Consider the following 113,357-nt stretch of genomic DNA (forward strand, 5'->3'; position numbering starts at 1 on the left):
CGCCCTCGGCCTCGGCGAGGAGGGCGGCGGTCTCCGGCACCACATCGGCGAGCCTGGCGCCCAGCGCCTCGGCCTCGGTGACGCCCAGAAGCCGCTCGGCCGACAGGTTCAGGATCGTGACGCGGGCGTCGGCATCGATGCCGATCACGCCCGCGCCGACGCCGGAGAGCACCGCCTCGGTGAAACGACGGCGGCTGTCCATCTGGTCGCGGGCGTTGACGAGGGCGTTGCGCTGGGTCTTCAGCTCGCCGGTCATCTTGTTGAAGGTTTCCCCCAGGGTGGCAAGGTCGCCTTCGGCGCGGTTCACCGGCACCTGAATGTCGAGATTGCCCTTGGCCACCCGGTCGGCGGCCCACATCAGCCGGCGGATGGGGGCCACCAGCCATTTGGAGAAGGTGACGCCGAGCCACACCGCCGACAGAAGCACGATCAGCGTGACGATCGCATACATGGCGGCGAAGGCGAGCTGGACACTGTACCGCCGCTGTTCAAGGGCGCGATAGTCGGCCAGGGTGTCGCTCGTCACCTTCAGGTAGCCCAGAACCCGCGGATCAATGGGTCGGGCCACATAGAGGAAGAGGTCGTCGAAGCCGGTGAGAGGCACCACGGCGCCGACGTAATCAGCATCCACATAGATGACGGGCTGCTCGGCGGTGGCCTCGTTGATGGCGATGTTGGCTGGAACGAGGTATTCGCGGCCGGTGCGCAGGTTCGCCCGCTCCACCGCCGAAAGATCGCGGCGCACCAACTGGGCGCCGGGCACGTTGCGCAGCGCCGCCTGAGCCGTGAGGACCTGGCGGAATTTCTCGATGTCGGTGTCGTAGAAGCTCTTCTGCTGCGACAGATCGTTCGCCATGGCCAGCGCATCGCCGCGGATGGAGAGCGCGTGTTCGCGCACATAGGTCTGCGCCACCGAGGAGGCCGAGCCGATGATCTCCTGCGTGCGCTCGGAAAAATACCGGTCGAGGGTCCGGTCGAGGGTGAAGCTCGCCACCAGCGCCACCACCACCGCCGGAACCACGGCGATGCCGGCGAACAGCCCGATGATGCGCACATGCAGCCGGGAGGCGGCGCGCCCGCGCGCCCGCGCCCTGAGGATGCGCAACACCTCCCAGCCGATGATGCCAAGGAGCAGGAAGGCGGCAACCGCGGACACCGCCAGCGCTTCCACCGTCACCAAAGGCGTCGGCACGATGGAGGTGAGGCCCATGATGATGGCGAAGGTCGCCACGGCCAGCGACAGCGACAGCACGACCACCGCGGGCGCAAACAGCCGGGCGGCGAGGCGACGCCGCGGCTTCCCCCCCAATGCGGCATCCTGACCCGACGCGTCCGTCATAAGTCCGTCCGTCTCCCCAACCGCATCGGCTCCCCCGGAGCACCGGGACCCGCGCGACTCACCGGCGCAGCGGAAGTGATGCAGTGGAACGACACTGGTGCAAAAATGTGACAGACGCATCCCCCCGCCGCCTTTTGCAGGTGGATGACGCATGAACAGGTAGCCGAGTAACCGAATGCCGCACCCCGCCCTGCGGCATAAGCGCAGAACGCCGCCAGGCGGCGGCAGGTGGACCTGCCGCACGGCGAATCGGTGCGCCGGACCGCTCAGGCGCCCGCACAGGGCAACAGCCGGCGCGCCCCTTCACCCCGGACGCCGCGGGACGGGACAAGGCAGGCCTTCCGGCCGAACTGCGTCCCGTCACCGCCCCTCGCATCAGCGCGAGGTGCGGATGACCTGGATGTCGAGGTCGCGGATCTTCTTGCGCAGGGTGTTGCGATTGAGGCCCAGAAGCTCCGCCGCCTTGATCTGGTTGCCCCGCGTCGCCGCCAGGGCGGCGGACAAAAGCGGATATTCCACATCCTTCAGGATGCGATGGTAGAGGCCGGGGGGCGGCAGGTCCTCGCCGAAGCCGGAGAAATAGGTATTGAGGTGGCGTTCCACCGAGGCGCCGAGGGTGGTGTCCACCGGCCCCTCCTCGGACAGGGCGCTCGGCATGGGTTCCGAGAGCTCGGCCTCGATGATGGCCGGGGTGATCACCTCCTGCGGATAGAGCGCCGCGAGGCGCCGCACCATGTTTTCCAGCTCGCGCACATTGCCCGGCCAGCGGTAGCGCTTCAGCCGGTCCAGGGCGGCGGTGTCGATCTGCTTGGCCGGCAGGCCTTCCCGCTCGGCCTGGAGGAAGAAGTGGCGCACCAGGTCCGGCACGTCCTCCGAGCGCTCGCGCAACGGCGGCAGGCGCAGGGGCACCACGTTGAGGCGGAAGAACAGGTCCTCGCGGAACAGCCCCTGCTGGATCAGGGTGCGAAGGTCCTTGTTGGTGGCGGCGATGATGCGCACGTCGGTCTTGATGGGCGTGCGGCCGCCGACGGTGGTGTATTCGCCTTGCTGCAGCACGCGCAGAAGGCGGGTCTGCGCCTCCATGGGCATGTCGCCGATCTCGTCGAGGAAGAGGGTGCCGCCCTCCGCCTGCTCGAACCGGCCGGGATTGCGGGTGGTGGCGCCGGTGAACGAGCCCTTCTCGTGGCCGAACAGCTCCGATTCGATGAGGTCGCGCGGGATGGCCGCCATGTTGATGGCGACGAACGGCCCGGTGCGGCGCTTGCCGTAATCATGCAGGGCACGGGCCACCAGCTCCTTGCCGGTGCCGCTCTCCCCGGCGATCATCACGGTCAGGTCGGTCTGCATCAGGCGGGCGAGCAGGCGGTAGATCTCCTGCATGGCGGGCGAGCGGCCCACCAGCGGGATATTGTCCTGCTCCTCGGGGGCGTGGTGGCCGTGATCGCCCTTCTTCGGCTCCGCCAGGGCGCGGCCGACGATGGAGATCAGTTCCTTCAGGTCGAACGGCTTGGGCAGATATTCATAGGCCCCGCGCTCGGAGGCGCGGATGGCGGTCATGAACGTGTTCTGCGCGCTCATGACGATGACCGGCAGGTCCGGCCGCGCCTTCTTGATGCGCGGCAGGAGGTCGAAGGCGTTCTCGTCGGGCATCACCACGTCGGTGATGACGAGGTCGCCGTCGCCCTGGCTCACCCAGCGCCAGAGCGTGGCGGCGTTGCCGCAGGAACGCACCTCGTATCCGGCGCGCGAGAGCGCCTGGTTGAGCACGGTGCGGATCGCGGCGTCGTCGTCGGCGACCAGGATGCTTCCGGTAGGCATCGACACCTCAGTTTTCCTCTCGGGTCGGGCTCTTGCCGCGATACATGGGCAGGAGCACGCGGAAGGTTGTACGGCGGGGCTGGCTGTCGCATTCGACGATGCCGCCGTGGTCGCCGATGATCTTCGCCACCAAAGCAAGACCGAGGCCAGAGCCGGTGGGCTTGGTGGTCACGAACGGGTCGAACAGGTGCGGGACGAGATCGTCCGGCACGCCCTTGCCGTTGTCGCGGACGCAGAACTCCAGCGGCAGGCTCACCTTGGAGGAGGCGCCGGGAACCGTCAGGCGCACGCCCGGCCGGAATGCGGTGGTCAGCTGGATTTCGCCGTCCTGGTCGCTGTCGATGGCTTCCGCCGCATTCTTCACCAGGTTGAGAAACACCTGGATGAGCTGGTCGCGGTTGGCCAGCACCGGCGGCAAAGAGGGGTCGTATTCCTCCACGAACCGGATGTGCCGTGCGAAGCCGGACGATGCCAGCGTGCGCACATGCTCCAGCACCGCATGGATGTTCACCGGCTCGCGCTCCACCGGGCGCTCGTCGGAAAACACCTCCATGCGGTCCACCAGCTTCACGATGCGGTCGGCTTCCTCGCAGATGAGGCGGGTCAGCGCCCGGTCCTCGTCATCGGCGGACTGCTCCAGCAGTTGGGCGGCGCCGCGGATGCCGGACAGGGGGTTCTTGATCTCGTGCGCCAGCATGGAGGCGAGCGCGCTCACCGAGCGTGCGGCGCCGCGATGGGTGAGCTGGCGGTCCATCTTGTCGGCGATGGTGCGCTCCTGGAGCATCACCACCACCTGTTCCGGCCGCTCGGCCACCGGAGCCACATGGATGTCCACGATGCGCTCGCCGCCGTTGCGGGGCGTGCCGAGGTCCACGCGATATTCGTTCACCGGCGCGCCGCGGGCCCGCACCTGCTCGATGAGGCCGAGCAGCGGCGTGCCGAACGGCACGAACTCGGTGAACGGCCGGCGCCGCAGCAGGGGCGCGCTGACCTCGAAGAAGGCTTCGGCAGCCACGTTGGCGTCGGCCACATGGCCGTTCTCGGTGATGGTGAAGACCGGGTGCGGCACCGCGTCGAGGATGGCCCGCGTCAGGCCGCCGGCCGTTTCCTTCCCGCCGTCCCGGTGCGTCGGCACAGGCGATTCGGCCTCGGCCTTGCTCCGTGCCTCCAGCCTGGCCTCCACCTTGGCTTCGGCTTTGGCCTTGGTCTCGGCTTCGGCCTTGGCTTCAGCCTTGGCTTTCTTGCCGTCTTGCTTTCTGGCTTCGGCCTTCATGCCGCCGCCCTCCACATGAGTTCGTCGAAGGCGGCGGTGATGCCCGCCTTCACCTTCGCAGGATCTTCGAGAATGAGGAGCCGGCGACGCCAGCCCGCAACGAAGGCGGATTGCGCATCCGGCGCGCGCCCCGCCGCAGCCGCCTCCAGCGCCCAGCCCACATGCTTGCGCGCCTGGCGCACGCCGAGTTCGATGCCGTAGAGGCCCAGCCAGCCCTCATAAAGCTCCAGCAGAACGTCGCGCTGCTCGGGAAGGGGCGGCTCGGCCACCTCGCCCTGCCCGGCGAGGGCGCGCGCCACGCGGCCGGGAAACCACGGCCGGCCCTGGGCCCCGCGCCCGATCATCACCCCGTCCGCGCCCGAGGCGGCGAGAATGGCGGGACCGTCGCCGGTGGACACCACGTCGCCATTGGCCACGACGGGGATGGACACCGCCGCCTTCACCGCGCGGATGGCGGTCCAATCGGCCCGGCCGGTGTAGAACTGGCAGCGGGTGCGCCCATGCACCGTGACCAGGGCAAGGCCGCACGCCTGCGCCATGCGGGCGAGTTCGGCCGCAAGGGGCGCGTGCTCGTCCCAGCCGAGCCGGGTCTTCACCGTGACCGGAACGCCCACCGCCGCCCGCACCGCCTCAAGAATGGCGCGGGCCAGCGGCAGGTCGCGCAGCAAGGCGGCGCCGGCGGCGCCGGTGATGACGCGCTTGGAGGGACAGCCCATGTTGATGTCGATGATGGCCGCGCCCGCCGCCTCCGCCATGCGGGCGGCCTCGCCCATGAGGCGCGGGTCGTTGCCGGCGATCTGCACGGCATGCAGCGGCACCCCCTCCCCCTCCGCCCGCAGCATCATTTCGCGACGGCCGCCGAGGAGGGCGTCGCTCGCCACCATTTCTGATATGACCAAGCCCGCGCCATAGCGCACGGCCATCCGCCTCACCGGCGCATCCGTGATCCCGGCCATGGGCGCGAGAAGCACAGGATTGGGCAAAGCGTGGGGACCGACCCGCAACGCCGGAATGGAAAATGCGACGATCTCTTGCACAGAAATTAGGCCACCTCGGTTCTGCCTACATCTTAGACAAATATGCAGCCTGCGCAAGGGCGGTCTGCGTGCATGTGCAGCGCAGCACCTCGGCGCCCCGCGCGGCCGCCGGCCCCGCCGCGCTGCGGGCAAGCGCGGATGGAGCCTGACGTGAGCGGGACAAGTCCGGCCGAATGTGTCGCCATCATCGTCGCCGCCGGTCGCGGCACGCGCGCGGGCGGAAGCCTGCCGAAGCAATACCAGAGCCTCGCAGGCGAGCCGGTGCTGCGCCGCACCCTGCGCCTGTTTGCATCCCATCCGGCCGTCACCGCCGTGCTGGCGGTCATCCATAACGATGATTCCGGCCTCTTTGCGGACACCGCGCGTGATCTGCCCAAGATACTGGCACCGGCCACCGGCGGAGCCACCCGGCAGGCATCCGTGCGCGCCGGCCTGGAAGCCCTGGCCGCGCGGGGCATGGCGCCGGCCATCGTGCTGGTGCACGACGCCGCCCGGCCCCACGCCTCGCCCGATTTGGTGGCGCGGGCCATCGCGGCGGCACGCCATGCGGCGGCGGCCATTCCGGTGCTGCCGGTGACCGACACGGTGAAGCGCCTCGACGCTTCAGGTGTCGTCGCGGAAACCCTGGACCGCGCCCGGCTGCGCACGGTGCAGACCCCGCAGGCCTTCCGCTTCGATGCCTTGCGCGCGGCCCACGGGGCGGCGGCGGCGGCCGGGGTGGACACCCTGACCGACGATGCGGCAGTCATGGAATGGGCCGGCCACCTGGTGGCCACCTTCGACGGCGAGGCAGGAAACGTGAAGCTCACCACCCCCGAGGACATGGCCCGCGCCGCCGGCGCGCCCCTGTCCGCCCTTCAGGACGTGCGCACCGGCACCGGTTTCGACGTGCACGCCTTCGGCCCCGGCGACCATGTGATGCTGGGCGGCGTCGCCGTGCCCCACGGCTTCGGCCTCGTCGGCCACTCGGATGCCGACGTGGGCCTGCACGCCTTGACCGACGCCATTCTCGGCGCCCTGTGCGACGGCGACATCGGCGCCCATTTCCCGCCCTCCGACCCGCAATGGAAGGGCGCGTCCTCCGACCGCTTCCTGGCCCATGCGGTGGAGAAGGTGGCGGCGCGGGGCGGGCGCATCGCCCATCTCGACCTCACCCTCATCTGCGAGGCGCCCAAGGTGGGGCCGCAGCGCGAGGCCATCCGCGCGTCCATCGCGGCGATCACCGGCCTCGGCGTGGATCGCATCTCGGTGAAGGCCACCACCACCGAGAAGCTCGGCTTCACCGGCCGGCGCGAGGGCATCGCGGCCCTGGCCAGCGCCACCATCCGCCTGCCGCTGGAGGATGCATGATCGACGCGGAAACCTACGCCCGCGCGGTCGCGGCGCTGGACGCCTGCCGCGCCCGCGGCCTCACCCTCGCCACCGCGGAATCCTGCACCGGCGGGCTCGTGGCCGGCGCGCTCACCGCCGTGCCGGGATCGTCCGACGTGGTGGACCGCGGCTTCGTCACCTATTCCAACGCCGCCAAGGCGGCCATGCTGAATGTTCCGCAGGAGACGCTGGACGCCTTCGGCGCGGTGAGCGCGCAGACCGCCCGCGCCATGGCCGCGGGCGCGCTCGCCGCCGCGGGGGTGGACCTTGCCGTCGCCATCACCGGCGTGGCCGGCCCGGGCGGCGGATCGGCGGAGAAGCCGGTGGGGCTGGTGCATTTCGCCTGCGCCCGCCGCGACGGCACGGTGGCCCATCGCGAGATGCGATTCGGCGACCTCGGCCGGGCCGGGATTCGCCAGCGCTCGGTGCTGGTGGCGCTGGACATGCTGGCCGAGGCGGCCGCCGCCTGACCCGCGGGTGCCCCCCGGGACGCGCCGCCATGGCCGCCTTCGCCCCGGCATGCTAGCCATGGGCGATGACGGATGCCGCCTCGCCTGCCGCCCCTGCCCCCGCCGCCCCAGCGGCGGACAGCCCTGCCCCCATCGGCCCCCTGGCCGAAATCGCCGCCTTGCTGCCGGCGCGGGGAGGCCTGATCGGGCTGGATCTCGGCACCAAGACCATCGGCGTCGCCTGCTGCGACCCGGAGCGGCGGGTGGCCACCGTGGTGGAAACCGTGCGCCGCACCAAGTTCACCGCCGACGCCGCCCGCCTCGTGGCGCTGGCGAACGAGCGCCGCGCGGTGGGCTTCATCCTCGGCCTCCCCCTCAACATGGACGCCTCCGAAGGCCCCCGCGCCCAGGCCAGCCGGGCCTTCGCCCGCAATTTCGCGCGCCTGGCCGGCCGCCCCATCGCCCTGTGGGACGAGCGCCTGTCCACCGTCGCGGTGGAACGCGCGCTGATCGCCGCCGACGTGAGCCGCGCGCGCCGCGCCGCGGTGGTGGACCAGCACGCCGCCGCCTTCATCCTGGAGGGGGCGCTCGCCTTCCTCGCCCGCATTGCGGCGAACGAAGCGCAAACCGGCGACGCGGACTGATTCGGTCCCCGCCTGTCCTCCCGCTGTTCCGCGCCGGCGACAGGACCTGTGCCATTGCGGGACACTTTTTTCCGGCCCGGAGGCCGCCCGCAATCCCCTTCACCGGCCGCCCCCCGGCCGCGGACCGCGCCGATCCCGGTTCCCTGTAGGCGGATCGCGCTCTCTATCCTGAGTTTAGAGGGCGATTCACCGAGCAAATGGATTCAATTTGCTCGGATCGCGCTCTAAAGGGATTAATTGCCTGCCCGCACAGGGCCGGTCCCCTATGTGTGTGCGTGCATGTCCATCATCCTTACCGCCCTCGCCCCGGTCTTCCTTGTCATCGCCCTCGGCGTCATCCTGCGCCGCGTGCTGCTGAAGGACCCCGCCCATTGGGCGGCGCTGGAAAAGCTCACCTATTTCGTGCTGTTCCCGGCCCTGCTGGTGGTGTCCGCCGTGAAGGCGGACCTCTCGCAGGTGAACGTGCTGGCGGTGGCCGGCGCCCTCATCGGCACCGTGGTGGTGCTGTCCGGCCTCATCCTCCTGGTGCACCGGCCGCTGATCGCGGCGCTGGCGGCGGACGGGCCGGCCTTCACCTCCCTGTTCCAGGGGGCGGTGCGGTGGAACACCTATATCGTGCTCGCGGTGGCGGGCGGCCTGTTCCGGGCGGAGGGAATCACCATCGCCGCCATCGCGCTGGTGGCCATGATCCCGGTGGTGAATGTCATCTCGGTGCTGGTGCTGGCGAGCTTCGCGGGCCGCCATGCGCCCACTTTCGGCTATGTGGCCGGCCAGCTCGGGCGCAATCCCTATATCTGGGCGTGCGGCCTCGGGGCGGTGCTGAACGCCACCGCCTTCCCGGTGCCCGCCGTCATCCTGGAGTTCGGCGACATCCTGGGGCGCGCATCACTGGCGCTGGGGCTGCTGGTGGTGGGCGGCGGGCTGGTGCTCGATCGCCTCGCCCGGCCGCGGGCCATCGTGTTCGCCGCCCTCGGCCTGAAGCTGCTGGTGAAGCCGGCCATCGCTCTGGCGCTGTCGCTGGCGCTGGGCCTGACCGGGACCGAACTGGTGGTGGTGGCGATCACCGCGGCGGTGCCCTCCGCCCCCAACGGCTATGTGCTCGCCCGCCAGATGGGGGGCGATGCGCCGCTGCTGGCGGAGATCCTGACCCTGCAGATCCTCGGCGCCGCCGTGACGCTGCCGCTGGTGGTCACCCTCGCCACCGCTTTGGCGGGATAGGGCGGCCGGCAGGGGCCGCCCCGGGCCAGCACCCCTCCGTTTCCTCAGCAGGGCGACCAGTATCCGCCGCCCCCCGGCCCGGTGGCCACCCAGCAGCTGCGCGGGCGCGGGGCCGGGGCCGGCTCCAGATAGACCCGCGGCGCGGGCTGGTAATAAACCACGGGCGGCGGCTCGTAATACACCACCGGCGGCGGGGGTGGCGGCGGGGCGGAAGCCGCGGCCCCGGCGATGGCGGCCGCGCCCAGAATGCCCAGGGCCACGCCGGCCCCCACGGCGGCGCCGTTGTTGCCGCAATTCCAGCATCCGCCGTACCAGCGGCCGCGATACCAATAGCCCACGCTGACGGGCGCGGCCGCATGGGCGGCGCCGAGGGCGAGGGCGCCGGTGCCGAGGCCGGCCGCCTGTGCCGGCACCGCAGCGCCGGCCACCGTGGCCGCCACCAGCGCAAGTGCCGCGAGCTTCGCCCGGACGAGAGACGTCATGACAGCAACTCCCCTTGATCGCAGGCACGTGCGCCTGTGCAAGACCCTGCCGGGGCGCCCACCTCGCTCCGAAGCGGCGGTCCCGATCCCGCCGCAAGGCTCGGGGAAACTTTCCGCCAAAGTGTGGCGCCGGCCGGGTGGTTTGAAGAACATGGTTCACGAACCATGAACGACCCTGAAGCGGCGTGAGGCCGCCCGCCTGGCCCCTTGACCCGGGCGGCGAATAAGGCTCCCAAGGGCGCGGTGGTGGCGGACCTTCCCGCGCCCGCCCCTGTGCCGGAGCGAAGATGCAGCCCGACCGGATCGCGACCGACCTTGCCTGTGCCCTGCGCTTCTATTCCCGCCTGCCGCTGCCTGCGGGGCGGGACGATGCCCAGGCGTTCGCCGCGCCGAATCTCGACCGCATCGCCTATGCCATCCCCCTGGCGGGTGTGGTGATCGGGCTGGTGGGGGGCCTCGTGCTTCTGGCCGCAACGGCGCTGAAGCTGCCCGCCTTCCTCGCCGCCGCGCTGGCGGTGACGGCGCTGGTGCTCACCACCGGTGCCTTCCACGAGGACGGGCTGGCCGACACCGCCGACGGCCTGGGCGGCGGGCGCGACCGAGCGCAGCGCCTCGCCATCATGCGCGACAGCCGCATCGGCACCTACGGCGCCAGCGCCCTCGGCCTGGCGCTGCTGCTGCGCATCGGCGCCATCGAGGCGCTGGTGACAGCCAGCGGGCCGCTGCGGGCGGCGCTCACTTTGGTGGCGGCGGCCGCCGCCTCGCGGGCGGCGGGGATCCTGCTGCTGCTCGCCCTTCCCCCCGCCCGATCCGACGGGGCCGGGGCCGCGCTGGGGGAGCCCTCGCCGGAAGCGGCCCTTGCATGCGGGCTCGTGGCGGCGCTGGTGACCGCCGTCATCCTCTTGCCCAGCTTCGGCGTGGGGGCGGTGTTCGCCGGCCTCATCGGCCCGCTCCTGGCCCTTGGCGTGATGATGCGCCTTTCCGGCCGGCTCATCGGCGGACAGACCGGCGACGTGGCGGGCGCCACCCAGCAGGTGGCGGAGATTGTGTTCCTCATCGGCGTGCTTATCTTCGGCTGACGGGGCGCCGGCGCGGGATTCGCCTGCCGCCGGCGCGCCCCGTGGCGCCCTCTGGCGCCGCGACGCCTTTCTGCCCAACGAGCGGTTCCGCGCCATCATGTCCCCAGTGCCCAGCCCCCCTGCGGGCGCACCCGCGACGTCGCCGGCAACGGCCGCCCCGGCCATCGCCTCGCCCTGCGTCAAGAGGTGCGCCATCGAGCCCCTCAGCGGGCTGTGCGAGGGCTGCGGGCGCAGCCTGCGGGAGATCGGGGCCTGGACCTCCTATGCCCCGCAGATGCGCGCGGCGATCATGGCCACCCTTCCCGCCCGCCTCGCCCGGCTGAAGGCCGCCGCGTCGGACACATTCCCGGACTGACCATGCGCGGCGACCGGCTCCTCTGGATCCTCCTCATCGGCCTGTTCGGCGGCGTGGTGGTGCTGGCCGTGCACCACGAGCAGGGGCAGATCGCGGGGCTCGACCTCGACCAGTTCGGCGGCCTGGTGGGCCAGCTTGCCCTCGCCATCTTCATCGGCGCGGCGCTGTGGTCCATCGTGCGCGGGCGGGTGGCCGAATCGCTGCTCGCGGCCACCTTCTGGGTGGTGCTCGCCGCCCTGCTGGCGGTGGGCTACACCTATCGCGAGCCTCTCGCCACCGTGGGCCGCCGCGTGCTGGCCGAGGTGGCGCCCGGCTATGCGGTCAATCTCGCCCGCTCGGGCGCCGGGGCGGTGACCTTGGAGGTGACGCGGGCCGCGGGCGGCGATTTCGCCGTCAGGGCCGCCGTCAACGGCACCGGCATTTCCATGCTGGTGGATACCGGCGCCTCCTCGGTGGTGCTCACCCACGAGGCGGCGCAGGCGGCCGGCCTGCCGGTGGACTTCCTGAAATACGACGTGCCGGTGGACACCGCCGGCGGCCGCACGCGGGCCGCCGCCGTGGTGCTCGACAACATCATGGTCGGCGGCATCGTGGAGCGGCGCGTTCCGGCCCTCGTCTCGCCCGCGGGGATGCTGCGCACCAGCCTGCTCGGCATGAGCTTCCTGTCCCGCCTCGAAGCCTTCGAGTTCCGCGGCGACCGGCTGGTGATGCGCGGGGCGGCCGAGGGGCGCTGATCGCCGCGTCCCCTCTCTCAGGGTCGGCGCTGCCCTAGTGGATCAAGGCGTTGTGGTTCGACCTGGTCGCGACAGATGGGTCCCATCTGTCGCGGTCGAACCACTAGATCATCTCCAGCGCCACCTTGCGGCGCGGGGCGGGGAAGTCGCGGTCGATGGCGGCGAGGTCCTCGGCATCCAGAACCAGCGCGCGGGCGCGGGCATTGGCTTCCACATGGCTGATGCGGCTGGCCTTGGGAATGGCGATCACGTCCGGCCGCCGCATCACCCAGGCCAGGGCCACATGGAACGGGTCCACCGCATATTTCTTCGCCACCGCCCCCAGCGCGCCGCTGCGCGGCAGGCGCGCCTGCTCGATGGGGCTGTAGGCCATGGCGGGAATGCCGGCGCGGGCGAGGAAGGGGAACAGATCGAACTCCGGTCCCCGGCGGCTGACATTGTAGAGCACCTGGTTGGTGGCGCAGGCGCCGCCGCCGGCCTTCTGCAGGTCCTCCATGTCGCTGGTGTCGAAATTGCTCACGCCCCACAGGCGGATCTTGCCCGCCCGCTGCAGCGCCTCGAAACCGGCGATGGTTTCCGCAAGGGGATGGCTGCCGCGCCAGTGCAGCAGATAGAGGTCGATGCGGTCGGTGCGCAGCCGCTTCAGGCTGCGCTCGCAGGCCGCCTGCACCCCGGCCCGGCTGGCATTGTGGGGGAAGACCTTGCTGACCACGAACACTTCGTCGCGCCGGCCGGCCATGGCCTCGCCCACCACCTCCTCGGCGCCGCCGTCGGCATACATCTCCGCCGTGTCCACGAGGGTGAGGCCGAGGTCGAGCCCGGCGCGCAGGGCCGCCACTTCCCCGGCCCGCCCCGCAGCGCTCTCACCCATGTACCAGGTGCCCTGGCCGAGGGCCGGCACCAACTCGCCGTTGGGAAGCGTAACCGACTTTGGCATAAGGTATCCCTGCATTCGGCGCGGACCTTACCCCAGGCAGTGTCCGGGTCCCAAGCTCCATGTGGCGCTGGGTTGCTCCGGCGCGGACGCGCGGGGGATGCAGCCCCGCGCACATCGCATGGCGGCACAGTGCACCAAGGGCCGCCGTCTGTGATAAGGGAGGCGCGATGGCCGCGCGCGTGATTGCGGCGCCGGCCTTTGTGTCGCAGCGACGGCCACCGCCGCCTGCGGCAAAAGCCGCGCATCCCCGAAAGCCGGGGATCGCCGCCCCATTCTGAAGGACGCCGCGACCGTGCTCGACAGCCACTCCCCATTGCCGCAACTCTCCCTTGCCAAGGACAAGATCCGGGTCCTGCTCCTCGAAGGCGTGAACGACAGCGCCGTGGAGATCCTCACCTCGGCCGGATATTCCAACGTCACCCGCCTGCCCAAGGCGCTGGAGGGCGAGGCGCTGAAGGAGGCCATCAAGGGTGTCCACATCCTGGGCATCCGCTCGCGCACCCAGATCACCCCGGACGTGCTGGAGGCGGCCGACCGCCTGATCGCCGTCGGCTGCTTCAGCGTCGGCACCAACCAGGTGGACATCGACGCCGCGCGCCGGGCCGGCGTGCCGGTGTTCAACGCCCCCTTCTCCAACACCCGCAGCGTGGCGGAGCTGGTGATCGGCGAGATCGTGATGCTGCTGCGCCGCGTCATCACCCGCTCCAACGCCGCCCATGACGGCCGCTGGGACAAGTCCGCGAACGACAGCCACGAGGTGCGGGGCAAGACCCTGGGCATCGTCGGCTACGGCAATATCGGCTCGCAGCTCTCCAACCTGGCCGAGGCCATGGGCATGCGGGTGGTGTTCTACGACCACACCGACAAGCTGCGCCACGGCAACACCGAATCCACCGCCAGCCTGTACGAGCTTCTGGCGCAGAGCGACGTGGTGAGCCTGCACGTGCCGGAGACGCCGGCCACCCACGGCATGATCGGCGCCGCCGAGATCGCCGCCATGAAGCCCGGCGCCTACCTCATCAACAACAGCCGCGGCACGGTGGTGGACCTCGACGCGCTGGCGCAGGCCCTGCGCGAGAAAAAGCTGCGCGGCGCCGCCATCGACGTGTTCCCGGTGGAGCCGCGCTCCAACGCCGAGCGCTTCCAGTCGCCGCTGCAGGGGCTGGACAATGTGATCCTCACCCCGCACATCGGCGGCTCGACGGAAGAGGCGCAGGAGCGCATCGGCGCCGAGGTGGCCCGCAAGCTGGTGGACTACAGCGACACCGGCTCCACCATGGGCGCGGTCAACTTCCCGCAGGTGCAGCTGCCGGCGCGCCCCCGGGGCACGCGCTTCATCCAGGTGCACCGCAATACCGCGGGCATGCTCGGCCGGCTCAACGACGTGCTCGCGCACCACGCCGTCAACATCGCCGCCCAATATCTCGAAACCTACGGCGACGTGGGCTACGTGGTGCTGGACGCGGACGCCTCGGCGGCCGACAGCCAGCGCGTCCTTGCCGATATTCGCGCGCTGGAAGGCACCATCTTCGCCAGGCTGCTGTACGAATACAAGGCATCGGCCGACTGAGGCGAAACCCGCCCGGGCGCACGCGGCAACGCCGGCGCCCGGGTCCTGCCGCAACGGCGCGGATCGACCGGCCGGGCGCGCTTCAATGGAGGTCGTCGAGCGAGGCGGCACCGGTTCCACCGGTGATGAGCGCCGGCCACTGCCGGGAGCCGAAGGGCACCTGGGGCGGAAGGAACGCCTCCTTCCCGCGCGCCTTCATCCCGGCGATGATGGCCTTGCGGGCATCACCTCCCATCAGCTCGTAGTCCATCAGCCGGTCGTTGTTGAAGAACAGCCCGCCCACCGAGCGGTCGGAGATGATGCGCACCAGCGCCGTGAGCATGTCGTCGGGGGTGGTGGTGAACGAGATGGTCTCGATGAGCACCAGCCGGTCGTTGATCGCCTCCGGCCCGAAATACTGGGCAAGGACGCTGAACAGCACATTGTTCTGGCGCGCCACATAGATGGTGTTGCTGGCGCCATAGGCCTGGTCGAAGCTGCCGCCAAGCTCCGTCTTCCAGCCGTCGAGCACGCCCATCCAGTGCTCCACCTGCGTCTGCGCCGCCCAGGCGATGGCGTTGCGCAGCACCGGCGCCTGCTTTTTGGCGAAGGCCTGGACCGCATCGAGGCGGATGACGCCCCTGGCGAGGCTCTCTTCCATGAAGGCGATGTTGTTCTCCAGGATCGCGCGCGCGTTGGCCCGCCACTCATCGGGCATCTGCGCCGCGCCGATGCCGTCGAGGGCGCTTTTCATCTCGGTCAGGTAGGCCCGCATGGGCGCAACCCAGGACGTGTCGCCGGGATTGTCCAGATAGGGCAGCACCACCTCCGAAACCGCCATGGTGCTGTGCCCCAGCGACTTCATCACCTGGTAGACCTTGGGCACCGGGGGCGCCTCCAGCGGCGGCTGGCCCGGCCGGTAGAGGATCATGCGCCCGCCGGCGCCGGAGAACAGCGCCAGCACCACCGGATGCTTGGCCAGGATGTTGCGGCGGAAGGCCATGCCCGCAGTGTCGTAGAGCGAGAACATGGTGGTGTTGAGCTGGAGCACGTTGCGCGTGGCGATGTCCTGCGCCGATGGCGGGGCGGGAGGCCCGGAGATGGGCTTCAGATAATCCGGCAGATCGGCGGCCCCGGCGCCCCACGTGGCGGATACGGCAAGCGCCGCCGCCAGGGCCAGTGCGACAGGCAGGTGTCTCATCGCGTCCTCCTCTTTGTGTTGATCAGTCCGGGCAGACGGCGCCGCTCGCGACCCAGGCCTTGGCGAGAACCTTCGCCTGCTGCTGCGAACCCGGTGCCGGCGTGCGCCCGACGCCGGGCTGCCAGGCCCAGCCGACCAGCGTGTCGTCGCCGATATGCGTGACGAGATCGTCCAGCGAGCGCCCGCCGTTGCGCTTCGGGTCCTTGATCTGGACGCAGATTTCGCCCGGCGTCTTGCCCTCCCACGCCATCTGCGCGGGGGCGAGATGCCAGGCGGGGTGGCCCGGCATGCCGGCGGGGTCGAAATTGGCGCCGCGATGGCAGGTGGCGCAGCGCAGGCCGGCCTGCCCGAAGCCATCGGCACCGCGGACCACCGGCGGCTGGTGGAGGCGCGCCCTGTCCCCCTGCCGCGGCCGGTCGGTGGCGGGGTGGCAATTGGTGCAGCGCGGATGGGTCAGGACCTTGCCGAGCTCGGTGAAATAGGCGGCCGAGCGCCGGGCCGGGTCCGCGACCGATGCGAAATCCTGCGGCGAGGCGAGGGTCCCCTCCGGCGCCCCCAGGGCGAGGCCCGCCGCCGCGAGCAGGCCGGCCAGCGCCGCCAGGGGAAGGATCGTCACGAAGCGCCGGCCGATGGTCATGCGGGCACCTCAGGTCAGGAAGCGCTGGGGATCGGCGAGCACCACGTCGCGCACCGCCTCGTGATATTTCACATAGCCCGAGCAGCGGCACAGATGCCCGTCGAGGGCCTCGGCGATGGTGCGCTCCAGTTCCGCCCGGGGGATCGGCGCCCGCTCCAGGCGTTCCAGCAGAACCTGCCCCTCATTGAGGAAGCCGGGCGTGCAATAGCCGCACTGGAAGGCGAAATGCGCGATGAAGCTCCGCTGCAGCGGCGTCAGCCCCCCGTCGGCGGCGTGGCCCTCCACGGTGCGGACCCTGAGCCCGTCGAACTCGGTGGCCGCCACCACGCAGGTGGGCATGGTGGCGCTCGTGCCGTCCGCCTGATCGACGATGACGGCGCAGCTCAGGCACTGGGCGGCGCCGCAGCCGAACTTGGTCCCCGTCAGCCCCAGCACCTCCCGCAGGAGGTCGTTCATGGAGAGGTCCGCGCGCACGTCCATGGGGCCGTGGGCGCGACCGTTGATGGTGAGCGAGATGGCGGGCATGGCGGGCTCCTTCACAAGGCGCGCCGGACATCGTCCGGCGTGACCGGCAAGGCCCGGAAGCGATGGCCGGTGGCATCGTGGATGGCGTTGAGGATGGCCGGCACCACCGGGATCATCACCACCTCGGCCATGCCCTTGGGCGGCTCGTTGGGCGCCACCGGCGCCAGAACCTCCACCTCCAGCGCATGGATCGGCAGATCGGAGGCGCGCGGCACCACATAGTCACCGAGGTTCCAGCGCCCGTTGCCGGGGCCGTCCTCGAACGGCGGAAGGGTCTCCAGAAGCGCGTAGCCGACCCCCATGGCAAAGCCACCCTGGGCCTGTCCGAGCACCACCTGGGGGGTGAGCACCTCGCCGCATTCCAGCACGCTGTAGGCCCGCGCCACGCGCACGGCACCGCTCGCCCTGTCCACCTCCACCCGCACCAGCGTGCCGCAGCTGGAGGTGAAGGCGGTACCGATGCGGTTGTAGCTGGCCGGCGGGAAGGCGACGAAGCTGCGGTCCAGCACCCGGAATTCCCCGTCCCCGCGGCGCACCGCCAGCGCGTCGATGTCGGCCGCCCAGTCGAACCCGTCGAGGGGAAAGGCGGCCTGCGCCCACGCCCAGCGGGAGAAGGCATGCGCCATGGCCCCGGTGAGCGCCCCCATCTCATGCGCCCGGGCGGCCACCTGCGGCTGCGGCAGCGGCGGCAGGCCGGAGAGAAACAGCATTCCCTCCTGCCAGAACGCCTCCTGCCACAGGTAGCGGCGCGGATCGTCCGGCGCGATGCCCCACAGGGAAAGCGCCGCCGGCCACAGGCCGAAGCGCAGGACGATGCGCGCCGCCTCCGCCGCCGCCTGGGTTCCCACATGGGCGCCGATGGAGGCGCTGGTGGCCGAGCTGATGGCCGGCACCCAGCGCGGATTGCGGGCGGCCAGGTCCTGCGCGGCCTGCGTGATGGTATAGGGATCGTCCGACGTGACGAGGCCGAGGGCGTCGTAGGCGTCGATGCGGGCGACGGACACCTCGTCCGCCATCCGCCCGAGGAGGCGCGCCACGCGGTTCGCCACGGCGGTGCCGATGCCGTTGCCCATCTCCACCGCGTCGCAGGCGATGCGGATGCGCCCGGCCGGGTCGATCTCCACCCGGCCGAGGGCGCAGTCGGCGCCGGTGCCGTAGTCCTTGGCGCACACCGCAACGCCGGTGCCCACCAGCGTGCCGGCGGGCGCGGCCCTGCGCGCCGCGGCACGCTCGCGCCACAAAGCGTGGCCTTCGAGCCGGTCGAGGATTTCCGGCGTGCGCACCGAGACGGTCCAGGGGTTGCCCGCCATGGTGCGGCCGCCGGCCTTCAGGAGATTGCGCCGCCTAAGGGTGATCGCGTCGAGGCCGAGGGCTTCGGCGGCCTCGTCCACCAGGGTCTCCAGCGCCGTCGTGGTCTGCAGCACGCCATAGCCGCGCATGGAGCCCGCCGTCACGCCGCGGCTGTGCTCGGCAACGGTGGTCACGTCCACCTTGGGGACATCATAGATGCCGATGGCGGAGGTGGCGGAGACCACCGCCACGCTCGGCGAATAATTGGCAAGGCCGCCGCCGTCGAGCACATGGTCGGCGGCGAAGGCGCGCATCCGCCCGCTGGCGCGCTCGAACGCCACCTGCGTGCGCATCTGGAAGGCGTGGCGCTTGATGCCGCCCTGGAACTGCTGGACCCGATCATGGGCGAGGCGGATGGGCCGGCCCGGAAGGAACATGGCCGCCAGCGCCACGTAGAGCGGGAACGGCGTGTGGTCGCGCCCGCCGAATCCGCCGCCGACATAAGCGAAATGGCTCTCGATGCGCTGCGGCCGGAATGCGGGCGCCGCCGCCCCGAGCAGGTGGCCGAGGGCCTCGCTGGCCTCCAGCGGCGATTGCACCCCGAGCACCAGCCGCAGCGCCTTCGCCTCCGGCTCGTACCAGGCAAGGCCGCCCTCGGGCTCCAGGAACATGGGGTCCACGCTCTGGGTGCGGAAGCTGCGGTCGAGCACCAGCGCGCCAGGGTCCGCGGCGGCGATGGAGGCGCGGATCTCCTCGCCATAGGTGGCACCCTTCCTGTATTGGCCGCCTTCCGCGGTGGGCAGGGGCCGCCAGATGGGCCGCCCGCTGTCCTCCACGAAGCCGGGGCTGACCCAGCCTTCGATCAGCGGGGAATAGACATCGGGCGCATCCGCCGTGGCACCGGCGACGCGGGTAAAGCGCAGGGCGGCATAATTGGGCTGCGCCGCTGGCCCGGTCGCGGCACCGAAGGTCACCGGGCGCGCGGTGCGCAGGGCGAGGCGCGCGCGGTCGAAGGCATCGAAGGTCTCGAACAGCGCCAGCGCCACCGGCTGGCCGAGATAGGCCGGCGTCGTGCCCACCGGACAGAAGAGATCGCCGGCATAGAAAGGCGGCACGCGGATGCCGGCGCGGGCAATCTCCGCCGCCGTCACCACCTGTGCCGGGCGTGCGGCGGCGTCGAGGGCGGCAAGATCGAGGCCGGTGAAGACGTGGGCGGCGTCCGCGGCGCGCAGGAGAAGCGCGTGGGCCGTGGTGGAGGGCCATCCCTCCATGTCCGCGGCGCGGAAATCGGACGCATAGAGCTTCGCCCCCGTCACCTTGGCGACGGCATCGATCCGCCCCCGCGGGACCGGGGCGGGACCGGGCGCGGCAGGACCCGCAGGCGCCGGGCCGGCATCAAGGGGAGCGGCGTGGGGCGGGCTCATGCGCGCCATGGCCAGCATGATCCCACTCGCCGAAGCCCAGCTGACAAACTCACGCCGCGAAGGACGCATCTTGTGTCATCCTTGCCAAACGCAGTCTGCGAACAGATCGGCGAGCCTATAGCAAAATATTTGCCATGCCTCCACCGATTCCTATTCAACAGCCATACTGACCATTTCAATATTTGCGCACTTCATCATGCGCGATGGAGGTATTTTTGTTTCCGCAAAAACCACACCAAAAGAACCGGCATGGATTGCGATGCGGGATTCAGATCCGGCATAAGCGATGAAGAGAGCGTTCAAGGTGCATAACAAAATCGCGGGACAGCCTGCTATTCCCTCATTTGAGGGATAGGGTCGGCGGCAGGTTTATGAATACCGCTGCAAGGTCATGCGCGGTCCCCACCATCGCCCATCTGGAAGCGGCGCAGCAGCATGGCGTGGGAGCGGACCGCGAAATGACGGTACACCGCCCGCTGATATTGGGCGATGGTGTATTCTGACAGGGCGAGGCTCGCGGCCATCTCCTTCCGGGTGCGGCCATCGAGCAGAAGGTTGAGCACCAGGCGCAGCCTCGGGGAAAGGCGGGGCACGCTGGCCCCGCGGTCGGCGGGCCACCCCTGTTCATGCAGCCAGGGCAGCTCGCTGAGGAGAACGTGGGCGATGCGGCATTCCCGCTCCGAAAACGCGGGCGCGTCCCGGCGCCGGAAGACCGAGATGGTACTGACGGCGCGCTCGTCGATCGGGCGCAGGGAAAAGATGAACGGCCCGATATCGGCGTCGCACAGGTGGCCGTTCACGCCGGAGGCGATGAAGGCCGGCTCGTCGATGATCTGCTGGCGCATGCGTGTCACATGGGCGTTCTTTTCCCGCATCTCCCCGAGGAGCTTCTGCGAGGTCCACGCCATGTCGGGATGTCCGGCCGCAAGCAGCAGCCGCGCATAGCGCGCCTCGTCGAGGCCGCCATGGGCCGTGCCGAGATAGACCGGCTGCGCGCCGGGCTCGGCGAGACAGCCCAGGCTCCAGGTCCATGCATCGGCATTGACGAGGGCGCACAAGCCCTCGACCAGCTGCCGCTTCACCCCTGGAAAATCCTGCCGCGAGGTGATGACGTCGCCAAGGAGGCGCACCATCGCGCGCACATCCGCCACCGAGAGCAGGTCGTCGGGACCGGGGCAGAGGGAGGAGGCGTCATGGCTCATGCGACACTCGCGCGGGCGGCGTGGGGCGGGAGGCGTGGGGCGGGCGGCACATCCGCCGGATCTTCGCGGCATGGAGCCGAACGCTTCCACACTGTGACCGCTCGCCAAACCCGCAGCAAGTCGCCTGGCCGACCTCGACGCCTCCGGCCCGGCAGGCGCAGGGGCCCACTACCCGGGCGCGGCCGCCTCGGCGCAGCTCCGTCCCCGGCACAGCTCGATGAATTGCTCCATGTCGAGCGCCCATTCCTCGGCATCCTTGCGGCGCAGGAGCGTCTCGTTGACGTACTGCCCCTTGCGACGGGTCCGGGCTCTCCATGAGCCGGATTTTGGTTTAGTGAAGGTGCAATCCGTGTGCGCTCCCGGTGCGTGCACGGGTCGAAAAAGCGAAAATCGGGGCGTAAAATGAGATGCGCACGACCCGGCCCGGCGCCGTGAAATTACGAGAATAATGCTTATAAATCAAGATATTGCCTTCTCCGTGGCCCCCATGATGGACTGGACCGACCGGCATTGCCGGGCCTTCCATCGCACCTTTTCGCGCCATGCGCGGCTCTATACGGAGATGGTGACGGCGCCCGCCATTCTGCATGGGGACCGCGCGCGGCTGCTGGGCTTCGGCGCGGCCGAGCATCCGGTGGCGGTGCAGCTGGGCGGCAGCGATCCCGCGCAATTGGCGCAGGCGGCGCGCATCTGCGCCGATTTCGGCTATGACGAGATCAACCTCAATGTGGGCTGCCCCTCCGATCGGGTGCAGGGCGGCAATTTCGGCGCCTGCCTCATGCGCGAACCGCAGCTGGTGGCGGAGTTAGTGGCCGCCATGAAGGCGGTGGTGACGGTGCCGGTCACCGTCAAGTGCCGTATCGGCGTGGACGAGCAGGACCCGGAAGTGGCCCTCGACCTTCTGGCCGACGCGGTGGTGGCCGCCGGGGCCGACGCCTTGGTGGTGCATGCCCGCAAGGCCTGGCTGAACGGCCTTTCCCCGCGCGAGAACCGCGACGTGCCGCCCCTCGACTATGACCGCGTGCGCCGGCTGAAGGCCCGCCTGCCCCATGTGCCAGTGGTGCTCAACGGCGGTCTTTCCTCCATCGCCGAAGGGCAGGCCGCCGCGCAGGGGCTCGACGGCATGATGCTGGGCCGCGCCGCCTATCACGAGCCCGAGCTGCTGGCGCAGGTGGACCCGCGTCTCCACGGCGTGCCTGCCCCCCATGCGGACACCTTCGCCGCCCTCGATGCGTTCGAGCCCTATATCGCCCACCATCTGGAGGCGGGCGGGCGGCTCGCCGACATCACCCGCCACATGCTCGGCCTGTTCGGCGGACGCAAGGGTGCGCGCATCTTCCGCCGGCGGCTCTCCACCGAAGCCATCGCCCCCGGCGCGGGGCTGGAGGTGCTGCGCGCCGCGGTGGATGAGGTGCGCCGCCGCGACCGGCTGGCGGCCTGAACGAATTTACCGCGGCTCTGCGTGGAACGCGGGCCTCGCCGGCCGGCGCATGCGGCCGGTGCCATGGACAGGCCGGCGAATCTGCGCGAGGTCTCGCCTCCCGCCGTTCCGCCCCTCCCCGCCGAGGCTGCCATGCTCTCTTCCGTCTCCGCCAGCGAGATCGCTATGCTGCTTGCCGCCCTTCTGGCCGGTGGGGTGCTCACCGGGCTCATTGCCGGCATGCTCGGCGTGGGCGGCGGCGGGGTGATCGTGCCGGTGCTGTACGAGGTGTTCGGCGCCCTGGGGGTGGACGAGAGCGTGCGCATGCAGCTGTGCGTCGGCACCTCCCTTGCCATCATCATTCCCACCGCCTTCACCTCCCACCGCGCCCACATGGCCAAGGGCGCCGTGCTGCCGGGGGTGGTGCGCACCTGGCGGCTGCCGGCCATCGCCGGCATCATCACCGGCAGCGCCATTGCGGCGGTGGTGGAAGGCTGGGTGCTGCAGGCGGCGTTCGTCGCCATCATCTCGCTGCTGGGCACCAAGAGCCTCATCGGCCGCAACGACATCATGATCGCGGACCACCTTCCCGGCGCCACGACCATGCGCATCTACGGCTTCTTCCTCGGCCTCGCCTCCTCGCTGGTGGGGATCTCGGGGGGCGGCATCGCCACCAACATCCTGCTGCTCTATGGCGTGCCGATCCATGCGGCGGTGGCCACCTCCGCCGGCATCGGCATCATCATTCCCATTCCCGGCGTCATCGGCTATGCGGTGGCCGGCTGGCCGCACATAAGCGAGCTGCCGCTGCTGTCGGTGGGCTATGTGTCGGTGATCGGCTTCCTGTGCATCGCCCCGGTGGCGGCGGTGGTGGCGCCCTTTGGCGCACGCTTCGCCCACCGGCTGAGCCGCCGGCAGCTGGAAGTGGGCTTCGGCAGCTTCCTGCTCTTGATCGCGGCGCGCTTCCTCTACGCCATCATCCACGGCTGAGCGGGATCACCAGCGGTGGGAGAAGCCCGCCGTGATGGATTTGTTGAGGGTGGAGCCGGTGTCGGCCACCGAGGTGGTGAGGGAGATGTCGCCGAACAGCTTCTGCTGCGCGCTCACGGTCGGCAGGAAATTCGGCGTCTCCTGGGTGGCCTTGGTGCCGACGGAGAAGGTGGTTCCGGTCTCCACCAGCTTCAGGCTCACGGTCTTGTCCGTCTCCCATGCATCGCTGGCGCTGGTGACGGAATAGGTGTCCGCCAGCGTCGCATCGAGGCCGGTGGCGACGGTGAAGCTGCGCGAGAAGGTGGTGGCCACCTTGCCGGCGCCGTTGGCGGGGCTCACCTCCAGGTTCACCGAACTCTTCTGCCACACCAGCCAGTCGGGCAAGGCGGCGAGATTGAGCCGCGCATAAGCGGTGCCGCCGAGGGTGGATGCGTCGGTGCCTGCCACCGGCGCGGCGCTGGCGGCGGCGGCGGAAAGGTCCATGCCCACCACGGTGCCGATCTCGTCCACCGCGCTCGAATAGGTGAGGGATGTGGTGCCGTCCGCATTCAGCGTCCGCTTCGCCTGCACCGTGGGGTCGGCGGCGGCGGGGCTCGCGGCCAGGAGCGCCAGGGGCAGCAGGAATGCGGCGGTGCGGGGCATCATCGGCGGCGTCCTGCGGTGGGAGGGGCGGGGCTGCCACCGTCCGGCCGCCCGATACCGTGGGACCATCGCGGTGCAGTGCGGAAAGTTTAAGGCGGGGACCGGACGGAACCGTGGCCCCGCCCCCTTTCCACATGCATGCGCCGCATGGCTCGCGCCGGCCCGGCCGCGCACAGGCGCCTTGCGGGCCGGCGCCGGGCGCCCTATCCCGCGACCGGGAGGACCATCATGCAAGACCGCCAGGACGAACGCCGGGACGAACGCCGGGATGAACGCCGGGATGAACGCCAGAACTTGGACGGCGGACCCGCCACCTTCGCCGTGCTCCACCGCATCGCCGCCGCTCTGGAGCGCCTCGCGCCTGCCGCACCGGCCACGCCGGATTTCGACGCCGCGGACGCCTTCGTGTGGCACACCGACCCCGCCCGCTTCGAGCCGGTACCGCGGGTGAACCGGGTGGAGATGGACCTTCTCCAGGGCATCGACCGGGTGCGCGACCAATTGGTGGAGAACACCCAGCGCTTCGCCCGCGGCCTGCCGGCCAACAATGCGCTGCTGTGGGGCGCCCGCGGCATGGGCAAAAGCTCGCTGGTGAAGGCCGCCCATGCCCGCGTCAACCGCGACCTCGCCGCCGCGCCGCCGCGGCTGAAGCTGGTGGAGATCCACCGCGAGGACATCGAGACCCTGCCGGTGCTGATGGGGCTGGTGCGCGCCTCGGCCCACCGCTTCATCGTGTTCTGCGACGACCTGTCGTTCGATGCCGACGACACCTCCTACAAGTCGCTGAAGGCGGTGCTGGAAGGCGGCATTGAGGGGCGCCCGGAGAATGTGATCTTCTACGCCACCTCCAACCGCCGCCACCTGCTGCCGCGCGACATGATGGAGAACGAGCGCTCCACCGCCATCAACCCCGGCGAGGCGGTGGAGGAGAAGGTGTCCCTCTCCGATCGCTTCGGCCTGTGGCTGGGCTTCCACAAATGCAGCCAGGACGAATATCTCGCCATGGTGGCGGCCTATGTGGCCCACCACGCCTTGCCCGCCACCGAAGCCGAGTGGCGCCCGCAGGCGCTGGAATGGGCCACCACCCGCGGCGCCCGCTCCGGCCGCACCGCCTTCCAGTTCGTCCAGGAGCTCGCCGGGCGCCTCGGCGTGCCGCTGAAGGCGGCGTGACATGGAAAGGGCCGCCCAATGGGCGGCCCTTTGGCATTTGGAGCGGGCTCAGGCCCGCCCGCGTCAGTTCTTGGTGATGACGCAGTCGCCGCCCTGGGCGCGCAGGGACTGGCACAATTCGTTCGCCTGGTCGCGGGTGGCGAAGGGGCCCACCTGGGCGCGGTAATAAATGCCCTTGTCGCCGAGATCGGCCCGCTTCACGTTCGCCTTGTAGCTGCCCAGAATGTTCGGGTAGCGCTGCTGAAGCACCTTCCAGGAGCCCAAAGCGTCGGCCTCGGACCGCTGCGAGGCCACCTGCACCACATAGGAGCCGGTGGCCGCCGGGGCCGGGGTGGCGGCGGCCGTCTGGACCGGGGCGGCAGGCGGAAGCTGGATCGCGGCCGCAGGATCGGCCAGGCTCGGCGCGGCCGAGGGGCTGGCGGCATAGGCCGAAACCCCGGTGCCGCCGGAAGCGACGGTGCCATCGGCCCGCACGCTCAGGGTGCGAACCTTCTTGGGCTCGGTCGCGCCGGCCGCTCCGGCCGGGGCGGCGACCGACGCAGGCGCCGCGGTGGGATCGGCAGGGGCATAAGCGGCGGTGCGGGAGACGGCGGAGGTGACATCCACCGGCTGCTCCTCCCGCGGGACCACCCGTTCATTGGCGGCGGAGGTGGCGCCCACCCGGTCGTAGATGAGCTTCTGCTGGCTGTCCGCGGCCGGCGACGGCGCGGGCGAGGCGATCTTTGCGGGGGTGGAATCGGCCTTGATCACCGGCGGCGTGCTGCTGCCGGTCAACAGGCCCGGCTTGCCCACGGCCATGTTGTAGGCGAACACGCCGGCCACGCCGGCCACCAGCAGGCCCAGCACCGAGATGCCCAGCAGCAGCGCCATGCGGCCTTTGCGCTTGCGCGGCTCCTGGTCGTAAACCTCCTCCCCGTGGGGAGGCATGTAGCCGTCTTCGCCGTATTCGGGATCGTAGCTGTCGTCGTAATCGTCGTAATCGTCATCCCGCCGGGCGGCGGAATAGGCGTAGGCGGCCTCGTCCTCGTCCGCCGCATAGCCGCGGGCGTCCTGCGGGCGGCTGCCTGTGGAGCGGGCCGGCGCGGCGCGGGGCGCGCGATCGTCGTAAGCGCGGTCGTCGTAGGTCCGGTCGTCGTAGGCCCGGTCATCGGCGGCGCCATCGTCATAGGCGTCGTCGGCCGCATAGCGCGGGTCCTGTCGGCCGCGCGGGTCGTAGCTGCGCTCATCCTGGGCGCGGCGATCATAGTCCGGCGCCGCGCGGCCGGGGGCCGTGCGGGGCTGGGCGTAGGTGTCGTCGTCCTCGTAATCGTCTTCCGCCGGGGCGCGGGGCGGTGCCACGGGCGACGGGCGGGCGGCGGCCTGCTGGCGCGCCAGGGAGCCATAGCCCAGCCGCACGGTGGCATCGGGCTGGCTTACGGCCGCGGGAACCGCCGGCGCGGCGGCACGGCCGCGGGCCGCCCCATAGCCGGTGGGTGCGGGAACCGGGGGCGGCGTGAAGCGGGCGGGAACGGCCGGCTGCCGAACCGGCTCCGGCGCCCGGGCCGCGGCGGTGCGCGACGGCGCCTGCCAGGAGACGGGAGCGGCCGGGGCGGAAGCGGCCGGGGCGGCATCGTCCTCCTCCTCGTCGTCATAATATTCGCTCGGCGCAGGGGCCGGCGCCGGGCGCACCGGAGCGCGGGCCGCAACCCGCGGATCGGCGGCGCGGGGATCGGCCGCGCGGGGATCGGCAAAGCGGGGGTCCGCCAGACGCGGGTCCGCGCCACGTGGGTCGATCTGGCGCGGCTCGATCTGGCGCAGGGCCGGCGCGGCGGGGGCCGCATAGCGCGGCGCGGCCGCCGGGCGGCGCGGGTCGGGCCGGGGAGCCGGCTCGGGCTCCAGGGCGGAGAAATCGTCGAAGGGGTCCTGCTCGCCGATGAGGCGGGCAAGCTCAACCAGGGGATCGCCGTCGCGATCGCCGCCAGTCGCAGGCGACGTGCCGCTGCGCTGGCGTGCCGCGCCCTCCGCGGCACCATCATCACGCCGGTAGCGGAACCTGCTTTCGTCGCCCATGTCGCCTCGATGTGTTGTCCGTCGCCCGCCTGGCCGGTCCGGAACCGGGCTCAACCGCCCTGTCCGGAGGGCCTCGGGGCGAGCGATCACGTCATCTCGTCTACGGCCTCCACCCCCAGAACCTTCAGACCCGAGGCGAGGACCATGGCCACGCCATGCACCAGAGCCAGGCGAGCCGAAGTCAACTCTCGATCATTCTCCATAATGAAGCGTAAATGTGGCAAGTCTTTTCCACGGTTCCAATGGCCGTGAAACTCCCCCGCCAATTCATGCAAAAAGAACGAGATCCGGTGCGGCTCGCGCGCCGCCGCCGCCTGCTCCACCAGCCGCGGCCAGGCGGAGAGCCGGCGCAGCACCGCGATTTCCCCTTCGTCGTCCAGCCGGGCGAGGGGGGCGTCGGCGAAGGCGCCGGCCTCCATCGGCAGGTCGGGGAACTCCTCGGCCGCGTTGCGCAGGATCGACTTGGTGCGGGCGTGCGCATACTGCACGTAATAGACCGGATTCTCTCGCGACTGCTCGATCACCTTGGCAAGGTCGAAGTCCAGCGGCGCGTCGTTCTTGCGGAACAGCATCATGAAGCGCACCGCGTCGCGCCCCACCTCGTCCACCACCTCGCGCAGGGTCACGAACGATCCCGCCCGCTTGGACATGCGCACCGGCTCGCCCGCGCGGAACAGCCGCACCAGCTGGATCAGCTCCACGTCCAGCGCCGCCCGGCCGGCGGATACCGCCTTCACCGCCGCCTGCATGCGCTTCACATAGCCGCCATGGTCGGCGCCCCACACGTCGATCATCTTGAGGAAGCCGCGGTCCACCTTGTCCTTGTGATAGGCGATGTCGCCGGCAAAATAGGTGTAGCTGCCGTCGGACTTCTTCAGCGGACGGTCCACGTCGTCGCCGAAATCGGTGGAGCGGAACAGGGTCTGCTCGCGGTCTTCCCAATCCTCGATGGGCGCGCCCTTGGGCGGCGGCAGGCGGCCCTCATAGACCTCGCCGGAGGCGCGCAGCGCCTCGATGGTGGCGCCCACGCGGTCCACCGCCCCGGTGGAGAGGGAGCGCTCGGAGAAGAACACGTCGAAGCAGATGCCCAGGGCCTCCAGGTCCTCGCGGATCATCACCATCATGGCGTCGATGGCGAAGGCGCGCACCAGCGGCAGCCATTGCGCCTCCGCCATGGCCTTCAGCGCCGGCCCGTGGGCGGCGGCGAGCGCCTGGCCCACCGGCACCAGATAGTCGCCGGGATAGAGCCCCTCGGGCACCTCGCCCACGGCCTCCCCCAGCGCCTCGCGGTAGCGCAGGAAGGCGGAGCGGGCCAGCACGTCCACCTGCGCGCCGGCGTCGTTGATGTAATACTCCTTGGTCACGGCAAAGCCGGCGAAATCCAGCAGGCGCGCCAGCGCATCGCCGAACACCGCGCCCCGGCAGTGGCCCACGTGCATGGGGCCGGTGGGGTTGGCGGAGACATATTCCACATTCACCGCCTCGCCCGCGCCGAAGCCGGAGCGGCCGAACTCCAGCCCCTGCCGCAGCACGGCGGCCAGCACCTGCGGCCAGAAGCCGGGATCGAGGGCGATGTTGATGAAGCCGGGGCCGGCCACGTCCACCCGTGTGACGCCGGCGACCGCCCGCAGCCGGGCGGCGATGTGGTCCGCCAGTTCGCGCGGCTTCAGGCCCGCCTCCTTCGCCAGCACCATGGCGGCGTTGGTGGCAAGGTCGCCGTGGCTGGCGTCGCGCGGCGGCTCCACCACCACGCGGGAGAGGTCGAGGTCCCGGGTGATGAGCCCCTCGGCGACGAGGGCGGCGACGGCTTCGCGCACGTGATCGGCGAAGATCGCGTAGACGTTCATGGGGGAAGGTCCGATCGGGTTGGTTGCCGGGGCGCCTATCGCAAGTCCGGCGTCGAGTCAAAGAAGCGGGCGTGCTGGTCGAGGGCGTAGCGGTCGGTCATGCCGGCAATGTAGTCCGCCACCCGGCGCGCCAGGCGCTCGCCGTCCAGGCTGTCCACATCGGTATGCCAGGAGGGCGGCATGTCCCTGGGCGTGGCGAGGAAATGGCCGAACAGGTCGCGCACCACCTGCTGCGCGTCGGCCATGATGCGGTTGATGCGGGCGTGCCGGTACATGCGCGGGAAGAGGAAGCCCTTCACCGCCTTCTCCTTCTGCGCCATGGCCGGGGAAAAGGCGACCACCGCCTGGCCCAGCGCCCGCACCTCCTGCGCGCTGCCCACCCCGGCCTCCTGCGCCCGGCGCGCGCTTTCCGCCACCACATCCTCGATGAGGCGGGTGATGACGCGGCGGAACACCTCGTTCACCGTGCGGGCCATGCCGAGGCCGGGATAGCGGGCGCGCACGTCGCTGATGGCCTCGCCCACCAGCGGCAGGTCGGCCAGATCGTCCAGGGTGAACAGGCCGGCCCGCAGCCCGTCGTCGAAATCGTGCACGTCATAGGCGATGTCGTCGGAGATGGCGGCCACCTGCGCCTCGGCCGAGGCGTGGCTCCACAATTCCAGGTCCTGCAAAGCGGAATGGGCGAGGATGGCATGGGGCAGGCCGTCGCTATAGCGGCCGATGCCCCGGCCCGCCCGGTCGGTGAGCGGGCCATTGTGCTTGGCGATGCCTTCCAGGGTTTCCCAGGTGAGGTTCAGCCCGTCGAACTCCGCATAGCGCCGCTCGATGCGCGTCACCACCCGCAGCGACTGGGCGTTGTGGTCGAACCCGCCCTGCCCGGCCATGCAGGCGTCCAGCGCCCGCTCGCCCGCATGGGCGAAGGGCGGGTGGCCGAGATCGTGGGCGAGGGCCAGCGCCTCGGCCAGGTCCTCGTCGAGCCCCAGAGCCCGGGCGATGGAGCGCGCCACCTGCACCACCTCCAGCGTGTGGGTGAGGCGGGTGCGGTAATGGTCGCCCTCGTTGAAGACGAACACCTGGGTCTTGTGCTTCAGCCGGCGGAAAGCAGTGGAATGGATGATGCGGTCGCAATCGCGGCGGAACGGGCTGCGGGGCGGCGCATCCGGCTCGAACACCAGCCGGCCGCGCACATGGTCGGGATCGCAGGCCCAGGAAACACGGGGCCTTGCGCCTGAAACCGCCATGCCTGTCCTCCCCCTCGTGCCTTTTCGCCGGCCCGGCCCTTTAACTCAGGCGCCGTCGGCCTTACCTTAAGGGCCATTGCCAGCTTCAATTCGTAAAGTCGATACCATGGACACAACACTCGCATCGTCTCAGGCTTCCGACGTCCCGGCGCTGGAAGTGGATTTCGCCGTCACCGACGCGGCCGCCCGCCGCATCGGCCAGATTCTCTCCTCCGAGCCGGAAGGCACCTTCCTGCGCCTCAGCGTGGAGGGCGGCGGCTGCTCGGGTTTCTCCTACAAATACGACGTCACGCGCGAGCAGGGTGAGGACGACCTTGTGATCGAGAAGGAAGGCGCCAAGATCGTGGTCGATCGCATCTCGCTCGACTACATCAAGGGCTCCCAGCTCGACTACAAGGCGGACCTGATGGGCTCCGCCTTCAAGATTTCCAATCCGCAGGCCACCGCCAAGTGCGGCTGCGGGTCCAGCTTCGCCGTCTGAGCACCGGGCACGGCCGACGGCGGGACGGGTCCCGCTGCCTGCCGGCCAAGCCGCGCGACGTCCTTCCCGCGCGCCGTCCTTGCCCCCGGGCCTGCGGCTGCGTGGCGTGCGCCGGACCGGCGGCGCCGTCGCGTGGGTGTGAGCCCGCGGCGCTTTGAGCCGGAAGGCTGACGCCAGCCCGGCTTTGCCTTGGCTATCGCTGCCTCGCCGCTTGCTGCCTTGCCGGCCGGCGCGCGCTCCCGGGCGCCTTCGCACCGCCCCCCCCTTCGCCCCGCGCTCGCCCCAGGCTCACCCCGGGTTCGCCCCGGACGCGGGCGCCGCCCCTGTCACGGCGCGACGTTGCGCGGCACGGCACGGGTCCAGGGCCGGGGCAGGCCCGTCGGCCAGTCGTCGCCATAGCAGGGGAAGAAGCGCTCGGTGCGGGCGATGATCAAAAGGTCGGGGCGGAAGCGGCGCACGTCGTCGAAATTGAAATCGCAATTGCCGGTCACCTTGGCGGAGGCGTGCATCCAGCCCACCGCGCTCACGTCGGCATTCACGAACAGCCGTGGCCAGGTCACCGCCGTGAAGGAATCGCCCATGATCAGCACCCGCTGGCCGGTGGCGGCAAAGTCGCGCACCACCGATTTGAAGGCCACGTGCTCGTTGCGGCTTCCCAGCGCCGGATCGGGCCGCGGCCGCGCCGAGCGATCGGGGATTTCGAGGCGGAAATTCTCCTCCTTCACCTCGGGCGGCATGCGCATGGAGCGCAACAGGTCGCCCCGCGGCGCATCCTGCAGCGCGCCCACCACCTGCCCCGGGTCCACCTGCCAGCCGGGGTGCCCCGCTGCCACCATCACCGCATTGAAGGCCAGGACGCTGGAGCGGTTGTTCCAATGGGTGTCGGTGAGCAGATAGCGCGGCCGCGGGCTCTGCCGCAGCACGGCGCGCAGGTCCACCGTGGCGACGCCCTCGGCCTTCAGCCCGTTGAGGGCAAGGTCGTATTCGGTGACGGGATAGGCCAAAGCGTCGGTCCAGGCGGGCAGCGCCTCCAGCTCCACCGACTGGGCATTGGGCGGGATCGCCACCACGATGCGTGTTCCCAGCGGCGCCAGCACCCGCTGCATCTCGCCCACCATGGCCACGAAGCGCTCCACATTGGCAAAGCGCACCAGCGCCCCCGCCGATTGCGGCGGCGCCTGCTCGCGCCCCCAGAACAGCTGGCCGTCGCGCCCGGCATAGAAGGGCCGGCTGTCCGGCGAGGCGAGGGCGGCGCGCACGTCCCGCCGCAGCACCGGCAAGGTGGCGCGGAAGCCGAAATTGTCCTGCACATAGGTGCCGATGTTGCGGAACCAATAGTTCAGCTTGCGGTCCCAGCTGAAGTCGGCCGGCACCTTCACCCGCCACTCCCCCCGCGCCAGGGGATCGGGAATGAGGTTGGACAGGAGCAGGAAGCCGAACAGGCCGGCGAACATCACGCCCAGGTAGCGGCGGTGACGCGCAAGAAGTGTCATGCCATCCCCCTGCCTCAGAACCGGTAATACAGGAACGGGGTGGAGGTGGTGCCCCCGACCCAGGCGATGCTGGCCAGCATGAGCGCCGCCACCAGGGCGAAGTCCGCCGCCGTCGCCAGCGCCCCCTCCCCCGCCAGCGCCTTCCAGCGCGGCCAGCGGAAGAAGCCGATGAGCCCGCCCGCCACCAGCGCGGCGATGGCCAGCGGAGTGAGGCCGAAGCCCAGCGCCAGGGAGGCGCGGCTGAAGCCGTTGAGGCCCGCAAGGCCGCCGAACAGGTCGAGGGCGCCCGGCAGGCTGTCGGCGCGGAACCACACCCAGCCCAGCATCACCACCAGCACGGCATAAAGGTGCCCCACCGCCCCCGGCGCCCGCTTCAGCCAGCGGCCGAGGAAGGCCCGCTCGATGATGAGGAAGGCGCCGTGATGGGCGCCCCAGATGACGAAGTTCCAGCTCGCCCCGTGCCACAGGCCGCACAGGAGGAAGACGATGGAGAGGTTCACATAGGTGCGCATCTCCCCGCGCCGGTTGCCGCCCAGGGGGATGTAGAGATAGTCGCGCAGGAAGGCGGACAGGCTCATGTGCCAGCGCCGCCAGAAATCGGTGATGGAGCGCGCCGTATAGGGCAGGCGGAAGTTCCGCGGCAGCACGAAGCCCACCATCACGCCCAGGCCCACGGCCATGGTGGAATAGCCGGCGAAATCGAAATAGATCTGCACCGTATAGGCATAAAGCCCAAGCCAGGCCTCAACGAAGGTGGGGTGGGTGGTGGTGTCGAACACCCCGTCCACCAGCCGCGCCACCTCGTCGGCGATCAGCACCTTCCAGCCGAGGCCGATGGCGAACAGCCGCGCCCCCGCCGAGAAGCGGCCCAGAGTGACGCGCCGCTGCGAGAGCTGCCGGGCCACCGTGGCGTAGCGCACGATGGGGCCGGCCACCAGCTGCGGGAACATGCACATGTAGAGGGCGAACTGCGCCGGATCGCGATTGGCGCTGACCTTCCGCTTGAAGATGTCCGCCAGATAGGAAATGGCGTGGAAGGAATAAAAGGAGATGCCCAGCGGCAGGGAGATCTTCGGCAGCGGCAGCGCAAGGCCCGCCGGCTCCAGGAGGGTGTTGAGGTTCTCCATCAGGAAGCCGGTGTATTTGAAGACGCCCAGCAAGGTCAGGTTGAACACCACCCCATAGACCAGCATGCGCCGCCGCGCGTCGCCCGCGCGGGCATCAATGGCCTTGGCGAGGAAGAAGTTCACCGCCACCGACGCCAGGAGAATGATGATGTGCGGCGTATATCCCGCCGCATAGAAGACCAGCGAAAAGGCAAGAAAGATATAGTTCCGCGTCGAGATCGTCTTCGCGGAGAAGTAAGCGACCAGGAACAGCGGAAAGAAATAGAAGAGAAACTCGATGGACGCGAACGTCATTCCACACGCCGCCGTTGGGGAGCAGGCCGCGTTCCTGCCACTCTTTGCCCCGCGCCGCAACCCTTGGACCGCCGCGGGCGTGGGTCGGTTTGGAAACAGGGCGGCGCCGAAGCTCCCTCTCCCGCGTGCGGGGGAGGGGTGGGGAGGGGGTGGCCCTCGCCGCCTGCCTCCGGCGCCGGGAGGCAGGCACCGCTTCCCCCTCCCTGCCCTCCCCCGCACGCGGGAGAGGGTTCGGAACCGCACCAGGTCGCCCCGCTCGTTTTCAAACCGGCCCGCGACCGCCGCCGCCACGGATTTCCCGCCGGTGGCATGATGCGCCAAAACCGCCCCGCGCCATTGCCTCCGGCCCGCGCGCGCGTATCCTCCCCGGCCGAAGGAGCCCGCCCATGCGCATCGCCACCTGGAACGTCAATTCCATCCGCCAGCGGCTGGACCATGCGGTGCGCTGGCTGGAGGAGACCCGGCCGGACGTGGTGTGCCTCCAGGAAATCAAGTGCCAGACCGAGGCCTTCCCCGCGGCAGCGTTCGAGGCGCTGGGCTACAATGTGACCGTCCACGGCCAGAAGGGCTTCAACGGCGTGGCCCTGCTCTCGCGCCTGCCGCTGGAGGATGTCACCCACGGCCTGGCCGGCGACGACGGCGACGTGCAGGCGCGCTTCATCGAGGCGGTGGTTTCGGTGAAGGGCGGCGTGGTGCGGGTCGCCTGCCTCTATCTGCCCAACGGCAACCCGCCGGACACGGAGAAATATCCCTACAAGCTCGGCTTCATGGAGCGCCTGCGGGCGTTTGCGGCCGACCGGCTGGCGCTGGAGGAGCCCTTGATCCTCGCCGGCGACTTCAATGTGATTCCCGAGCCGCGGGATGCGGCCGACCCTGCCGCCTGGGCCGGCGATGCTTTGTTCCTGCCCAAGACCCGCAGCGCCTTCCGGGCGCTGACCCATCTCGGCCTCACCGACGCGGTGCGCGCCACCTCCGATCGCGGGCGGCTCTATAGCTTCTGGGATTACCAGGCCGGGGCGTGGCAGCGCGACAACGGGATTCGCATTGATCACCTCCTGCTGTCGCCGCAGGCGGCGGACCGGCTCATCGCCACCGGCATCGACAAGCATGTGCGGGCCTGGGAAAAGCCGTCCGACCACGTGCCCGTCTGGGCCGACTTCGCCATCGCCGCCTGAAGGCGCCCCCGGATACGGAGCCGAACATGGAGCATGCGGCGAACACTGCCCGCCCGCCGGCCGGCGGCCCGCTGACCGGCGGCTGCCTGTGCGGACGGATTCGCTACCGCATCGCCCGCCTCGCCAGCGCCTATTGGTGCCATTGCACCATGTGCCGGCGCGCATCGGGCTCCGCTGCCCTGCCGTGGGCCAGCGTCGAGCGGGCCGACCTTGAGGTGACGCAGGGCACGCCGCAGCGTTTCTCCTCGTCCCCCGGGGTCGCGCGCTTCTTCTGCGGCGCCTGCGGCAGCCCGCTGGTGTTCGACATGGCGCAGGAAGCGCAGGTGGATGTGACGCTGGGCACCCTGGACGACCCCGACCAGGTTCGCCCCACCCATCACATCTGGACACAGACCGCGCTGGCCATGACCGAAGGGCTCGGCGCCGCCCTGCCCCGCCACGCAGCGGAGGCCGACGGCCCGCCGCCCTGATGCGGACGGGCGCGCGCCGGAGCCGTGGCAGGCCATGTCTCGGCCTGGAAACGGGGGAGGCAACCGGGTGCCGCGGGGCACCCTCGCCCACTGACGCGGGACGGCGGGATGGGGGAAGCGACGCTTCGTTCCATGCGCCGGATTCAGGCGCAGCGGGCGCCCCGGACCGAAACCGTCTCTTTCCATGAGAGACGGGGCTTCTGCGCACCTGCGGCGCAGAGCACTCTACCGCTTGGCGGTCTTCAGCCAGCCTTCCAGATAGGTCAGCGCCAGCGCGCGCTCGTCGGTGGTGGCTTCGGAAAAGGCGTCCTCATAGGCGGAGACCACCCATTTGTCCTCGGGACGGGAGGCCGAGTCGCGGGCGACGGTGAGCCACATGAGGCCCCGTGCGCCCTGCCGCGGCACGCCCTCATCGCCCTTGAACAGCAGCCGGCCCAGCATGGCCTGCGCCTCGAACTGCCCCTTCTGCGCGGCCAGGGTGAGCCAGCGCCCGGCATTGCGCGCATCCCGCGGGCCGCCCACGCCGTCGAGATAGAGCCGGGCGAGCTGGTATTGGCCGTCCGCATCGCCGAAATAGGACGCGGCATAAGAGAACATGGCCCGCGCGCGGATCGGGTCGCGCTTCACCCCCGCGGAGGGAATGCCGACGAGGTAATAGGAGCCCAGGGCCACGAAGGCATTGGCCACGAACCGCGATTGCGCCGTGCCGGGATAATCTTCGGCATGGGTGTTGGCGATCTTGGAGAAATAGTCGAACGCCTTGGCGTCGTCGCGCTTCACCCCGTCACCGTCGGCATAGATGCGGGCGAGCTTCCACTGGGCCATGGCATGGCCCTGGGCGGCGGCATAGCCGAGGGCGTCGATGCCCTTGGCGGTCTGCCCGGCGCGGATGGCCTGCGCCCCGGTGCGGAACGCCTCGTCCACCGGGCGCACCGTGGGCGCCAGAGGCACATTGGCCGGCGGCGTGAGCGGCTGGGCGGGCTGGGTGCTGCCATCGAAGGCGCCGGCAAGCGGCGCGGCAAGGCACATGCCCACGAGGCCCGCCATCACCTGCGCCGAAAGGCGGTGTATGGCGCGCGGGCGCACCGCACGGCGGCGGGCCGGCGCCCCATTCCAATCTGCTATGGTTGCCCTGAAGGTCATCGTGCCGGCAACGTAGTGAGACGCGGCGGCAATATCGGGGCCGAGGCAAGGCCGAGCCGCGGCCTCTCTTTGGCGTTCCATGGCGCGCGCCGGCTCTGCCCGGCACGTTTGCGCGATGGCGGTTTCGGCCATTGAGGTATCGGCGGCGGCAACAGGCCGCCCGGCGGCCGAAAGCTCCGCCGCCTGCGGGCCGCGCAGCTGCGGAAAATACGAACGGCGCCCCTTCAGGTGCCGTCCCGCGGCGCCCCCCGGCGCGATGCCCTGTGCGATGCAACGTCCGTCCATCAGGACCCACCTCGAGCACGACGGCCGGAAACACTTTCCGAGTACGCTCACCGCCGCGCGTTTCATCTGGTTTCGTGACGTTTTGTGGCGGCTTCGCGGCGTCGGGGGCCGGCCCGGTCCCGCCGCGCCGGAAACGGCTCTGGTGTGACTTTGCCGTCACATGCTTTTGATGGGCCGGACGGGGGCGCGGGCCGAAAAGGCGGCATGCCGCCGAGCGCCGCCGGGGCCGGGCCAGCCAGAGGAAAACAACGTTACATCAGAATGCTATGGGGCCATCCCGGGGCCGGGGCATCGCCGCCTCACGGCGCGGCCGCCCCGCTTCGCCAGCGCAGGTCCGCCATCAGCCCGGCCGAAACGGTGGCGGCCGCAAGGGACATCGGCAGGCCGGCACCGTTCAACAGACGAGCCACCCAGTGGTTGCAATTGCGCGTGAGGTGATAGGCGCCGGCGGCGCGGAAGAACAGGCTGGGGCCATAGAGGCCGGGACCCAGCTCCTGCGGGGCGTCCTGCAACCTGTCGGATGAAGGGGGCTTCGCGGCCCCGTGTGAATCGCCGCGCCGATCCCGCGGGGCCAGACCCGGCTCCAGCGTCGCCTCGATGCCGCGGGCGAGGGCGTCGAGGCCGTCGCGGTCCAGCGCGAGGCGCACCATGTCCGACCCCGCGAACACCGACCGCGGCGCGCCCACGCCCCCCATCACATGCAGCACGGAGGGATTGCCGGGCGCGAACAGCGCCCGCAGTGCCTCCGGCAGGGTCAGGGCCGAAAGGTAAGGCACATTGCGGTAGAAGCCCTCGTCGCCCCAGCCGATTTCCAGCCAGTCATAGGCCACGAAGCGGCCGGCCACCGCCGAGAGGCGCGGCAGGCCGAGAGCCGCCGCCCGCGCCGCCAGCGCCGCCCGGGGCAGCACAAGGCCGGCGTGGTAGCCGTGATCCACCACCAACACCGGCACGGCCGCCGCACCGTCCACGGCCCCTTCCACCCCGACAGGCCGATGGCCCCGCCCCGGCAGGTCCGTGGCCATCACCACAAGGAGGGCGAGCAGGAGCAGGACGCCGAGCCCCCCGGCGACGCCGGCCACAAGCGTCCGCAGGCGCAGGGGGCCGGCGCGACCCATCAGCCGCCGGAAAGCTGGGTGATGGCGGCGCGGACCTTTTCCTTGCGGTGGAGATATTCCTCCCGCTTCTCGCGCTCGGCCTCCACCACCTCTTCCGGCGCGCGGGCGACGAAGCTCTCGTTGCCCAGCTTGGCGTCGATGCGGGCCACCTCCTGGTCGAGCTTGCCCTCTTCCTTGCGGAGGCGGGCGAGCTCGGCGGCAAGGTCCACCACGCCGGCCAGCGGCAGCGCCGCCACTTCGCCGCGCACCACCATCTGCACCGATTCGGCGGGCACCTGTGCGGCCACCTCCACCTGCGAGAGGCGGGCGAGGCGGCGCAGGGCATCGTCCCATGCGGCGGCACGGGCGCGCGTCTCCTCGCCCGGCTCCACCAGCACCAGCGGCACCTGGGCGCCGGCGGGAACGTTCATCTCGGCGCGGACGGAACGGATCTCGGTCACCAGGTCCACCACCCAGCCCACCTCGGCCTCGGCGTCGGGGGCTTCCAGGCCCGCGAGGTCCGGCCAGGGGGCGAGGGCCAGGAGGCTGGCACGCGGCGGGCCATCCTTGCCGGTCTCGGCCCACAACTCCTCGGTGAGGAAGGGCATGAAGGGGTGCAGCAGCGCCATGGCCACGTCCAGCACATAGGCCGTGGCCGCCCGCGTCTCGTCCTTGGCGGCGCCGTCGGGGCCGGAGAGCACGGGCTTGGCCAGCTCCAGGTGCCAGTCGCACACCACGTTCCACAGGAAGCGGTAGATGGCGCCGGCCGCCTCGTTGAAGCGATAGGCCAGGATGGCGCCGCTCACCTCGGCGCTGGCGCGGGCCGCCTCGCCGATGATCCAGCGGTTGAGGGTGCCCTCCACCTTGGCCGGGTCGAAGCCGTCCACCCGCACGCAGCCGTTCATCTGGGCGAAGCGCACCGCGTTCCAGAGCTTGGTGGCGAAGTTGCGGTATCCCTCCACCCGAGAGGTGGCGAGCTTGATGTCGCGCCCCTGCGCCGCCATGGCCGCCAGGGTGAAGCGCAGGGCATCCGCCCCGTACTGCTCCACCAGGTCGAGGGGGTCGATGACGTTGCCCTTCGACTTCGACATCTTCGCGCCCTTCTCGTCACGAACGAGGGCGTGGATGTAGACGTCCTTGAACGGCACTTCGCCATCCATGAAATGCAGGCCCATCATCATCATCCGAGCGACCCAGAAGAAGATGATGTCGAAGCCCGTCACCAAAACTGAAGTCGGGTAGAACTTCTTGAGTTCGGCGGTCTCGTCCGGCCAGCCCATGGTGGAGAAGGGCCAAAGGGCGGAGGAGAACCAGGTGTCCAGCACGTCCGCGTCGCGGGTGAGGAACTGGGCGCGCCGGTCGGCATCGGCCATCAAAAGCTCGGCGTCCTCGGTGGAAAGGCTTTCATTTCCAACGTTGTGCGCCAATGCCTGCTCGAAGGCCCCGTCCTCGTCCTCGGCCACGAACACGTTGCCGAACGGGTCATACCAGGCCGGAATCTGGTGGCCCCACCACAATTGCCTGGAAATGCACCAGGGCTGGATATTGTCCAGCCACTCGAAATAGGTCTTCTCCCAATTCTTGGGAACAAAGGCCGTCCGGCCCTCGCGAACGGCCGCAAGTGCCGGTTCTGCAAGGGTTTTTGCGTCCACATACCATTGGTCGGTCAGCCACGGCTCGATGACCACGCCGGAGCGGTCGCCGTGCGGCACCATATGGGTGTGCGGCTCGATCTTCTCCAGCAATTCCAACGCGGTAAGCAGTTCCACGATGTGCTTGCGCGCGGCAAAGCGGTCCATGCCCTTCAGGTGCGAAAGCACGCCGGCGGCGTCGGGCGCATCCACATAGGCCTCGGGGCGTTCCGCATAATCGTCGAGAATGCCGGTGGGTTCGATCCGCGCTTCCGCGTCGAGCACGTTGATCATCCGCAGGCCGTGCCGCTTGCCCACCTCGAAGTCATTGAAATCATGGGCGGGCGTGATCTTCACCGCGCCGGACCCCTTGTCGGGATCGGAATATTCATCGGCCACGATGGGAATGCGACGGCCCACCAGCGGCAGGATCACATGCTTGCCGATGAGGTCGCGGTAGCGCTCATCCTCCGGGTGCACCGCCACTGCCGTGTCGCCCAGCATGGTCTCGGGCCGGGTGGTGGCGACGACGATGAAGCGGTCCTTCTCCCCCTCGATGGGATAGCGCAGGTGCCAGAGATTTCCCTTCATCTCCACCTGCACGACCTCCAGGTCGGAGATGGCGGTGATGAGCTTGGGGTCCCAGTTGACGAGCCGCTTGTCCTTGTAGATCAGCCCCTCGCGATAGAGCTGCACGAACACTTTGAGGACGGCGCGGCTGAGGCCCTCGTCCATGGTGAAGCGCTCGCGCGACCAGTCGCAGGAGGCGCCCAGCTTCTTCAGCTGGTTGACGATGGTGCCGCCCGATTCGGCCTTCCATGCCCACACCTTTTCAATGAAAGCAGCGCGGCCCATGTCGCGGCGGCCGGGCAACTTCTGGGCGGCGAGCTGGCGTTCCACCACCATCTGGGTGGCGATGCCCGCATGGTCGGTTCCGGGCTGCCACAGCACATCCTTGCCGCGCATGCGCTCGAACCGCGCCAGCACATCCTGCAACGTGTTGTTGAGTGCGTGGCCCATGTGCAGGGAGCCGGTGACGTTGGGCGGCGGAATGACGATGGAATAGCCTTCCGCGTCCTTGCGCTCGGGGCGGCCGCAGCGAAAGGCGCCGGCCGCGTCCCAGGCGGCGGCGATGCGCTGTTCCACGGCGGCGGGATCGAACACTTTTTCCAGCATGAAGGTGGCTCCGCGGATGCGCTCGGCCAGGGGCAGCGCGGCGCGCCACGCCCCGGCTCCGCGTCCGCTCCGGACGGGAAAGGTCAGCGGGCGTTAAAGCCGCATGGCGGGGGTTGCGTCAACACGCGGGGCTCCGCCGGCGTGGCCCGGCCCGGAATTTGAGGCCGGTTGGCCTGAAGGCGGGCGGGAGGCGGCGCGGCCCGCGCGCACTTGGCCGGGATGCGCGCCGCATGGGGCGGGCGGCCCAACCGGACCCCTTCGCCCCACCTTTTTCGGGCCGCGAGGCCTCGCGCGTTGGGTCCCCGCTGCGCCTGCCGGTGCGGATTCTGCCGCTTCTTCCGGCGACGGCTCAGCGACCCTGGCGGGTCACCCGCTCGATCTCCGCACGCACCAGGCCTTCCACGATGCCGGGCAGGCGCTGGTCCAGCCAGTCCTTCAGCATAGGGCGCAGGATTTCCTTCACCAGATCCTCGATGGTGCGCTCCTTATGCGGCAGCACGGCATCGCCGAGGGACTGGAAGGCCGCGGCCACCGCGGCGTCAACGCCGGGCGAGAGCAGGTCGCGCCGGCGCGGGCCATCCTCGCGGTGCGGCCGGGGCGCGGCGTCACGGGCCGGTGTGGCAGCGGGCGATTCCGGCGCATCCCGATCGGACTGCGCCCAATCGGCAGAGCGGGCGGGCGAGGGCGCCGCGGGGCGCGGCTTGAAGGCGGGGGCAGCGGCGCGGGGCGCGGCAGCCATCTCATCCGCCTGGGCTGCGCGCATGGCCGCCTCCAGATCCTGCAACGCGCCGTTGCGCTCCACCTCGTCGCGGAGCGGGCGCACGGTGCGCGCGAACTCGTCCTCGAAACCCTGAATGTCCGCCTCCGGCCCGGGGCGATGCGCATCCTCGGGTGGCGCGCGATAGGCCTTGGGGCGGGCGGCAGGCTGGGGGGACCGCACCTCCCGCACGGGCGGGCGCTCCTCCTCGCCGGCCGGCGGCACGGGACGCGGGGCGCGGGGCGCACCTTCCGGCGCGACGGGGCGCATCCGGCCTTCGGGCGGCTGGGGGCGGGCCACGGATTCGGGCGGCAGCGGACGCTGGGAAGGCCCGGCCGCATGGCGTGCGGGACGGTGCCCCTCTTCGGCCACCTGATCTTCCGGCATTCCGCGCCCGTCATCGGCCATGGGAGGGGCCGGACGGCGCGGCGGAGGCGCCGCCGGCTCGCCATAGCGAGCCGCATCCGCGGCTGCATCCCCGCCATAGCGATGCGGGGGCGGCGGCACCACGGCAGGACGCCGGGGCGGCATGGGCAGCTCGTCATCCGCCATGATGCGGCGAATCGAGGCCAGGATTTCTTCCATCGAAGGCTCTTGCACTTTTGGGCTCGCAGCCATGGTCAGACCTCGGCCGAACACGACCCGACAGACCACCGCAGCAAAACGCGGAGCTGGGCGTCAGAATCGCCATTTCCATGGGAAGTATGGCATTGCCGCTCGGGGCTGCAATAGTGCCTGCGGCACCTGTGCGCGGGATTATTTGTACCGGACTACTTTCCGTCCGGCGTGCGCACGCCCGCCCAGCTGTCGCGCACCTGATTATAGTGCACCACCGGATTATAGACGTTCACCTTCAGCCCCAGCGCCACGGCATCCAGCCGGCCGATGATGGAGATGAGCGAATAGGCCGCCACCACCCGGTCGCGCTGCGCCACAACCAGCGCCGATTGGGAATTGGTGAGGTCGCGCTGCGCGTTCAGCACGTCGGTGGTGGTGCGCTGGCCCACCCGCCATTCCTCGCGCACGCCTTCCAGGGCGAGGGTGTTGGCGGCCACCGCCGCCTGCGCCGCCTGGATCTGCGCCTTGGCAGCCTCCAGCGCGCCCCAGAACTGCACCGCCTGGGCGCGGATGGTATCGCGGTTCACGTCCACCTCGATCCGGGCCTGCGAGAGCAGTTCCTTGGCCTGGCGGATGTTGGCGTACTCCACGCCGCCCTGGTAGATCGGCACAGACAGGTTGAGCGACACCGCTGCCCCGCCCTGCGCATCCACCGAGAAGGACTGGTCGTAGGACTGGGAGAGCTGGCCCTGCACGTTCAGGCTGGGCATCAGGCCGCCCTCGGCCACCTTCACCTGGAACATGGCGGCGTCCACGGCGAATTCGGACGCCTTCACCGCAGGGTGGTGGTTGAGGCCGGTGGAGATCACCCGGTCGAGGCTGCCGGGCAGCACCCGCTCGATGGACGGGGGGGTGGAGAGCTTGCCCGGCTCCACGCCGATCACCTGACGGTAGACCGCGCGGGCCGACGACAGGTTGGCCACCGCCTGGCTCACCTGATACTGGGCATCCGCCACCCGGGCCTCGGCCTGGGCCACGTCGGTGCGGGTCACCTCGCCCACGTTGAAGCGATCGCGGGTGGCGCGCAATTCCTGCTCGAAGGCGGCGAGGCTTTGCCGCTGCAGGTCGAGGAGCGCGATCGCCTGGATCACGTTCATATAGGCGGTCACCGCATTGAGCATCACCGTCTGCTCGGTGTTGCGCAGGGTTTCCCGCGAGCCGCGCACCTGCGATTCGGCGTTGCGGGTCTGGTTGGCGGTGACGAAGCCGTTGAAGATGGTCTGCGTCGCGGTAAGGGCGAACGCGCGCGGCCACAGGCCGCCGCTGGTCCGCTGGCCACCGGAATCGGCGCGGCCATATTCGGTGCCCGCGGAAGCGGTGGCGGCGAGGGTGGGCCGGTAGCCCGACAGCGCCTGGGGCACCGTCTCATCCACCGCGCGCGTGCCGGCGCGCTGCGAATTCAGGGATGGATTGTTCACATAGGCCTGGGCCAGCGCCACATCGAGCGACTGGGCGCCCGCGCCTCCCACAGAGAGAGAGACGATGCCGGCCCCCGCCAGAAGAGCAAAACCAGTTCGGCGAATGCGCGTGGCAACCGACATTTAGGTCTCCCGATCCGACGCGGCCATGCGGCACTGCCGCCCTGACGCTGCCGCGCGGTAACTTTCCGGTAAGATATCTGCGACGCCCGCAATACGAAACCGATCGGTTCGATGCACCGACCGTTTTCCCGTCACCGCTGCAAACGTGTCACACAGGGGCTCAGAAAGTGAAGCTCGGCGCGGCTTCGAAGCCCGGGAGCGGGGGCACCGCGGCGTTGAAGGCCACCCTTTGGCCCATCACGCCGCCCACCTTGGAGAACACGCAGGCGCGCCCGGCGCCGCCGTGGCCCAGCACGGCGATCAGGCGACCGCCTTCCTTCACCTGAGCGAACAGCGATTCGGGCACCGAATCCACGGAGCCGTTCACCAGCACCAGGTCATAGGGGCCTTCCGCCGGCCAGCCGGCCTTGAGCGGCCCCTGCATCACCGCCACGTTGGCGACGCCCAGAGCGGCAAGGTTCGCGGTGGCGGCCGCGGCCAGCTCGGCATCCTCCTCCACCGCCACCACCTGCTGGGCGAGGCGGGCGAGCACGGCGGCCGAATAGCCGGTGCCGGTGCCCACATCCAGCACGTGCTCGTGCTCCTGGACGTCGGCGACCTGCACCAGGCGGGCGAGAATCATGGGCTCGATCAGGTAGCGCGGCGGCGCGCCGGGGCGCAGCATCAGGTCGTCGTCGATATAGGCCAAGGACTTCAGCGCGGCAGGCACGAAGCGTTCGCGCGGGATCTCCAGCATGGCCGAGACGATGCGATGGTCGGTCACGTTGTTGGTGCGGACCTGACTGTCCACCATGCCGCGGCGAAGCTCGGCGAAATCAATCATGGCGTATCTCCGACCCATCCCTCGCGCGGCGGCATGACCCCGGACGGGCCCGCCTCGACAGGAAGCCCGCCGCCGACGGCGCCCGGACGCAACCGGCAGGAAGCGCCCCGCGCCCGCCGGCCGGAGCCTGCGTGCCGCACGGCCCAAGAGCCACATTGCCGCCGTTTTTGCAAGGCGCCGGCAGGGGGCCGCCCGCAGGAACCGCCCGCCCCCGGCGCGGGCCATGTGGCCGCAAGTCGCATGGCCCGGCGCCGCACGGTGGGAAAGGCTGGCGGCCGATAATGCGGAGCCTGCGCCATTCCGCCGCCCGGCCGGGGCCGGATCATCACGTGCGCAGCAGCAGTCCCGTGCCGTGCCCCCGGACGGATGCCGCCGTCAATGCCGCCGGACGCCATGACGGGCAGGACCCGAGGCGCCCCGCGAATGGAGAAGCCGTCATGATACCCGCCGACACCCCCTCCCCGGCCCCGCAGGCGGCCGAACCGCGCGCCCTGGACGAGGAGGCCATCTTTCGCCTTGTCCACCGCTTCTATGATCGCGTGCGCGACGACGCCCTGCTCGGCCCCGTCTTCGGCGGGCGGATCGCTCCCGAGGCCTGGCCGGTGCATCTGGCCAAGATGTGCGATTTCTGGTCTTCGGTGCTGCTGAAGTCCGGCCGCTACGAGGGGCGCCCCCTGCCCCCGCACCTCGCGCTGGGGGACGACGCCGGCGAGGCCGCCTTCGCGCGCTGGCTGGCGCTGTTCCGCCCCACCGCGCTGCAGGAGTTGCCCCCCGCAGCCGCGCAGGCCGCCATCGCCCATGCCGAGCGCATGGCCTACAGCTTCCGCCTGGCCATCGCCTTCCACCGCGGCGAGGACACCACCCGCATCGCGCCGTAAGACGACATGAACAGCGCCCGGACGGGCGCCCGCCGCGCCGCCCAACCGCCGCCCACCCGGGACTGACACCCCTCCCCCGCCCGGCCACACCGGCAGGGCCGTCCTGGCCGCGGCGTGATCGTTCCGCGGCGGCGGGGGCACAGGCGCGTGCTCTATCCTTAAGTTAGAGGGCAATTCACCGATCAGGCTCTAGTGGCCCGGCACGCCATGGCGCGGAGCCTCCCGGCGCGCTTTACGTTTGATGAAGTTTTGTTTCCGTTTGCAATGTTTCTCGTCCAACCAGGCCCAAGCCACCAAATTGTCCGATGGTAAAATATTCACCTGACGCGACGGCAACCACCAGATGTTACCTATTGTTGCAAATTGCAAAACCCAAGGGCAACGTGAACTTTTCCCGCCATTGCTGCACTATAGTTCCTGAGCTATCTGATTTGTGTCCACACCGGACCGTTTCAAGACCTCTTTGCCCAAAAGGACGCCTGCCTTGCCTGCGATCACGGTTGCAGCCGTCATCCCTCTCTACAATGGCGCACCCTTCATCCGCGAGGCGCTGGAAAGCGTGCTGCGGCAGACCGTTCCGGCAGACGAGATCATCGTCGTGGATGACGGCTCCACCGATGACGGCGCCGCCATCGTGGAGGAGATGGCGCAGCGCCATCCGGTGACCCTGCTGCACAAGCCCAATGGCGGGCAATCCTCGGCCCGCAACCTGGCGGTGCGGCACACGCGCTGCAGCCATGTCGCCTTTCTCGACCAGGACGACGCCTGGTACGAAGACCATATCGAGGTGCTGCGCCGCCCCTTCCTCGTCGGCACGGTCCGCAATCTCGGCCTGGTCTACGGCAATTTGGACCAGGTGGACCGAAGCGGGCGCATGATTCGGCAAGGCTGCCTGGACGACATCCCCGCGCCGCACCCCAAGCGCTCGCTGGCGCAATGCCTGCAGCACGACCTCTTCATCCTGCCCGGAGCCACCCTCGCCGCAAAGGATGCCATGATCGCTGCGGGATTGTTCGACGAGCGCCTCAGCGGATACGAGGACGACGACCTGTTCGTCCGCATGTATTCCATGGGGTTTCGCAGCACCTATCTGAATACCCCGGTCACGAAATGGCGCATCTATTCCGGCTCCACCTCCTTCAGCCGGCGCATGGCGAAATCGCGGATGATCTATTTCAAGAAGCTGCTGCAGGAATATCCGGACGACCCGCGCCTGAACCTGTATTGGGGTCGGGACGTCATCGGCCCGCGATTCTTCCATCTGGTGTGCAACGATTTTTTCCAGGCCTCCAAGGCCGGCGACCGGGATCGCCTGCGGCAGGCCTGGAGCGACATCCTGGAAGTGCTGCCCGTTCTGCGGCAGCGGGTGCGCCTGCGGGTGCAGATGGTGCGCCCGCTGGTGGCGATGCTTTATCTCGGGCCGTTGACCGGCATCACCCGCAACCTGCTGCGCCGGGCCATCCGCTGACGCCTGCGGCCGGCAGATGGCGGCAGCGGTGGCGGCGACGCGGACCACGCGCTTGCAGGGGACAAGGCGCAGGCACCGCTTGCGCCCGTCAGCGGAAGTCCGTAAGAACACGCGCTCGTGAGGCCACGTGGCGGAGTGGTTACGCAGCGGACTGCAAATCCGTGCACCCCGGTTCGATTCCGGGCGTGGCCTCCATTCCAGCCCGGCAGGACATCCGATTGCCAGGCGCCGCCAGCCATGCATCAGGCGCCGCCAGCCTTGAATCAGACGCCGCGGGCCCTGCATCTCGCACCCCCGCCCGAGCCTGCGCCCGCAGCGCACCGCGCAAGCATGCGAACCGGCGCCGCACCCGCCCGCCGGCCTTGGAAAGAGCCCCTGCCGCAGCTCTTCGGGCATCGGCCGCGACGGCACGTCCGGGGCGCGAACGTTGACTTGCAGCCCCTGTGACGGTTCATGGGCACACAAGCGGCCCGCCCCCGCCGGCCGCCGGAGACAGGCATGAGTGCAAAAGCCCCCCAGCGCAAAGGCCCCGCGCACCAGGGCCCGCCGCCCACCACGGACGAGACGCGGGAGGTGCTCCGGCGCCTGCTCCTGTCCGACGGACGCATGCACTGGAAAGGCTATGCGCTCGCTTTCAGCTTCATGGGCATGATGGCGGCCTGCACCGCAGGCCTCGCCTACCTCATGAACGACGCGGTGAATGCCATCTTCGTCCATCCCACGCCGCAGGCGGTGTGGGCGGTGGCCGGCGCGGTCATGGTGCTGTCCCTGGTGAAGGGCGCATCCGCCTATGGGCAGAGCATCACCATGGCGCGCATCGGCAACCGCATTGTCGCCGACAACCAGAAGCGGGCGTTCGACCAGCTGCTGATGCAGGACGCCTCCTATTTCTCCCGCCACCACACGGCGGAAATCACCTCGCGCTTCACCGCCGGCGCCAATGGGGCGCGCAGCACGCTGGATCTGGTGATCACCAGCATCGGCCGCGATTTCCTCTCGCTCATCATGCTGGCCCTGGTGGCCTTCGTGCAGGACCCATTCCTGGCGGTCATCGCCCTGGTGGTGATGCCGGCGGCGGTGTTCGGCACCCGCACGCTCATCAAGAAAGCGAAGTCCATCTTCACCTCGGGCTTCACCTCGGGCGTGAAGCTCTCCTCCATCGCCATGGAGGTGTTCCAGGGCGTGCGCACCGTGAAGGCCTACACGCTTGAGCCGGAGATGCGTGCGCGCACCCACCGGTTCATCGACGACGTGGAGGCGAACAACAACAAGCTGGTGCGCACCCAGGCGAAATCCAGCCCGCTGATGGAGACGCTGGGCGGCCTCGCCATCGGCGGCGTGGTGCTTTATGCGGGCTACAACGTGATCGTGGTGGGCCGCTCGCCGGGGCAGTTCTTCTCCGTTCTCACCGCCCTTCTGCTCGCCTACGAGCCGGCCAAGCGCCTCGCCCGCCTGCATGTGGAACTGGTGAACCATGTGATGGGCGCACGCATGCTGTTCGAGCTGCTCGACGCGCCCGCCCCCGACCGCGATGCCCCCGGCCTGCCGGACCTGCCCCGCCCGCGCGGGCGGGTGGAGTTCCGCGACGTGGTGTTCGGCTATCGCCCGGGCGAAAGCGTGCTGCGCGGCCTGAACCTCGTGGCCGAGCCGGGCCAGACCACGGCCCTGGTGGGCCAGTCCGGCGGCGGCAAGACCACCATCATCAACCTCATCGAGCGCTTCTACGACCCGCAATCGGGCGCCGTGCTCATCGACGGGGAGGACACGCGCGGCTTCACCCGCACCTCCGTGCGCTCCGCCGTGGGGCTGGTGAGCCAGGATGTCTATCTCTTCTCCGGCACCATCCGCGAGAATATCGCCTTCGGCCGGCCCGGCGCTTCCCAGGACGAGGTGGAGGCGGCCGCCCGCGCCGCCCATGCCCACGCCTTCATCATGGGCTTCGAGCATGGCTACGACACCCAGGTGGGCGAGCATGGCACCCAGCTTTCCGGCGGCCAGCGCCAACGCATCGCCATCGCCCGCGCCTTCCTGAAGGACGCCCCCATCCTGCTGCTGGACGAGGCCACCGCCGCCCTCGATTCCGAATCGGAAGCGGAAGTGCAGAAGGCGCTGGGCGAACTGGCCCACCAGCGCACCACCATCGTCATCGCCCATCGCCTGCAGACCGTGGTGCGGGCGGACCGAATCTGCGTGGTGGAGGGCGGCCGGGTGGTGGAAAGCGGCACCCACGAGGCGCTGCTGGCCCAGCGCGGGCGCTATTACGGCTTCTATTACGCCCAGTTCGCCCATGAACAGGCGCAGGAGCAGCCCGGCGCGCCGCGGCCGGGGGCGGAAGGCGCCGCCGACATATCCACCGGCGATGCCGCCCCGGCCGGGCCGGACGCAAAGCGCCTCCACGCCTGACGGGGCAAGGCCCGGCGCCCTCTTTGCCGGCCGCATGCCACCCGATCGGCGGACCACGGCCGGCAGGGCCCGCCGCACCGGAAACGGGAAAAGCGCACCTTCCCGCTTCACAAGCGGCCAAGGGGTTGCTATATGGCCCGCCTCGGTCGCGAGACCCACGGTCCCTGATAGCTCAGTTGGTAGAGCGTTCGACTGTTAATCGAATGGTCGCAGGTTCGAGTCCTGCTCAGGGAGCCATCCACCTTTACAAACATCCCCGAATAGCACCACGGCAGCGCCCGCGCGCGTCGTCCTGCGGCCGCAGGGGCTGCATGCGGCGTTTCCGGCGCAAGTGCCGCTTTGGCTTTCCGAGGTCGGAAACAGGCGGCGCAGGGGCACGGCCCTGCCCTCCGCCGCCCCCACGCGGAGACGTCCATGCTTCGCTCTTCAACGGCACGCCCCGCATCCGCTCTTGCCGCGGGCACGCCGGCTCCCGGCTTCGCCCTGATGGCGACGCCGGACCGGCGCCTGTCCCTCGCCGACTTCAGGCACCGGCCCGTCATCCCTGCCGTCTATCCCACGGACGGGAGCCCGGTCTGCGGCGACCCGATGGCGTGCTGCAATCGGGCGGCGGCGGCGAACCGGAGGGGTCAGCCGGCCGCCTTCAGCCGCGCCGAGACGGCCTCGATGAAGAGGCGCACCCGGGGCGGCACCATGCGCCGGGTGGGATAGACCGCCCAGATGCCCAGCGGCTCGGGCACGGCATCGGCAAGGACGATGACCCGCAAAGTGCCGGCGGCGATGTCCGCCTTCAGGTTCCAGGCAGACAGGTTGGCGATGCCCAGCCCGCCGCGGCACGCCTCGTGGATGGCGTCTATCGAATTGGCGGTGAAGCGCCCCGCCACCTTCATGCGGCGCCCGTCGCCACCGGCGCGGAAGCTCCAGTGGGGCGTGCCGGCGATGGTGAGGCATTCGTGGGCGGCAAGGCCGGCAAGGTCCGCCGGCGCGCCCCGGCGGTCCAGATACGCGGGGGCGGCAACCAGCAGGCGCGGGCTGTCCTCCAGCCGCCGGCCCACCAAGGAGCTGTCGCCCGGCGTGGCGATGCGGATGGCAAGGTCGATGCCCTCCGCCACGATATCCACCAGGCCGTCCGCCAGATGCAGGTCCACCTGCACCTGCGGATGGGCCAGCAGGAAGTCCGCCATCAGCGGCGCCACCACATGCCGGCCGAACGCAAAGGAGGTGGTGACCCGCAGGAGGCCGCTGGCCCCGGCACCGCGGCCCCGCACGCTGGCCAGCGCCACGGCGTGCTCCTCCAGCATGGCCCGGGCGTGGGGCAGCAGAGCGTGCCCCTCTTCCGTCAGCGACAGGGACCGGGTGGTGCGATGCACCAGCCGCACCCCGAGGTCGCGCTCCAGCGCCGCCAGCAGCCGGCTCGCCGCCATGGGTGAAAGGCGCAGCCGCCGAGCCGCCGCCGCCAGGCTGTCAGCCGATGCGGTCTCCACCAGCAAGGCAAGGCCGGCCAAATCCATCATAACGAAATCCGATACGATCGTGCATCCGTGGAAGATATTATATCCCAGCGAGCGGAATTCTATTCTGTATCCGAAGACCGGGCGCGCGCCCTCCACCCGCGCCCCGACAGGAGAGAACCATGACCGCGCGTGACATGCCCGCCGAACAGGCCGCCGCAGGCCCGGGTGCCACCTTCGCCATGGCCGCCGCGGCAGGCATCGCGGTGGCCAACATCTATTACAGCCAGCCCATGCTGGCGGTGATCGAGGTGGAGCTGCCGGGCAGCCTCATTGCCGCAATTCCCACCGCCACCCAGCTGGGCTACGCGCTGGGCCTGTTCCTGCTGGTGCCGCTGGGCGACCTGGTGGAGCGGCGGCGGCTCATCGTGGCGCAGTTCGTGGTGCTGGCGGCGGCGATGCTCGTGACCGCCATCGCGCCGAGCGCGCTGGTGATCGTGCTGGCATCGTTCGGGGTCGGGCTTGCCTCCACCGTGGCGCAGCAGATCGTGCCGCTGGCCGCGCACCTGGCGGCGCCCGAGCGGCGTGGCGCCACCGTGGGCATGGTGATGGCCGGCCTGCTCAGCGGCATCCTGCTCAGCCGCACCCTGGCGGGCTTCGTGGCCACCCATGCCGGCTGGCGCGAAATGTTCTGGCTGGCGGTGCCCCTCTCCCTCGCCGCGGCGGCGCTGATGGCGCTGGTGCTGCCGCACAGCGCCCCGGATTCCCGCATGGGCTACGGGCGGCTTGTCGGTTCCATCGCGCACTTGTGGCGCGAGCTGCCGGCGCTGCGGCTGGCGGCGGCGACGCAGGCGCTGCTGTTCGCCACCTTCTCCATATTCTGGACCATCCTGGCCTTCCGGCTGGCGGAGCCGCGGTTCGGCCTCGGCCCCGAGATTGCCGGCCTGTTCGGGCTGGTGGCGCGGTGGGCATCCTTGCCGCCCCGGTCGCCGGCCGTTTTGCCGACCGGCGCGGCCCGGCCGGCGTGGTGCTGCTGGGCACCGCAATCACCCTTGCGGCCTGGCTGGTGTTCGGCCTGTGGGGCTCCCTTGCCGGGCTGGTGGTGGGATGCGTGCTGCTGGATTTCGGCATGCAGAGCGCCCTCGTCTCGCACCAGCACATCGTCTTCGCCCTGCGGCCGGCGGCGCGGGCGCGGCTCAACACCCTGTTCATGGGCACCATGTTCATCGGCGGAGCCGCCGGAGCCGCGCTGGCCACCCTCGCCTGGAGCAGCGGGGGCTGGATGGCGGTGTGCGCCCTCGGCACCGGCTGTGCCGCCCTCGCCATGGCCCTGCAGGTGGCGCACCATGCGGCACGGCGGCGCGGCGCCTGAAGCGCGCTCCACCGCCGGATTATCCACCCCGCCGCCCCATGGCGGGACCGCCTCAGGACCCCAGGGCGCGGCGCATCACCTTGCCGGATGCGGTGTGCGGCAGCTCCTTCACGAACACGAACGCGCGCGGGCGCTTGTAGTCCGCGAGCCGCGCGGCGGCATGGTGTTCCAGCGCCTGCGGGTCGGCCTGCGCCCCCTCGGCCAGGACCACGAAGGCGGTGATGACGCTGACGTCGCCCGTGCGCACCTCCTTTACCGCCACCTCGGCCACCTGCGGGTGTGCGACAAGGGCGCGCTCCACCTCCTCGGGTGCCACACGGTAGCCGAAGGCGTTCATCTGGTCGTCGGCGCGGCCCTCGTACCATAGGTAGCCGTCGGGATCGAAATGGGCGAGATCGCCGGTGAGAAACCAGTCGCCGCGCATCACGGCGGCGGTTTCCTGCGGCAGGCCCCAATAGCCCAGCATCAGCCCGGGATCGGAGCGATGGACGGCGATGAGCCCGCTCTCTCCCGCCGGCAGCGGCGCGACCGCGCCCTCGCCGGTCCCCTCCTGCGGCAGGATGGCGACGCGGCGCCCCGCCTGGGGCTTGCCCGGGCTGCCGGGCCGGGTAGGCACCGTGGGGCCGGAGGAGACGTAGGTGGAAATCTCGCTCATGCCCAGCGCCTCGAACAGCGCACGCCCGGTGGCGTCCACCCACGCGCGATGCAGCGGCGGCTTCAGCGCCTCGCCGGCGGTGAGGCCGTGCCGCAGGGCCGGGAAGCGGGAGGGGCCGACAGCGGCATATTTCAGGATGCGGCGGTAGAGGCCCGGCACGGCGGCGAACAGGGTGGCGCCGGTGGCCTCCAGAAGGTCGGGCCAGGCCTGCGGCGGGCGCTCCCCCAGATGCACGATGCTGGTGGCCCCCACGGACCACGGGTCCATCAGGCCGCAACCCAGTGTATAGGTCCAGTTGAAGGCGCCGGCATGGAACAGCCGGTCGGCGGCGGAAATTCCCAGCCAGCCCTCCCGCATGGGGCGGCGCCCCAGCGCCACGCGCTGCGCATGGGCCACCCCTTTCGGCCGCCCGCTGGTGCCGGAGGTGTAGACCAGGAAGGCGAGGTCTTCCGCATCGGTCGCGGCGAAGGGGGCCGGCGCCGCCGCGGTGAGTCGCTCCATGTCCGCCGGGCCGAGGAGGATGGCCTCCCCCGCCTGCGACGGCATGGCGCCCGACCCGTCTCCCACCACCAGGCGCGCACCCGAATCAGCGAGGATGAGGTCCACCTCATGCCCGGTAAGCATGGTGGAGGTGGGAATGGGGGCGAGCCCCGCGGCAATGGCGCCGAAGAACATCAGGGGAAAGGCGGAGGTATTGCCCACCCGCAGCAGCACGCGGGTGCCGGGGGGAAGCCCATAGGCGCCGAAGCCGCCGGCCGCCCGGGCGACGGCCTCGCGCAACGCGCCGTAGCTCCAGGTTTCGACGATGCGTCCCTGCGGCCCCTCGGCCACGATGAGCGCGGGCTTGGCCGGATCGACCTGCGCACCGAGGCAATAGCGCGCCAGGTTGAACGGCTGGCCGCCCGCTGCCGCGCCCGGCTCGTTTCGGGCGAGAACGCCGCCATCGTCGCTGCCACCGGCCGACTGCCTGCCCAAGCTGCTGCTCATGCCGCTGCCCATCCTTTCCGCCCCCCAAGCGGGGGCGCGACCCGATCATGGACCGGGAGGCGCCGGCGTAGCCAGACGGGCGGCGGACGGCGGGGGCATATTGCGGCGGCGCGCCACAGTCCCGGAGCCGGAAGGGACTGTGCGCGCTCAATCCCCCGTGGTTCCGGGCGGCACCGGTGCGCTGGCGCTGCGGACCAGCCCTGCGCCCATGCCCTTCCCTCCCGCCCGTCGATCGTGTAGATCACCGGCGACCTGCGTGCCCGGCCCTGACGGCCGTGGCGCGAACATGATGGATTCCATGCAGACGGTTCTCATCGTTATTCACCTCATGGTGGTGCTCGCGCTCATCGGCGTGGTGCTGATCCAGCGCTCCGAGGGCGGCGGGCTCGGCATTGGCGGCGGGGGCGGCGGCGGTGCCGGCGGTTTCTTCACCGCGCGCGGCACGGCCAATGTGCTCACCCGGGCCACCGCCATCCTGGCCGTGATCTTCTTCATCACCTCCCTTTCGCTGACCATCGTCGCCGGCCTCGGCCGCGCGCCGCGTTCCATCCTGCCGGCCAACCAGGGCCAGGGTGGCCCGGTGGTGCCGCAGAGCGGGGGCAGCATCCTCGACCAGATTCGTCCGCAGGCCCCTCAGGGCGGTGACGCGCCGCAGGGTGCGCCTTCCACGCCGGCGGCTCCGGCCGTGCCGGGCGGACCCCAGGTTCCGCAGTCCCAGTAAGCCTGTCGCCGCGAGCCCGGGCTCGCGACGGCGCACTTTCTCCACAGGCGAGGCGAGGCCCCTCCGGGCTTCGCCCTCGCCGAATCGCGTTTGCACGAGCTAAGGTCGAAGCCCATGGCGCGCTACATCTTCATCACCGGCGGCGTCGTGTCTTCCCTGGGCAAGGGTCTCGCCTCCGCCGCCCTCGGCGCGCTGCTTCAGGCGCGCGGCTACACGGTTCGGCTGCGCAAGCTGGACCCGTACCTCAACGTCGATCCGGGCACCATGAGCCCGTACCAGCACGGCGAGGTGTTCGTGACCGACGACGGGGCCGAGACCGACCTCGACCTCGGCCATTACGAACGCTTCACCGGACACCCGGCGACGAAGCAGGACAACATCACCACCGGCCGCATCTATCAGGACATCCTGACCAAGGAGCGCCGCGGCGACTATCTGGGCGCCACCATCCAGGTGATTCCCCACGTCACCAATGCGATCAAGGACTTCGTGCTGGAAGGCAACGAGGGCTTCGACTTCGTGCTGATCGAGGTGGGCGGCACGGTGGGCGACATCGAGGGCCTGCCCTTCTTCGAGGCCACCCGCCAGCTGAAGAACGAGCTGCCGCGCGGCCATGCCATCTTCATCCACCTCACCTTGATGCCCTACATCCCCTCGGCCGGTGAGCTGAAGACCAAGCCGACCCAGCATTCGGTAAAGGAACTGCGCTCCATCGGCATCCAGCCGGACATCCTCTTGTGCCGTACCGACCGCGAGATCCCGCGCGAGGAGCGGCGCAAGCTCTCGCTCTTCTGCAATGTGCGCGAGACGGCGGTGATCGAGGCGCGGGACGTGGACAACATCTATGCCGTGCCCTCCGCCTACCACGCGGAAGGGCTCGACAAGGAAGTGCTCGCCGCCTTCAACATCGAGCCGGCCCCGGCCCCCAACCTCAAGCGCTGGACCGACATCGAAGGCCGCGTGCGCAACCCGGAGGGCGAGGTCACCATCGCCATCGTCGGCAAGTACACGGGCCTGAAGGACGCCTACAAGTCGCTGATCGAGGCGCTGGCCCATGGCGGCATCGCCAACAAGGTGAAGGTCAATCTCGACTGGATCGAGAGCGAGACCTTCGAGCGCGAGGACCCCGCACCCTTCCTGGAGCATGTCCACGGCATCCTGGTGCCGGGCGGCTTCGGCCAGCGCGGGGCGGAGGGCAAGATCCGCGCGGCGCGCTTCGCCCGCGAGCGGCAGGTTCCTTATTTCGGCATCTGCTTCGGCATGCAGATGGCGGTGATCGAGGCGGCGCGGAACCTTGCGGGGGTTGGCGCGGCCAATTCCACCGAGTTCGGCCCCACCAGCGAGCCGGTGGTGGGCCTGCTGACGGAATGGCTGCGCGGCAACGAGCTGGAGCGCCGCTCGGCGGCCGGCGACCTCGGCGGCACCATGCGCCTGGGTGCCTACCAGGCGCAGCTGGAGGCGGGCAGCCGGGTGGAGCAGATCTATGGCCGGCGCGAGATTTTCGAGCGCCACCGCCACCGCTATGAGGTGAACACCTCCTATCGCGAGCGGCTGGAGCAGCACGGGCTTCGCTTTTCCGGCATGTCGCCGGACGGGCTGCTGCCGGAGATCGTGGAATATTCCAACCACCCCTGGTTCATCGGGGTGCAGTTTCACCCCGAGCTGAAGTCGCGTCCGTTCGAGCCGCACCCGCTGTTTGCTTCTTTCGTGGGTGCCGCCATGGAGCAGAGCCGCCTCGTTTGACGGTAAGAGGGTAGCTAAATCTACTACCGAGAGTTGTTTCCATCTTCGGCCATGCCGCTTTAATCTCTCTGCCGGGCGGCTGGGATCATTGCCCGTCCTTGACCGAAACGACGTGGGCCCGGATCGGGCTCACGCGTCTCATTCCTTTGATTTGTGCAATGCTTTTTTCGTTCTCAAAGTATTCATTGCACGCCGGAAAGAGGAGAAGCCATGCGACGCGGCCTCGACCATGTGGTGCACCTCGTTCGCGATCTTGATGCGGCAGGAGAAATTTACGATCTTCTCGGATTCACCGTCGGCTCCCGCAATCGCCACCCGTGGGGCACCGAGAATCGCATCGTCCAGATGCCAGGATTCTTCATCGAACTGTTGCAGATCGCCGATCCGGCAAGCATTCCCCCGGACGGCGAAACCTCCTACTCCTTCGGCGCCTTCAACGCGAAATTCCTCGAACGCGCCGGCGAGGGCCTGTCCATGCTGGCCCTTGAGGGCACGAACCCCGCGGCGGAAAAGACCGAGTTCGACGCCGCCGGCTTCGGCGGATTCGACACCTTCGCCTTCGCCCGCAAGGCGCGCCGGCCCGACGGGCAGGAGCTGGACGTGGGCTTCACCCTCGCCTTCGCCCGCGATCCGCAGGGGCCCGACCTCGGCGCCTTCACCTGCACCCAGTCCCAGCCGGACAATTTCTGGTCCCCCGATCTGCAGCGCCATTCCAACCAGACCGTCGGCGTGGCCGGGGTGGTGCTGGTGACCGATGCGCCCGCCCGCGCCCAGACCTTCGTGGAGGCGCTGGCAGGGGTGCCGCTGCAGCGGGCGGTGGACGAGTGGTTCGTGGCCCAGACCCCGCGCGGCTCCATCGACGTGATGACCCGGGGCCTGTTCTCCGAGCGCTTCGGCGTGCCGGCGCCGGGCATGGAGGGGCTGCGCCTCGCCGCGGTCCGCGTCTTCACCACCGGCGCCCCCCAGCTGCGGCGGGCCCTTGCGGCGCGGCGCATGGTGGAGGAAGCGGTGGAGGGCATCGTGGTGGTGCCGCCCCGTGCGGCGCTGGGGGCGACGCTGGTGTTCGAGCTGCCGGCCTGACGGCGCCGGCCTCCCGCTCGTCCGGCGGGGCGACAAGAGATCGGGGCCGGCGCCGTGCCGGCCCCGTTCCGGCATGCGGACGGCCGCATGCCTTGCTTCTCGAGCGGCGGGGACGGCCCCGCCACCCGTGGTGTGCGCCCATGGCGTGGATCTATCTGTTCGTCGCCGGCCTCCTGGAGATCGCCTGGGCCATCGGCATGAAGCAATCCGAAGGCTTCACCCGCCTGGGACCCAGCGTGTTCACGCTCGGCACCATCGGCGCCAGCCTGTTCCTGCTCAGCCTCGCCCTGCGCGGGATTCCCATCGGCACCGCCTATGCGGTGTGGGCCGGCATCGGCACCGTGGGCACGGCGGTGGCCGGCATTGTCTTCTTTTCCGAATCCACCGATCTCCTGCGCCTTGCCGCCATCGCCCTCATCGCCGTGGGCATCGTGGGGCTGAAGCTGGTGACCCCGTGAGGCGGCCGCAGGGGCAGCGGCGCTTTCGCGCTTTTGCGATGGGGCGAAAATGCTCTATCTAGAGCACGCGCCGATCAGCTCGCATCGCAAGCTGATCGGACAACGCATTCTCTATCCTCAAGTGAGAGGGCGATTGACCGTTCAAATTGAGTCCATTTGATCGGATCGCGCTCTAGAGCCTGATCCGATCAGGTTGAATCAACCTGATCGGTGAATCAGTCTCTAAATTATTGATAGAGAACGTTTTACCGCTCAGCTTGCGATGCAAGCTGAGCGGAACGTGCTCTAGGGGATCAACCGAAACGGATGGGACCCATCCGTTTCGAAAAGTTGATCCACCATATCAACGAGTTGTGGTTCGACCTGCAGGCGGCGCCGTGCCGCCCGCAGCGCTTGCAGGATTGGTGCGCCCGCGTGCCTGATGAATGAGCCGGATGCGGGCTGCGGCCCGGCGCCCGGCCCGGACGGAACGCCGGCCCGCTGCCGGAGGTCCCGGCCGCGCTTTTCGAGGATGACCCCATGACTGCCGCCCCCCCGCTTGTCACCCCGCAGGCCGTCGTGGATATCGGCGGCGTGCGCTTCGGCAATGCGCTGCCGCTGGCGCTCATCGCCGGCCCCTGCCAGATGGAGAGCCGGGCCCATGCGCTGGAGGTGGCCGCCGCCCTGAAGGAAATGGCGGCGCGGCGCGGCATCGGCCTCGTGTTCAAGACCTCGTTCGACAAGGCCAACCGCACCTCCCTTTCCGCCGCCCGCGGCCTGGGGCTTCAGGCGGCCCTGCCGGTGTTCGCCGAGATCAAGGAAACCCTGGGCCTGCCGGTGCTCACCGACGTGCACGAGATGGACCAGTGCGCCGCCGCCGCCGAGGTGGTGGACGTGCTGCAGATTCCCGCCTTCCTCTGCCGCCAGACCGACCTTCTGGTGGCCGCCGCCCGCACCGGCCGGGTGGTGAATGTGAAGAAGGGCCAGTTCCTCGCCCCCTGGGACATGGCCAATGTGGTGGCCAAGCTCACCGGCGCGGGCAACGGCCGCGTGCTCGTCACCGAGCGTGGCGTCTCCTTCGGCTACAACACCCTCGTCTCGGACATGCGCGGCCTGCCCATCCTGGCCAAGACCACCGGCGCACCGGTGGTGTTCGATGCCACCCATTCGGTGCAGCAGCCCGGCGGGCAGGGCACATCCTCCGGCGGCCAGCGGGAGTTCGTGCCCGTGCTAGCCCGCGCCGCCGTGGCGGTGGGCGTGGCCGCGGTGTTCATCGAAACCCACCCCGACCCCGACACGGCCCCCTCCGACGGCCCCAACATGGTGCCGCTGCGGGAGTTGGAAGGGCTCATTGCCACGCTTCAGGCCTTTGATGCCGTTGCAAAGGCCAATCCCGTCACCATCTGATGTCAGCTTGGGCGTGGCTGCCGTGCGGGGCAGCCCTCGTCCGCACCCGGGCTGCGGTCGGCCGCCCGGCAGGCGCGCGCTTCAGGCCCGGTCGCGCCGCGGGACATGGCTGCCCCCTGCCCTCCTCTCTGCCAGAGGGAGCGGCAGGCCGGCGGCCCTGCGATCAAACTGTGAACAGGCCCGCCGCCCGCGCGTCTGTTGCCTTGGCCGGGGCGGCGTGTATGGTCTCGCGCCCCATTCGTTGAAGAGATTTCGTATGGCCCGCGACACCCTCGACGCGACCCCCATTTCCGCCCGCGATGAACTGGTCGCCTGGATGGAGCAAGGGTCGAAACCGGAGCGGGCCTTCCGTATCGGAACCGAGCACGAGAAGATCCCCTTCACCCTCTCCCGGCACGAGCCGGTGCCCTATGAAGGGCAGAAGGGCATCCGCAAGCTGCTGGAAGGCATGCGCCACCTGCTGGGCTGGGAGCCCATCATGGAAGGCGACACCATCATCGGCCTGGCCGATGTCACCGGTGGCGGCGCCATCTCCCTGGAGCCGGGCGGACAGTTCGAATTGTCCGGCGCGCCGGTCTCCACCATCCACGAGACCTGCGCCGAGCTGAACGCCCACCTCGCCCAGGTGCGGGAAGTGGCCGAGCCGCTGGGCATCGGCTTCCTCGGCATCGGCATGAGCCCCAAATGGTCGCGCACCGAGACGCCGGTGATGCCCAAGGGCCGCTACAAGATCATGGCCGGCTACATGCCCAAGGTGGGCAGCTACGGCCTGGACATGATGTTCCGCACCTGCACCGTGCAGGTGAACCTGGATTTCTCTTCCGAAGCCGACATGGTGAAGAAGATGCGCGTGGGCCTCGCGCTGCAGCCGGTGGCCACCGCCCTGTTCGCCAATTCGCCCTTCACCGAGGGCCGGCCCAACGGCTTCCTCTCGTTCCGCTCGGAGATCTGGCGCGACACCGACAACGCCCGCTCCGGCATGCTGCCCTTCGCCTTCGAGGACGGCTTCGGCTTCGAGCGCTATGTGGACTATGCCCTCGACGTGCCCATGTATTTCGTGAAGCGCGGCGACGCCTATATCGACGTTTCGGGCTCCTCCTTCCGCGATCTTCTCGCCGGCCGCCATCCGCTGCTGCCCGGCGAGACGGCCACCCTCTCCGATTGGGTGAACCACCTGTCCACCATCTTCCCCGAGGTGCGGCTGAAGCGCTTCCTGGAGATGCGCGGCGCCGATGCCGGCCCCTGGGCCAAGCTGTGCGCGCTGCCCGCCTTCTGGGTGGGGCTGCTGTACGACCGGCAGGCGCTGGATGCGGCGTGGGAGCTGGTGAAGGACTGGAGCGCCGAGGACCGCCAGAAGCTGCGGGACGATGTGCCGCGCCTCGCCCTCCATGCGCAGATCGGCGGGCGCTCCCTGCGCGAGATCGCCCGCACCACCCTTGCCCTTTCGTCCGCCGGCCTCAAGCGCCGCGGCTTCCACGACCGCCTCGGCCGCGACGAGACGCGCTTCCTGGAGCCGCTGGAAGAGGCCGTTCTCACCGGCCGCTCGCCGGCCGAAGGCCTGCTGGAGCGCTTCAACGGCGAATGGGACGGCTCGGTGGAGCCGGTGTTCCAGGCGCTGGCCTATTAGAGCGCGATCCGATCAAACGGAAGCCATTTGATCGGTGAATCGCCCTCTAACTTTTGGATAGAGCACGCGTTGTCCGACCAGCTTGCGATGCAAGCTGATCGGCGCGTGCGCTAGGCCGAAGGCCCGGGCGCTGCGCGTCCGGGTGGTGTCGGAGCGGACCAGCGGCGCGGGCATCTGGCCGGCCGTCCGCCCCCCGGACCTGTCACGCAGATCCGCCGGGGCCGGGACGCCTGCACGTCCCGGCCCCGGCGCTTTTCACTTCAATGCCCCAGCACCGCCAGAAGCAGCAGGGCGACGATGTTGGTGATCTTGATCATGGGGTTCACGGCGGGGCCGGCCGTGTCCTTGTAGGGGTCACCCACCGTGTCGCCGGTGACGGAAGCCTTGTGCGCCTCCGAGCCCTTCATGTGGCGCACGCCGTCCTTGTCCACGAAGCCGTCCTCGAACGATTTCTTGGCATTGTCCCAGGCGCCGCCGCCCGAGGTCATGGAGATGGCCACGAACAGGCCGGTGACGATGACGCCCAGCAGCATGGCCCCCACCGCCGAGAAGGCCGCAGACTTGCCCGCGACCCCGCCGCCCGCCACGAAATAGATGGCGAAGTAGCAGACGATGGGCGAGAGCACCGGCAGCAAGGAGGGGATGATCATCTCCTTGATGGCGGCCTTGGTCAGCATGTCCACGGCGCGGGAATAATCCGGCTTCTCGGTGCCGGCCATGATGCCCGGCTTCTCGCGGAACTGCCGGCGCACCTCCTCCACGATGGCGCCGGCGGCCCGGCCCACCGCCGTCATGCCCATGGCGGCGAACAGGAAGGGCAGAAGGCCGCCGAACAGCAGGCCCACCACCACATAGGGGTTCTCCAGCGAGAAGTTCGGCGCCACCCCGGCGAAATAGGAGCCGGGCGCCGCCTGGGCCACGAAATACTTCAGGTCCTGGCTGTAGGCGGCGAACAGCACCAGCGCGCCGAGGCCGGCGGAGCCGATGGCATAGCCCTTGGTGACCGCCTTGGTGGTGTTGCCCACCGCGTCCAGCGCGTCGGTGGACTGGCGCACCTCCTTGGGCAGGCCGGCCATCTCGGCGATGCCGCCGGCATTGTCCGTCACCGGGCCGAAGGCGTCGAGCGCCACGATCATGCCGGCCACCCCCAGCATGGTGGTGGCGGCAATGGCGATGCCGAACAGGCCGGCAAGGCCGTAGGCGCACAGGATGCCGGCGATGATCACCAGGGTCGGCAGCGCGGTGGATTCCAGCGAGACGGCGAGGCCCTGGATGATGTTGGTGCCGTGCCCCGTCACCGAGGCCTGGGCGATGGACACCACCGGGCGATAGCCGGTGCCGGTGTAATATTCGGTGATGACGACGATGGCGCCGGTCACCGCGAGGCCGACGAGGCCGCACAGGAACAGGCTGGTGCCCGTATAGCCCACCCCCTCGATCGCCCCGAAGCCGGGCAGGAGCCAGGTCACCGCCGCCAGGGCGATGACCGAGAAGCCGGCGGTGGCCATCAGCCCCTTGTAGAGCGCCCCCATGATGGAGGAGTTCGCCCCCAGCCGCACGAAGAAGGTGCCGGCGATGGAGGTGAGGATGCACGCCCCGCCGATGGCCAGCGGATAAAGGATCATGGTGGAAAGCGTCGCCGGCACCGCGGCGAAGAAGATGGCCGCCAGCACCATGGTGGCCACCACGGTCACCGCATAGGTCTCGAACAGGTCCGCCGCCATGCCGGCGCAGTCGCCGACATTGTCGCCCACATTGTCGGCGATGGTGGCGGGGTTGCGCGGGTCATCCTCCGGGATGCCGGCTTCCACCTTGCCCACCAGATCGCCGCCCACGTCGGCCCCCTTGGTGAAGATGCCGCCGCCGAGCCGGGCGAAGATGGAGATGAGCGAAGCGCCGAAGCCCAGCGCCACCAGCGCATCCACCACCGTGCGGCTGTTGGGCGCGAAGCCCAGGAGCTGGGTCAGGACGCCGAAATAGACGGTGACGCCGAGCAAGGCGAGCCCCGCCACCAGAAGGCCCGTCACCGCCCCCGCCTTGAAGGCGAGGTCGAGGCCGCCGGCCAGCGACACGGTGGCCGCCTGCGCGGTGCGCACATTGGCGCGCACCGACACGTTCATGCCGATGAAGCCGGCAAGGCCGGACAGGATGGCGCCCACGGCGAAGCCCACCGCCACCAGCCAGCCGAGGAAAATGCCCACCACAACGAAGATGACGACGCCCACCACGCCGATGGTGGCGTACTGGCGCTTCAGATAGGCCTGCGCCCCCTCGGCGATCGCCGCCGCGATCTCCTGCATCCGCGCCGTTCCCGGGTCCGCCTCCATCAGCGTGCGGACAGCCCATGCGCCATAAGCCACGGCCAGCAGGCCGCAGGCGATGATCAACACCAAAGCCAGCATCTATCCCACCCTTTTCGTTTCCTGCCCGTCTTCTTTTATGCCCCGAGTGTGAGGGGAGCCGTGATCCACGGCAAGAGGCGCCAAGGCGAACTGTCGCAGCATGGAGCCCCTCCAGTTGGAGGCGGGATTGCGCCGCGGCCGCGCGCGCCGCAGGCGGACCCCGAGCCCTCATGCCCGGCGCGGGATTGACGGGACGTCCGCCCTCCCCTATCGCCTGCCGTATCCATAAAGCTTGAAGAGCCCCGTCGCGCCCATGGCCGAGCCTGCGCAGAAGTCGCCCCGCATCTCCTTCGTCTCCCTCGGCTGCCCCAAGGCGCTGGTGGATTCGGAGCGCATCGTCACGCGCCTGCGGGCCGAAGGCTATGAGCTGACCAAGACCCACACCGGGGCCGACCTGGTGGTGGTGAACACCTGCGGCTTCCTCGACAGCGCCAAGGCGGAGAGCCTGGCGGCCATCGGCGATGCGCTGGCGGAGAACGGCAAGGTGGTGGTCACCGGCTGCATGGGCGCCGAGCCCGAGCAGATCCGCGAGGTGCACCCGAGCGTGCTCGCCATCACCGGCCCGCAGCAATATGAGAGCGTGCTCGCCGCGGTGCATGCGGCGGTGCCCCCCGCCCACGACCCGTTCCTCGACCTGGTGCCCGAGCAGGGGGTGAAGCTCACGCCCCGGCACTATGCCTATCTGAAGATCTCGGAAGGCTGCTCCAACCGCTGCACCTTCTGCATCATCCCCAAGCTGCGCGGCGATCTGGTCTCGCGCCCGGCCGGCGACGTGCTGCGGGAGGCCGAGCGGCTGGTGAAGGCGGGGGTGAAGGAGCTGCTGGTCATCTCGCAGGATACCTCCGCCTACGGCATGGACCTGCGCTATGCGGCGAGCCCCTGGAAAAGCGCCGACGGCGAGCGGGAGGTGGCGGCGCGCTTCCTCGATCTCTCCCGGGCGCTGGGCGGGCTCGGCGCCTGGGTGCGCCTGCATTATGTCTATCCCTACCCCCATGTGGACGCCATCATGGAGCTGATGGCGGCCGGCACGGTGCTGCCCTATCTCGACATTCCCTTCCAGCACGCCAGCCCCACGGTGCTGAAGCGCATGAAGCGCCCGGCCGCGCAGGAAAAGACCCTCGCCCGCATAAAGGCGTGGCGCGCGGCGGTGCCGGACCTCACCCTGCGCTCCACCTTCATCGTCGGCTTTCCCGGGGAGACCGAGGCGGAATTCGCCGAGTTGCTGGCCTTCCTGGAGGAAGCCGAGATCGACCGCGCCGGCTGCTTCAAGTTCGAGCCGGTGCGCGGGGCCGATGCGAACGCCCTTGCCGACCCCGTGCCCGACGCGGTGAAGGCCGAGCGCTACGACCTTTTCATGCGCACCCAGCAGAAGGTTTCCGCGCGCCGGCTGAAGAAGAAGGTGGGCACCCGCCAGCAGGTGATCATCGACGCCGTGACCGCCGACGGCGCCATCGGCCGCACCAAGGGCGACGCGCCGGAGATCGACGGCACGGTGAAGGTGTTCTCCCGCCGCCCGCTGCGGGTGGGCGAGATCGCCACGGTGAAGATCGAGGCCGCCGGCCCCTACGACCTCACCGGCACCGCGGTGGGCTTCTGACCTCAGCCGGCCGGGCCGCGTACGCCGCCGCGCCCTTTCTCAGCCGCGCTTGGCGTCGAAGGGCATGGGCAGGTCCTCCAGCAGGATCACGCCGCTGGTGATCAGATAGACGATGCCCGCCGTCACCACCGCCGCCAACAGGGAGGTGGCCAGCGCCTTGCGCAGCAGGTGCGGCCGCACCGGCGCGCCGGGGTCGGTTCCCGGCGTCACGTCCGCGCTTTCCGCCTGGGAGCGCACGCCCCACGGCAGCACCGCGAACAGGGACACCCACCAGACGATGAAATAGATGGCGACGACGGCACCGATCGACACGCTCGCTCCTCACGCGAAAGGATGCACGCGCCGGCACCGCCCCGCGGGGGCCGCGCCGGCGCGGGGACATCAGGCCTGCTCCAGCTCCACCAGCGTGCCGTTGAAATCCTTGGGATGCAGGAACAGGACCGGCTTGCCATGGGCGCCGATCTTCGGATCGCCCGAGCCGAGCACCCGCGCGCCGGCCGCCTTCAGCTGGTCGCGCGCCACCAGGATGTCGTCCACCTCGTAGCAGATGTGGTGGATGCCGCCGTCCGGGTTGCGCTCCAGGAACTTGGCGATGGGGCTGTCGGCGCCCAGCGGCTCCAGGAACTCGATCTTGGTGTTGGGCAAAGTGACGAACACCGTGGTCACGCCATGCTCCACCTGCGGCACCGCGGCGGAGACATCCGCCCCCAGCGTGTCGCGATAGAGCGCGGCGGCCGCGGAAATGTCGCGCACGGCGATGGCCACATGGTTCAGGCGTCCGATCATGATCCCCTCCAGCTTCCTGCGATCCATAACAAAGGCGCGCGCCACGGGAAACACGCCGGATGTCGAAGCCGCATCACACCTCCAGGATGTGCACGTGGCACACCGGCTTCTTGCCCCACACCGCATTCACCGCCGCGCGCACCGCCCGTTCCAGGGTTTCGGCAAGGGCGTCGGGGTCGCGGCGGCGGGCCTTGGGCAAATTGTCCAGGGTGGCCACAACCGTGTCGAGCACGTGGTCCAGCATGTCCACGCCGCCCTCGCCGCGCTCCGGCACGCCGGTGATCTCCACCGAGGGATCGCCGGCGATGCCGCCCTGCCGGTCCACCGCCACGGCGATGGACACCGCGCCCACGAAGCTGAGCTTGCGCCGCTCGGGAATGGTGCGGCCGCCCTCGGCCAGCAGCAGCCGGCCATCCTTGTAGAGCCGGCCGAAGGGCACGTCGTCCACCCGCTCGGCCGGGCCGGGGGCCAGGCGGATCACCTGCCCGTCATAGCAGGTGACCACCTCCGGCACCCCGAGGCCCTTGGCCAGCAAGGCGTGCTCATGCAGGTGCAGGGCCTCGCCGTGCACCGGCACCGCCACCTGGGGGCGGATCATCCGGTACATCTCCATCATCTCGCCGCGGCGGGGATGGCCGGAGACATGGACCAGCGCGGTGCGGTCCGTGAGCACCTCCACCCCGCGCTTGATGAGCGCGTTGACGATGTGGTTCACCACCTTCTCGTTGCCGGGAATGGTGCGCGAGGAGAACACCACGAGATCGCCGGGGGAGAGCGCGATCTCCGGGTGGTCGTCGTCGGCGATGCGGCGCAGGGCGGCGCGCGGCTCGCCCTGGCTGCCGGTGAGGATGGCCACCACCCGCTCACGCGGCAGGAAGCCGTAGGCCTCCGCCGAGCGGAAGGCCGGCACGCCATCCAGCAGCCCCTGCTCGCGCGCCACGCCGATGACCCGCTCCAGGGCGCGGCCCACCACCACCACTTCGCGCCCGTTGGCATGCGCCGCCTGGGCGATGGCGCGCACCCGCGCCACGTTGGACGAGAAGGTGGTGAACGCCACCCGGTGCTTGGCCTTGGCCACCACCGCGGTCAGGGATTCGGCCACATCCTTCTCCGAGGGGGAAACCCCGTCGCGGATGGCATTGGTGGAATCGCAGATGATGGCACGAACGCCCTCGTCGCCGAGGGCCTTCAGCCGGGCGATGTCGGTGGGCTCGCCCACCAGCGGGGTCGGATCGAGCTTCCAGTCGCCGGTATGCAGCACCAGCCCGGCCGGCGTGCGGATGGCCACCGCATGGCTGTCGGGGATGGAATGGGAGACCGGCACGAACTCCACCGAGAACGGGCCGATCTGCACCTGCGCCCCGGCCCGCACCACGGTGATGGGCAGGGAGGACGGCGCCCCCGGCTCCCCCGCCCTCTTGGCCTCCAGCAGGCCGGCAGTGAAGCGCGTGGTGAAGATGGGGCACTTGAGCTTCGGCCACAGGTCGAGCACGGCGCCCACATGGTCCTCATGGCCGTGGGTCAGCACCAGGCCGGCGATGTTCCTCTTCTCGGCTTCGAGGAAGCGGATATCGGGCAGGACGAGATCGACCCCCGGGGCCTCCTCGCCGGCGAAGCTCATGCCGAGGTCCATCACCAGCCAGGAGCGCGCCTTGCGGGGGCCGAAGCCGTAAAGGCCGAGATTCATACCGATCTCGCCCACACCGCCGAGGGGGGCGAAGACCAGTTCGTCGTTGGGTGCCATCAATGGGTCGCTTCCAGGAACTGTGCCCGCCGGGCCGGGTCACACGGAGGCGGGCTGGCGGGCCGGATAGGATGGACCTCCGGATGCGGCGGGGAGCCGAAAGGGCGGAGGCAGGGAAAGGCAAGGTGACGCATGATGAGGCCCGGGCGCCGCATTGCAAGCCTTGCGCGCGGTCAATTCGGACTGCGACAGCCCCGCGGCGCTCAATCCGGCTTGCCGAGGGAGACGTCGCCCGCGGTGATGATCTCGGCCACGCCGTCGCGCCGGCGCAGCATCATGGCGCCGCGCGCGTCGATATTCTCGAACCGGCCCACCACCTCGCGCGTGCCGATCTTCACGCTCACCTGGTCGCCCATGCCCAGCGCATGGCGCATCCAGTCGGACCGGATGGCGGAGAAGCCGTTGCCCGCGTTCCATTGGTTGAGCCGCACCGCCATGGCCAGGTCCAGCGCCTCCAGCAGCCGGTCGGGGGCGGTCGGGGCGCCGCTGGCCTCCAGGCTGGTGGCCTTGTAGGGCAAATCCTCGGGGTGATGCAGGCAATTGACGCCGAAGCCGATGACCGCCGCCGGCCGCCCCGAGGGATCGCTGCCGCCTTCCACCAGGATGCCCGCCACCTTGCCGCCTTCCAGCAGCAGGTCGTTCGGCCATTTCAGCTTCAGCTGCTCCGCCGGGATCTGCGGCGCGGCGGAGAGCACCGCATCGCGCAGGGCGAGGCCGGCCACGAAGCACAGCTGGGCAAGGTTGGCCACCGGCGCCGGATTGGGCAGCACCAGGGAGGCGAAGAGGTTGCCCAGCTCCGACGTCCAGGGCCGGCCGCGCCGGCCGCGCCCCGCGGTCTGGATGTCGGCCACCAGCCAGACGGGAACCGTCTCGCCACGCTGGATGCGCGCCATCCCCTCGGCGTTGGTGGAGCCGATCTGCGTGAAACGGATGATGGGGACCGTGGAACCCTGGAATTCGTAATGAGCCATCGTTCAGAAGAGCGAACGGGCAGCGGCACCCGCCGCCTCGATGAGAGGAGCGGGATAGACGAAATAGAAGATGGTGAAAAGCCCGCTCACCGCCAGAACCGCCTTCAGCTCCGTGGGCATGGGGTCGAAGGCGTCCGCCGGCTCGTCGAAATACATGACCTTGACCACCCGCAGGTAATAGAAGGCGCCCACCACCGAGGCGAGCACGCCCACCACCGCAAGGCCGTAGAGCCCCGCCTGGATCGCCGCCACGAACACATAATATTTCGCCAGGAAGCCGGCCAGGGGCGGAATGCCGGCCAGGGAGAACATGAGCGCGCCCAGCATCAGCGCCATCAGCGGGTTGCGGCTGGACAGGCCGGCCAGATCGTCCACCGTCTCCACCGCCTGCCCCTTGCGGCGCATGGTGAGGACGCAGGCGAAGGTGCCCAGCGTCATGACCACATAGATGGCCATGTAGACCAAAACGCCGCGCACCCCTTCGGGCGTGCCCGCGGCCAGCCCCACGAGGGCGAAGCCCATGTGGCCGATGGAGGAATAGGCCAGCAGCCGCTTGATGTTGCGCTGGCCGATGGCGGCGAAGGCGCCGAGCACCATGGAGGCCAGCGAGACGAAGGCGACGATCTGCTGCCACTGGTGGGTCACATGGGGGAAGGCTTCGATGACCACCCGCACGAAGATGGCCATGGCCGCCACCTTGGGAGCGGAGGCGAAGAAGGCCGTGACCGGGGTGGGCGCGCCTTCATACACGTCCGGCGTCCACATGTGGAACGGCACCGCCGACACCTTGAAGCACATGCCCGCCAGAAGGAAGACCATGCCGAAGATCAGGCCCAGGCTGGGCTCCTTGGCCACGGCGGCGATCTCGTGGAAATTCACCGAGCCGGTGAAGCCGTAGATCAGCGAGGCGCCATAGAGCAGCATGCCCGAGGAGAGCGAGCCCAGGACGAAATATTTCAGGCCCGCCTCGGTGGAGCGCACCGAATCCCGGTTGATGGCGGCCACCACGTAGAGCGGCAGGCTCATCAGCTCCAGGCCCAGGTAAAGGGCGATGAGGTCACCCGCCGACACCAGCATGAACATGCCCAGGGTGGCGATGACCATGAGCACGGCATATTCGAACTTGGCCTGCTTCTCCCGCGCCTGCCAATCCACCGACATGATGAGGGAGACGAGGGCGCCCAGCACCGCCAGCAGCTTCATGAAGCGGCCGAACGGATCCAGCACCAGCGAGCCGTGGAAGGCCGAGAGCTCGCCCGCCGGCGACAGCATCACCAGGATGCCGGCCGCCGCGAGCACGGCGATGGCCAGCCCGGTGACGAGGTTTGCCGCCCCCTCCCCGCGGAACGCGCCGATGAGGATCAGCGCGATCGCCGAGATGGCGAGCACCAGTTCGGGCAGGACCGCGCCGAGGGGAGGCAGGAGCTGCGACATGAGGCGTCCTTAAGGTCTAAAAGCTCAGCAGCAGGGCGGTCTTCACCGCGCCCGCCACAGAATCGGTGCGCGCGACCACCGCGTTCACCGCATGGGAGGTCATGTTCAGGATGGGCGCCGGCCACACGCCGAAGAGGATGGTGATGACCACGAGCGGCACCAGGATGGCGGCTTCGCGCGGGGACAGGTCCATCATGCTCTTCAGCTTTTCCTTCTCCAGCGGCCCGAAGATCACCCGCAGGTAGAGCCACAGGGCATAGGCCGCCGAGAGGATGACGCCGGTGGCCGCGAAGAAGGCGATCCAGGTGTTGCGCTCGAACGCCGCCAGCATGGTGAGGAACTCGCCCACGAAGCCCGAGGTGCCCGGCAGGCCCACATTGGCCATGGTGAACACCATGAGCACCGTGGCGTAGAGGGGCATGCGGTGCACCAGCCCGCCATAGGCCGCAATCTCGCGGGTGTGCAGGCGGTCGTAGATGACGCCCACGCACAGGAACAGCGCGCCGGAGACGAAGCCGTGGGAGACCATGAGGAACATGGCGCCCTGCAGGCCCTGCTCGTTCATGGCGAAGATGCCCATGGTCACGAAGCCCATGTGGGCGATGGACGAATAGGCGATCAGCTTCTTGATGTCCTCCTGAACGAGGGCCACCAGCGAGGTGTAGATGATGGCCACCACCGACAGGGTGAACACCATGGGCGCGAAATAGTGGCTCGCCTCCGGGAACATGGGCAGCGAGAAGCGCAGGAAGCCGTAGCCGCCCATCTTCAGCAGCACGCCCGCCAGGATGACCGAGCCGGCCGTCGGCGCTTCCACATGGGCGTCCGGCAGCCAGGTGTGCACCGGCCACATGGGCATCTTCACCGCGAACGAGGCGAAGAAGGCCAGCCATAGCCAGAACTGCATGCCCGAGGGGAAGCCGTGGGTGAGCAGGGTCGGCACGTCGGTGGTGCCCGCCTGCCAGTACATGGCCATGATGGCCAGCATCATCAGCACCGAACCGGCCAGCGTATAAAGGAAGAACTTGAACGCCGCGTAGATGCGCCGCGGTCCGCCCCAGATGCCGATGATGAGGAACATCGGGATGAGGCCGCCCTCGAAGAAGAAGTAGAAGAGGACCAGATCCAGCGACGTGAAGGTGCCGATCATCATGGTCTCAAGGACCAGGAAGGCGATCATGTATTCCTTGACGCGCTTGTGCACGCTCTCCCACGAGGCGAGGATGCAGAAGGGCATGAGGAAGGTGGTCAGGATCACGAAGGGCAGGGAGATGCCGTCCACGCCCATGTGGTAGGCGGCCAGATCGCCCAGCCACGGCTTCTTTTCCACGAACTGGAAGCCGGGCGCCGCGGCGTCGAAGCCGGGCAGCAGCAGCAGCGACACCACGAAGGTCACGAGGGTGGTCCACAGGGCCACCCAGCGGGCATTGCGCGCCGAGACCTCGTCGTCGCCCCGCACCACCAGGATGAACAGGGCGCCGATGAGCGGCAGGAAGGTTACGACGGAGAGGATGGGCCAGTCGGTCATCGTCACACTCCGGCGAACATGAACCAAGTGATGAGGGCCGCGACGCCGATGAGCATCACGAATGCGTAGTGGTAGAGGTAGCCGGTCTGCAGCCGCACCACCCGTCCGGTCACGTCGAGCACGCGCGCGGACACGCCGTCCGGCCCAAACCCGTCGATGATCGTGCCGTCGCCCCGCTTCCACAGAAGCCGGCCGATCCACAGGGCGGGCTTCACGAAGATCCGGTCATACAGCTCGTCGAAATACCATTTGTTGAGCAGGAACTGGTACAGCGCGTCCTGCGACTTCGCCAGCGCCACCGGCACCTTCGGGTTCATGATGTAGAACCAGTAGGCCACCAGGAAGCCGAGCGCCATCATCACCGTGGGCAGGTATTTCGCCCAGCCGGGAATGTCGTGCATGGCATGCAGGATGTGGTTCTCCGCCCCCATGAAGATGGAGTGGCGGAAGAAGTGGTGCACACCCTCGCCGACGAACACGTTGTAGAGCAGGAAGCCCGAAACCACCGAGCCGAAGCCCAGCACCCCGAGGGGAATGGTCATCACCTTGGGCGATTCGTGCGCCGCCTCGTAGTGATGGTGATCGTGCGGGTGGCCATGGAAGGTCATGAACACCAGGCGCCAGGAATAGAAGGAGGTCAGCGCCGCCGCCGCCACCGTCATGGTCCAGCCGTAGACCCCGAAATAACTGTGCGAGGCCCAGGCGGATTCGATGATGGCGTCCTTGGAATAATAGCCGGCCAGGAAGGGGAAGCCGGTGATGGCCAGGGTGCCGATGAGCATCATGGCATAGGTGAAGGGGATCTTCTTGTAGAGCCCGCCCATGTGCCGCATGTCCTGCTCGTGGTGCATCGCATTGATGACCGAGCCGGCGCTGAGGAACAAAAGCGCCTTGAAGCAGGCGTGGGTGACCAGGTGGAACATGCCGATGGAATAGGCCCCCGCCCCCATGGCCACGAACATGTAGCCGAGCTGGGAGCAGGTGGAATAGGCGATCACCTTCTTGATGTCGTTCTGCACCAGCGCGATGGTGGCGGCGAACATGGCCGTGGTGGCGCCGATGAGCATCACCACGTCCAGCGCGGCGGGCGACAATTCGAAGATGGGCGACATGCGCGCCACCATGAACACGCCGGCGGTCACCATGGTGGCCGCATGGATGAGGGCGGAAACCGGGGTGGGCCCCTCCATGGCGTCGGGCAGCCAGGTGTGCAGCAGGAACTGCGCCGACTTGCCCATGGCGCCCACGAACAGCAGCAGGGCGATGACGGTGGGCGCATCCCACGGGTGGCCGAGGAAGTTTATGGTCTTTCCGGCGAGGCCCGGCGCCGCCGCGAAGATCTGCTCGAACGCCACCGAGCCGGTCATCACGAACAGGGCGAAGATGCCCAGCATGAAGCCGAAGTCGCCCACGCGGTTGACCACGAAGGCCTTCATGGCTGCCGCATTGGCCGAGGGCTTCTGGTACCAGAAGCCGATGAGCAGGTAGGAGGCAAGGCCCACGCCTTCCCAGCCGAAGAACATCTGCAGAAGGTTGTCCGCCGTCACCAGCATCAGCATGGCGAAGGTGAACAGCGACAGATAGGCGAAGAAGCGCGGCCGGCTCGGGTCCTCGTGCATGTAGCCGACGGAATAGAGATGCACGAGGGACGACACGGTGGTGACCACGATCAGCATGATCACGGTCATGGTGTCGATGCGGAACGCCCAGTCGATCTTGAGGTCGCCCACATGGATCCACTGCATCACCTGCACGCGGGTGTCGTGCTCGCCGAAGCCGACGGCGAAGAAGGCGATCCAGGCCAGGAGGCAGGCGATGAAGAGGAAGGAGGTGGTCACCACCTCGCTCGCCCGCGCGCCGATGCTGCGGCCGAACAGGCCGGCGATGAGAAAGCCGAGAAGGGGGAGGAAGACGATCGCCTGATACATGGCCTCAGCCCTTCATGGCGTTGATGTCCTCGACGGCGATCGAACCGCGGTTGCGGTAGAATACCACGAGGATGGCGAGGCCGATGGCCGCCTCGGCCGCCGCGACGGTGAGGACGAGCAGCGCGAACACCTGTCCCGTCAGGTTGCCCAGGAAGGCCGAGAACGAGACGAGGTTGATGTTCACGGCGAGCAGGATCAGCTCCACCGACATGAGGATGACGATCACATTCTTCCGGTTGAGGAAGATGCCGAGCGTCCCGAGCGTGAACAGGATCGCCGCGACCGTGAGGTAATGGGAGAGACCGATATCCATGCCCGCCCCCTACAGACCCTGGCCCGGACGCACCTTGACCACTTCCATGGTGGTCTCGGGCGTCCGCGCCACCTGGGCCGAAACGTTCTGGCGCTTCACGTTCACCTTGTGGCGCAGGGTGAGCACGATGGCGCCGATCATGGCGACCAGGAGCACGAAGCCCGCCGCCTGGAAGAAGTAGATGTAGTCCGTGTAGAGCACCCGCCCGAGGGCGACGACGTTGCTCACGTCGCTGGCCGCCTGCGGCGCCGACTTCACCGCCGACGCGACGCCCGGGCCCGCCACCCAGGAGCCCACCACCAGGATCAGCTCGGCGAGGAAGATGAGCCCCACCACGACGCCCACCGGCAGATATTGCAGGAAGCCCTGGCGCAGCTCCACGAAGTCCACGTCGAGCATCATCACGACGAAGAGGAACAGCACCGCCACCGCGCCCACATAGACCACCACCAGGATCAGCGCGAGGAACTCCGCGCCGATGAGGATGAAGAGGCCCGCCGCGTTCACGAAGGCGAGGATGAGGAACAGCACCGACTGAACCGGATTGCGCGATGAGATCACCATGAAGGCGGATGCCACCAGCACAAAGGCGAAGAGATAGAAAAACGCCGCCGCGACGCTCATGCGCGAAGCCCCCCTCCCCGCGGCGCGCAAGCGCCGGTCATTTCCGACCCCTTAAGGCGGCCGGTGCATGGATTGCCTTGACGCATCCCAAAAGTCCACTGTCGTGACGCCGCGCAGGACGCGGGGCGCCGGGCCGATCCATGAAGCCAGCCCGAAGCCGGCCCCCCAATGCGAACTCAGCGGTAAGGCGCATCGAGCGCGATGGACCGCGCGATCTCGCGCTCCCACCGGTCGCCGTTCGCCAGCAGCTTTTCCTTGTCGTAATAGAGTTCCTCACGGGTTTCCGTGGCGAACTCGAAGTTCGGGCCTTCCACGATGGCATCCACCGGGCAGGCCTCCTGGCAGAAGCCGCAATAGATGCACTTCACCATGTCGATGTCATAACGGGTGGTGCGGCGCGTGCCGTCGTTGCGGCGCGGCCCGGCCTCGATGGTGATGGCCTGCGCCGGGCAGATGGCCTCGCACAGCTTGCAGGCGATGCAGCGCTCTTCCCCGTTGGGATAGCGGCGCAGGGCATGCTCGCCGCGGAAGCGCGGGGAGAGCGGCCCCTTCTCGAACGGATAGTTCAGGGTCGCCTTGGGCTTGAAGAAATAGCGCATGGCGAGGAAGAAGCCCGAGACGAGCTCGGTGAGGAAAAGGGCGCGCGCGGCCTGATCGAGCTTCATGGACGCTCTCCCGCAAGGCGGTGCGGATGGGGGCAGGGATGGCGCGGTGCGGCGATCATCGCGGCGCCGTCCCGGTGAAGTGCAGCACCGCCGCCACCACGACGACAGCCACCAGCGAGATGGGCAGGAACACCTTCCAGCCCAGCCGCATGAGCTGGTCGTAGCGATAGCGCGGCACCATGGCCTTCGCCATGGCGAAGAGGAAGAACATGAAGCACAGCTTGAGCACGAACCACACCAGCCCCGGCACCCAGGTGAAGGGCGCGAACGGCAGCGGGGAGAGCCAGCCGCCGAGGAACAGGATGGTGGCCATGGCGCACATGGTCATGATGGCCACGTACTCGCCCAGCATGAACAGGAGGTAGGGCGTCGAGCCGTACTCGGTCATGAAGCCCGCCACCAGCTCCGATTCCGCTTCCACGAGATCGAAGGGCGGGCGGTTCGTCTCCGCCAGAGCGGAGATGTAGAAGATGACGAACATGGGGAACAGCGGCAGGAAATACCAGTTCAGCAGGCCGAGCCCGCCGTTCTGTGCCTCCACGATGGCGCTCAGGTTCAACGAGCCCGCGCACATCAGCACCGTGATGATGACGAAGCCGATGGACACCTCGTAGGACACCATCTGCGCCGCCGAGCGCAGGGCCGCCAGGAAGGGATATTTCGAGTTGGAGGCCCAGCCGGCCATGATGATGCCGTACACGCCCAAAGACGAGATAGCGAAGATGTAGAGCACGCCCACGTTGAGGTCGGCGATCACCCAGCCGTCGGCAATGGGCACCACCGCCCAGGCCGCCAGCGCCAGCACGCAGCTCACCAAAGGCGCCAGCAGGAAGATGACCTTGCTGGAGCCGGCCGGGATGGTGGGCTCCTTCAGCACGAACTTGAGCAGGTCGGCGAAGGATTGCAGCAGGCCGAAGGCGCCCACCACATTGGGCCCCCGCCGCAGTTGCACCGCCGCCCAGATCTTGCGGTCGGCCAGCAGGATATAGGCGATGAAGATGAGCAGTCCCACGAGCAGAGCCAGGCTCTGCCCGAGGATGATCAGCACATGGATAAGGGTATCCTGCCAGTTCATGTCCGCGATCCCGTGCCGCTGTCAGCCGTTTCGCTCGCCACCGTCGCCATCGCCCTACTCCGCCGCCTGCGCCGTCGCCGCAAGGCGAAGCGCGGAGCATTCGGCCATCACCGCAGAAGCGCGGGCGATGGGATTGGTGAGGAAGAAGTCCTCGATGGGCAGCGCAAAGGCCGCCTTGTCCACGCTGCCGCCGCGCTGGGCCAGGGCCGCCACCGCCGCCGGATCGGCCGCCGCCACCTCGTCGGTGTGGCCGAGATGGGGGTGGGCCGCCACCAGCTGGCTGCGCAGGGCGAACAGATTGTCGAACGGCAGGGTCTGCCCCAGCACTTCCGACAGCGCCCGCAGCACCGCCCAGTCCTCGCGGGCCTCCCCCGGGGGAAAGGCGGCGCGGTTGGCGAACTGCACCCGCCCTTCGGTGTTCACATAGAGGCCGGATTTCTCCGAATAGGCGGCGCCGGGCAGGATCACGTCCGCCCGGTGGGCGCCGGCATCGCCATGGGTGCCGAGATAGACCACGAAGGCGCCGGGGGCCACCTCCACCTCGTCCGCGCCGAGGAGGAAGGCCACGTCGAGCCCGCCCGCCGCCGTCATGGCCGCCACGTCGAGCCCGCCAGCGCCGGGCACCGCGCCCACATCCAGCGCGCCCACGCGCGCCGCCGCAGTGTGCAGCACCGAGAAGCCGTTCCACCCCTCCTTCACCGCGCCCACCGCCACCGCCACCCGGGCGGCCAGCGCCAGCACGGCGGCACCATCGGGACGCGCCAGCGCGCCCTGGCCGACGATCACCAGCGGCCGTTCAGCGCTGCGCAGCACCTCGGCGAAGCTGCCGGCGCCGGCGAGGTCGGCCAGGCTCTCCGGGCCGGAGCCCAGATATTCATAGGGATAGGTGAGGTCCACCTTGGGCCCCACCAGGCCAACCTTCAGCCCGCCGGCACGCCAGCGCTTGCGGATGCGGGCATTGATGACGGACGCCTCGTGCCGCGGATCGGTGCCCACCAGGAGGATGGCGTCCGCCGCGTCGATGCCGGCGATGCCGGGATTGAACACATAGCTGGCGCGGCCCGCCGCCGGGTCCAGGGCGGCGCCGTCCTGCCGGCAGTCCAGGTTGGCGGAGCCGAGCTTGCCCATGAGGGCCTTGAGCGCGAACACCTCTTCCACGCTCGCCAGATCGCCGACGATGGCGCCCACCCGCGCGGGGGCGGCGGCCTTCACCTTGGCGGCGACGGCGGCGAAGGCCGTGCTCCAGGAGGCCGGCACCAGCCGCCCGTCCTTGCGCACATAGGGCCGGTCGAGGCGCTGGACCTTCAGCCCGTCCCACACGTAGCGGGACTTGTCGGAGATCCATTCCTCATTCACGAGGTCGTTGTTGCGCGGCAGGATGCGCATGACCTCGCGGCCGCGGGTGTCGATGCGGATGTTGCAGCCCACCGCGTCCATCACGTCCACGGATTCGGTCTTGATCAGTTCCCAGGGGCGGGCGTGGAACTGATAGGGCTTGTGGGTAAGCGCGCCCACCGGGCACAGGTCGGCCACATTGCCCTGCATCTCCGAGCGCATGGCGTGCTCGAGATAGGTGGTGATCTCCATGTCCTCGCCGCGGCCGATGGCGCCGAGGTCCGGCACGCCGGCCACTTCCGTGGAGAAGCGCACGCAGCGGGTGCAATGGATGCAGCGGTTCATGGAGGTCCGCACCAGCGGGCCGATATATTTGTCCTCGACCGCCCTTTTGTTCTCGGCGAAGCGCGAGGTGTCCACGCCATAGGCCATGGCCTGGTCCTGCAGGTCGCATTCGCCGCCCTGGTCGCAGATGGGGCAGTCGAGCGGGTGGTTGATGAGCAGGAACTCCATCACCCCTTCGCGCGCCTTCTTCACCATGGGGCTCTTGGTGAGCACCACCGGCGGCTCGCCATTGGGGCCGGGGCGCAGGTCCTTCACCGCCATGGCGCAGGACGCGGTGGGCTTGGGCGGGCCGCCCTTCACTTCCACCAGGCACATGCGGCAGTTGCCGGCAATGGACAGGCGCTCATGGAAGCAGAAGCGCGGAATCTCGACGCCCGCCGCCTCGCACGCCTGCAGCAGCGTGTATTCGGCCGGGACATCGACTTCTGTGCCGTCGACGACGATCTTCGCCATCACTCCCACCTCGCCTTATGCCGCGCCGGGCGCGGCAACGGGAACGCCGACGCGCAACAGGTTGCCGTCCGGGTCCCACACATGGAATTCACGCATGCCCCACGACCGGTCCTCGATCGCCGAGATGCGCCCGCCTTCGGCCGCGCCCGCCATCTCGGCGTGCAGGGCCTCGATATTGTCCGGCCGCACATAGACCGAGGTCGCTTCGGCAATGGCCTTGTCGGCGCATCGCCAGAAATGGATTTCGATCTCCTCGTCGCGACCGATGATGGCGTAATCCTCCATCACCCCCTTCACGACGAAGCCGAGCTTGTCCCGATACCAGGCCGCGGCGACCGCAGGATCGGCCGCAGGCAGGGTGGGACAAAGCTGGGCGATGCGGGCCATCCCCTTACTCCGCCGCCACCGGAACCACCGAGACCGGATGCGGATTGGCCGCATATTGGTCGATGCGCTCTTCGATCACGTGGCGATAGTGCCGGATGAGGCCCTGCACAGGCCACGCCGCCGCGTCGCCCAACGCGCAGATGGTGTGGCCCTCGATCTGGGTGGTCACCTCCAGCAGCATGTCGATCTCGCGCTTCTGGGCGCGGCCCTCGGCCATGCGGCTCACCACGCGCCACATCCAGCCCGTGCCCTCGCGGCACGGCGTGCACTGGCCGCAGCTCTCGTGCTTGAAGAAGGCGGAGATGCGGGCGATGGCCTTGATGATGTCCGTGGACTTGTCCATCACCAGCACGCCCGCCGTGCCGAAGCTCGACTTCACCGCGCGGGTGCCGTCGAAATCCATGATCAGGTCTTCGCACTGCTCGGCCGGGATCACCGGGCAGGAGGCGCCGCCGGGGATGATGGCGAGCAAATTGTCCCAGCCGCCGCGCACGCCGCCGCCATGCTTTTCCACCAGCTCCCGGAACGGGATGCTCATGGCCTCTTCCACCACGCAGGGGGTGTTCACGTGGCCGGCGAGGCTGAACAGCTTGGTGCCCACGTTGTTCGGCCGGCCGATGCCGGAAAACCACGCCGCCCCGCGCCGCAGGATGGTGGGGGCGACGGCGATGCTCTCCACGTTGTTCACCGTGGTGGGGCAGCCGTAAAGGCCCATGTTGGCCGGGAACGGGGGCTTCAGGCGCGGCATGCCCTTCTTGCCCTCAAGGCTCTCCAGCAGCGCGGTTTCCTCGCCGCAGATATAGGCGCCGGCACCGTGGTGCACATAGAGGTCGAAGGGGTAGTCGAAGACGTTGGTCTTGCCGATGAGGCCGGCGTCATAGGCCTGGTCCACGGCCGCCTGCAGGCGCTCGCGCTCGAAGATATATTCGCCGCGCACATAGATGTAGGCCGCGTGGGCGCCCATGGCGAAGGAGGCGATCAGGCAGCCCTCGATCAGCGTGTGCGGATCGTTGCGCATGATCTCCCGGTCCTTGCAGGTGCCGGGCTCGGATTCGTCGGCGTTCACCACCAGATAATGGGGGCGCCCGTCGGACTGCTTGGGCATGAAGGACCACTTCATGCCGGTGGAGAAGCCCGCCCCGCCGCGGCCGCGCAGGCCGGAGGCCTTCATCTCGTTGATGATCCAGTCGCGGCCCTTCTCCAGGATGGCCTTGGTGCCGTCCCAGTTGCCGCGCTTGAGCGCGCCCTGAAGGCCGAAATCGTGGAAGCCGTAGAGGTTGGTGAAGATGCGGTCCTTGTCGGCGAGCATGTCTCTCACTCCTCCGGATCGCGGACGCCGGTGCCGGACTTCACCGGCTCGCGGTCGGAGCCGGTGACGGACGGGCTGGACGCCTGGGCTTCGTCGGCCACCGCCTCGCGCTTCTCGCGGGTGTCGGCGCCATCGGCTGCCTTCTCCTGGGCGGCGGCCACGGCGCCGGTGGGGTCGGCCGGGCTTTCGACGGCAGCGCGGGGCTGGCCGGCGGAAAGCAGGTCCGGCGCTTCCGCCGTGGGGGTCCCCGCCAGGGACCCGATGGTGGTGGTGAAGGCGTAGAGCGCGGGATCGGTCAACACCCGCAGGCCGCCCTCCGGCTCGGAGCCGCGGCGGCTGTTCTGCGGCCCGATCTTCACCGGACGGCCGGCGGCGAGATCGTCCAGCAGAGTGGCGAAGCTCTCGGGCGTCAGGTCTTCGTAATAATCGTCGTTGATCTGCACCATGGGCGCGTTGGTGCAGGCGCCCAGGCACTCCACCTCCAGCCAGGAGAAGTTGCCATCGGCGGAAACGTGCCGCTCATGGCCGATCTTCTTCTTGCAGACCTCGCGGATCTCCTCGGCGCCGCGGAGCATGCAGGGCGTGGTGCCGCACAGCTGCACGAAATACTTCCCCACCGGCTCAAGGTTGAACATGGTGTAGAAGGTGGCGATCTCCAGCACGCGGATGTGCGCCATGCCGAGGCGGTCGGCCACCGCGCGGATGGCCGGCTCGGGCAGCCAGCCGCCGGCGGCCTTCTGGGTTTCCCACAGAAGCGGCACCACGGCACTGGCCTGCCGTCCTTCGGGATATTTCGCGGTCAGCTTCTGGGCAACGCTCTCCAGCTCCGGCGAAAAGGCGAAGCTCTCGGGTTGCTCGGCGGCGAGGCGGCGGACGGACATGGATCAGACCCCGGAGCTTGCGGCGTGCGCGCGGCACGCCGGCATCGGGCGGCAAGGAACCCGGCGGAGGGAAAGGGCGAAGCGGGCCATCAGCGGTCCACCTCCCCGAACACGATATCGAGCGAGCCCAGCACCGCCGACACGTCGGCGAGCATGTGGCCACGGTTGAGGAAGTCCATGGCCTGCAGGTGGGCGAAGCCCGGCGCGCGGATCTTGCAGCGATAGGGCTTGTTGGTGCCGTCGGACACCAGATAGACGCCGAACTCGCCCTTGGGCGCCTCCACCGCGGCATAGACGTCGCCCTCGGGCACGTGGAAGCCTTCGGTGTAGAGCTTGAAGTGATGGATCAGCGCTTCCATGGAGCGCTTCATCTCGCCCCGCTTGGGCGGCGCGATCTTGTGGTCGGTGGTGTGGACCGGACCAGGCTCCTTCAGCAGGCGCTCCACGCACTGCTTCATGATCTTGGTGGACTGGCGCATCTCTTCCATGCGCACCAGGTAGCGGTCGTAGCAGTCGCCGTGCTTGCCGATCGGGATGTCGAACTCCAGCTCGGAATAGCACTCGTAGGGCTGGGCGCGGCGCAGGTCCCAGGCGGCGCCGGAGCCGCGCACCACGGGGCCGGAGAAGCCCCAGGCCAGCGCATCCTCCAGCGACACCACGCCGATATCCACGGTGCGCTGCTTGAATATGCGGTTGCCGGTGACCAGGCGGTCGAGGTCGTCCACCAGCTTCAGGAACGGGTCGCAGAAGGCGCCGATGTCCTCCACCAGCGCGCGCGGCAGGTCCTGGTGGACGCCGCCGGGGCGGAAATAGGCCGCATGCATGCGGCTGCCCGAGGCGCGCTCATAGAAGATCATGAGCTTCTCGCGCTCCTCGAAGCCCCACAAGGGCGGGGTCAGCGCGCCCACGTCCATGGCGAACGTGGTGACGTTGAGGAGGTGGGAAAGCAGGCGGCCGATCTCGCAATAAAGCACGCGGACCAGCTGGCCGCGCCGCGGCACCTCGATGCCCAGCAGCTTTTCCACCGCCAGGCAGAAGGCGTGCTCCTGGTTCATCGGCGCGCAATAATCGAGCCGGTCGAAATAGGGCACCGCCTGGAGATAGGTCTTGGCCTCGATGAGCTTCTCGGTGCCGCGGTGCAAAAGGCCGATGTGCGGGTCCACCCGCTCCACCACCTCGCCGTCCAGCTCCAGCACCAGGCGCAGCACGCCGTGGGCCGCGGGATGCTGCGGGCCGAAATTGATCTGGAAGTTGCGGACCTTGTCCGCCGGCTTCATCTCGTCGGCAATATCAACCATGAGACGCTCCCTCAGCCGGCCTTGGGGGGTGCGGGCGGCTGGCCCGAGGCCTTCTCGTCGCCGGGAAGGACGTATTCCACGCCCTCCCACGGGGAGAGGAAGTCGAAGTTGCGGAACTCCTGCGGCAGGCGCACCGGCTCGTAGACGACGCGCTTCAGCTCGTCGTCGTAGCGCACCTCCACGAAGCCCGTGGTCGGGAAGTCCTTGCGCAGGGGGTGCCCGTCGAAGCCGTAGTCGGTGAGCAGGCGGCGCAGCTCGGGATGGCCGGTGAACAGGATGCCGTACATGTCGTAGGCCTCCCGCTCGAACCAGTTGGCGCCGACGAACACGCCGCAGATGGACGGCACGGGGGTGTCCTCGTCGGTCGCCACCTTCAGCCGCACGCGCAGGTTCTGCTTCAGCGACAGCAGGTGGTACACTACGTCGAAGCGCTTCTCCCGGGCGGGGTAGTCCACGCCGCACACGTCCACGATGCAGTGGAACAGGCAGGCGGGGTCATCCCGCAGGAAGGTGGCGACCTTCACGATCTGGGCCGGCTCCACGTCCAGCGAAAGGTCGCCATGGGCCACCTTCCAGCCGGTCACGGCGCCCGGCAGGGCAGCCGATACGTGGCTTGCGAGGTCCTTCAGGGTCTCGTCCATCTCAAGCATCCCGTCCCGAGCCCATGCGGCTCAGCGCTCGATGGTGCCGATGCGGCGGATCTTCTTCTGCAGCAGCAGCACGCCGTAAAGCAGCGCTTCCGCCGTGGGCGGGCAGCCCGGCACATAGATATCCACCGGCACGATGCGATCGCAGCCGCGCACCACCGCATAGGAGAAGTGGTAATAGCCGCCGCCATTGGCGCAGGAGCCCATGGAGATGACGTAGCGCGGCTCCGGCATCTGGTCGTAGACCTTGCGCAGCGCCGGGGCCATCTTGTTGGTGAGCGTGCCGGCGACGATCATCACGTCCGACTGCCGCGGCGAGGCGCGCGGCGCGAAGCCGAAGCGCTCCACGTCGTAGCGCGGCATGGAGGCCTGCATCATCTCCACCGCGCAGCAGGCGAGGCCGAAGGTCATCCACATGAGCGAGCCGGTGCGCGCCCAGGTGATGAGGTCGTCCGCCGTGGTGATGATGAAGCCCTTGTCCGCCAGCTCGGCATTGATCTCCTTGAAGAAGGGATCATCCGCGCCCACAGGGCGGCCGGTGGAGGGATCGACGATGCCGGTGGGGGCAGGTGCGATCTCGGGCTTGGTGGCCGAAGGGGTCAATCCCATTCCAGAGCTCCCTTGCGCCATTCGTAGATGAAGCCAACGGTGAGCACACCGAGGAAGGCCATCATCGACCAGAAGCCGAGGTCGCCAAGGCTGCCGAAGGTCACGGCCCAGGGGAACAGGAAGGCCACTTCCAGGTCGAAGATGATGAACAGGATGGAGACGAGATAGAAGCGCACGTCGAAGGTCATGCGCGCATCGTCAAACGCATTGAAGCCGCATTCGTAGGCCGACAGCTTCTCCGGGTCCGGGTTCTGATAGGCCACGAGAAACGGTGACACGAGCAGGGCAAGCCCGATCACCAGCGAGACGCCGATGAAGATCACCACCGGCAGATAATCCATGAGCAACGCGTTCATTTGCTCGCACCTCGGGGCGCATGTGGCAGCGCAAAAGTACCGCACTTGGGCGATGCGCTTGAAGCGTGACCGCGCCGTCTTCGGTTGGAGGAATTCGAAACGACGCCGCAGCCTTATCGCAGCGCCAGAGGGGAGGCAAGTGCGCGGTTAGGCCAAGTTGACCCTCGCTCCCGGCGGGGCGGGGGGACGGCCGGCGGCCGTCCGTTGCGGTCACGCTCCAGCCCCTCGGCGGCGCGGCGGAAAAGCGGCGTGCGCGGGGCCTTTCCATGGTTGCGCCGGCGGTGAGCCGGCTGATGGACCGCGGCGCGGCGGCGTGCTTCCGGCGCTGCGCCGGCGAACTTATCCATGCGACACAATGCCGTGCGCCCACCGTCGGCCGCGCCGCCGTTACCCGGGCGACCGGTGGGCGGGAGCGGCCGGCAGGGGCCCGTGCAACCCGAGTCGCACCGGCCCCGGCCAATCGTCATCAGCGCCGGACGCCGCGGCCGCCACCGCCGCCGCCGCGGAACTTGGCCCCGCCGCCGCCGCCACCGCCGCGGAACTGCGCAGCCCCACCGCCGCGGAACTGTCCGCCGCCACTGCGCATCTGCGGCGCGCCGCCGCCGCGGAACTGCCCGCCGCCCTGGAAGCGGGCCCCCCCGCCGCCACGCGGTGTGACACCCTGCGCGCGGGTCGGCTTGCGGAACTGCCCGCCCTGCGCGCCCGGACCGGCACGCCCGGCCTTGGGGCCGCTGTAGCCGCCGCCGGTGCGCACGCCGGGTTTGCCGCCGCCGGGCTTGTAGCCCGCGCCGCCGGACCGGGCACCGGGCTTGCCGGCAGCTCCTGCGGGCTTATAGCCCGCGCCGCCACCGGGACCACCGGGTCCACCCGGTCCGCCACCCGGCTTGCCGCCGGGCTTGAAGCCGGCACCACCCGCCCCCCCGGGCTTGTAGCCGCCGCCGGGCCGATAACCCGCGCCGCCCGGTCCACCCGCGCCGCCGGGCTTGAAGCCGGCCGCCCCCGGGCCACCTGGACCACCTGGACCACCCGGGCCACCGGGCTTGCCGGCTCCACCGGGCTTGAAGCCTGCTCCCCCCGGGCCGCCCGGTCCACCGGGCTTGAAGCCGGGGCCACCGAAACCGGGACCGCCGGGACCCCCCGGACGACCGGGGCCACCGGGACCGCCCGGACCACCGGGTTTGAAGTCGGGGCCACCGAAACCGGGACCGCCCGGGCCGCCCGGACGACCGGGGCCACCGGGACCGCCCGGGCCACCCGGACCACCGGGTTTGAAACCAGGGCCACCGAAACCGGGACCGCCGGGACCCCCCGGACGACCGGGACCGCCCGGGCCACCTGGGCCGCCCGGACCACCGGGTTTGAGGCCAGGGCCACCGAAACCGGGACCGCCGGGACCCCCCGGACGACCGGGACCGCCGGGACCACCAAAACCGGGACCACCGGGACGGGCGCCCGGCGGGCGGAACTTGCCGGGGTTCGGTTGCCAGGGCCGCATGCCCCCCGGGCCGCCGGGACCACCGGGACCGCCGGGACCACCCGGCCCACCGGGACCGCCGGGACCACCCGGCCAGCCGGGACCGCCGGGACCACCCGGGCCACCGGGCCAGCCGGGGCCGCCCGGCCCACCGGGTCCACCCGGCCAGCCGGGGCCGCCGGGACCGCCGGGACCCGGCCACGGGCGCGGGCCCGGCGGGCGCGGCGGCGGCGGGCGCCAGCCGGGATAGCCCGGCCACACCGGCGGATAGACCCAGCCGCGCCCCCAGTTCCACGAATTGTTCCAGGCATTGCCCACCAGCACGCCGGCGCCGAAGCCCAGCAGCCCTGCGCCCGCTACGGTGTAGATGCTGTAGGGGTCATAATCGGGCACATAGACCACTTCCGGGTCGGCGGGCGTGATGTAATAGACCGCGCCCCCGCCGCCGCTGCCCCCACTGCCGCCGCCGCTCGCAGGCTGGCGCGTCACCACCTGCTGCTGGGTGGATTTCAGGGCGCCCGCGGCATCGGCCTTGGCGCGCAGGGCCTGGATGGCCACCGAGACGTCTTCCGGCTGGTTGACGAAGGCGACGCCGATGGCGGTGGTGGCGTCGAGATCTTCGTTCAGCTTCTCCACCACCGTGGGAAAGCGCAGCAGCGCCTTCACGGTGGGGTCCCAGCCCTGGGCATCGGCGCCGGAAAAGTCGCTTCTGGCGATGGCCGCGCGGTTGCGCTCCGCCCAGCGGGCCGCCTGCACGATCTCGATGGGGTAGGCCGTGGCCGGCAGCATCTGCGCCAGCAGCGTATCGGGATAAAGCGCATAAGGCGCCAGCAGCTGTTCCAGCTGCTCAAGGGTGTAACGGTAGGCCCCCTCCGCCGTGGCCGGCGCATAGCCCGTCTCCGGCCCGGGGCCGGCTTGCGGCATCTGCTGCGGCATCTGGCCGGCCGGCGGCGCATAGGGCGCGGCGGGCGGCGGCGGCGGTGCGCCGCCATCGGGCAGCGGCGGGGTCTGCGCGAGAATGGGATAGACGCTGGTGGTCCAGCCGAAAGCCACGGCCACGGCCAGCCTTGACCACCCTGCCGGATTCCAGGGCCGCTTCTTATTTTGCGTCATGGCCGCTCCTCCACGCCACACACCGATGACAGTAGAAGACTTGGACCAAAAGCCGAGCGGCAAAATGACGTTCGTCAAGCTTTTGCGGCCGTTTCCGCCGGCCTGCGCAGCCATTTACCTCCATGCGGCGGCGGGCGCCGGAAAGCCGCCGCCGCAACCCGGCGCTGCAGGCGCCCCGCCCCTCGCCTCCAATGGCGAGAGGCGCGCGCCGTCCGCGCTCCGGCGGGCTGCCTTCAGCCCCGCAGCGCCTCGTTCACCGCGGCCACCAGCTGCTTCAGGGAGAAGGGCTTGGAGAGATAGGCGAACTGCTCGGTGGGCGGCAGGTTGCGGGCGAACGCTTCCTCCGCATAGCCGGAGATGAAGATGAATTTCAGCGCCGGGTCGCGGGCGCGCAATTCCCGCAGGAGGGTGGGGCCGTCCATTTCCGGCATCACCACGTCGGAGATGACGAGATCCACTTTGCCCTCGCGGGCGAACACCTCCAGCGCCTCCACCCCGCTGGCGGCCGAGAGCACCTCGTAGCCGCGATTGGTGAGGGCGCGGCTGGCCAGGGCGCGGACCGATGCCTCGTCCTCCACCAGCAGCACCCGCCCCTGCCCGGTCAGATCGGTGACCTTCGCCTCCGGCTCCGGGGGCGGCGGCGGCGGCGTTTCGGCGCCGGCCTCGTGGCGGGGCAGGAACACGCGGAAGGTGGTGCCGTTGCCCGGCGCGCTCTCGGCCAGGATGATGCCGCCGGTCTGCTCCACGATGCCATAGACGGTGGAAAGGCCGAGCCCGGTGCCCTTGCCCACCTCCTTGGTGGAGAAGAAGGGCTCGAAGATCTTGTCCATGATTTCGGGCGGAATGCCGGTGCCGGTGTCGGCCACCTCCACCATCACATAATCGGCCTCGGCCAGCCCCTGTCCGTAGGCGGCGCAGGCGGCGGCGGGCACGTTGGTGGTGCGCAGGATGAGGGTGCCGCCGTCGGGCATGGCGTCGCGGGCGTTCACCACCAGGTTCACGATCACCTGCTCGAACTGGTTCTTGTCCACCTTCACCGGCCACAGGTCGCGGGCGTGGTGCACCTCCAGGGTGATCCGCTCGCCGATGAGCCGGCGCAGCAGCTCGGAGACGTCGGAGATGACGTCGGTCAGCTCGATCACCTCCGGGCGCAGCGTCTGGCGCCGGGAGAAGGCCAGCAGTTGCCGCACCAGGCCGGCGGCGCGGTTGGCCGCCTGCTTGATCTGCATGATGTCCGGGAAGGAGGGGTCGCTCTGGCGGTGGCGGGCCAGCAGCAGGTCGCAATAGCCGATGATGGCGGTGAGCATGTTGTTGAAGTCGTGCGCCACCCCGCCGGCAAGGTGGCCCACCGCCTGCAGCTTCTGCGATTGGGCGAACTGCACCTCCAGCGCCTTCTGCTCGGTGGTGTCGATGGCGCACAGGGCGATCTCGCCGCCCCCGGCGGACCCCAGGGTGGCGGCATAGAGCCGGGCCGAACGCCCGCCGGGGCCGGCCACCGTCACATCGCAGGGCGCCGGCGGCTCCATGCCCTCGCGGGCGGCGGACAAAAGCGCCTGTGCGCCGGCGCCGTCGGCCACCAGGTCGGCCACCGGGCGGCCCGCCGCCGCGCGCCCGAACAGGCGGGCGAAGGCGCCGTTGGCGGCCCGCACCCGGCCGGCGGGGTCCACCAGCGCCAGGGCCAGGGGCGCCCGCAGGAAGAACAAATCGCCGTCCGCATCGCGGCCCGGTGCGGCCGCGGGGGCGAGATCGAGCACCGAGTCCAGCGCCAGCACCACCGCGGTCGCCCCCTGCCCGGCCTCCCGGTCCGGGGCGATCCGCACCAGCGCCGGCAGCACGCAGGCATCCTTGCGGGTGAGGTTGAGGGCAAGGCTTTCCGCCGTGTTGCGGTCCGCCAGCGCCCGGCGCAGGCGCGCGAGATCCTCCGGCGCCACCAGCTCGCGGATGTCGAGGCCCTCCGGCGGCCAGTCGGCCAAGGGATAGCCGAGCATGCGGCAGAGGGTCAGGTTGGGGGCGCTGGCCCGGCCGGGATCGAGATGGACGAGGCCGGCCGGCGCGCTGTCCCAGCGGGCCAGCAGATCCGCCCCCGGCGCCGGCAAGTCCGCCTGCGGCGCCTGCAGGTCCGCCCCCGGCGCCAGCAGGTCCGCCTGCGGCGCAGGCTGGGTCAGTGGCGCCACCGGGGCCGCCACGGCAGCGACGGAGGGCGCCGCCAGAGGGACGGAAAGGGGCGCGGCCGGGGATGCCCCCGGAGGCGCGGCCACCAGCGGCGCCGGCATGGACGCAGGCCTGGACGCCGACAGCGACGCCGGCTCGGCCGCGGGCGGCTCCCCTGCCATCCGCAGGGTCCACAGCACCCGGCGCGCGCTGCCCAGCGGGTGGACGGAAACCTCGAACTGCCGCCCCGTTCCCCCCGTGCCATAGGCCATGGCGCCGGCGTGGCGCCGGCCGTCGGCGACGGCGTTCAGCATCTCCCCCACCAGCGCCTGGCTGCCGGGAATGCGGGCGAGGAAGCGCTCGGGAAGCGCGGGCTCCGCCGCGCCGCTGCGGCACAGGCGCAGATAGGCGGCGTTGGTTTCCACCACCTTCTCGCCGTCCTCCACCACCGCCATGGCGTCGCTGGAGGCGGCGAGGGCCGCCGCACCCAGAGGGTCCTCCGCGGCCGCGCCGGAGACGGCGCGGCGCATTGCCGCCACCAGCTCCACGGCGCCCACCACCGCAAGGGCGCTCACCAGCCCGGACACCAGGATGCCGGAGGTATCCGCCAGCCCGAGCCCCGCCAGATAGCCCCCCGCCAGCGCCGCCAGCAGCAGAGCGATGCGCCCGGCGGAACGAAGGAACGCACGGTTGCGCTTCGGCCGCCTGCGGGCGCCACGAGCCGCCTTCGCATCCCTCGTCTTCGGGTCCCTCATGATGTCTGCACTGCCTCTGCCGTGACGGTCCACACGAACGGGCTTTCTGCCCACAGATTCGCACCCGACTAAAATCCTGCCATGATTATCAACAAAACCTTAGGCGTTGAGGATCATAATGGGCTCGAAGCGTCCGTCCGTGCCATGGGTCGGGACATGGCTTCAGGAGGGTCGCGCCCAAGATCCACAGAACCTTGCCCGGCGGGGACGGCGCCGTGCGACGAATTGAGCATCCGGCCCGCGCTGGAAGCCGCCGTGCCGCCGGGGATGCCGGGCATCCGGGCGGGGCGCGCGTCGCGGGCCTGATATCGCGACAGGAACCTCGCGCTTGAGGACCACGTGTTCCGCCGATGGCTGGCATGTGGACCTGCAAGGCGCGACATGATTTGAGCGGAGGCATGATGCTACAGCAATTGTTCGGTACAGAGCTGGCGTTCCCGATTCGGGTTGCTGTTGCGCTCGCGGTCATCGCCACCCTGCTGGGCGTCACCGTCCTGGCCATGCGGCGCCTCGGAGCGCGCAACCGTGCGGCCGGGGGCCGCGGCCGCGCCGGCCCGCGCATCGCCGTGGTGGAAACCGTCGCCGTGGACCAGCGGCGCAAGCTCGTGCTCGTGCGGCGCGATCAGGTGGAACACCTGCTGCTCATCGGCGGCAGCAGCGATATCGTGGTGGAACCGCAGATCATGGTGCAGGACGAGGGCGCCGCCGCCGGCCTCACCCCGCCGGCGGGCGGCCTTCCGCTGCCGCCCGGGCGGGACGCGCCGGCCCTGCAGCGCCCGGCCCGGCGTGGCATTCCCGCCGCCGCCGCCCCGGCCGCGCTGGCGATGGAGCCGCCGGCCGCCACCCTGCCCCCTCCGCCCCCCGCAGCCGAGGCCGCCGCGCCCGCCCCCGCCGAAATCCAGCTGCGGGAGGAGCGCCGCCCCATTCCCGGCCGCCGGCCGCTGCCGCGCGGTGACGGCACCCTTTCCGGGCAATCGCCGCAGCGGCCGGGGTTGGTCCGGCCGGCGGCCGCCGCTTCCACCCCGCCGGCGCCCGCCGCCGAGGGTGCGCCCGCGCTGCCGCGCGCCGAGGCGCCGCGCCTGCTCCATGGCGGCGAGCCCCGGGCCGCCGCCATCCCCGAGCCGGCGCCGCAGCCGAAGGCCGAGGCCCCCACGGCGCCGCCGGCCGCCCCCCGGTTTGATGCCATGGCCCAGCGCCTCGATGCGGCGCTGACCCAGCCCGCGCCGCAACCCGCGACCCCGCCCGCGCCCCAAACCACGCCGACTGCGCCGGCCCCCGCCGCGCCGCAGCTCAGCCTTTCCGATCTCCTCGGCGACCTCGCCGACGCGCCCGAGGCCCCGGCGGTGGAGCCGCCCCCCGAGCGCCCGGTGGAGCGCGCCCTGTCGCGCTTCGCCGCACAGCCCCGCGGCCGCACCACCGAGCTGCGCAGCCCGCTGGAGCCGCGCCCGCGGCTTGATCCGGTGCCGCGCATCGACCGCCCGCGGGAGGAAACATCGGTGCGCGCCGGCGCCACGCCGCGCGCGGAACCGCCCATGCGCCCGCGCGAATTCGCCTTCCGCCCCTCCCCGGCGCACGACGCCGCGCCGGCCCTGCGCGATGCCCCGGCCCGCGACCTGTCCGCGCGCGGCATCGAGGCGGCTCTGAAGGACGCCCTGCCCAAGACTTCCGAGCCCGCGGCCCCCGACGATGCGCCGCGCCCGGCGGTCGAAACCCCGGCGGTGAAAGCCGAGCCGCTACTGTCCGCCACCCGCGGCGACGATGCGCTCCCCGTGGCGCCCCCCGTCCCGGAGGGGGAGGCCCCGGCGGCCGCCGATCCCCTCGACGATTTCGATGCGGAGATGGCCAACCTGCTCGGCCGCAGCACCGCCCGCGGGCGGTGACACCGGGCGGGTGATGTGCCCGGCGGCGATCCGGTGGCGGCCCCCGCCATCGGACCCGGCCCCTCCGCGGGCTCCGGCTTGCTTGCAGACAAACAAAAGGGGCCGGCGACAGGATGCGTCGCCGGCCCCTTTTGATTCTTGCAGCCTGTCCGCGGCGAGCGTCCCATCGGCCGCGGGCGCAGGAACGAAACCCGCCGCTCCGGTCGCGGACCGGGGCGGCGGCGGGATCAATCGTCCCGATACACCCGCTCGCGCCGCTCGTGCCGCTCCTGGGCCTCCACCGACAGGGTGGCGATGGGACGGGCCTCCAGCCGCTTCAGCGAGATGGGCTCGCCCGTATCCTCGCAATAGCCGTAGGTGCCGTCCTCGATCCGCAGCAAGGCGGCGTCGATCTTGGCGATGAGCTTGCGCTGGCGGTCGCGGGCGCGCAGCTCGATGGAGCGGTCGGTCTCGGAAGAGGCCCGGTCGGCGAGATCGGGGTGGTTCTGGTTCTCGTCCTGAAGGTGCTGCAGGGTCTCGCGGGCCTCCTTGAGGATGTCCTCCTTCCAACGCAGCAGCTTCACGCGGAAATATTCCCGCTGCCGGTCGTTCATGAAGGGTTCGTCCTCGCGGGGCCGATAGTCCTCGTCGATTTGGGTCGACATCAGCAGGGTCCTCAATAAGCGTCGCTGATCCCGTGGCGCAGGGCCGCTGGAGCCCCTCATCTCACGATGAGTCCAGGGCGGGGCATGCCCTGCCCCGTCAACGAACTGGTGCGATGCCCTGCCTGGACGGCCGGCGGAGCCGACCCTCCCGGCCAGGATGACGCTCCAAGGTCGCCGCGCTTATATCGACGCCGCAGCCCCACGACAACCATTACCGCCGCAATCCCGGGGCTTGACGCCGGCCGCCGCGCTGCCGACCCTGCTGCAGCGCGGCGAAACGGCCGCAGGCGGGAGGCGTATTTCCATGCGGTTCGAGGGCACCCGAAGCTATGTGGCCACCGACGACCTGAAGGTCGCCGTCAATGCGGCCATCGTCCTCGAACGCCCGCTGCTGGTGAAGGGCGAGCCCGGGACGGGCAAGACCGTGCTGGCGCAGGAGGTGGCGCAGGCGCTGGGCGCCCCGCTCATCGAATGGCATGTGAAGTCCACCACCAAGGCGCAGCAGGGCCTTTACGAATATGACGCCGTGGCGCGCCTGCGCGACAGCCAGCTGGGCGACGCCAAGGTGAACGACATCGCCAACTACATCCGCCGCGGAAAGCTGTGGACCGCATTCGCGGCCGACGTGCGGCCGGTGCTGCTCATCGACGAGGTGGACAAGGCCGACATCGAGTTCCCCAACGACCTCCTGCAGGAACTCGACCGCATGGAGTTCCACGTCTACGAGACCGGGGAGCAGGTGAAGGCCCGCCAGCGCCCGCTGGTGATCATCACCTCCAACAACGAGAAGGAGCTGCCGGACGCCTTCCTGCGCCGCTGCTTCTTCCACTACATCCGCTTCCCCGACACCGAGACCATGCGGGCCATCGTGGATGTGCATTTTCCCGGCATCAAGCAGCGGCTGGTGGCCGAGGCCCTGCGCATCTTCTACGAGCTGCGCGAGGTGCCCGGCCTGAAGAAGAAGCCATCCACCTCCGAGCTGATCGACTGGCTGCGGCTGCTGGTGGCGGAGGACGTGGAGCCCGAGACGCTGCGCGAACGCGACGTGCGCAAGGCCATTCCCCCGCTGGCCGGCGCGCTCCTGAAGAACGAACAGGACGTGCACCTGTTCGAGCGCCTCGCCTTCCTCGCCCGGCGCGAGCAAAGGTGATGATGGAGCCGCGCGAGGTCCTCGTGGCCCTCCTGGTGCTGGGTGCGCCGCTGGCCCTGTTCTTCGCCATGCGGCGGGCGGGCAGCAGGCCGCCGGCGCAGCCGCCGGCCGCCGAAGCCACCGGGGCGGCGCCCCCCGCCGATTACGGGCTGGCGCGGGAGGATTCGGGCCCGCGCCCCGCCGGCGAAGCCAATGCCTCCGCGCCCGGCCTCGCCGCCGGCGCGGCGGCTGCCGCGGCAGGCGGCGCCTTCATCCTCGTGGCCGGGGCCGCCCGCTCCCATTCCGCCGAGGGTGGCGGGGAATCACCCCATGCGGGGGAGAGCCGGCACGGGCCGGGCATGGAGGAGGCCGGCGACGGCGCCCAGGCGGACGGGGCGGGCGATGGCGGGGCGGGCGACGGCGGGGATGGTGGTGGCGGGGATTGAGTCCACCGGCGAGCGCCCGCCCGCGACGGTGAGGCGGGCATTGCTCCGGTGTGGCGACCACTCCTGTGGCGACCGCTCTCCTGTGGCGACCGCTCCGCGCGGCCATGGTAGGCGTCCATGGCAGGCGGCGCCGGCCGCGGTCTTCGCCCCGAATCGCCCCGGCATCCGGCAGGCCGCGCCGCAGCGCTGCGGCGGACCTGGGCTGCGGACCTCAGATCACCACCAGGCCTTGCCGATGTTGAAGGTGTAGCTCAGCGACAGGCCCGCCATGAACTGGTTCTCGTCGCTGGTGATGGGCGAGGACGCCGCATCCCCCAGGAGGCGGCCGTAGGAGCCGAACATGCCCGCCTCGAAGCCGTTGCGGAAATTGTAGGTGAGCTGCGCCGTCGCCCCCACCAGGTCGAAGCCGGCGCCGGGGGTGTAGACCGGCAGCGGATTGCCCAGGAGGTTCGCCACCAGCGCCTGCTGCGCCGTGACGCCGAAATAGGTCTCCATATAGCCGGAGCCGCCATAGGTGAGGCGCGGGCCGACGGCGAACCGCCACTGGCCGTAGGGCAGGATCACATCCGCCCCGAGGAGACCGCGCACGCCCTCGAAGCCGCCCATGCCGTAGCGCAGCTCGGCCCGGGTGCGGAACCAGTCGGTCACGTACCACTCGGCGAAGGCGCCGGCTTCCACCGACATGTCGATGTCGCCCATGCCGGTGAGGCGGAAGGCGTCGTCCGCGTCGCGGCCCCAGTCCAGCCGGCCCACGGCGCCGATGCGGAAGGTGCCGGTGTCGAACAGGGCGATGGAGGGGTTGTCGTCCACGCTGCGGAAGACGTTGAGCTGGGACGCCTTGCGGATGGAGAAGATGAGGCCGGGCCGGAACGACGTGCCGTCGGCCCCGGGATAGGTGGATTCCAGCTGCCCGGACGCACCCAGGGTGAGGTACCAGTCTTCATGGGCGGAAGCCTTCACCGGCTCCGCCGGCGGCGGGGAGAACAGATCCGCCGCATGGGCGCCGACCACCCCGCCGGCAGAGAACACCACGCAAAGCAGGGCAAGATTCAATGTCCGCGACCCGACCATCTGAAGACCTCTGACTGAACCCTCGGCCATCCTCAGCCCGAGCCGTTTGCAATTTCCGAAGGCAGCGCAGCTCGCCGCGCGCCATCCACGGACATCACAAGAGAGGGTTAACGGCTTTTCCCGTCAAGGGCTTGGGGACGATCTGCCGGTCCCGTGGCAAAACCGCAACGCCGCCGGGCGCGGCTCAGGCCGCCCGGCGGCGGCGGCGCGACCAGAGCAGCGCGGCGCACACCCCCGCCAGCGCGCCGGCAAGGCCATACCAGGTAAGGGCATATTCCAGGTGCCGGTTGGGAAAGGCGATACGGGTTCCCCCGCCCTCGGGCAGGCCGCCGGGCACCGGCGCCGCATCCGCATCCACCAGGAACGGGGCGGCCCCCGCAAGCCCGACTGCGGCGGCGATCTCGGCCGGGTCCATGCGATAGAAGGCGCGGCGCGCGGCATCGTTGGCGGGGACGAACCAGCTCGCCTCCTCCGGCAGGCGCAGAAGGCCGGTCACCTCCACCTCCCCCGCAACCTGGCCGGCGGCACGGGTGGCGGGATCGCGCCGGTCCAGGGGTACGAAGCCGCGATTGACCAGAACGGGCGGCCCATCGGCCCGCATCAGCGGCGTCACCACCAGGAAGCCCTGCCCCTTCAGCGGGCCCGGCGCATCCGTGCCGCGCACGGTGAACACCAGCGCCTCGCGGCCATGATCGAAGGTGCCGCGCACGGCGACCCGGCGATATTCGTCGGCCTCGCGGGTCAGGCCGGCGAAGGCGGCGGGGGGCGGCAAAGGCGCCGGCGGGGCGTGGATGCGCGCCTCCACCCGCTGCAGCAGGGCGTCCTTCCAGGCCCGGCGCTGCAACTGCCAGGTGCCGAGGCCCACCAGCACCGCGAAGGCGGCCAGCGCCACCAGCGCCGGCCATAGGAGGCCGCGGCGCCCCCCGCCCCCCGCCGCGGCGGGTCGCAAATCAGGCATCACGGCGCGGGGGGATCGAGCCGCCCTTCGGCGGCCTTGTTGCGATATTGCAGCGCCACCATCAGCGACTTGAACGGACGCAGCAGCCCGAGGGTGACCACCAGGATGGCGGGAATCCACAGCAGGGCATGGAGCCAGAGAGGCGGCTCGAACGTCACTTCCACCCAGAAGGCCAGCGCCACCACGATGAAGCCGCCCAGCAGGATGACGAACACCGCCGGCCCGTCCCCCGAATCGGCAAAGCCGTAATCCTGGCCGCAGGCGGAGCAGGAGGGCGCCAGATCGAGGAAGCCCTTGAACAGGGGGCCCTTGCCGCAGCGCGGACAGCGGCAGGCGAGGCCGGCCGCAAGGGGAGAGACCGGGGCGCGATAGGGTTCCAGGGACATCTTCAGGCTCCTTTCGCCCGCGCCCCCGGCGCGACGGCCGCGCCCGCGGGGGCTTGCGGCAGGCGCCCAGCCGTCGCCGCGCCTGCTCGCCCATCTTCGGACCCGGCACCCCGCGGCACCAGGCCAACCCGCCCGGACCTGCCGGCCGGACGACACGCGATCCGGCCCCGCCGGGCCGGACCACGCTTCACATGCGTGATGGAGAGCGTCTTGCCGGTCCGCTTGCGATGCAGGCTGACCGGCGCGTGCTCTAGAGCGCGATCCGCCCTCCAACTTAAGGATAGAGAACGCGTTATCCGATCAGCTTGCGATGCAAGCTGATCGGCGCGTGCTCTAGTGCCCGCCGCTGGAGCCCGCACCCCACACATAGATGAAGGTGAACAGGAACAGCCACACCACGTCCACGAAGTGCCAGTACCAGGCCGCCGCCTCGAAGCCGAAATGCTTCTGCGGGGTGAAATCGCCGGCATAGGCGCGGATGAGGCACACCGTGAGGAAGATGGTGCCGACCATCACATGGAAGCCGTGGAAGCCGGTGGCCATGAAGAAGGTGGCGCCATAGATGTTGCCGGAGAAGGCAAAATGGGCGTGCAGATATTCATAGCCCTGCACGAAGGAGAACAGCACGCCCAGCGCCACGGTGCACCACAGGCCCCACTTCAGCCCTTCGCGGTCATTGTGCACCAAAGCGTGGTGCGCCCAGGTGACCGTGGTGCCGGAGGTCAGGAGGATCAGGGTGTTGAGCAGCGGCAGGTGCCAGGGATCGAGACTCTCGATGCCTTTCGGCGGCCACACGCCGCCGGTGAATTCCAGCCGCTGGAAATTGATGGCCTCGCCGGCGAACAGCGAGGCATCGAAGAAGGCCCAGAACCAGGCCACGAAGAACATCACCTCGGAGGCGATGAACAGGATCATGCCGTAGCGCAGGCCGATCACCACCACGCGGGTGTGGAAGCCGGCGCGGCTCTCATGAACCATGTCCCGCCACCAGCCGAACATGGTGTAGAGCACGCCCAGGAAGCCGGCGATCATGGCCAGCGCGGTGCCGCCATGCATCCACACCACCGCGCCGGCGGTGAGGATCAGCGCGGAGACGGCGCCGATGATCGGCCAGGGGCTCGGATCGACGACGTGGTAATCGTGCTTCTTGACGTGTGCCTCGGCCATCGCGAACGGCCTCCCTTCCCTCGGGTTCTCGTCTGGTTCCCCGGCCCTGAGGGGGCCGGCGACCCGGTTCAATGGGGCGGCTGCCGGCCGCCCGAAAACTCTTTCCGCGCCCTTGGAACCCCTCGCGGGGACCCGCTCACAGGGGCTTGCCGGACCCCTCCGCACCGGCGGCCCGCGCCACCGGCTTCTCCGCCGTGCGCGCGGGGAAGAAGGTGTAGGACAAGGTGATGGTGCCGAGCGTCTTCAGGTCGGGATCGTCCGCAATGGCGGGGTCCACATAGAAGACCACCGGCATCTCCATCCGCTCGTTGGCCGCCAGGGTCTGCTCCTCGAAGCAGAAGCATTGCAGCTTCACGAAATAGGCCCCCGCCTGGGGCGGCGAGACATTGTAGGTGGCGTTGGCGCGGGTGACCTGCGCCGCGCGGTTGGTGGCGGTGTAATGGGCGAGGCTGGTGGCCCCCACCTTCACGGTGATTTCCCGCGCCACCGGGGCGAAGGCCCAGGGCAGGCCCGGCGCCACATTGGCATCGAAGCGGATGGTGATCTCCCGGTCCAGCGGAACCGCCGGGGCCGCCTCGCCCACGCGGGTGGAGCCGCCGAAGCCGGTGAGGGAACAGAACATGGCGTAGAGCGGCACCGAGGCATAGGTGACCGCGGCCATGGTGGCGATGAAGGCGACGCATGCGGCCGCGACCACGCCATGGCGGCGCCCGGCCGTGCGCTTGTCTTCCCTCGCCTTATGCCCGCTTGCGCTGCCCATGGGTTCGACCTCGTTCCGCCCCCTCGCCCCGCCCGTGTACTGCCTGCCTGTGGTCCGCCTGTCTGTGGTCCGCCTGCCTGAATTCCGCCTGCCCCAGCGCCGCGCGCACCGGGCGCGACCAAGGACCCCAGTGGCTCGACCGCGACAGATGGAACCCCTCTGTCGCCAGCAGGTCGAACCACAACGCCTTGATCTGGTGGATCAACGTTTCGAAACGGATGGGTACCATCCGTTTCGGTTGATCCACTAGAGCGGCCGATTCAGAACATTCGGACCAAGTTTCACTATGGTCACAACGTAGAACAGCAGCGCCAGGAATCCGAGCACGGACGCGATGGCGATGTTGCGTGCACGCCGGCGCCGGATCTGCTCCGGCGTCAGCACCACGCCATCCTCCTGCGGAGGCGGCGTCTTCTTTCCCGTGTCGCTCATCGCATCAGGCCACCAACCAGCGCCTCACCGAGGAGCGTTGCAAACAAGGCGAACAGATAAAGGATGGAGAAGCCGAACAGCGCCTTCGCCGCCTTCACCGCCGCCTCGCCCTCGCGCTGCCGGAAGACCCGCAGCGCGAAATGGATCATCCCCGCGCCCGCCCCCAGCGCCACCGCGCCATAAGCGAAGCCGGCATAGCCGAGAAAGGCGGGGCTGGCCGCCAGCGGCACGAGGAAAAGGGTGTAGAGGAGGATCTGCAGCCGGGTTTCGTCCGGGCCGGCGGTGACCGGCAGCATGGGCACGCCGGCCCGCGCATAATCATCCGCGCGATACAGGGCGAGCGCCCAGAAATGCGGCGGCGTCCAGAAGAAGATGATGGCCACCAGCAGCAGCGGCTCCAGCGACACCGAGCCCGCGGCGGCGGCCCACGCCACCAGCGGCGGAAAGGCGCCGGCCGCCCCGCCGATGACGATGTTCTGCGGCGTCGAGCGCTTCAGCCACATGGTGTAGATCACCACGTAGAAGAAGATGGTGAAGGCCAGCAGCGCCCCCGCAAGGGCATTCACCAAAAGGCCCAGAACCACCACGGAGAAGGCGGAAAGGGTGAGGCCGAAGGCGAGCGCCTCCTGCGCGCTGACGCGGCCCGAGGGCACCGGCCGGCCGCGGGTGCGCGACATCACGGCGTCGATGTCCGCATCCCACCACATGTTGAGGGCCCCCGCCGCGCCCGCGCCCACGGCGATGCACAGCAGGGCGGTGAAGGCGATGATGGGGTGGACATCCCCCGGCGCGCGCACCAGACCCACCACGGCGGTGAACACCACCAGCGACATGACGCGCGGCTTGAGCAGCTCGAAATAGTCGCGGGGCGAGGCAAGCCCCTCCCCGGCCACCACCGCGAAGGCGGAAGGCTCGGAAGTCGTCAGGCTGGCCCGCTCGTCACGCATTCCACTGCTCCGTTTCCCCTGCGGCTCCGGCCCTGGCTGCCCGGCGCCGGCTTCGCGCCAATGCCGCCGGGTTCATTGGCGGTCCGGTCCCGGGGAGAGGAAGGAACCGCCGCCAGCGACCGTTCGTCCCGTTGCCTGGAGCCGGCGCCGCCCTTCCGGGGTCATCGCCGCAAACCGTCACCCGAACAGCGCCCCCCCATGGAGGCGCCCGGTTCCGGGGGTCCCTGCTCGCTTCGGCCCATGGCCGCGAGAGCCGTTTCATCCCGTCGCCCGATGGGGCGTTGTTGTTGTCTTTGCCCCGGTGGGGCGCATTCCATGCCCGCCCGGCCAGCGGGCGGGGCACCGGGGGAACCGCGGATCACCGCGGCTCCCGGGTCGTTACGTGGACCGAGCCCGGCCCCGGACGGGGCAGGGACAGCCTCACTTGATCCGCGGCAGCACCTCGAACTGGTGGTAGGGCGGCGGCGAGGAGAGGGTCCATTCCAGGGTGGTGGCGCCCTCGCCCCACGGATTGTCCGCCGCCTTCTCCTTGCGGATGAAGGCGATGGCGGTTCCGGTGAGGAAGATCAGCACGGCGACGCCGGAGATGTAGGAGCCGATGGACGACACGAAGTTCCAGCCGGCGAAGGCATCCGGGTAGTCCGCATAGCGGCGCGGCATGCCGGCGAGGCCCAGGAAGTGCTGCGGGAAGAACACCAGGTTCACGCCGATGAAGGTGACCCAGAAGTGCAGCTTGCCCCAGAATTCCGGGATCATGTAGCCGAACATCTTCGGGAACCAGTAGTACCAGCCGGCGAAGATGGCGAACACGGCGCCCAGCGACAGCACGTAATGGAAGTGGGCCACCACGTAATAGGTGTCGTGGAGCGAGCGGTCGATGCCCGCGTTGGACAGCACCACGCCGGTCACGCCGCCCACGGTGAACAGGAAGATGAAGCCGATGGCCCACAGCATGGGCGCGCGGAACTGGATGGAGCCGCCCCACATGGTGGCGATCCAGGAGAAGATCTTCACGCCCGTGGGCACCGCGATGATCATGGTGGCGGCCACGAAATAGGACTGCGTGCCGGTGGAAAGGCCCACCGTGTACATGTGGTGCGCCCACACCACGAAGCCCACCACGCCGATGGCCACCATGGCATAGGCCATGCCGAGATAGCCGAACACCGGCTTGCGGGCGAAGGTGGAGACGATGTGGGAGATGAGGCCGAACCCGGGCAGGATGAGGATGTACACCTCAGGATGACCGAAGAACCAGAACAGGTGCTGGAACAGGATCGGATCACCGCCGCCCGCCGGGTCGAAGAAGGTGGTGCCGAAGTTGCGGTCCGTCAGCAGCATGGTGATGGCGCCGGCAAGCACCGGCAGCGACAACAGCAGCAGGAAGCCGGTGATGAGCTGCGACCAGGCGAACAGCGGCATCTTGTGCAGCGTCATGCCCGGCGCGCGCATGTTGAAGATGGTGGTGATGAGGTTGATGGCGCCCAGCAGCGACGACGCGCCGGCGATGTGCAGGGAGAAGATCAGAAGGTCCATGGCCGGGCCGGGGTGGCCGAGCTTGGACGACAGGGGCGGATAGATGGTCCAGCCGCCGCCGAAGCCGTTGGAGCCCGCCGCGCCCTCCACGAACAGGGACGACAGCGCCAGGATGAAGGCCGGGGGCAGCAGCCAGAAGGCGATGTTGTTGATGCGCGGGAAGGCCGTGTCCGGCGCGCCGATCATCAGCGGGGCGAAATAATTGCCATAGCCGCCGATAAGCGCGGGCATCACCATGAAGAAGATCATGATGAGGCCGTGGCCGGTGGTGAAGACGTTGAAGGTCTGCGGATCGGAGAAGATCTGCATCCCCGGCTCCTGCAGCTCCATGCGGATGCCGATGGACAGGATGCCGCCCACGATCCCCGCCACGATGGCGAAGATCAGGTACATCACGCCGATGTCCTTGTGGTTGGTCGAAAAAACCCACCGCCGCCATCCCGTGGGGATGTGGTCGTCGTGCGCGTCGTCATGAACGTCGCCGTGGGGAAGTGCCTGGCTGGCCATGCCCGTTATCCTTGTCTTCCGGCGAGGGCGCCGCTCCCGCCCACCGCATCCAACGTTTGTTTCTTGCTGCCCGGTCGTTCGTCCGGCCAGCTCCTCCCTCGTCCGCCGCTGCCGGGCCGCGCCTCAGCGCGCCGGCGCCGCCTCCGCCAGCTTGCCGGCGGCATCCGCCGCGCTGGCGAACTTGGCCTTGGCCTGGGCCAGCCATGCCTCGAAGTCCTTCTCGCTCACCGCCCGCACGGCGATGGGCATGAAGGCATGGTCGCGGCCGCACAGTTCCGAGCACTGGCCGTAATAGACGCCCTCGCGCTCCACCTTGAACCAGCTCTCGTTGAGGCGGCCGGGAAGCGCGTCGATCTTCACGCCGAAGGACGGCATGGCGAAGGAGTGGATCACGTCCGCAGCGGTCACCTGGATGCGGATGTTCTTGTTGACCGGAACCACCACCTCATTGTCCACGGCGAGGAGGCGCGGCTGGCCGGCCTTCAGGTCCTTTTCCGGGACCATGTAGGAATCGAAGCCGAAGCCGCCATTGTCCGGGTATTCATAGGACCAGTACCACTGGTGCCCCGTCACCTTCACCGTCAGGTCCGGCTTGGGGATGTTCAGCTCCAGGTGCAGAAGCCGGAACGAGGGAATGGCGATGAGCACCAGGATCATCACCGGCAACACCGTCCACGCCACCTCGATCATGGTGTTGTGGCTGGTCTTCGACGGCACCGGGTTGGAGCGCTCGTTGAAGCGCACCACCACCACCACGAGCAGCACCAGCACGAACAGCACGATGAGCGTGATGATCCAGAGCAGCAGGGAGTTGAAACCATGGATCTTCTCCATGACCGGCGTGGCCGCGGCCTGGAGGTTGATCTGCCACGGCGACGGCTGGCCCATCTCGGCGTGGGCGGCCGCGCTCGCGAACACCGCAGCTGCGAAGGTGCCCATGGCGAGGGCAGCGGTGCGAATGAGCGAATTCATCGTCTTCGACTCTCCCTGATCCGGCCGATCTATCGCCGAATATTCTTGCCGGCCGGCATGCCCGCGGGCGCCCCCGGCGGCGAACGCATTCTCCATGCGCGACCGGCCGGCTTTTGCGCCGTTTTCGGACAGCCACTCTCCCTAGAATTCATCAAACACAATTGGCTGCGCCTTGCAATCGCCCAAGGTTTGCCCCCGATGCGACATTAAGTCGGATGCCAAACGCCCCTGTTTTCCGCCCGGGGCGGCGGGTCGCGCAAACTCCGCGTGAAGCCTTGGCTTTCGGCGGCGCGCGCAGCCGCCTGCGGGGCTCCCTCCAGGTTAAATACCGCAACGGCAGGATGACAAAATACCGCGCCAACGGCGGGGCCCCGGGCCGGCCGCGCGCCCCTCCGCGGGCGCAGGAAAGCCCCTGCTGCCCCACCCTGGCGGACGCCGATTCCCCCGGCCGGCACCCACTCCCGGGCCGGTGGGATTTCACGGCATCATCGGCTTTCCCCGATTGTGGGGGCGCATCGCCCCATTGTTGACAGGAAGCCTTGGGCATTAAGGCTCTGGTTCAGAAAATCAGATAAGGCAGAAGCCGCCCGCGCCGCCGGGTGGATGCCGGAGTTGCCGATGGCCGTGTCGTTCCCTGCTCGCCGCCTGCCCCTGTTTCGCCGGACGACGGCGGACCTCGTCCGGCGCCGGGCCGCAGGCCTCGCCGGCCTTGCCGCCGCCGGCCTCTTCGCCGCCGCCCTGGCGCTGTCCGCCGCGCTGCCCGCCGCCGCGCAGGGGGTGGTCAAATCGGTGCACGGGGAATGGCAGATCCGCTGCGATACCCCGCCCGGCGCCCAGGCCGAACAATGCGTGCTGCTGCAGTCGGTGCGCGCCGAGGACCGGCCCAACGTGGGGCTCACCGTCATCGTGCTGAAGACGGCGGACAACAAGAGCCGCCTGCTGCGCGTGCTGGCCCCGCTGGGGGTGATCCTGCCCAAGGGCCTGCGCCTCGTCATCGACGAGCAGGACGTGATCGGCCCCGCCCCCTTCGTGCGCTGCCTGCCCAACGGCTGCATCGCCGAGGGCGAGCTGACGGAGCAGATGATCTCCAAGCTGAAGAACGGCAAGAGCGCCCTGTTCATCTTCTTCGAGACGGAAGAAGAGGGCATCGGCGTGCCGCTCAGCCTCAACGGCTTCGGTCCCGGCTTCGATTCGCTGCGCTGAGGCGCCCGCGGAAGGGCCGCATCCGTGCCTGGGGGCGGGCACGGTTTCGACATGCTTGGTACGCACAAGGCCAGGGCGTAGCCGGATACGCCGCAGGGAGCGCGTCGTCCTGCGGCCAGGGATTGCGCAGGATGGGGCAGGGAGAGGCGGGATGCACGGGGAAGAACACGCCTTGTTCGGAGCGGCGCTCGCCTTCCTGTGCGCCGCCGTCATCTCGGTGCCGGTGGCCAAGCGGCTCGGCTTCTCCCCTGTGGTCGGCTACCTTCTGGTGGGCATCGCCATTGGCCCGGTGGGCTTCAACGTGGCCGACCCCGCGGTGGTCTCCACCGTCGCCGAGCTGGGCGTGGTCATGCTGCTCTTCCTCATCGGGCTGGAGCTGAAGCCGTCCCACCTCCTGTCCATGGGCCATTACATCTTCGGGCTCGGCACCGCGCAGCTGATGCTGACCGCCCTCGCCTTCGCGCTCCTGGCCTATTTCGGCCTCGGCTTCGGCGTGGCGGCGGCGGTGGTGAGCGGGCTTGCCCTTTCGGTCTCGGGCACCGCCATTGCCCTGCAGCTGCTGGGCGAGCGCGGCGAGCTGTCGAGCCCCTACGGCCAGCGCGCCTTCTCCATTCTCCTGTTCCAGGACATTGCGGTGGTGCCCCTTTTGGCGCTGGTGCCGCTGCTGGCCCCCGGCGGGGAGGCGGAACTGGCGCGCGACCCCAAGGCCACCCTGCTCCAGGCCCTGCTGGCGGTGGCGGCCATCGCCATCATCGTGGTGTCGGGGCGCTACCTGCTCAATCCTTTGTTCCGCGTCCTCGCCCGCTCCGGCGCGCGGGAGGCGATGACGGCTGCGGCGCTGATGGTGGTGCTGGGCGCGGCGGGCCTGATGGAGGCGGCGGGCATGTCCGCCGCCCTCGGCGCCTTCCTGGCCGGGCTGCTGCTTTCGGAAAGCACCTTCCGCCACGAGCTGGAAGCCAATGTGGACGCCTTCCGCGGCCTGCTGCTCGCCGTGTTCTTCATGAGCATCGGCATGTCGCTCAACATCGATGTGGTGCTGGCCCACATTCCCCGCCTGCTCGCCGGGGTGGTGGCGGTGGCGGTGGTGAAGGGCGTGGTGGCCTATCTGGTGTTCCGCGCCGACAACATCTCGGTGGAAAACGCCCTGCGCTCGGCGGTGGTGCTGCTGTCGGCGGGCGAGTTCGCCTTCGTCCTGTTCCCCCTCGGCCTCGACACCGGCATCCTGCGGCCGGAGCAGGCGGACCTGCTGATCGCCCTTGCCGCCCTCACCATGATTCTCGGCCCGCTGCTGTTCGCCGGCCTCGCCCGCATCATGCCCCGCCTCGCCCCGCCCAAGGAGGAGCCGCCGGCGGACGACTTCACCGACGCCGACGGCTCGGTGCTGGTGATCGGCTTCGGCCGCTTCGGGCAGATCGTGTCCCAGTGCCTGCTGGCCCAGGACGTGAGCGTGACCATCATCGACAACGACGTGGAGATGATCCAGAGCGCCGGGCGGTTCGGGGTCCACATCTATTATGGCGACGGCACCCGGCTGGACGTGCTGCGGGCGGCCGGCGCCGAGACGGTGGAGGTCATCTGCGTGTGCGTGGACGACAAGGAGGATGCCAACCGCATCGTCGAGATCGTGCGCGCCTCCATGCCCCGGGCCCGCCTGTTCGTGCGCAGCTTCGATCGCGTCCACTCCATGGAGCTCATGCGGCTGGGCGTGGACTACGAGCTGCGCGAGACCCTCGAATCGGCCCTCTCCTTCGGCGGGCGCACTCTGGAGGCGCTGGGCGTGGCAGCCGATCTCGCCACCGCCCGGGTGGCCGACGTGCGCCGGCGCGACCGCGCCCGGCTCGAACGCCAGATGGAGGAAGGCATCTTCGCCGAGGCCGACATGTTCCGCGGCCGCAAGGTGGAGCCCGAACCCCTCATCCAGCCGGAAAAGCCCGCGCGCCCGCTCAATCCCGAGGCGCAGGACATCCTCTCCCACGAGACCGAATTCTCCGGCTAGTGGTTCGACCGCGACAGATGGCCCCCATCTGTCGCGACCAGGTCGAACCACAACGCCTTGATCCACTAGGGCGCACCGCTCCGCGGGAGCGGTGAACCGGCCTCCAATCTATTGAATAGAGATGGATTGGCGGCGCCAGAGCGCGCGTCGACCGGCCGCGCCGGCGCGGGCTCCCGCCTGGAAAGCGCGCGCGATCCAGCCACCGGGGGCAAGGAGCGCAAAGCGCGCATCCATTTCGTGATTTCGCAACCCCGATGGCGTAATGTCGTTCCAATCCTTGAGGAGGGGTCTGCCCTCGCACCTCGGGGACCGCACGAATCTTCGCGACGGAAGCGCCGGCCAGATTGAACATCTGATCGACCCGGCTGCGGTGGAGTACGCAGGGATGGATCAGTTCGTGGAGATGCTGAGGGCGGCCCAGGGTGGGCAGGCCCTCGAAAATCTCGCCCGCGTCTACGGCTTGTCCGGGCAGCAGGCCCAGGCCGTGACCGAGGCGGTGATGCCGGCCTTCGCCGAGGCGTTCAAGCACGCCACCCAGTCTCCCGAGGCGCTCGCCTCGCTGATGGCCCTCATGAGCAGCGGTCCCTACGGGGCCTTCTATTCCCAGCCCGCTCCGCCGGCGGAGCTGACCCGGGCCGGCGGCGAGGCGCTGGACACCGTGTTCGGCTCCAACGAGGTGTCGAAGGCCGTGGCGACACAGGTGGCGGCAACCACCGGCCTCGGCGTCGCCATCGTGCGGCAGATGATGCCCAGCTACGCCACCCTGGTGGTGGGCGGGCTTGCCAAGTCCCTGGCCGCCTCCGGCGCCCTGCAGCAGATGATGGCCGCCATGCTCAGCCGCATGCCGGGCCAGACCGAGCACCGCATCGCCCCCATTTCCAGCGGCAATCCCTGGATCGACGCCTTCCTCGCCTTCACCAGCACCGCGGCGGAAACCGCGCCGCGCGCCTATTCCAGCGGCAATCCCTGGGCCGATGCCTTCGCGCAGATGATGTACCAGCGCGCGGCCCCCGCCCCCGCGCCGCAGCGCCCGCCGGCCAATTCCTGGCAGGACGTGGTGAACGCCATGGCCAACACCATGACGCAGGCCGGCATTCCCCCGCGCGCCGCGCCGCCGCCGGAGCCGCCGCCGCCGCCGCTGATGCCGTTCCAGCGCTTCTTCGCCCAGCTCTTCGCCCAGGGCTTCCCGCCCGCGGTGCCCGGCAGCGACGGCAGCCGGCAGGCCTATGGGGTGCCGGAATTCTGGATGGACATGATGTCCCCCTCCTCCAGCCAGTCCGTGCAGGAGGCGGAAACCCTGCCGCCGGAAAAGCCACGCCTGGTGAAGGCGCAGCCCGATGCGCGCCAGCCCGGCCGGACCCCCGCGGGCAAGCCTTCCGCCGGCGGCCCTCCGGGCCGGCAGGACACCAAGTAGCGGGCCCGCTGCGCCCCGTCTTCCGGCGGCCCGGGCCGCAGACAGAAAGCGACCCGCGCCGGTTGCGGACGGCGCGGGTCGAGTCACGGCGGAAACGAGGGGCACTTCCGCCGGATCACGCTCTATCCTGTTGGATAGCGAAGGATCTGACCCGGCCAGATCGGGCTCTATGCGCCGCGGCTGCGGCCGGCGAGGCGGGTGGCGGTGCGCCGCTCGATGGTGCGCAGCACCAGGAGGCGGGTGGGATCGGCGGGGAACGGCGTGGCCGCCGCATCGCGCAAATCCGCGCGCGTGACGCCGATGTCCCGCAGCATATGATCATCAAGGCCGGCAAGCTCGGCGAGCACGCGGCGTCGCTCGATGGCGCGGCCCACGGCGCCCGCGGCCTTTGCGCCATGGACCGCCACGGCCACGAGGGCAAGGCAGCAGGCGGCCAGCATCTCGCCCACCGGGGCAAAGACGACACTTCGGGTTTCTCCGTGAACGCTCATCTTCATCTCCATCGCCGCTTGCGCGTTCCGCAGGCCTCCTTTCTGGGCCCCCGGCGGCTGCTCAGGCCACCCGGTTTCGCGTCTCGTCGCTTCGGCGTGACCCTTTGTGGCGGTGCGGGATAAATCACGCTAGCGAATGTTTTTCATCTCTCGTATCATTCCGTTTGATGAATGAGAGCGCCATCCGGCCGCGCCAAAGCTGGCTGGAGGCGGATCTTTCATTGAGTTACAACAGCTTGCACGCGCCGCCGCCCCCAGGGCCAAAACGGCGCAAAATGTGCGGGAAGGCGTTTGCATGACAGCCATGCTGGACCCGGACCAGTTGCGCACCTTCGTCGCCATCGCCGAAACGGGCAGCTTCACCCGCGCGGCGGAGGTGGTGCACAAGACCCAATCGGCGGTCTCCATGCAGATGAAGCGCCTGGAGGAGCGCGTGGGGCGGCCGGTGTTCGTGCGCGACGGACGCGCCTCCCGACTCACCGAGGATGGCGAGCGGCTTCTGGATTTCGCCCGCCGCATCGTCAAATTGAACCTGGAGGCGGTGTCGAGCTTTGCCGATGCGGCGCTGTCCGGGCGGGTCTGCCTCGGCGTGCCGGACGATTACGCCGACCGCTACCTGCCGGACATCATGGCGCGCTTTTCCCGCACCCATCCGTCAGTGGAGCTCAGCGTCATCTGCGAGCCGTCGAGCGAGCTGGTGCAGCACATTGCCGGCGGCAGCATCGACCTTGCCATCATCACCGCCACCGAGATCACCGCCCGCAACGCCCACGTCATCCGCCGCGAGCGCCTGCTCTGGGTCTCCTCCGCCCGCCATGCGGTGCATCTGGAAACGCCGGTGCCGCTGGCGCTGGGACGGCCCACCTGCCAATGGCGCGACCTCGCCGTCTCGCGCCTTGCCGGGGCGGGGCGCGGGCATCGGGTGCTTTATGCGAGCCCCAATGCGGGCGCGGTCGCCGCCGCCGTGCTGGCGGGCCTTGCGGTTTCCGTCCTGCCGGAATCGGCCTTGCGCACCGGCATGCGGGTGCTGGGGACGGCGGACGGCTACCCGCCGCTTCCGCCCTGCGACATCGGCCTCCTGCGCAACCGCCACGAGCCGTCCGCCCTCGCCGACGCCTTGGCGCAGCATATCGTGCAGGGGCTCGACAACCTCACCGACGCCGACGCCGCGCAGTGAGCGCGGAGCCGCCATCGGGGCATCGGCTCCGGTCTTCCGGGCTGGGCCGGACGGATGCGCCGGCTCACACGCTCTCGGCGTAGCGCTCGTAGGCGTCCTCGACGGTGAGGATGTGGGCGCGCATGGCCGCCGCCGCCTCCGCCTTGTCGCCGCGCAGGATGGCGGTCACCACCCGGTCGTGCTCCTGGTAGGACAAGGCCAGACGGCCCAGGGTGCGGAACTGTGCCCGGCGGAACGGCTGCAGGCGGGCGCGGGTGGCCAGCGTCAGCTCGGTGAGATAATCGTTGTGGCTGCCGGCATAAAGGCTGGTGTGGAACCGCTCGTTGAGCACGGTGTAGCCGCTCTCGTCGCCGCGGCGGGTCAGGTCGGCCAATTCGCCGTGGATGGATTCCAGCGCGGCCCGCTCCGGCGCCGTCATGTGCACCGCGCACAGGCCGGCGCACAGGGCTTCCAGCTCCGCCATCACATCGAACATGCCGCGCAGCCGCTCCAGCGAGGGCTGCGCCACCAGCGCGCTGCGATGGGGCCGCGCCTCCACCAGGCCCGAGCCCGCCAGATCGCGCAGCGCCTCGCGCACCGGAGTGCGCGACACGCCGTAGCGGCGGGCGATTTCCACCTCTTCCAGCGCCGTTCCGGGGGCGAGGCGGCCGCGAACGATGTCGTCGGCAATCTGCAGCCGCAATTCCTCGGTCCGGGTCACGGGGCGGCCGGCACCCCGGCGCCTGCGGCTGCGCGGGGCGGGTTCAGCAGACTTGAGAGGGGGCGGCGTAAGCAGGGTCATGACTTTAGAAATCTAGCCGGATTCGGGGGCGGCGCGAAATCCGGTGGAAACCGGAAGCGCGGTCAGCCGCCCTGCGGAATCATCGAAACATGGGCTGCGACCACCCGCCAGCCATCGGGAAAACGCACCCAGCTCTGCTGCTGCCGGCCCACCTGCCCCGGCGCGGACGCGCGGGTGAACAAGGTGGAGGCCACCGCGAAGTCGCGACCATAGGTGGTGATGACGGTTTGCGCGAGGGTGCGCTCCAGCCCCACGGGCGCACGCGCCCGGCGAAAGGCGCGGATGGCGTCCATGCCGTAGAGATTCTCGCCGCCGCCGAAGCGGATGGTACGCGGGTCATCGCGGAACAGGGCCTCCAGGGTTGCCACGTCGTTGCCCACCAGCGCGGCTTCGTAGCGGGCGAAGGCCTCCTCCACCTCGGCCTTCACCTGCGCAATGTCGATGTCCATCATGCCTCCCCTCAGTGTTCCGCCACCGGCGCCCGAGCGACGCCGGCGCGCTCCAGCGCCGCGGCCACGCGCAGCGCCAGGTCCTCCCGCCAGGGCGGGGCGATCACCTGCACGCCCAGGGGCAGGTGCGGCGCCGCCCCCGCCGCCACGAACACCGGCACCGCGGCCACCGGCAGGCCGATGAAGGATATGGGCTGGGTGAAGAGGCCGATATTGGGCCGGGCCGGCATCTCCTGCCCATCCAGCACGAAGGTCTTCTGCCCCAGCTTCGGCGCGCGGCAGGGTGTGGCGGGGGCGAGCAGCACGTCGCAGGTCTCGAACAGGCGCAGCATCTGCGTGCGGAAATGGCGGCGGAAGCGCTGCGCCGCATCCACCCACGCGGCGGGAATGGCGAGGCCGGCGAGCAGGCGGTCGCGCACCGCCGGGTCGAAATCCTGCGCCCGGGCGGCGAGGCGGCGGGCGTGCAGGCTCGCGCCCTCGGCCGCGGTGATGACGAAGGCGGCGGCGCGGGCGCGGGCCGCGTCGGGCACATCCACCCGCAGGCTGGTGCCGAGGGCGTCGGCGCAGGCGTCCACGGCGGCGAAGGCCTCCGGCAGCGCGCGGTTGCGGAAATAGCCGCCGGCCACCGCCACCCGCAGCCCCTCCGCCCCCTGTCCCAGCAGCCCGCAAACCGGCTCGAAGGGGCGCTCGGTCTGGCCCGGGTCGCGCGCATCGGCGCCCTGCATGGCGTCGTAGAAGGCGGCGAGGTCGGCGGTGGAGCGCGCCAGCGGGCCGAGATGGTCGAGGGCGGTGACGAAGGGAAAGCTGCCGCCGCGCCCCAGCCGGCCATAGGTGGGCTTCAGGCCGAAGGTGCCGCACAGGGCCGAGGGCACGCGGATGGAGCCGTTGGTGTCCGAGCCCAGCGCCACCGGCACCAGCCCCGCCGCCACCGCCGCCCCCGACCCGCCGGAGGAGCCGCCCGACATGTGGCCGAGGTCGCGCGGATTGCGCGAGGGCCCGTCATGCACGTTCTCTCCGGTGAAGTCGTAGGCATATTCGCCCATGTTGAGGGCACCCACCAGCACCGCGTCCGCCGCCTCCAGCTGCGCCACCAGCATGGCGTCACCGGCGGCCGGCGACAGGTCGCGGTTGATCTTCGAGCCGGCGCGGGTGGGCAGGCCCGCCACGTCGAACAGATTCTTCACCGCGAACGGCGCCCCCGCCAGCGGCCCCAGCGGAGCACCGGCGGCACGGCGGGCGTCGATGGCGTCGGCCCGGGCGCGGGCGCGGGCGGCGGTCACGTCGGTGAAGGCGTTGACGGCGCCGTCCACGGCGGCGATGCGGGCCAGGGTGGCCTCGGTCACGGCGCGGGCGGTGACCGCGCCGCCGGCCACGGCCGCGGCGATCTCCATGGCGGTGGCGGTGGCGAGGCCATCGGCATCCGCCGGGGCGAGGGGCGCATTCATTCGGACCTCACGGATGGTAGACGGGGGCCGGCTCGGCGGCATCCCCGAGGTCCAGGCTGCGCACCAGGGTTGCGGCATCGGCGATGGTGCGCAGATTGACCAGCGCCTCGGCGCGCCATGCGGGCTCGGGGGCGATGCCATGGGCGGCCAGTGCCCCGTCCAGCAGGGCTTCGAGCGCCGCGTCGGGCACGGATGGGAGTGCGGTTTCCTCGGCCATGGGCGCCTCAGACGGGGGGATGGGGAATGGCGGAGATGAGCTCGCGGGTATAGGCGTCCTGCGGCGCTTCCAGCACCGCGCGGGAGGCGCCCTCCTCCACGATGCGCCCCTGCCGCATGACGATCACCCGGTCGCACAGCAGGCCCACCACGTGCAGGTCGTGGGAGACGAAGAGATAGCTCATGCCCAGGCGCAGCTTCAGCGCCTCCAGAAGGTTCAGCACCACCGCCTGCACCGACACGTCGAGGGCCGCCGTCGGCTCGTCGAGAATCACCAGGTCCGGCTCCAGGGCGATGGCGCGGGCGATGCCCACGCGGGCCTTCTGGCCGCCGGAAAGCTGGTGCGGGAAGCGCTCCAGCAGGCCCTGCGGCAGCCCCACCATGTCGGCCAGCTCCGCCACCTTGGCATCGAGGGCCGCTCCGCCGGACATGCCGGCCATGCGCAGGAGCGGATCGGCGATGGCACGGGCGGCGGTGTAGCGGGGGTTCAGGCTCTCCGTGGGGTCCTGGAACACCATCTGGATGCGCCGGCGCATGGGATGATGGGCGAAGTCTTTAGCCGGCACATCGCCAATATCTTCGCCGGCAAATGAAATGCGGCCGGCAGTCGGGTCGATGAGGCGCATCACCATGGTGGAGGTGGTGGACTTGCCGCAGCCGCTCTCCCCCACCAGCCCCACGCTCTCGCCCTTGCGCACCTCGAAGGAGATGCCGTCCACGGCGCGGAAGATGGCGTCCTCCGCCGGCGCCTTCTTGCCCAGAAGGCCGGCGAGGAAGGCCGAGGGCGCGCCCTGGCGCGGATATTCCTTGAGGAGATTTTCGACCTTGAGCAGCGCTACTCCCTCTCCCGCTTGCGGGGGAGGGCTGGGGAGGGGGCTGGCGCCTTCACCTGCAACCACGGCCGGACAGGAGGCATCTGCCCCCACCCTGCCCTCCCCCGCCTGAACTCGGCTGTTGCCGAGTTCGGTTCCCAAGTGCTGAAGCCGGATGTTTCCGGCTTCAGGCGGGAGAGGGTTCTCCGCCGGCTCCTCCGGCAGCAGATCCTTCAGCGTGATGCCCGGGCGCGGCGTCGCCCGCATCAGCTTGCGGGTATAGGGGTGCTGGGGGTCGCGGAAGATGCGCTCGGCGGGGGCGGTTTCCACCACCTTGCCCTTCTCCATCACCATCACCGTGTCGCAATAAGCGGCGGCAAGGCCCAGGTCGTGGGTGATGAGGATGGTGGACATGCCGCGCTCGCGCGTCAGCTCGGTCACAAGGTCCATCACCGCCTTCTGGGTGGTCACGTCCAGGCCGGTGGTGGGCTCGTCGGCGATCATCAATTGCGGCCGGCACGCCAGCGCCAGGGCGATGACGATGCGCTGGCACATGCCGCCCGACAATTCGAACGGATAGGCGTGATAGCGCTCCTCCGGCCGGGCGATGCGCACCTGGCGGAGGATGTCGATGACCTTCTCCTTCACGTTGCGGGCATCGGCCTGCACGTGCTGCAGCAGCACGTCGCCGATCTGCGCGCCCACCTTGCGGATCGGGTTCAGCGCGGCGCGCGGATTCTGGAAGATCATGGACATCTCGCGCCCGCGCAGGTCGCGCATGGTGCTTTCGGGCGCGTGCGCCACGTCGATGCCGGAGAAGGTGATGGAGCCGTCGGCGATGCGCCCCGCCCGGTCGAGGATGCGCATGACCGTATAGGAGGTCACCGACTTGCCCGAGCCGCTCTCGCCGACGATGCCCAGCGTCTCGCCCTTGTTGAGGGTGAGGTTCACCTGGCTGACCGCGGTGACCACGCCGCGGCGGGTGAGGAATTCCACGGTGAGGTCCCGCACCTCCAGCAGCGGCCCGCTGGGGGCCTCGGAGCCGGCCGCCTCGGCCTTCACGTCCACGACGCCGTGCATGTGCGTCTCCATCAGGTGCGACGCTGGGGATCGACGATGTCGCGCAGACCGTCGCCCAGGAGGTTGAAGCAGAACACCGCGAACATGAGGGCAAGGCCGGGGAACAAAGCGATCCACCATTCGCCCGACACGATGTAGCCGGCGCCTTCCGCCACCATGATTCCCCATTCCGGGGTGGGCGGGCGCACGCCGAGGCCGATGAAGGAGAGGCCCGCCGCATTCAGGATGGCGTAGCCCATGGTGAGCGACATCTGCACCATCATGATGGGCATGATGTTGGGCAAGATGGTCGTGAGCAGGATGCGCCACTCCGAATTGCCGGTGAGGCGCGCCGCCTGCACATAGCCGGCATTGCGGCGGATGGCGGCTTCCGCCTTGGCCACCCGCACATAGAGCGGAAAATTGATGATGGCGGTGGCGATGACGATATTGGTCACCGTATTGCCCAGCGCCGCCACGATGCCCATGGCCAGCACGAACAGCGGAAAGGCCATGATGGTGTCGGAGATGCGGCCGATGATGCGGTCGGTCCACCCCCCGAAGAAGCCGGAGGCGATGCCGGCGATGCCGCCCGCGGCGAACACCAGCGCCACCGAGAAGACGGCAATGGCCATGTCCAGCCGTGTGGCGACGACGACGCGGGAGAAGATGTCCCGCCCCAGATTGTCGGTGCCGAACCAGTGGGCGGCCGAGGGCGCCTGCAGCGCGGCCGCGGTGTCGCTGGCCAAAGGGTCGTAGGGCACGATGAACGGCCCGATGGTGGCGCACACCACCAGCACCAGGAACATGCCGAAGGCGATACCGGTGACCGGATTGTCGGAGATGACGTAGCGCGCATGCGCCAGCGTCGCGGCGAGGCCCCGGGGGGCGTGGGTTTCGGCCGTGGCGAGGGTCATGCTTCGCTCCGCGCGCGGGGGTCGATGATGCCGTAGGCGATGTCGATGAGGAGATTGAGGACCACGTAAAGCACCGCCATGGCGAGCACGAAGCCCTGCACCGGCGCAAAGTCGGACGTGAT

General features: G+C 69.7%; 95 protein-coding genes, 2 tRNA genes and 2 pseudogenes (2 of these 99 cut by a window edge). 34 read left to right on the forward strand and 65 right to left on the reverse strand.

Annotated features, from left to right (window positions below; genetic code table 11):
• The 4 genes from ACI7BZ_RS16265 to dusB form a co-directional block, all read right to left on the reverse strand.
• Positions 1-1,339, reverse strand: partial view of a sensor histidine kinase NtrY-like gene (locus ACI7BZ_RS16265; protein WP_414118204.1) — the 5' portion only. It extends 920 nt beyond the left edge of the window; only the first 1,339 of its 2,259 coding nucleotides appear in the window; it begins with the start codon at positions 1,337-1,339; the stop codon falls past the left edge of the window.
• 375 nt (positions 1,340-1,714) lie between these two features.
• The gene (gene ntrC / locus ACI7BZ_RS16270) at positions 1,715-3,157 is read right to left on the reverse strand and encodes a nitrogen regulation protein NR(I) (protein WP_414119189.1); all 1,443 of its coding nucleotides are present in this window, start codon (positions 3,155-3,157) and stop codon (positions 1,715-1,717) included.
• A 7-nt stretch (positions 3,158-3,164) separates the two neighbouring features.
• Complete coding sequence (locus ACI7BZ_RS16275; RefSeq protein WP_414118205.1) at positions 3,165-4,430, reverse strand: two-component system sensor histidine kinase NtrB; 1,266 nt, start codon at positions 4,428-4,430, stop codon at positions 3,165-3,167.
• The gene (gene dusB / locus ACI7BZ_RS16280) at positions 4,427-5,467 is read right to left on the reverse strand and encodes a tRNA dihydrouridine synthase DusB (protein WP_414118206.1); all 1,041 of its coding nucleotides are present in this window, start codon (positions 5,465-5,467) and stop codon (positions 4,427-4,429) included. Before dusB ends, ACI7BZ_RS16275 begins: the two co-directional genes overlap by 4 nt.
• 138 nt (positions 5,468-5,605) lie before the next feature.
• Between dusB and ACI7BZ_RS16285 the strand changes: the two genes are divergently transcribed.
• The 4 genes and pseudogenes from ACI7BZ_RS16285 to ACI7BZ_RS16300 all read left to right on the forward strand — a co-directional run bounded on the left by ACI7BZ_RS16285 (position 5,606) and on the right by ACI7BZ_RS16300 (position 9,149).
• Positions 5,606-6,817: a bifunctional 2-C-methyl-D-erythritol 4-phosphate cytidylyltransferase/2-C-methyl-D-erythritol 2,4-cyclodiphosphate synthase gene (locus ACI7BZ_RS16285; RefSeq protein ID WP_414118207.1), complete on the forward strand. Its 1,212-nt coding sequence runs from the start codon at positions 5,606-5,608 to the stop codon at positions 6,815-6,817.
• Positions 6,814-7,299 (forward strand): annotated as a pseudogene (locus tag ACI7BZ_RS16290) (CinA family protein); the annotation flags it as partial. The gene ACI7BZ_RS16285 and the pseudogene ACI7BZ_RS16290, both read left to right, overlap by 4 nt.
• 74 nt (positions 7,300-7,373) lie before the next feature.
• Positions 7,374-7,931, forward strand: a complete 558-nt coding sequence (ruvX, locus tag ACI7BZ_RS16295) for a Holliday junction resolvase RuvX (protein ID WP_414118208.1) — start codon at positions 7,374-7,376, stop codon at positions 7,929-7,931.
• Between the two features lie 279 nt (positions 7,932-8,210).
• On the forward strand, positions 8,211-9,149 hold the full coding sequence (locus ACI7BZ_RS16300) for an AEC family transporter (protein WP_414118209.1): 939 nt from the start codon (positions 8,211-8,213) through the stop codon (positions 9,147-9,149).
• A 44-nt stretch (positions 9,150-9,193) separates the two neighbouring features.
• Here ACI7BZ_RS16300 and ACI7BZ_RS16305 read toward each other — a convergent pair whose 3' ends face one another.
• Positions 9,194-9,631, reverse strand: a complete 438-nt coding sequence (locus ACI7BZ_RS16305) for a hypothetical protein (RefSeq protein WP_414118210.1) — start codon at positions 9,629-9,631, stop codon at positions 9,194-9,196.
• A gap of 287 nt (positions 9,632-9,918) precedes the next feature.
• Between ACI7BZ_RS16305 and cobS the strand changes: the two genes are divergently transcribed.
• The 3 genes from cobS (at position 9,919) to ACI7BZ_RS16320 (ending at position 11,799) form a co-directional block, all read left to right on the forward strand.
• Positions 9,919-10,710: an adenosylcobinamide-GDP ribazoletransferase gene (cobS, locus tag ACI7BZ_RS16310; RefSeq protein ID WP_414118211.1), complete on the forward strand. Its 792-nt coding sequence runs from the start codon at positions 9,919-9,921 to the stop codon at positions 10,708-10,710.
• 97 nt (positions 10,711-10,807) lie between these two features.
• A complete protein-coding gene (locus ACI7BZ_RS16315; protein WP_414118212.1) occupies positions 10,808-11,065 on the forward strand; it encodes a DUF1289 domain-containing protein in 258 nt (85 codons plus the stop codon).
• Positions 11,066-11,067: 2 nt separating this feature from the next.
• Positions 11,068-11,799, forward strand: coding sequence for a TIGR02281 family clan AA aspartic protease (locus tag ACI7BZ_RS16320; protein ID WP_414118213.1), 732 nt, complete (start codon positions 11,068-11,070; stop codon positions 11,797-11,799).
• A gap of 103 nt (positions 11,800-11,902) precedes the next feature.
• On the opposite strand, the gene ACI7BZ_RS16325 is transcribed toward ACI7BZ_RS16320, so the two are convergent.
• Positions 11,903-12,736 carry an aldo/keto reductase gene (locus ACI7BZ_RS16325; RefSeq protein WP_414118214.1) on the reverse strand — a complete coding sequence of 278 codons (834 nt, stop codon included), beginning with the start codon at positions 12,734-12,736 and terminating at the stop codon, positions 11,903-11,905.
• Between the two features lie 292 nt (positions 12,737-13,028).
• Between ACI7BZ_RS16325 and serA the strand changes: the two genes are divergently transcribed.
• Positions 13,029-14,306 carry a phosphoglycerate dehydrogenase gene (gene serA / locus ACI7BZ_RS16330; protein WP_414118215.1) on the forward strand — a complete coding sequence of 426 codons (1,278 nt, stop codon included), beginning with the start codon at positions 13,029-13,031 and terminating at the stop codon, positions 14,304-14,306.
• An 82-nt stretch (positions 14,307-14,388) separates the two neighbouring features.
• Here serA and ACI7BZ_RS16335 read toward each other — a convergent pair whose 3' ends face one another.
• From ACI7BZ_RS16335 to ACI7BZ_RS16355, 5 genes are all read right to left on the reverse strand, one after another.
• Positions 14,389-15,486, reverse strand: coding sequence for a hypothetical protein (locus tag ACI7BZ_RS16335; protein ID WP_414118216.1), 1,098 nt, complete (start codon positions 15,484-15,486; stop codon positions 14,389-14,391).
• A gap of 22 nt (positions 15,487-15,508) precedes the next feature.
• Positions 15,509-16,123, reverse strand: a complete 615-nt coding sequence (locus ACI7BZ_RS16340) for an Isoquinoline 1-oxidoreductase subunit (RefSeq protein WP_414118217.1) — start codon at positions 16,121-16,123, stop codon at positions 15,509-15,511.
• Positions 16,124-16,132: 9 nt separating this feature from the next.
• Positions 16,133-16,648: a (2Fe-2S)-binding protein gene (locus tag ACI7BZ_RS16345; RefSeq protein WP_414118218.1), complete on the reverse strand. Its 516-nt coding sequence runs from the start codon at positions 16,646-16,648 to the stop codon at positions 16,133-16,135.
• An 11-nt stretch (positions 16,649-16,659) separates the two neighbouring features.
• A complete protein-coding gene (locus tag ACI7BZ_RS16350) occupies positions 16,660-19,431 on the reverse strand; it encodes a xanthine dehydrogenase family protein molybdopterin-binding subunit (RefSeq protein WP_414118219.1) in 2,772 nt (923 codons plus the stop codon).
• Positions 19,432-19,751: 320 nt separating this feature from the next.
• Positions 19,752-20,564: a LuxR C-terminal-related transcriptional regulator gene (locus ACI7BZ_RS16355; protein WP_414118220.1), complete on the reverse strand. Its 813-nt coding sequence runs from the start codon at positions 20,562-20,564 to the stop codon at positions 19,752-19,754.
• Positions 20,565-21,051: 487 nt separating this feature from the next.
• Here ACI7BZ_RS16355 and dusA point away from each other — a divergent pair, with 487 nt between their 5' ends.
• Both dusA and ACI7BZ_RS16365 read left to right on the forward strand, forming a co-directional pair.
• On the forward strand, positions 21,052-22,005 hold the full coding sequence (dusA, locus tag ACI7BZ_RS16360; protein ID WP_414118221.1) for a tRNA dihydrouridine(20/20a) synthase DusA: 954 nt from the start codon (positions 21,052-21,054) through the stop codon (positions 22,003-22,005).
• A 132-nt stretch (positions 22,006-22,137) separates the two neighbouring features.
• Positions 22,138-22,974 (forward strand): sulfite exporter TauE/SafE family protein, encoded by an 837-nt coding sequence (locus ACI7BZ_RS16365; RefSeq protein ID WP_414118222.1) that lies wholly within the window; start codon positions 22,138-22,140, stop codon positions 22,972-22,974.
• 6 nt (positions 22,975-22,980) lie between these two features.
• Here the strand turns inward: ACI7BZ_RS16365 and ACI7BZ_RS16370 are convergent, their stop codons facing one another.
• Entirely contained in the window at positions 22,981-23,619 is a 639-nt protein-coding gene (locus ACI7BZ_RS16370; protein WP_414118223.1) for a hypothetical protein, read from the reverse strand.
• Positions 23,620-23,844: 225 nt separating this feature from the next.
• Between ACI7BZ_RS16370 and ACI7BZ_RS16375 the strand changes: the two genes are divergently transcribed.
• Complete coding sequence (locus ACI7BZ_RS16375; RefSeq protein ID WP_414118224.1) at positions 23,845-24,786, forward strand: ATP-binding protein; 942 nt, start codon at positions 23,845-23,847, stop codon at positions 24,784-24,786.
• Between the two features lie 63 nt (positions 24,787-24,849).
• On the opposite strand, the gene ACI7BZ_RS16380 is transcribed toward ACI7BZ_RS16375, so the two are convergent.
• The 3 genes from ACI7BZ_RS16380 to ACI7BZ_RS16390 all read right to left on the reverse strand — a co-directional run bounded on the left by ACI7BZ_RS16380 (position 24,850) and on the right by ACI7BZ_RS16390 (position 29,923).
• Positions 24,850-26,835: an SPOR domain-containing protein gene (locus tag ACI7BZ_RS16380; RefSeq protein ID WP_414118225.1), complete on the reverse strand. Its 1,986-nt coding sequence runs from the start codon at positions 26,833-26,835 to the stop codon at positions 24,850-24,852.
• Between the two features lie 86 nt (positions 26,836-26,921).
• Entirely contained in the window at positions 26,922-28,682 is a 1,761-nt protein-coding gene (argS, locus tag ACI7BZ_RS16385) for an arginine--tRNA ligase (protein ID WP_414118226.1), read from the reverse strand.
• A 35-nt stretch (positions 28,683-28,717) separates the two neighbouring features.
• Positions 28,718-29,923 carry a deoxyguanosinetriphosphate triphosphohydrolase gene (locus tag ACI7BZ_RS16390; RefSeq protein ID WP_414118227.1) on the reverse strand — a complete coding sequence of 402 codons (1,206 nt, stop codon included), beginning with the start codon at positions 29,921-29,923 and terminating at the stop codon, positions 28,718-28,720.
• Positions 29,924-30,029: 106 nt separating this feature from the next.
• On the opposite strand from ACI7BZ_RS16390, the gene erpA reads away from it, so the two are divergent.
• Positions 30,030-30,404, forward strand: a complete 375-nt coding sequence (gene erpA, locus ACI7BZ_RS16395) for an iron-sulfur cluster insertion protein ErpA (protein ID WP_414118228.1) — start codon at positions 30,030-30,032, stop codon at positions 30,402-30,404.
• Between the two features lie 326 nt (positions 30,405-30,730).
• Here the strand turns inward: erpA and ACI7BZ_RS16400 are convergent, their stop codons facing one another.
• Positions 30,731-31,897, reverse strand: coding sequence for an alginate O-acetyltransferase AlgX-related protein (locus ACI7BZ_RS16400; protein WP_414118229.1), 1,167 nt, complete (start codon positions 31,895-31,897; stop codon positions 30,731-30,733).
• A gap of 14 nt (positions 31,898-31,911) precedes the next feature.
• Positions 31,912-33,318 carry an MBOAT family O-acyltransferase gene (locus ACI7BZ_RS16405; RefSeq protein WP_414118230.1) on the reverse strand — a complete coding sequence of 469 codons (1,407 nt, stop codon included), beginning with the start codon at positions 33,316-33,318 and terminating at the stop codon, positions 31,912-31,914.
• 386 nt (positions 33,319-33,704) lie between these two features.
• On the opposite strand from ACI7BZ_RS16405, the gene xth reads away from it, so the two are divergent.
• On the forward strand, positions 33,705-34,493 hold the full coding sequence (gene xth / locus ACI7BZ_RS16410; RefSeq protein ID WP_414118231.1) for an exodeoxyribonuclease III: 789 nt from the start codon (positions 33,705-33,707) through the stop codon (positions 34,491-34,493).
• Positions 34,494-34,519: 26 nt separating this feature from the next.
• The gene (locus tag ACI7BZ_RS16415; RefSeq protein ID WP_414118232.1) at positions 34,520-34,963 is read left to right on the forward strand and encodes a GFA family protein; all 444 of its coding nucleotides are present in this window, start codon (positions 34,520-34,522) and stop codon (positions 34,961-34,963) included.
• Between the two features lie 225 nt (positions 34,964-35,188).
• Here the strand turns inward: ACI7BZ_RS16415 and ACI7BZ_RS16420 are convergent, their stop codons facing one another.
• The 6 genes from ACI7BZ_RS16420 to ACI7BZ_RS16445 all read right to left on the reverse strand — a co-directional run bounded on the left by ACI7BZ_RS16420 (position 35,189) and on the right by ACI7BZ_RS16445 (position 44,031).
• Positions 35,189-36,010: a tetratricopeptide repeat protein gene (locus ACI7BZ_RS16420; RefSeq protein ID WP_414118233.1), complete on the reverse strand. Its 822-nt coding sequence runs from the start codon at positions 36,008-36,010 to the stop codon at positions 35,189-35,191.
• Between the two features lie 680 nt (positions 36,011-36,690).
• Positions 36,691-37,506 (reverse strand): DUF2459 domain-containing protein, encoded by an 816-nt coding sequence (locus ACI7BZ_RS16425; RefSeq protein ID WP_414118234.1) that lies wholly within the window; start codon positions 37,504-37,506, stop codon positions 36,691-36,693.
• Positions 37,506-40,292 (reverse strand): valine--tRNA ligase, encoded by a 2,787-nt coding sequence (locus ACI7BZ_RS16430; protein ID WP_414118235.1) that lies wholly within the window; start codon positions 40,290-40,292, stop codon positions 37,506-37,508. The genes ACI7BZ_RS16425 and ACI7BZ_RS16430 overlap by 1 nt, the downstream gene beginning before the upstream one ends.
• Before the next feature lie 349 nt (positions 40,293-40,641).
• Positions 40,642-41,634, reverse strand: a complete 993-nt coding sequence (locus tag ACI7BZ_RS16435) for a DUF2497 domain-containing protein (RefSeq protein ID WP_414118236.1) — start codon at positions 41,632-41,634, stop codon at positions 40,642-40,644.
• A gap of 185 nt (positions 41,635-41,819) precedes the next feature.
• On the reverse strand, positions 41,820-43,208 hold the full coding sequence (locus tag ACI7BZ_RS16440; RefSeq protein WP_414118237.1) for a TolC family outer membrane protein: 1,389 nt from the start codon (positions 43,206-43,208) through the stop codon (positions 41,820-41,822).
• A 160-nt stretch (positions 43,209-43,368) separates the two neighbouring features.
• Positions 43,369-44,031, reverse strand: a complete 663-nt coding sequence (locus ACI7BZ_RS16445; protein WP_414118238.1) for a protein-L-isoaspartate O-methyltransferase family protein — start codon at positions 44,029-44,031, stop codon at positions 43,369-43,371.
• A gap of 437 nt (positions 44,032-44,468) precedes the next feature.
• Here ACI7BZ_RS16445 and ACI7BZ_RS16450 point away from each other — a divergent pair, with 437 nt between their 5' ends.
• From ACI7BZ_RS16450 to ACI7BZ_RS16470, 5 genes are all read left to right on the forward strand, one after another.
• Entirely contained in the window at positions 44,469-44,909 is a 441-nt protein-coding gene (locus tag ACI7BZ_RS16450; protein WP_414118239.1) for a group III truncated hemoglobin, read from the forward strand.
• Between the two features lie 484 nt (positions 44,910-45,393).
• A complete protein-coding gene (locus ACI7BZ_RS16455) occupies positions 45,394-46,377 on the forward strand; it encodes a glycosyltransferase family 2 protein (protein WP_414118240.1) in 984 nt (327 codons plus the stop codon).
• A gap of 121 nt (positions 46,378-46,498) precedes the next feature.
• Positions 46,499-46,572, forward strand: a tRNA-Cys gene (locus ACI7BZ_RS16460).
• A gap of 303 nt (positions 46,573-46,875) precedes the next feature.
• Complete coding sequence (locus tag ACI7BZ_RS16465; protein ID WP_414118241.1) at positions 46,876-48,780, forward strand: ABC transporter ATP-binding protein; 1,905 nt, start codon at positions 46,876-46,878, stop codon at positions 48,778-48,780.
• A gap of 161 nt (positions 48,781-48,941) precedes the next feature.
• Positions 48,942-49,017: transfer RNA gene (locus ACI7BZ_RS16470), tRNA-Asn, on the forward strand.
• Between the two features lie 392 nt (positions 49,018-49,409).
• On the opposite strand, the gene ACI7BZ_RS16475 is transcribed toward ACI7BZ_RS16470, so the two are convergent.
• On the reverse strand, positions 49,410-50,294 hold the full coding sequence (locus ACI7BZ_RS16475; RefSeq protein ID WP_414118242.1) for a LysR family transcriptional regulator: 885 nt from the start codon (positions 50,292-50,294) through the stop codon (positions 49,410-49,412).
• Positions 50,295-50,413: 119 nt separating this feature from the next.
• On the opposite strand from ACI7BZ_RS16475, the pseudogene ACI7BZ_RS16480 reads away from it, so the two are divergent.
• A pseudogene (locus ACI7BZ_RS16480) lies at positions 50,414-51,603 on the forward strand (MFS transporter).
• A gap of 52 nt (positions 51,604-51,655) precedes the next feature.
• On the opposite strand, the gene ACI7BZ_RS16485 reads toward ACI7BZ_RS16480, so the two are convergent.
• Positions 51,656-53,245 carry a class I adenylate-forming enzyme family protein gene (locus ACI7BZ_RS16485; protein WP_414118243.1) on the reverse strand — a complete coding sequence of 530 codons (1,590 nt, stop codon included), beginning with the start codon at positions 53,243-53,245 and terminating at the stop codon, positions 51,656-51,658.
• Between the two features lie 298 nt (positions 53,246-53,543).
• On the opposite strand from ACI7BZ_RS16485, the gene secG reads away from it, so the two are divergent.
• The 6 genes from secG (at position 53,544) to ACI7BZ_RS16515 (ending at position 60,260) form a co-directional block, all read left to right on the forward strand.
• Entirely contained in the window at positions 53,544-53,966 is a 423-nt protein-coding gene (gene secG / locus ACI7BZ_RS16490) for a preprotein translocase subunit SecG (protein ID WP_414118244.1), read from the forward strand.
• Positions 53,967-54,080: 114 nt separating this feature from the next.
• Positions 54,081-55,709 (forward strand): CTP synthase, encoded by a 1,629-nt coding sequence (gene pyrG, locus ACI7BZ_RS16495; protein WP_414118245.1) that lies wholly within the window; start codon positions 54,081-54,083, stop codon positions 55,707-55,709.
• Positions 55,710-55,919: 210 nt separating this feature from the next.
• On the forward strand, positions 55,920-56,789 hold the full coding sequence (locus ACI7BZ_RS16500) for a VOC family protein (protein WP_414118246.1): 870 nt from the start codon (positions 55,920-55,922) through the stop codon (positions 56,787-56,789).
• A gap of 140 nt (positions 56,790-56,929) precedes the next feature.
• Positions 56,930-57,247 carry a quaternary ammonium compound efflux SMR transporter SugE gene (gene sugE / locus ACI7BZ_RS16505; RefSeq protein WP_414118247.1) on the forward strand — a complete coding sequence of 106 codons (318 nt, stop codon included), beginning with the start codon at positions 56,930-56,932 and terminating at the stop codon, positions 57,245-57,247.
• Positions 57,248-57,766: 519 nt separating this feature from the next.
• Complete coding sequence (gene kdsA, locus ACI7BZ_RS16510) at positions 57,767-58,633, forward strand: 3-deoxy-8-phosphooctulonate synthase (RefSeq protein WP_414118248.1); 867 nt, start codon at positions 57,767-57,769, stop codon at positions 58,631-58,633.
• 256 nt (positions 58,634-58,889) lie between these two features.
• The gene (locus ACI7BZ_RS16515; RefSeq protein WP_414118249.1) at positions 58,890-60,260 is read left to right on the forward strand and encodes a glutamate--cysteine ligase; all 1,371 of its coding nucleotides are present in this window, start codon (positions 58,890-58,892) and stop codon (positions 60,258-60,260) included.
• A gap of 260 nt (positions 60,261-60,520) precedes the next feature.
• Here the strand turns inward: ACI7BZ_RS16515 and ACI7BZ_RS16520 are convergent, their stop codons facing one another.
• Positions 60,521-62,662 carry a sodium-translocating pyrophosphatase gene (locus ACI7BZ_RS16520; protein ID WP_414118250.1) on the reverse strand — a complete coding sequence of 714 codons (2,142 nt, stop codon included), beginning with the start codon at positions 62,660-62,662 and terminating at the stop codon, positions 60,521-60,523.
• Between the two features lie 253 nt (positions 62,663-62,915).
• On the opposite strand from ACI7BZ_RS16520, the gene rimO reads away from it, so the two are divergent.
• Complete coding sequence (gene rimO, locus ACI7BZ_RS16525) at positions 62,916-64,259, forward strand: 30S ribosomal protein S12 methylthiotransferase RimO (RefSeq protein WP_414118251.1); 1,344 nt, start codon at positions 62,916-62,918, stop codon at positions 64,257-64,259.
• A 39-nt stretch (positions 64,260-64,298) separates the two neighbouring features.
• Here rimO and ACI7BZ_RS16530 read toward each other — a convergent pair whose 3' ends face one another.
• The 21 genes from ACI7BZ_RS16530 to ACI7BZ_RS16630 form a co-directional block, all read right to left on the reverse strand.
• Positions 64,299-64,571 (reverse strand): DUF1467 family protein, encoded by a 273-nt coding sequence (locus tag ACI7BZ_RS16530; RefSeq protein WP_414118252.1) that lies wholly within the window; start codon positions 64,569-64,571, stop codon positions 64,299-64,301.
• Between the two features lie 69 nt (positions 64,572-64,640).
• Positions 64,641-65,045: a methylmalonyl-CoA epimerase gene (gene mce / locus ACI7BZ_RS16535; protein ID WP_414118253.1), complete on the reverse strand. Its 405-nt coding sequence runs from the start codon at positions 65,043-65,045 to the stop codon at positions 64,641-64,643.
• A gap of 73 nt (positions 65,046-65,118) precedes the next feature.
• Positions 65,119-66,789 carry a ribonuclease J gene (locus ACI7BZ_RS16540; RefSeq protein ID WP_414118254.1) on the reverse strand — a complete coding sequence of 557 codons (1,671 nt, stop codon included), beginning with the start codon at positions 66,787-66,789 and terminating at the stop codon, positions 65,119-65,121.
• Between the two features lie 203 nt (positions 66,790-66,992).
• Positions 66,993-67,760 (reverse strand): biotin--[acetyl-CoA-carboxylase] ligase, encoded by a 768-nt coding sequence (locus ACI7BZ_RS16545; protein WP_414118255.1) that lies wholly within the window; start codon positions 67,758-67,760, stop codon positions 66,993-66,995.
• Positions 67,761-67,763: 3 nt separating this feature from the next.
• Entirely contained in the window at positions 67,764-69,194 is a 1,431-nt protein-coding gene (nuoN, locus tag ACI7BZ_RS16550) for an NADH-quinone oxidoreductase subunit NuoN (RefSeq protein WP_414118256.1), read from the reverse strand.
• A 16-nt stretch (positions 69,195-69,210) separates the two neighbouring features.
• Positions 69,211-70,722 (reverse strand): NADH-quinone oxidoreductase subunit M, encoded by a 1,512-nt coding sequence (locus ACI7BZ_RS16555; RefSeq protein ID WP_414118257.1) that lies wholly within the window; start codon positions 70,720-70,722, stop codon positions 69,211-69,213.
• A 2-nt stretch (positions 70,723-70,724) separates the two neighbouring features.
• Positions 70,725-72,650 carry an NADH-quinone oxidoreductase subunit L gene (gene nuoL / locus ACI7BZ_RS16560; protein WP_414118258.1) on the reverse strand — a complete coding sequence of 642 codons (1,926 nt, stop codon included), beginning with the start codon at positions 72,648-72,650 and terminating at the stop codon, positions 70,725-70,727.
• Positions 72,651-72,654: 4 nt separating this feature from the next.
• Complete coding sequence (gene nuoK, locus ACI7BZ_RS16565; protein ID WP_024278575.1) at positions 72,655-72,963, reverse strand: NADH-quinone oxidoreductase subunit NuoK; 309 nt, start codon at positions 72,961-72,963, stop codon at positions 72,655-72,657.
• 9 nt (positions 72,964-72,972) lie between these two features.
• Positions 72,973-73,587 (reverse strand): NADH-quinone oxidoreductase subunit J, encoded by a 615-nt coding sequence (locus ACI7BZ_RS16570; protein WP_414118259.1) that lies wholly within the window; start codon positions 73,585-73,587, stop codon positions 72,973-72,975.
• Positions 73,588-73,763: 176 nt separating this feature from the next.
• Positions 73,764-74,252, reverse strand: a complete 489-nt coding sequence (gene nuoI, locus ACI7BZ_RS16575; RefSeq protein ID WP_203192867.1) for an NADH-quinone oxidoreductase subunit NuoI — start codon at positions 74,250-74,252, stop codon at positions 73,764-73,766.
• 55 nt (positions 74,253-74,307) lie between these two features.
• On the reverse strand, positions 74,308-75,327 hold the full coding sequence (gene nuoH / locus ACI7BZ_RS16580) for an NADH-quinone oxidoreductase subunit NuoH (RefSeq protein WP_414118260.1): 1,020 nt from the start codon (positions 75,325-75,327) through the stop codon (positions 74,308-74,310).
• A 54-nt stretch (positions 75,328-75,381) separates the two neighbouring features.
• A complete protein-coding gene (gene nuoG / locus ACI7BZ_RS16585; protein WP_414118261.1) occupies positions 75,382-77,460 on the reverse strand; it encodes an NADH-quinone oxidoreductase subunit NuoG in 2,079 nt (692 codons plus the stop codon).
• Between the two features lie 15 nt (positions 77,461-77,475).
• Entirely contained in the window at positions 77,476-77,847 is a 372-nt protein-coding gene (locus ACI7BZ_RS16590) for a bleomycin resistance protein (RefSeq protein ID WP_414118262.1), read from the reverse strand.
• Positions 77,848-77,851: 4 nt separating this feature from the next.
• Positions 77,852-79,156 (reverse strand): NADH-quinone oxidoreductase subunit NuoF, encoded by a 1,305-nt coding sequence (gene nuoF / locus ACI7BZ_RS16595; protein WP_414118263.1) that lies wholly within the window; start codon positions 79,154-79,156, stop codon positions 77,852-77,854.
• 5 nt (positions 79,157-79,161) lie between these two features.
• Positions 79,162-80,037: an NADH-quinone oxidoreductase subunit NuoE gene (gene nuoE / locus ACI7BZ_RS16600; protein ID WP_414118264.1), complete on the reverse strand. Its 876-nt coding sequence runs from the start codon at positions 80,035-80,037 to the stop codon at positions 79,162-79,164.
• An 89-nt stretch (positions 80,038-80,126) separates the two neighbouring features.
• Complete coding sequence (locus ACI7BZ_RS16605) at positions 80,127-81,314, reverse strand: NADH-quinone oxidoreductase subunit D (RefSeq protein WP_414119190.1); 1,188 nt, start codon at positions 81,312-81,314, stop codon at positions 80,127-80,129.
• 32 nt (positions 81,315-81,346) lie between these two features.
• Entirely contained in the window at positions 81,347-81,976 is a 630-nt protein-coding gene (locus ACI7BZ_RS16610) for an NADH-quinone oxidoreductase subunit C (protein WP_414118265.1), read from the reverse strand.
• Between the two features lie 30 nt (positions 81,977-82,006).
• Entirely contained in the window at positions 82,007-82,591 is a 585-nt protein-coding gene (locus ACI7BZ_RS16615; RefSeq protein ID WP_414118266.1) for a NuoB/complex I 20 kDa subunit family protein, read from the reverse strand.
• Entirely contained in the window at positions 82,582-82,947 is a 366-nt protein-coding gene (locus tag ACI7BZ_RS16620; protein WP_414118267.1) for an NADH-quinone oxidoreductase subunit A, read from the reverse strand. Before ACI7BZ_RS16620 ends, ACI7BZ_RS16615 begins: the two co-directional genes overlap by 10 nt.
• A 466-nt stretch (positions 82,948-83,413) precedes the next feature.
• Entirely contained in the window at positions 83,414-85,480 is a 2,067-nt protein-coding gene (locus ACI7BZ_RS16625) for a DUF3300 domain-containing protein (protein WP_414118268.1), read from the reverse strand.
• A 287-nt stretch (positions 85,481-85,767) separates the two neighbouring features.
• Complete coding sequence (locus ACI7BZ_RS16630; protein WP_414118269.1) at positions 85,768-88,440, reverse strand: response regulator; 2,673 nt, start codon at positions 88,438-88,440, stop codon at positions 85,768-85,770.
• Between the two features lie 398 nt (positions 88,441-88,838).
• Here ACI7BZ_RS16630 and ACI7BZ_RS16635 point away from each other — a divergent pair, with 398 nt between their 5' ends.
• On the forward strand, positions 88,839-90,320 hold the full coding sequence (locus tag ACI7BZ_RS16635) for a flagellar biosynthetic protein FliO (RefSeq protein ID WP_414118270.1): 1,482 nt from the start codon (positions 88,839-88,841) through the stop codon (positions 90,318-90,320).
• Positions 90,321-90,547: 227 nt separating this feature from the next.
• Here the strand turns inward: ACI7BZ_RS16635 and dksA are convergent, their stop codons facing one another.
• Positions 90,548-90,964 (reverse strand): RNA polymerase-binding protein DksA, encoded by a 417-nt coding sequence (dksA, locus tag ACI7BZ_RS16640; RefSeq protein WP_414118271.1) that lies wholly within the window; start codon positions 90,962-90,964, stop codon positions 90,548-90,550.
• Between the two features lie 304 nt (positions 90,965-91,268).
• Between dksA and ACI7BZ_RS16645 the strand changes: the two genes are divergently transcribed.
• The gene (locus ACI7BZ_RS16645) at positions 91,269-92,114 is read left to right on the forward strand and encodes an AAA family ATPase (RefSeq protein ID WP_414118272.1); all 846 of its coding nucleotides are present in this window, start codon (positions 91,269-91,271) and stop codon (positions 92,112-92,114) included.
• Positions 92,114-92,539 (forward strand): hypothetical protein, encoded by a 426-nt coding sequence (locus tag ACI7BZ_RS16650; RefSeq protein ID WP_414118273.1) that lies wholly within the window; start codon positions 92,114-92,116, stop codon positions 92,537-92,539. The genes ACI7BZ_RS16645 and ACI7BZ_RS16650 overlap by 1 nt, the downstream gene beginning before the upstream one ends.
• A gap of 216 nt (positions 92,540-92,755) precedes the next feature.
• Here ACI7BZ_RS16650 and ACI7BZ_RS16655 read toward each other — a convergent pair whose 3' ends face one another.
• The 9 genes from ACI7BZ_RS16655 to coxB form a co-directional block, all read right to left on the reverse strand.
• Positions 92,756-93,610 (reverse strand): MipA/OmpV family protein, encoded by an 855-nt coding sequence (locus ACI7BZ_RS16655; RefSeq protein ID WP_414118274.1) that lies wholly within the window; start codon positions 93,608-93,610, stop codon positions 92,756-92,758.
• A 184-nt stretch (positions 93,611-93,794) separates the two neighbouring features.
• Positions 93,795-94,568, reverse strand: a complete 774-nt coding sequence (locus ACI7BZ_RS16660; protein ID WP_414118275.1) for an SURF1 family protein — start codon at positions 94,566-94,568, stop codon at positions 93,795-93,797.
• Positions 94,568-94,954, reverse strand: coding sequence for a DUF983 domain-containing protein (locus ACI7BZ_RS16665; RefSeq protein WP_414118276.1), 387 nt, complete (start codon positions 94,952-94,954; stop codon positions 94,568-94,570). Before ACI7BZ_RS16665 ends, ACI7BZ_RS16660 begins: the two co-directional genes overlap by 1 nt.
• 333 nt (positions 94,955-95,287) lie before the next feature.
• Entirely contained in the window at positions 95,288-96,121 is an 834-nt protein-coding gene (locus tag ACI7BZ_RS16670) for a cytochrome c oxidase subunit 3 (RefSeq protein ID WP_414118277.1), read from the reverse strand.
• Between the two features lie 136 nt (positions 96,122-96,257).
• Complete coding sequence (locus ACI7BZ_RS16675) at positions 96,258-96,881, reverse strand: cytochrome c oxidase assembly protein (RefSeq protein WP_414118278.1); 624 nt, start codon at positions 96,879-96,881, stop codon at positions 96,258-96,260.
• A 246-nt stretch (positions 96,882-97,127) separates the two neighbouring features.
• Positions 97,128-97,313 carry a cytochrome c oxidase system small membrane protein gene (locus ACI7BZ_RS16680; protein ID WP_414118279.1) on the reverse strand — a complete coding sequence of 62 codons (186 nt, stop codon included), beginning with the start codon at positions 97,311-97,313 and terminating at the stop codon, positions 97,128-97,130.
• Positions 97,310-98,260 carry a heme o synthase gene (locus tag ACI7BZ_RS16685; protein ID WP_414118280.1) on the reverse strand — a complete coding sequence of 317 codons (951 nt, stop codon included), beginning with the start codon at positions 98,258-98,260 and terminating at the stop codon, positions 97,310-97,312. Before ACI7BZ_RS16685 ends, ACI7BZ_RS16680 begins: the two co-directional genes overlap by 4 nt.
• A gap of 420 nt (positions 98,261-98,680) precedes the next feature.
• Positions 98,681-100,303, reverse strand: coding sequence for a cytochrome c oxidase subunit I (gene ctaD / locus ACI7BZ_RS16690; protein WP_414118281.1), 1,623 nt, complete (start codon positions 100,301-100,303; stop codon positions 98,681-98,683).
• A 123-nt stretch (positions 100,304-100,426) separates the two neighbouring features.
• Positions 100,427-101,275: a cytochrome c oxidase subunit II gene (gene coxB / locus ACI7BZ_RS16695; RefSeq protein WP_414118282.1), complete on the reverse strand. Its 849-nt coding sequence runs from the start codon at positions 101,273-101,275 to the stop codon at positions 100,427-100,429.
• Positions 101,276-101,893: 618 nt separating this feature from the next.
• On the opposite strand from coxB, the gene ACI7BZ_RS16700 reads away from it, so the two are divergent.
• The 3 genes from ACI7BZ_RS16700 (at position 101,894) to ACI7BZ_RS16710 (ending at position 105,888) form a co-directional block, all read left to right on the forward strand.
• Positions 101,894-102,478: an invasion associated locus B family protein gene (locus tag ACI7BZ_RS16700; protein ID WP_414118283.1), complete on the forward strand. Its 585-nt coding sequence runs from the start codon at positions 101,894-101,896 to the stop codon at positions 102,476-102,478.
• 151 nt (positions 102,479-102,629) lie between these two features.
• Positions 102,630-104,474, forward strand: a complete 1,845-nt coding sequence (locus tag ACI7BZ_RS16705; protein ID WP_414118284.1) for a monovalent cation:proton antiporter-2 (CPA2) family protein — start codon at positions 102,630-102,632, stop codon at positions 104,472-104,474.
• 385 nt (positions 104,475-104,859) lie between these two features.
• On the forward strand, positions 104,860-105,888 hold the full coding sequence (locus tag ACI7BZ_RS16710; protein ID WP_414118285.1) for a DUF937 domain-containing protein: 1,029 nt from the start codon (positions 104,860-104,862) through the stop codon (positions 105,886-105,888).
• Positions 105,889-106,055: 167 nt separating this feature from the next.
• On the opposite strand, the gene ACI7BZ_RS16715 is transcribed toward ACI7BZ_RS16710, so the two are convergent.
• Complete coding sequence (locus ACI7BZ_RS16715; protein ID WP_414118286.1) at positions 106,056-106,379, reverse strand: DUF1127 domain-containing protein; 324 nt, start codon at positions 106,377-106,379, stop codon at positions 106,056-106,058.
• A 295-nt stretch (positions 106,380-106,674) separates the two neighbouring features.
• Between ACI7BZ_RS16715 and ACI7BZ_RS16720 the strand changes: the two genes are divergently transcribed.
• On the forward strand, positions 106,675-107,556 hold the full coding sequence (locus ACI7BZ_RS16720) for a LysR substrate-binding domain-containing protein (RefSeq protein WP_414118287.1): 882 nt from the start codon (positions 106,675-106,677) through the stop codon (positions 107,554-107,556).
• Positions 107,557-107,620: 64 nt separating this feature from the next.
• On the opposite strand, the gene ACI7BZ_RS16725 is transcribed toward ACI7BZ_RS16720, so the two are convergent.
• The 7 genes from ACI7BZ_RS16725 to ACI7BZ_RS16755 form a co-directional block, all read right to left on the reverse strand.
• Positions 107,621-108,337, reverse strand: a complete 717-nt coding sequence (locus tag ACI7BZ_RS16725; protein ID WP_414118288.1) for a GntR family transcriptional regulator — start codon at positions 108,335-108,337, stop codon at positions 107,621-107,623.
• A 62-nt stretch (positions 108,338-108,399) separates the two neighbouring features.
• On the reverse strand, positions 108,400-108,786 hold the full coding sequence (hpxZ, locus tag ACI7BZ_RS16730; protein ID WP_414119191.1) for an oxalurate catabolism protein HpxZ: 387 nt from the start codon (positions 108,784-108,786) through the stop codon (positions 108,400-108,402).
• Between the two features lie 11 nt (positions 108,787-108,797).
• The gene (locus tag ACI7BZ_RS16735; protein WP_414118289.1) at positions 108,798-110,231 is read right to left on the reverse strand and encodes an AtzE family amidohydrolase; all 1,434 of its coding nucleotides are present in this window, start codon (positions 110,229-110,231) and stop codon (positions 108,798-108,800) included.
• A 7-nt stretch (positions 110,232-110,238) separates the two neighbouring features.
• Positions 110,239-110,448: an AtzG-like protein gene (locus tag ACI7BZ_RS16740; RefSeq protein WP_414118290.1), complete on the reverse strand. Its 210-nt coding sequence runs from the start codon at positions 110,446-110,448 to the stop codon at positions 110,239-110,241.
• A 7-nt stretch (positions 110,449-110,455) separates the two neighbouring features.
• On the reverse strand, positions 110,456-112,339 hold the full coding sequence (locus ACI7BZ_RS16745; protein ID WP_414118291.1) for a dipeptide ABC transporter ATP-binding protein: 1,884 nt from the start codon (positions 112,337-112,339) through the stop codon (positions 110,456-110,458).
• A gap of 11 nt (positions 112,340-112,350) precedes the next feature.
• Positions 112,351-113,235 carry an ABC transporter permease gene (locus tag ACI7BZ_RS16750; protein ID WP_414118292.1) on the reverse strand — a complete coding sequence of 295 codons (885 nt, stop codon included), beginning with the start codon at positions 113,233-113,235 and terminating at the stop codon, positions 112,351-112,353.
• Positions 113,232-113,357 carry the 3' end of an ABC transporter permease gene (locus tag ACI7BZ_RS16755; protein WP_414118293.1) on the reverse strand. 888 nt of this gene lie beyond the right edge of the window, so the window shows 126 of its 1,014 coding nt (coding positions 889-1,014); the start codon falls outside the window, past its right edge; it ends in the stop codon at positions 113,232-113,234. Before ACI7BZ_RS16755 ends, ACI7BZ_RS16750 begins: the two co-directional genes overlap by 4 nt.

This window comes from Xanthobacter sp. AM11 (assembly GCF_047444035.1).
Classification (GTDB): domain Bacteria; phylum Pseudomonadota; class Alphaproteobacteria; order Rhizobiales; family Xanthobacteraceae; genus Xanthobacter.

Bases quoted from the DNA above. Each gene is read 5' to 3' on its own strand.
- ntrC (WP_414119189.1), bottom strand. From the start codon at position 3,157: ATGCCTACCGGAAGCATCCTGGTCGCCGACGACGACGCCGCGATCCGC.
- ACI7BZ_RS16275 (WP_414118205.1), bottom strand. From the start codon at position 4,430: ATGAAGGCCGAAGCCAGAAAGCAAGACGGCAAGAAAGCCAAGGCTGAA.
- ACI7BZ_RS16285 (WP_414118207.1), top strand. From the start codon at position 5,606: ATGGAGCCTGACGTGAGCGGGACAAGTCCGGCCGAATGTGTCGCCATC.
- ruvX (WP_414118208.1), top strand. From the start codon at position 7,374: ATGACGGATGCCGCCTCGCCTGCCGCCCCTGCCCCCGCCGCCCCAGCG.
- ACI7BZ_RS16300 (WP_414118209.1), top strand. From the start codon at position 8,211: ATGTCCATCATCCTTACCGCCCTCGCCCCGGTCTTCCTTGTCATCGCC.
- ACI7BZ_RS16305 (WP_414118210.1), bottom strand. From the start codon at position 9,631: ATGACGTCTCTCGTCCGGGCGAAGCTCGCGGCACTTGCGCTGGTGGCG.
- cobS (WP_414118211.1), top strand. From the start codon at position 9,919: ATGCAGCCCGACCGGATCGCGACCGACCTTGCCTGTGCCCTGCGCTTC.
- ACI7BZ_RS16315 (WP_414118212.1), top strand. From the start codon at position 10,808: ATGTCCCCAGTGCCCAGCCCCCCTGCGGGCGCACCCGCGACGTCGCCG.
- ACI7BZ_RS16320 (WP_414118213.1), top strand. From the start codon at position 11,068: ATGCGCGGCGACCGGCTCCTCTGGATCCTCCTCATCGGCCTGTTCGGC.
- ACI7BZ_RS16325 (WP_414118214.1), bottom strand. From the start codon at position 12,736: ATGCCAAAGTCGGTTACGCTTCCCAACGGCGAGTTGGTGCCGGCCCTC.
- ACI7BZ_RS16335 (WP_414118216.1), bottom strand. From the start codon at position 15,486: ATGAGACACCTGCCTGTCGCACTGGCCCTGGCGGCGGCGCTTGCCGTA.
- ACI7BZ_RS16340 (WP_414118217.1), bottom strand. From the start codon at position 16,123: ATGACCATCGGCCGGCGCTTCGTGACGATCCTTCCCCTGGCGGCGCTG.
- ACI7BZ_RS16345 (WP_414118218.1), bottom strand. From the start codon at position 16,648: ATGCCCGCCATCTCGCTCACCATCAACGGTCGCGCCCACGGCCCCATG.
- ACI7BZ_RS16350 (WP_414118219.1), bottom strand. From the start codon at position 19,431: ATGCGTCCTTCGCGGCGTGAGTTTGTCAGCTGGGCTTCGGCGAGTGGG.
- ACI7BZ_RS16355 (WP_414118220.1), bottom strand. From the start codon at position 20,564: ATGAGCCATGACGCCTCCTCCCTCTGCCCCGGTCCCGACGACCTGCTC.
- dusA (WP_414118221.1), top strand. From the start codon at position 21,052: ATGATGGACTGGACCGACCGGCATTGCCGGGCCTTCCATCGCACCTTT.
- ACI7BZ_RS16365 (WP_414118222.1), top strand. From the start codon at position 22,138: ATGCTCTCTTCCGTCTCCGCCAGCGAGATCGCTATGCTGCTTGCCGCC.
- ACI7BZ_RS16370 (WP_414118223.1), bottom strand. From the start codon at position 23,619: ATGATGCCCCGCACCGCCGCATTCCTGCTGCCCCTGGCGCTCCTGGCC.
- ACI7BZ_RS16375 (WP_414118224.1), top strand. From the start codon at position 23,845: ATGCAAGACCGCCAGGACGAACGCCGGGACGAACGCCGGGATGAACGC.
- ACI7BZ_RS16380 (WP_414118225.1), bottom strand. From the start codon at position 26,835: ATGGGCGACGAAAGCAGGTTCCGCTACCGGCGTGATGATGGTGCCGCG.
- argS (WP_414118226.1), bottom strand. From the start codon at position 28,682: ATGAACGTCTACGCGATCTTCGCCGATCACGTGCGCGAAGCCGTCGCC.
- ACI7BZ_RS16390 (WP_414118227.1), bottom strand. From the start codon at position 29,923: ATGGCGGTTTCAGGCGCAAGGCCCCGTGTTTCCTGGGCCTGCGATCCC.
- erpA (WP_414118228.1), top strand. From the start codon at position 30,030: ATGGACACAACACTCGCATCGTCTCAGGCTTCCGACGTCCCGGCGCTG.
- ACI7BZ_RS16400 (WP_414118229.1), bottom strand. From the start codon at position 31,897: ATGACACTTCTTGCGCGTCACCGCCGCTACCTGGGCGTGATGTTCGCC.
- ACI7BZ_RS16405 (WP_414118230.1), bottom strand. From the start codon at position 33,318: ATGACGTTCGCGTCCATCGAGTTTCTCTTCTATTTCTTTCCGCTGTTC.
- xth (WP_414118231.1), top strand. From the start codon at position 33,705: ATGCGCATCGCCACCTGGAACGTCAATTCCATCCGCCAGCGGCTGGAC.
- ACI7BZ_RS16415 (WP_414118232.1), top strand. From the start codon at position 34,520: ATGGAGCATGCGGCGAACACTGCCCGCCCGCCGGCCGGCGGCCCGCTG.
- ACI7BZ_RS16420 (WP_414118233.1), bottom strand. From the start codon at position 36,010: ATGGCGGGCCTCGTGGGCATGTGCCTTGCCGCGCCGCTTGCCGGCGCC.
- ACI7BZ_RS16425 (WP_414118234.1), bottom strand. From the start codon at position 37,506: ATGGGTCGCGCCGGCCCCCTGCGCCTGCGGACGCTTGTGGCCGGCGTC.
- ACI7BZ_RS16430 (WP_414118235.1), bottom strand. From the start codon at position 40,292: ATGCTGGAAAAAGTGTTCGATCCCGCCGCCGTGGAACAGCGCATCGCC.
- ACI7BZ_RS16435 (WP_414118236.1), bottom strand. From the start codon at position 41,634: ATGGAAGAAATCCTGGCCTCGATTCGCCGCATCATGGCGGATGACGAG.
- ACI7BZ_RS16440 (WP_414118237.1), bottom strand. From the start codon at position 43,208: ATGTCGGTTGCCACGCGCATTCGCCGAACTGGTTTTGCTCTTCTGGCG.
- ACI7BZ_RS16445 (WP_414118238.1), bottom strand. From the start codon at position 44,031: ATGATTGATTTCGCCGAGCTTCGCCGCGGCATGGTGGACAGTCAGGTC.
- ACI7BZ_RS16450 (WP_414118239.1), top strand. From the start codon at position 44,469: ATGATACCCGCCGACACCCCCTCCCCGGCCCCGCAGGCGGCCGAACCG.
- ACI7BZ_RS16465 (WP_414118241.1), top strand. From the start codon at position 46,876: ATGAGTGCAAAAGCCCCCCAGCGCAAAGGCCCCGCGCACCAGGGCCCG.
- ACI7BZ_RS16475 (WP_414118242.1), bottom strand. From the start codon at position 50,294: ATGATGGATTTGGCCGGCCTTGCCTTGCTGGTGGAGACCGCATCGGCT.
- ACI7BZ_RS16485 (WP_414118243.1), bottom strand. From the start codon at position 53,245: ATGAGCAGCAGCTTGGGCAGGCAGTCGGCCGGTGGCAGCGACGATGGC.
- secG (WP_414118244.1), top strand. From the start codon at position 53,544: ATGCAGACGGTTCTCATCGTTATTCACCTCATGGTGGTGCTCGCGCTC.
- pyrG (WP_414118245.1), top strand. From the start codon at position 54,081: ATGGCGCGCTACATCTTCATCACCGGCGGCGTCGTGTCTTCCCTGGGC.
- ACI7BZ_RS16500 (WP_414118246.1), top strand. From the start codon at position 55,920: ATGCGACGCGGCCTCGACCATGTGGTGCACCTCGTTCGCGATCTTGAT.
- sugE (WP_414118247.1), top strand. From the start codon at position 56,930: ATGGCGTGGATCTATCTGTTCGTCGCCGGCCTCCTGGAGATCGCCTGG.
- kdsA (WP_414118248.1), top strand. From the start codon at position 57,767: ATGACTGCCGCCCCCCCGCTTGTCACCCCGCAGGCCGTCGTGGATATC.
- ACI7BZ_RS16515 (WP_414118249.1), top strand. From the start codon at position 58,890: ATGGCCCGCGACACCCTCGACGCGACCCCCATTTCCGCCCGCGATGAA.
- ACI7BZ_RS16520 (WP_414118250.1), bottom strand. From the start codon at position 62,662: ATGCTGGCTTTGGTGTTGATCATCGCCTGCGGCCTGCTGGCCGTGGCT.
- rimO (WP_414118251.1), top strand. From the start codon at position 62,916: ATGGCCGAGCCTGCGCAGAAGTCGCCCCGCATCTCCTTCGTCTCCCTC.
- mce (WP_414118253.1), bottom strand. From the start codon at position 65,045: ATGATCGGACGCCTGAACCATGTGGCCATCGCCGTGCGCGACATTTCC.
- ACI7BZ_RS16540 (WP_414118254.1), bottom strand. From the start codon at position 66,789: ATGGCACCCAACGACGAACTGGTCTTCGCCCCCCTCGGCGGTGTGGGC.
- ACI7BZ_RS16545 (WP_414118255.1), bottom strand. From the start codon at position 67,760: ATGGCTCATTACGAATTCCAGGGTTCCACGGTCCCCATCATCCGTTTC.
- nuoN (WP_414118256.1), bottom strand. From the start codon at position 69,194: ATGTCGCAGCTCCTGCCTCCCCTCGGCGCGGTCCTGCCCGAACTGGTG.
- ACI7BZ_RS16555 (WP_414118257.1), bottom strand. From the start codon at position 70,722: ATGACCGACTGGCCCATCCTCTCCGTCGTAACCTTCCTGCCGCTCATC.
- nuoL (WP_414118258.1), bottom strand. From the start codon at position 72,650: ATGTATCAGGCGATCGTCTTCCTCCCCCTTCTCGGCTTTCTCATCGCC.
- nuoK (WP_024278575.1), bottom strand. From the start codon at position 72,963: ATGGATATCGGTCTCTCCCATTACCTCACGGTCGCGGCGATCCTGTTC.
- ACI7BZ_RS16570 (WP_414118259.1), bottom strand. From the start codon at position 73,587: ATGAGCGTCGCGGCGGCGTTTTTCTATCTCTTCGCCTTTGTGCTGGTG.
- nuoI (WP_203192867.1), bottom strand. From the start codon at position 74,252: ATGAAGCTCGATCAGGCCGCGCGCGCCCTTTTCCTCACCGAGCTCGTC.
- nuoH (WP_414118260.1), bottom strand. From the start codon at position 75,327: ATGAACTGGCAGGATACCCTTATCCATGTGCTGATCATCCTCGGGCAG.
- nuoG (WP_414118261.1), bottom strand. From the start codon at position 77,460: ATGGCGAAGATCGTCGTCGACGGCACAGAAGTCGATGTCCCGGCCGAA.
- ACI7BZ_RS16590 (WP_414118262.1), bottom strand. From the start codon at position 77,847: ATGGCCCGCATCGCCCAGCTTTGTCCCACCCTGCCTGCGGCCGATCCT.
- nuoF (WP_414118263.1), bottom strand. From the start codon at position 79,156: ATGCTCGCCGACAAGGACCGCATCTTCACCAACCTCTACGGCTTCCAC.
- nuoE (WP_414118264.1), bottom strand. From the start codon at position 80,037: ATGTCCGTCCGCCGCCTCGCCGCCGAGCAACCCGAGAGCTTCGCCTTT.
- ACI7BZ_RS16605 (WP_414119190.1), bottom strand. From the start codon at position 81,314: ATGAAGCCGGCGGACAAGGTCCGCAACTTCCAGATCAATTTCGGCCCG.
- ACI7BZ_RS16610 (WP_414118265.1), bottom strand. From the start codon at position 81,976: ATGGACGAGACCCTGAAGGACCTCGCAAGCCACGTATCGGCTGCCCTG.
- ACI7BZ_RS16615 (WP_414118266.1), bottom strand. From the start codon at position 82,591: ATGGGATTGACCCCTTCGGCCACCAAGCCCGAGATCGCACCTGCCCCC.
- ACI7BZ_RS16620 (WP_414118267.1), bottom strand. From the start codon at position 82,947: ATGAACGCGTTGCTCATGGATTATCTGCCGGTGGTGATCTTCATCGGC.
- ACI7BZ_RS16630 (WP_414118269.1), bottom strand. From the start codon at position 88,440: ATGAGGGACCCGAAGACGAGGGATGCGAAGGCGGCTCGTGGCGCCCGC.
- ACI7BZ_RS16635 (WP_414118270.1), top strand. From the start codon at position 88,839: ATGATGCTACAGCAATTGTTCGGTACAGAGCTGGCGTTCCCGATTCGG.
- dksA (WP_414118271.1), bottom strand. From the start codon at position 90,964: ATGTCGACCCAAATCGACGAGGACTATCGGCCCCGCGAGGACGAACCC.
- ACI7BZ_RS16645 (WP_414118272.1), top strand. From the start codon at position 91,269: ATGCGGTTCGAGGGCACCCGAAGCTATGTGGCCACCGACGACCTGAAG.
- ACI7BZ_RS16650 (WP_414118273.1), top strand. From the start codon at position 92,114: ATGATGGAGCCGCGCGAGGTCCTCGTGGCCCTCCTGGTGCTGGGTGCG.
- ACI7BZ_RS16655 (WP_414118274.1), bottom strand. From the start codon at position 93,610: ATGGTCGGGTCGCGGACATTGAATCTTGCCCTGCTTTGCGTGGTGTTC.
- ACI7BZ_RS16660 (WP_414118275.1), bottom strand. From the start codon at position 94,568: ATGCCTGATTTGCGACCCGCCGCGGCGGGGGGCGGGGGGCGCCGCGGC.
- ACI7BZ_RS16665 (WP_414118276.1), bottom strand. From the start codon at position 94,954: ATGTCCCTGGAACCCTATCGCGCCCCGGTCTCTCCCCTTGCGGCCGGC.
- ACI7BZ_RS16670 (WP_414118277.1), bottom strand. From the start codon at position 96,121: ATGGCCGAGGCACACGTCAAGAAGCACGATTACCACGTCGTCGATCCG.
- ACI7BZ_RS16675 (WP_414118278.1), bottom strand. From the start codon at position 96,881: ATGGGCAGCGCAAGCGGGCATAAGGCGAGGGAAGACAAGCGCACGGCC.
- ACI7BZ_RS16680 (WP_414118279.1), bottom strand. From the start codon at position 97,313: ATGAGCGACACGGGAAAGAAGACGCCGCCTCCGCAGGAGGATGGCGTG.
- ACI7BZ_RS16685 (WP_414118280.1), bottom strand. From the start codon at position 98,260: ATGCGTGACGAGCGGGCCAGCCTGACGACTTCCGAGCCTTCCGCCTTC.
- ctaD (WP_414118281.1), bottom strand. From the start codon at position 100,303: ATGGCCAGCCAGGCACTTCCCCACGGCGACGTTCATGACGACGCGCAC.
- coxB (WP_414118282.1), bottom strand. From the start codon at position 101,275: ATGAATTCGCTCATTCGCACCGCTGCCCTCGCCATGGGCACCTTCGCA.
- ACI7BZ_RS16700 (WP_414118283.1), top strand. From the start codon at position 101,894: ATGGCCGTGTCGTTCCCTGCTCGCCGCCTGCCCCTGTTTCGCCGGACG.
- ACI7BZ_RS16705 (WP_414118284.1), top strand. From the start codon at position 102,630: ATGCACGGGGAAGAACACGCCTTGTTCGGAGCGGCGCTCGCCTTCCTG.
- ACI7BZ_RS16710 (WP_414118285.1), top strand. From the start codon at position 104,860: ATGGATCAGTTCGTGGAGATGCTGAGGGCGGCCCAGGGTGGGCAGGCC.
- ACI7BZ_RS16715 (WP_414118286.1), bottom strand. From the start codon at position 106,379: ATGAGCGTTCACGGAGAAACCCGAAGTGTCGTCTTTGCCCCGGTGGGC.
- ACI7BZ_RS16720 (WP_414118287.1), top strand. From the start codon at position 106,675: ATGACAGCCATGCTGGACCCGGACCAGTTGCGCACCTTCGTCGCCATC.
- ACI7BZ_RS16725 (WP_414118288.1), bottom strand. From the start codon at position 108,337: ATGACCCTGCTTACGCCGCCCCCTCTCAAGTCTGCTGAACCCGCCCCG.
- hpxZ (WP_414119191.1), bottom strand. From the start codon at position 108,786: ATGGACATCGACATTGCGCAGGTGAAGGCCGAGGTGGAGGAGGCCTTC.
- ACI7BZ_RS16735 (WP_414118289.1), bottom strand. From the start codon at position 110,231: ATGAATGCGCCCCTCGCCCCGGCGGATGCCGATGGCCTCGCCACCGCC.
- ACI7BZ_RS16740 (WP_414118290.1), bottom strand. From the start codon at position 110,448: ATGGCCGAGGAAACCGCACTCCCATCCGTGCCCGACGCGGCGCTCGAA.
- ACI7BZ_RS16745 (WP_414118291.1), bottom strand. From the start codon at position 112,339: ATGCACGGCGTCGTGGACGTGAAGGCCGAGGCGGCCGGCTCCGAGGCC.
- ACI7BZ_RS16750 (WP_414118292.1), bottom strand. From the start codon at position 113,235: ATGACCCTCGCCACGGCCGAAACCCACGCCCCCCGGGGCCTCGCCGCG.